The organism is Herbidospora solisilvae (genome assembly GCF_009901565.1).
GTDB classification, from domain to species: domain Bacteria; phylum Actinomycetota; class Actinomycetes; order Streptosporangiales; family Streptosporangiaceae; genus Herbidospora; species Herbidospora solisilvae.
This window is the reverse complement of record NZ_WXEW01000002.1, coordinates 508,499-620,104: the sequence shown is the minus strand read 5'-3', so window position 1 is coordinate 620,104 and position 111,606 is coordinate 508,499. Positions and strand designations below refer to the sequence as shown.

Here is a 111,606-nt window from a genome sequence, read left to right as displayed (position 1 = left end):
AGCAGCGCGGGGACCAGCTCGGGCGTCGCGGCGTAGCGCCAGGCGAGGACCCCGAACAGCAGCCCCGTGACCCCCTCGACGACGAAGGGCCGCCGCGGGACCGGCACGACGCCGACGGTGTGGCGTAACGCCGCCCGCGCCTCTTTGCGGGTGTCGTCGGGCTCGGGCGTGAACCCTCCGGCGAGCTCACGCGCGTAACGCCCGGCGACCACGCCGAGCAGCACGAGCAGCCCCCAAGACGACACGCGGCCGACCCTAACCCCTCATCGGCGTGCGCGGTCCCGAGGCGCGTTACGAGTGTGGAAACCCCTGCGTCTCACGACTGTGGAGAGCCCTTGCGGCGCCACCAGCTCTTCTTCTTCGGCGGCTCGGCCTCGAAGCGGGCCACCGTCACCCCCGGCACGTCGACGTCGAGGCTCCTGCGGGCGGCGGCGTCCTCGATGGCGGCCATGGCGTGCAGCATGGAGCCCTCGACCGCGAACGGCGCCGGGCCCGCGACGTCGATGACCACGGCCGCGGCCTGCTCGTGCACGGCCGCCTTGCAGACCTGCGACGCGGAGGCCTGGATGGGCCGCGCGTCGGCCCGCCACCGGGTGAGCGCCTCGACCCCGGTGAACGCGAGCACGGCCATCCGCCCGTCCTGCCCGACGAGCTTGGGCAGGGCCATCTCGCTCTCCTTCTCGCGCTTGAGCCCGTCTTCGCCGACCTCGGCCTCGGTGAGGAGCGCCACGACGGGCACGAGCAGCCGCGCGGGCCCCAGGGCGGTCAGCACGTCGGCGACCGTGGCGGCCCCAGTCTGGAAGCCGGCCAGCGTCGCGGCCAGCGCGGCGTCGGCGCGCCCGTCGTCGTCGGGCACCAGGGGCTGCGGAATCGAAGGCACGAAGGGCGAGGATACCCGCCGTGCCGTGGCGGCGCTCAGGCCGAGCGGGTGCGGAGCGCCGGGTGACCGCCCGCCGCTGTGGGCGGCGGGCGGTGCCGCTGTCGGCGGAGCCGTAACGGAGCCGTCGTGAAAACCGAGCCGTGACGGGGCCGTCGGGAAAGTGACGGCGCTCAGCCCAGGTCGGCGATGGCGATGACCGGGCCGCCGCCGCTGGGCCCTTGGTGGACGGCCGCGACGCTGACGAAGACCGCCGGGTCGCCCGTCACGCTGGCCGCGACGCCGCCGACCGTCGCCTTGATCTGGCGGTGCCAGTGGACGTCGCTGTCGTCGAGCATGATGTTGCGCCGCCCGCGCACGCTGCCCGTCGGGTCGGCCTCGCACTTCATGAACAGGTTGACCAGGCGGCCGCCCAGGTCGCTGGGGTGGGGGCGGTCGGGCAGGTCGATGCCGGCGTCGCGGATGGCCGCCCAGATGCCGTCGGTGTCGAGGGCGTCCTTCATGACCGAGTGGCCGGCGCGGTAGCGGCCGCCGATGCCGCGGACGTTGCCGACGACCACGATCTGGGCCACGTCGAGTTCGACGCCGCTGGAACACGACGCGACCGACGAGTACAGCGACAGGTCGCGGTGGATCTGGTCGGCGGTGGGCATCTCGATCTCGCCCAGGGCCACGGCGATGCCGAGGGCGGTCGTGGAGTTGGAGATGTCCATCGACGGGCCGGTGTCCTCGGTGATCACGTCGTGGCCGCGGGACTTGGCGTCGTTGATGGTCGACAGGGTGAGCAGCGGGGTCTTGGTCTGCACGTAGTGGACATCGCGCGGGTCGTCGATGCCGGCGATCTTCATCGCCTCGCGGACGCCGGCCGCGACCTTCTCGACCATGGCCGGGCGACCGATGTCCTCGGGGAGGATGACCTCGCTCATCGCGATGCCCACGCTCAGCCTCGGCTCGTCGCTCTGTGGCGCGGACGCCGGGTCGACCGTGGCGAAGATGGTCGCGTGCGGCGACAGGACGCCGTCGGTGCCGCCCGACCAGACCAGCGGCACGCTCTCGGGGGACGGGTGGCCCTTGCTCGCCAGGACCTCGCGGAAGGCGCGGTCGGCCAGGATGCGGGTGTAGTCGTTGACGCCGCCGTTGCCCTCGGTCTTGCCGATGACGGCCAGCACGCGGGCGGCCTCGATCACGCCGTCGTCGATCAGCTTGGCGAGCCCGGACGCGTCGGTCACGCTCTCGATGGCGACCTTGCGTACCTCGATGGGGTCCGGCATCTAACTCTCCCGGTTAACCGTTGTACCGATATTTCCTGAAATGGCGGCGGCAATGTTGTCCAGTGACGTGATCACTGCCTTGGCGCCGCCCTCCTCGACGAAACGCAGCGCGGCCTCGACCTTCGGGCCCATGCTGCCGCTGGCGAAATGTCCTTCGGCCTGGAGTACCCGCATCTCCTTCGGCGTCACGCTCCCGATGGGGCGGGCCTCGGGGGTGCCGTATCCGGCGATGGCGTGGGGGACGTCGGTCGCGATGACCAGGATGTCCGCCCCGACCGCCTGGGCCAGGGCGCAGGCCGCGTGGTCCTTGTCGATCACGGCCTCCACGCCGTGGAGCCGGCCGTCGGCGTCGCGCACGACCGGCACTCCCCCGCCGCCCGCCGCCACGACCGTGTAACCGGCCTCCATCAGCGCCACGGCCGGGGCCGCGTCCAGGATCTGCACCGGGCGCGGCGAGGCGACCACCCGGCGCCAGCCGCGCTCGAACTCCCGCCACGTCTGGCCGAGCGCCTGGAAGCGCCGGGCCTCCACGACCGAGAAGTACTGGCCGATCGGCTTGACGGGGTCGTGGAAGGCCGGGTCGCCGGGGTCGACGAGGGTGCGGGTGACCACGGTCGCCGCCGGGATCGGGTCGAGGGCGTTCATGATCAGGGCGCCGAGGGTGCCCTGGGTCTGGGCGCCGCACCAGTCGAGCGGCACCGGGGGGACCACATGGGCGGTGAGCTGGTTCTTCAGCAGGATGTTGCCCACCTGCGGGCCGTTGCCGTGGGTGATCGCCACCCGGTGGCCGTGGCCGATCAGGTCGGCGACGTGGGTCATGGCGCGCTCGATCGCGCGCTTCTGGTCGGCCGGGGCGGCGGAGCCGTCCGGCGCGGTCATCGCGTTGCCGCCGAGGGCGATCAGGACACGCTCACCCGTCACACGGCGAAACTATCCGCCGCCCATCTCCCCGGCATTGGCGACTCTCGCCGTCGAAGGTCATGACCCTGGGCAAGATTCACCAAGTGCGCCGTCCGCACGGCCCGCCCTCGGTGGCGAGCACCTCGCCGTTCTTCAGGTCGAGCTCGACCGTCGCCAGGGTGATGTGGTCGTCGTCGTGGCCGGGCTCGGTGTGGTGGCAGACGCCGCCGGCATGCCGGGCCATCACCTTTCGGACCGTCGCCGCGTCGGGCCTGGCGGTGTGCCGCCGCAGGCCGCGCCGCAACTGGTCGCGCCGGATGAGGGTGCCGGGGTGCAGGCGCGGATAGGGGTCGCTGGGCACCACGCGCGGGTCGAGGAAGTGGTTGGTGTGGACGAGCATGCCGTCGTCCTCCGGAACGCTCCACCCGGGTCCGCCCGGGTGAAGTTCGCAGGTCACCGCCGCGTTTCCGCCGGGGCCGTGGGAGACCAGGTTCAGCGACGAGGACGCCGTGACCGGGGCCGTGGTGAGGGTGTAGGCGGCCGAGGTCACCGAGTCGCACTCGTCGAGGACCCGGCGGGCGGCCACGTGCACCGGCAGGCCGATCCCGTCGGCGCCGTCGTCGTCGTGGTGGAGGCGGGTGAAGAGCAGGCCCAGGCCGCTGCTGTTGACGCCGATCTTGCCGACGACGCCGTATTCGGTGAGGGTCGTGGTGACGCGTCCGTCGGGGAACGGGATGGTCCAGACGAGCCAGCCGGCCGCCATCTGGCGCATCCAGTCCCACGTCTGCACCGCCACGGGCGGGGCGTCCTCGTCGTCGCCGAGCAGGACGACCGCGGAGCACTCGCTCTCCCGCGCGCCGCCCAGGTAGGACAGGATCTCGGTCCGGGCGTTGATCGCGGCGAGGTCGGTCACGGGCAGACGGGCGCCTTCCGCCATTCCGGTGATCTCCTCGGCGAGGTCGGGCGCCCACGCCTCGATCGCCTTCATGCCGAGCTTGCCGAGCTCGGTCAGGTCGGGCTGCCGCCCCCCTGCCTTGCGCCGGAAGACCTCGGTGTAGGTGGCGACGGTGCGGGCGATGTCGGCGCTGTGCGCCTGCCCGAATTCATGGCCGCGGTCGAAGGGATCACTGACGGTAGAGGTATAGGCGCGGGTCACACTATTGAGCATCTCATTTGTGGATCGTTCCAACTGGCTCTGAAATGTGATCCTCATCACCTGTTAACAGCCGATCATGCTCCGTTACGGCTCCGCCCTCCCCGCCCCGACCGCCGCCGGACCGGCGGCCGGCGGCCCGGCGCTCACCGGCCGCTCAGCCCAGCCGCCGCGACGTCAGCCGGTCGACCGCCTCGTCGATGACCTCGTCACGCTTGCAGAACGCGAACCTGACGTAGTGGCGCCCGGTCTCGGCGTGGTCGTAGAAGACCTGCGTCGGGATCGCCACCACCCCGGCCAGCTCGGGCAGCCGGCGGGTCAGCTCCAGCCCGTCGGTCAGCCCCAGCGGCCGGATGTCGGTCTGCACGAAATAGGTTCCGGCCGTTTTCAGCACCTCGAACCCGGCCCCGGCCAGCCCCGCCGACAGGCGGTCGCGCTTGGCCTGGAGGGTGTCGCGCAGACGGGCCACCCAGCCGAGCTCGTGGCGCAGCGCGTGGGCGACGGCGAGCTGCCAGGGCACGGCCGAAGTGAAGGTCAGGAACTGCTTCACCGCCGTCACCGCCGTGACCAGCTCGGGCGTCGAGCAGATCCACCCGGTCTTCCAGCCGGTCACCGAGAACGACTTCCCGGCGCTGGAGATCCGGACCGTGCGCTCGCGCATGCCGGGGAGGGTGGCCAGCGAGACGTGCGGGACGCCGTCGAAGGTCAGGTGTTCGTAGACCTCGTCGGTGATGGCGATCAGGTCGTGGTCGCGGCAGAACGCGGCGATGGTCTCCAGCTCGGCGGGCGTGAAGACGGTGCCGGTCGGGTTGTGGGGCGAGTTGACGATGATCGCCCGGGTCTTCGGCGTGGCCCGCAGGTCGGCCGGGTCGAAGGTGAAGCGGCCGTCGACCGGCCGCAGCGGCACCGCCCGGCGGGTGCCCCCGGCCAGCGCGATCGCGGCCGGGTAGGAGTCGTAGTAGGGCTCGAAGACGATCACCTCGTCGCCGGGCTCGACCAGGGCCAGCACCGCCGCCGCGATGGCCTCGGTCGCCCCGACGGTGACCAGGATCTCGGTGTCGGGGTCGTAGGAGAGGCCCTGGGTCTCCTTGGCGTGCTCGGAGACCGCCTGGCGCAGCTCGGGCACGCCGATGCCGGGGGCGTACTGGTTGCGGCCGCTCAGGATGGCCTGGGTCGCCACGTCGAGCATCGCGGCGGGGCCGTCTTCGTCGGGGAACCCCTGGCCGAGGTTGATCGCGCCCGTTCTGACGGCCAACGCCGTCATCTCGGCGAAAATCGTCGGGCCGAATTCCCTCATACGTCCAACTAGCACCCGCACAATTTACTCTGTTCGCATGGCCAGGATCCGCGAGCTCGACTCTCTACGGGGGTTCGCGGTCTGCGGCATCATGCTCGTGAACACCTGGCAGCACGTCGACCCGCGTCCCGAAGAGGGCGCGGCGTTCATGGCCTTCGCCGAGGGCCGGTTCTACCCGATCTTCTCGTTCCTGTTCGGCGTCAGCTTCGCCCTGTTCCTGCGCTCCCACGACGACCGGCTGATCATGCTGCGGCGGCTGGCCGTGCTGGCCCTGTTCGGCGCGGGCCACTGGTGGCTGATGCCCGGCGAGGTGCTGCTCCCCTACGCCCTGCTCGGCGTGGGCGTGCTGCTGCCCGCCAGCTACCTGCCGAAGTGGCTCAACCCGATGCTCGGGGCCGCCGTGGTGGCCTGGGCGGTGGTGCAGGGCAGCCCGTGGATCCTCATCGGCGGCCTGTTCCTGCTGGGCCTGGCCTGCGTCGACCACGGCGGGCCGAAGCCGAGCCTGACGGTGTTCCTGATCAGCGTGGGCGCGGCGGTCGTGTTCTTCCCCGTCGGGGGTTTCCCCTCGGCGCTGGCCGGGGCGGCGGTCTACGCGTCGGGGTTCCTGCTGCTGAGCCCCCGGCTGTTCGAGCCGCTCGGGCGGATGGCGCTGACCAACTACGTCACCAGCTCCTTCGTGATCATCGCGGCCGGGGCGGAGTCGTTCTTCTCCGTGGTCGTGGTCACGGTGGTGACCCTGGTCGTCCAGGGGTGGTTCTCGGCGTGGTGGCTCTCGCGGTTCCGCTACGGGCCCCTGGAGTGGATCTGGCGGTGCCTCACCTGGATGAAGGCGGTCCCCAACGGGCAGACTGTTGCGGGTGACCGTAGTAGCGCTGGGGCAGATCCCGATCGACCACGAGCCGAAGAAGAACCTGGAGACCGTGCGTGAGGCGCTGGCCGCCGCGGAGGCCGACCTCGTCGTCTTCCCCGAAGCCACGCTGAGCCGGTTCGGCCGCCACATCGGCGAGGTCGCCGAACCCCTCGACGGGCCGTTCGTGACCGGTCTCCGCGAGGCCGCCCGCGACACCGGCACCGCCGTGATCGCCGGGGTCTGGGAGCCCGACGGCGACCGGGTCGCCAACACCGCGGTCGCCGTCGACGCCGACGGGGCGCTGAAGGCGGCGTACCGGAAGATCCACCTGTTCGACTCGTTCGGGTCGCGGGAGTCGGAGTTCGTCAGCCCCGGGCCCGAGCCGGTCGTGGCCGAGGTGGCCGGGCTGAGGGTGGGCCTGGCGACCTGCTACGACGTGCGGTTCCCCGAGTTGTTCCGGAAGCTGGTCGACCAGGGCGCCGACGTCTTCGCGGTGATCGCGGCCTGGGCCGCCGGGCCGCTGAAGGAGGACCACTGGACCACCATGGTCCGGGCCCGCGCGATCGAGAACACCACCTGGACCGTCGCCGTCGGCCAGCCGCCCCACGCCGACGGCTTCGGGATCGGGCACAGCATGCTCGTCGACCCGATGGGCGTGGTGACCAGGGCTCTCGGCCCCGCGCCCGGCGTGGGCTCCGGAGCGGTCGACCCGGCCCGGACCGAAGCGGTCAGGACGGCGCTGCCCGCCCTGCTGCATCGACGATTCACAATCGGGGACATTGGCGGGTGAATCCCTCCTAACGGGAGGTGAGGAAGTCAATCGCTCGTAAACTGTCCCCCATGAGTGAGCCAGGGCAGAGCACACGCATGCAGAAGGTGATCCCACCGCGCCTGCTCGTGCCATACCTGGCCGGACGGCGTACCGTCATCTCCGGGTACGTCTACCGGGTGCAGGACTGCGAGCGGCTGACCACCCCCCGGGCGATCGTCGACGCGCTCGACCTCTCCTTCGAGGGGTCGGAGCTGGTCCCGGGCGTACCGGAGCTCTACATCCTGCGCTGGCTGGCGCGGGAGATCGACACCTATGTCGTTCCCTACGGCCCCCACATGGGCGGCGACTGGAGCGATTCGCCCCCCTTCGCCGGAAACGGCTTCACCGCCTCGCGGGAGCACGTCGTGCCGCAGTTCCACACCATGCCCATGCCGATCCCGGCGGGCGCCGAGATCGTCCACCTCACCCGGCAGGGCGAGCGCCTGTTCGCGGCCTTCGACGGCCTCTCGTGGCGGCCGGCCGCATGAGCGGCGACGTCGAACCGGTCGGCCTCGGGTTCATGGCGACCTACCGGGGCCGCAACTACCCGGCCGCCATCGGCCCCGGCGGCGACGACGTCGTCCTGTTCAGCGAGACGGCCGAGCCCGGCTTCGAACGCGGCCGCGGCTACCACCGCCTGGCCGTGACGACCAAGGAGCTCGACCGCCTCGTGCTGCTGCGCACCGTCGGCGAGTTCGGCGGCGAGCCCTGCCTGGTCCTCGACGAGGACGACGGCGAGGAGGGCGGGCTGCACATCGCCTACACCGGCCACAGCGGCATGAAGGCCGAGGCCCTCGGCTACTGGCTGGTCGACCACGGCGCCTACGAGGTCGTGGTGCCCCGCGAGGAGGTGCACTCGATCAGGGTCGAGCGCATCTCCATCCCCCTCACCTCCGGCTAGACCGGGGGCGGGCCGAGGTCAGGTCGTTCCGACGGCTCGGTATCGGGCGATCCGCCGGTCCACCCGGTCGTGGGCCGGTTCGGCCAGGAGGGCGGCGATCTCCTCTTCCAGTGCTCGGGCGACCCTCTTCGTGAAGGCCGGTTGCTCGTAGACCGCGTCGGGGCACTCGGCGATGATGCGGTCGACGATGCCGTCCCGTTTCAGGTCGGCCGCCCTCACCCCCTGGGCCTGGGCGATCTCGGGGGCGAAGTCGACCGTGCGGTAGAGGATCGCCGAGGCGCCCTCGGGGGGCAGCGGCGAGAGCCAGGCGTGCTGGGCGGCGAGCACGCGGTCGGCCGGCAGGAGGGCCAGGGCCGCGCCGCCCGAGCCCTGGCCGAGCAGCAGGCAGACCGTCGGGGCGTCGAGCATGACCAGGTCGGCCAGCGAGCGGGCGATCTCCCCCGCCAGGCCGCCCTCCTCGGCCGCCTTCGACAACTCGGCACCCGCCGTGTCGATGACCGTCACTAGGGGCAGGCCGAGCTCCTCGGCGAGCTTCATCCCCCGGCGGGCCACCCGCAGCCCGGCCGGGCCGATCTTCAGGCCGGCCCGCGCGCCGCGCCGGTCCTGGCCGAGCACCACCGCGGGCGCCTCGCCGAAACGGGCCAGGGCCAGCAGGAGGCCGGGGTCGCTCTCGCCCGCGCCGGTGCCGTTCAGCGGGGTGACGTCGGCGGCGGCCAGTTTCAGCAGGGCCCGGACGCCGGGGCGGTCGTCGCGCCGGGAGCTGACGATGGCGTCCCAGGCCGGGACGTCGGTTCTGGGCGCGGGTTCGGCGGCCGGCGGCAGCGGCGGGAGGTCCTTCGAGGCGCACAACACGCTGAGCGCCCGGATCGCGATCTCGCGCGCCTGCGCCGCCGGGACCACCGCGTCGACCAGGCCGTGGGCGAACAGGTTCTCCGACTCCTGCACGCCCTTGGGGAAGCGGTAGCCGTACAGGGACTCGAAGACGCGCGGTCCGAGAAAGCCGATCATCGCGCCCGGTTCGGCGGCGGTGACGTGGCCCAGCGACCCCCATGACGCGAACACGCCCCCGGTGGTCGGGTGGCGCAGGTAGACGACGTAGGGGAGGCCGGCCTCCTTGTGCGCCGTCACCGCGGCGGTGATCTTGATCATCTGGACGAACGCCAGCGCGCCCTCCTGCATGCGGGTGCCCCCGCTGGCGGGCGCGGCCAGCAGCGGCAGCCGTTCGGCGGTGGCGCGCTCGACGGCGGCGACGAGGCGTTCGGCCGCCGCGACGCCGATCGAACCGGCGAGGAAGGAGAACTCCCCGGCGACCACGGCCACCCGGCGGCCGTCGAGCCGCCCCTCACCGGTGATCACCGACTCGTCGTAGCCCGACGCGGTCCGGGCGGCGGCCAGTTCGCCGGCGTAGTCGGAGCCGGGCGGGGCCGTCTGACGGGGCGACCGGTCCCAGGAGACCCACGAGCCGGGGTCGAGCACGATCCCGATCAGAGTGCGCGCGTCGGGTCTCTCGGGGTTCACCGCGCCTCTTTCCCCTTGAGCCAGTCGAGCACCGCCTCGTTGTCGGCGCCCAGCGCGGGCGGGGCGGTGTGCTCGCCGGGCGGGTGGTGGTCGAAGCGCAGGACCGGGCCGGGCAGCCCGATCGGGCCGAGGTCCGGGTGGTCGACCTCGACGAGCAGCCCTTGCGAGAGGGTCTGGTCCCAGGCGTAGACCTCGTCGATGGTGCGGATCGACCCGGCGGGCACCCCGGCGTCGGCGAGCCGGCCGAGCCAGTGGTCGCGGGTCTCGGTGGTCAGCGTCTTCTCCATCTCGGCGACGAGTTCGTCGCGGTGGGCGAAGCGGTCGCGGTTGGTGGCGTATTCGGGCCGGTCGGGGTCGACGCCGAGCAGCGCGGCCACCTTCCGCCACTGGCCCTCGTTGCCGGCCGCGATCTGGATCATGCCGTCGGAGCAGCGGAAGGCCCCGAAGGGCGCGATCGAGGAGTGGTGGTTGCCGTTGGCCTTGGGGACCTGGCCCGCGACCGTCCACTGGGTGCCGTGGTAGGCGTGCACGCCGACGACCGAGGCCAGCAGCGAGGTCCGGACCACCCCGCCCCTGCCGGTGCGCTCGCGCTCGTAGAGGGCGGCGGCGACGCCGTAGGCGCCGTGGATGCCGGCCAGCAGGTCGGCGATCGACGGCCCGGCGCGGTGGGGCTGACCGGGCGGCCCGGTGATCGACATCAGCCCCGCCTCGCCCTGGGCGATCTGGTCGTAGCCGGGACGGCCGCCCTCGGGCCCGTCGTGCCCGAACCCGGTGATCGACAACACCACCATGCGCGGGTTGAGCTCGGCGATCATGTCGGTGGAGAAGCCGAGCCGGGCGAGCACCCCGGTGCGGAAGTTCTCGATCAGGACGTCGGCCTGCCGGATCAGCCGGGTCAGCACGTCCTTGTCGCCGGGGTCCTTGAGGTCGAGCGTGATCGACCGCTTGTTGCGGTTGGCCGACAGGAAGTAGGTCGACACGTCGCCGACGAAGGGCGGCCCCCAGCCGCGCGACTCGTCCCCGCCCTGCGGATGCTCGACCTTGATCACGTCAGCGCCGAGGTCACCGAGCATCTGGGCCGCGTGGGGCCCGGCCAGCGCCCGGGACAGGTCGAGCACCACGACACCGGTGAGGGGTCCCTGCACGATCGTCCTCCGATTCCGATGGGAGCCCGCAGGCTACCCGTACCAACGGGGGCTGGCACGATCGGGGCATGCCGACCATCGCCGACCTGGCCGCCCGGATCGCCCTTCTGGAGCCGTCGTGCGGCCCGTCCCGGCTGGTGGCCGTCGACGGCCCGGGAGGCTCCGGCAAGACGACCTTCGCCGGCCTGCTCTCCGGGGCGCTGAACGGCGCACCCGTGGTGCACAGCGACGACTTCCCCATCCCCTGGGACCAGGGCCCCGAATCCTGGTTTTCGCATCTCACCCGCGACGTGCTCAAACCACTGCAAAACGGCTCCAAGGCCTCTTTCCGCCGGTACGACTGGCGTCGCGGCGTCTATGCCGAACGGGTCGAGGTGCCGGCGGCGGCAGTGGTGATCGTCGAGGGGGTGAGCGTGGGGCGTGCCTCCTGTCCGGCGGCCATCCGGGTGTGGGTGGAGGTGCCCTCTGATCTCCGGCGGGCGCGGGTGCTGGCCCGCGACGGCGCGGAGCACACCGCCGACTGGGTGACGTGGACCGCCGCCGAGGACGCCTGGTTCGCCCGGAACCCGGTCGTGCCGGACGCCCGGGTCGACGGCGTCACGTTCGAGGTCGTCTGGGCTTAGGTTGACGGTCATGGACCAGGAAGCCCGCGCCTCCGACCAGGACCGGGAATCGACCGTCGCCCGCCTCAAGACGGCGTACGCCGACGGCCGCCTCGCCCCCGGCGAGATGGAGCAGCGCGTCGAACGCGCCCTGACCGCCGTCTCCCACGGCGACCTGGCCGCGCTCACCGCCGACCTGCCCGAACGTCCGGGCGAGGTGGTGACGATCCGCACGCGGTCGGGCCGCGTCGTCCGCAAGGGCGCCTGGCGGGTCCCCCGCACGCTGCGCGTCGAGGCCGAATACGCCCACCCCCACTTCGACCTGTCCGAGGCGGTGATCGAACACGACCGGATCGACGTGGAGCTCGACCTCGCCTACGGCAGCGCCACGATCGTCCTGCCGCCCGGCGCGACCGCCGACGCCGACGGCGTCCAGACCGACTGGGGCGGCGTGTTCTCCAAGGTCCCGGGCGCGCCCGTGCCCGGCCGCCCGCACCTCCGGGTGACGGGCCGCCTGGGCTACGGACGACTGCGCATCCGCTACCCGGCCACCGGCCGCTTCCGCTGGCTGAAACGCTGAGCCCCTACGGCCGGACGTCGACCTCCGCGTGCGGCAGGCCGCCCGACAACTTCGGGAAGCCCGGCCCCCGGTCGAAGAACGCCTCCCTCGGCGCCCGCAGCTGCGCCCGCAGCGCCTCGGTGGCCGCCTCGTCGACCGTCAGGCCGTCGGAGAACACCACGCCGTAGTCCTCCCGGGCGGCGTCGAGGGACACCTTCCCGTCCCGCACGTCGTCGGCGACCCGGGACGGTTCGCGGTCGAAGGGGGAGCCCCACCCGCCGCCGCCCGTCGTGCGGACGCGCACGATCTCGCCCTCCCGCACCGGGAAGTCGTCGACCAGCCCGTCCATCTCGACGCCGTTGACCGTCACCACGAACGGCCGCCCGGCCCGGCCGCCGTTGACGCCCCAGCAGCTCAGGATCGAGCGGTCGGCGATGCTCATGAACGACGCGTCGCGCAGCAGCCGGATGTGCTTGTCGTAGCCGAGGCCGCCCCGGTAGCGGCCGGGGCCGCCGCTGTCGACGGCCAGGCCCAGGCGTTCGACCCGCAGCGGCCAGCGGGCCTCGGCGAACTCCACGGGGATGTTGCGGGAGTCGGGGACCACGTGGATGGTGTCCTCGCCGTCGGCGTACCAGCGGCCGCCGGAGCCGCCGCCGAGGACCTCGCGCATCAGGTAGTCGTCGCCGTTGGCGTCGAGGCCGTAGACGCCGGTGTAGCGGATGGTCTCCTGGTCGGCGGGCATCCGGCCGCCGGTGGCCTTGGCCAGCACCCCGGCCAGCACGCCCAGCAACCGCAGGATCACGAAGGTGCGGGCGTTGGTGGGCGCGGGGAAGATCGGCGTGAGCAGGGTGCCCTTCTCCGGGAAGACCATCTTGATCAGCGGGACGACGCCCTCGTTGACGTCGAGCTCGGCCATGCGCTCCGGGGTGTCGGCCAGGTTGCGCAGGATCGGGGCCAGCCACTTCTTCAGGAACACCCCGTCGGCGTAGTCGCCGGCGTGGTTGATGGGGCCCTTGGCCTGCGGTGACGTGCCGGTGAAGTCGATCACCAGCGGTTCGGGGGCGCTGTGGTCGACGGTCAGGGTGATGCGCTGGGCGTGCAGGCGGGGCTCGTCGACGCCGTCGTGCTCGGCGTAGTCCTCCCAGACGTGCACGCCCTCGGGGATCTTCGCCAGCAGTTCGCGGCGGAAGGTCTCGGTCGTCTTGGCCAGGATCGCGTCGAAGCACGTCTCGACGGCCGCGCGGCCGTAGCGGTCGAACAGCTCGCCCAGCCGCCGGGCGCCCATCAGGCAGGCCGAGCACTCCGCGTCGAGGTCGCCGGCCAGGGAGTCGGGCATGCGGGAGTTGCGCGTCATGATCCGCAGCGCGGCGTCGTTGGGCACGCCCCGGTCCCAGAGCCTGATCGGGGGCACCATCAGGCCCTCCTCGAACACGCTGCGGGCCCCGGAGGGCATCGAGCCGGGGCAGGCGCCGCCGATGTCGTCGTGGTGGCCGAAGGCCTGCACGAACGCCACCACCTGGCCCTCATGGAAGACCGGCACGGTCACGCACAGGTCGGGCAGGTGGCCGATGCCGCCCTCGGACAGGTAGACGTCGTTGTGGAAGAAGACGTCGCCGGGGTTCATCGTCTCGATCGGGAAGTCGCGCACGATCGGCTGCACGAGCGCGCTGTAGGAGCGCCCGGTCAGCTTGCGCAGCCGGACGTCGTGGATGCCGGCCCGGAAGTCGTGCGCGTCGCGGATCATGGGCGAGCGGGCGGTCCGGGCGATGGCGGTCTCCACCTCCATCTCGACCGACGCCAGCGTCCCCTCGACGATCTCGATCAGGATCGGGTCAGCCAAGCTCACGGCGCACCTCCAGGTTGCCGTAGTCGTCCATGGTCGCGGTGAAGCCGGGGTGCACCGGGAGCGTGGAGCCGTACTCCTCGATGACCGCCGGGCCGTGCACCACGGCCCCGGCGCCGAGGTCGCGGCGGCGGTAGATCACCGTCCGGGCCCAGCCGTCGAAGTGGACGTCGCGGGTGCAGATCGGGGTGGGCTCCTCGAACTGCTCGGGGCGGCGGGCCAGCGCCGGGCGGGTGATCGGGCCGATCCCGCTCACGCGGAGGTTGACCCATTCGACGGCGTGGCGGGGGTCGTCGCGGTAGCCGTACCCGTAGAGCCTCTGGTGCGCCTCGTGGAAGCGGGCCTCGACGTCGCCGTCGGCGGGCACCCGCACCTCGTAGGCCTGGCCGTAGTAGCGCAGGTCGGCGGTGCGGACGTACACGTGGTCGGTGAAGCCCTCGCGGGTCAGCGCCTCGGCGGCCTGGGCCTCCAAATCGCGGAAGACCGCCTCGATCTCGTCCGGGTCGGGGTCGGTCGTCACGTGGGTGCGGACGTAGTCGTTCTTCACGTCCACCGTCAGCAGGCCGAAGGCCGACACGTTGCCCGGGTCGGGCGGCACGATCGCGCTCTTCAGGCCCAGCACGTCGAGCAGCCGGCAGACCAGCAGCGGGCCGGATCCGCCGAAGGCGACCATGGGGAAGTCGCGCACGTCCAGGCCGCGCTTCACGGTGATCTGGCGGATCGCGTTCGACTGGTTGAAGGCGCTGATCTCCAGGATGCCGGTCGCGCAGCGCTCGGGGGTGAGGCCGAGCTTGGCGGCCAAGCCCTCGATCCCGGCCCGCGCCGCCGCCGCGTCGAGCGGGATCTCGCCGCCGAGCAGGTGGGGCGGGACCCGGCCCAGGAAGACGTGGGCGTCGGTGACGGTGACCTCGGTGCCGCCCCTGCCGTAGCAGATCGGGCCGGGGTCGGCCCCCGCCGAGCGGGGGCCGACCTTCAACGTCCCCTCGGGCGAGATCCACGCCACCGAACCGCCGCCCGCCCCGACGGTGACGATGTCGATCATGGGGATCTTGCAGGGGTAACGCCCGATGGAGCCCTCCGTGGTCTGGGAGGGCTCCCCGTCGACGATGACGGCGACGTCGGTGCTGGTGCCGCCGCCGTCCAGGGTGATCACGCTGGGCCGGCCCGCCGTGCCGGCGATCAGGGCCGCGCCGAGCGCGCCCGCCGCCGGCCCGGACAGGACGGTGGTGATGGGCTGGTTGACGACCTCGGCCGCCGACAGCACCCCGCCGTTGCTCTTCATCACCGAGAAGCCCCGGCCGAGCCGCTCGGACAGGTTGCCGATGTACGTCCGCATGATCGGCTTCACGGCGGCGTCGACCAGCGTGGTGACCGAGCGCTCGTACTCGCGGTACTCCCGCAGCACGTCGCTCGACACCGAGACCACGGCCTCGGGGTGCTCGCGGGCCAGCACGTCGCGCATGAGGCGTTCGTGCGCGGGGTTGGCGTAAGCGTGCAGGAAGCACACCCCGATCGCGGTGACGCCCTGGTCGCGGAACCAGCGGGCCACGGCCGTCGCGTCGTCCTCGGAGAAGGGCCGGACCTCGGCGCCGGTGTGGTCGAGGCGGCCCGGCACGGTCTTCACCCGGTGCACCGGCACGATCCGGGGTGGTTTCACCCAGAAGTAGGAGTTGCCGTAGCCGTCCGGGACGCTCTGGCGGGCGATCTCCAGGATGAACTCGAAGCCCTCGGTGGTGATGAAGCCAAGATGGTCCGACCGGTCGGGACGGTCTTCCAGGAGCTGGTTGGTGGCCACCGTGGTGCCGTGGACCAGCGCCGAGACGCTCGCCAGGTCGACCCCGCCGCCGTGGAGCTCCAGGACCTTGGCGACGCCGGCGAGGAACCCGTCGGCCGGGTTCGACGGCGTCGACGGGGTCTTGGTCGTCACGATCTGCCCGGTGCGCTCGTCGACGAGCACCACGTCGGTGAACGTGCCACCCGTGTCGACACCGATTCGGACGCTGTACATGCCCCGTTTCTACCGACCTGCCCGACGTGGGGAATCAGCGGGTTGTGCCGAAGAATCCCAAAATACTCGTCACAGCCTGCCCGGCGAGGTGGTGAACCGCCGCCCGCCCGGGTCCGTGGGGCCCCAGGTCAGCGGCCATGAGGCCGACGGGGCCGGCGTTCCGGCACGGGCTCTCCAGGGAAGACGTTCACATGGGTGTTCACGTCGTTGGATTATTTTCGGTTCTCCGAAATCCAGGTTCCGGCTCAGCTCGAAGACCTGAGCCGGACTCGGATACGGTCGGGGCGCAATCGGTGTTTCGGCTCAGATGAGGCAGTAGCCGTCGGCGCACGCGTCGCCCTGCGGCACCGAGAGCGGCTCGCGCTCCTCGACCTCCCGCAGCGCCCCGACCAGCAGGTCGACGGGCTGCGCGCCGGAGACGGCGTACTTGTCCTCGAACAGGAACAGCGGCACGCCGCCGATGCCGAGCTCACGGGCCCGGTCGATCTCGGCCCGGACCTCCGGGGCGCCCTCGCCGGTGTCGTCCACCCCCACCTCGGCGGCGAGCTTGGCCAGCACGGCCGCGTCGCCGACGTCGAGGCCGTCGGTGAAGTGCGCCCGGAACAGGCGGTCGGCCATCTCGGGGGCCCTGCCGTCGCGCTGGGCGAGCCAGATCAGCCGGTGGGCCTCCAGCGTGTTGGCGCCGATGGCCTTGTCGTACTTGAGGTCGAGACCGTCCTCGGCGGCCACGCCGACCACCCGGTCGATCATCTGGAGGGCCTGGCGCCCGAACCTGCCCTCCAGCCACGTCGTGAGCGGGGTGCCGTCGCTGACGGACTCCGGAGAGAGCTGGAACGGCCGGTAGGCGACCTGAACGGGCTTGCCGTAGGCGCGGACGGCCGCGCGGAACCGCGTGTGCCCGATGTAGCACCAGGGGCAGACGACGTCGGAAAAGATCTCAACCTTCACACCGGCTTGCAACCCGGAGGGGCCACAACCGAATTCCCGTCACCGGGCCAGATCGTGGAGCCGTTCGGTCAGTTGGTCGTCGTGGCCGTCGATGAGCGCCGACACCGCCCGCCACCAGGCGAACCACTCGGCGCTGCGCCACATCCAGTCGAGCCGCTCCACGGCCGCCACGACGTCGCCGACGGTCTGCCAGGCGGGGCCGGTCTCCTCGGTGGTGGCGCCGTGGCGGAGAGTCCACTCGCGCAGCACGTGGCCGGTCTTCGGGTCGATCTCCCGGCCGTACGGGCTGGGCTCCTCCCCCGGTAGCGGGTGCGGCCCCAGGCCGGCCGCGACGCCCCACGACCACTGGGCCTCGGCCGGGCGGGCGTAGCGGAGGGAGTTGAAGTCGAGGTTGGTGCCGAGTTCGTCGTCGAGCCGCCGGACCACGACGGCGTCGAGCCGCCCGCCCGCGTCGAACGAGACGACCAGCCTGGCCCCGGCCTTGGCGCCGGGCGGCACCGGGACCCGGTCTTCGGCCTGCCAGGAGTTGAGGTCGGCGGTGCCGACGGGCGTGCCCCACAGGGTGTCGGCGACGTCGTCGGAGACCCACGCGGCCAGCGTCTCGAGAACGGTCAGGTCACCCCACGGCTCGATCGGCTGCGCCTTGACCAGCGCCTCTTCTGGCGCGGGCAGTTTTCCGTCGCGGCTGACGGTCCACCAACCGCCGCCGAGCTCATCGGTCCCGACGAGGAGCGCGGCGACGGCCGCCAGTTCGGCTGAACGCCGAGTCAGTGGGGCGAGACGGACCAGGTCCGCCACGCGGCGGGTGCGTTCACGGCCGAGCACGGCCTGCGCCTCCCTCAGGAGGGTGGCCGCCGTTGGGCGGTCCTCCCCCAGCAGGTCGGTGGTCAGCCGTCGTGCCTCTGCCCGAGCGTCCTCCGCGTGCGACTCCCGCATGCGGACAAGTTACGCCGAAAGATCGCCCGATCGCTACCGTTTCCCGGCACGACCGAGAAGCCAGCCGATGACGGCGCTTCCCAGGGCGATCCCGGCGCCCATCCCGAAAGCCGCCAGAACGGGCCACGCGCGCGGCCCGCGGTCACGCCCGCCGCCGGTCACCGGGGTCTCGGCACGGGTGAAGACGGCCGCCTCCCCCACCGGCTGCCCCTCGACGGCGACCGGCGCACCGGGGAAGATCGCGGGCACCGCGAGGATGTCCTTCTCGACGGCGGTGAAGAACTCCCCCGCCATCTTCTTGGCGACGGAGGTGAGCATCCGCTGCCCGACCCCGCCGACCATGCCGCCCACGACGGCGTCGGCGTCGTAGTCGATCCGGGTGCCGCCGTCCTCCTCGGTGAGCCGCACCCGCACGGTCGCGTCGACCGTGCCGGGCGCCCCCTGCCCCCGCGCCTTCAGCACGAAGGCCTCCGGCTCCTCGGGATCGGTGAGCGCGACCTGCCCCTGGTAGATCCCCTTGATGGACGCCACCCCCGCCGAGACGGTCATGGTGTAGACGTCGCTGCCGACCGCCTCCAGGCGCTGGCAGCCGGGGATCGTGCGCACCAGCACGGCGGGATCCTGCAGAGCGTCCCAGACCTTCGACCGTTCCGCCCCGATCAGGGCACTGCCGACGACCTTCACGGCCACCTCCCTCGGTTGCCGAGCACACTAGAGAATCCAGGCGACCGGCGAGTACGGCAACATCTGCCGCCGGGGAGCCCGCACACCCTGCAGATGTTCACCAACCCCCACAGGTCGACGATCACCAGCGTAGACCCGCCCCCACCGGACACGTCCCCGAGCACGCCGACGAACCCGGCCCCGCACCAGGCGCGCATGTGAGCCATGCGCCGCCGACGCACAGCACCCACTTCGCCCCACCGCTTCGCCCGGCCACTCGCCTCCGTTGTGGTGCCCCATCGTGGTGCCCGCTGCACTGCGACCGTGGTGTCCCATGCCCGTCGCCGCTCGCGGCTAGGATGGCGGGTCATGCGCCGGGGCTTCGCGATCATCCTGTCGGCCCTCGTGCTGAGCGCCTGTTCGGCGCCCGTGGCGGGTCCTCCCCCGGAGGCGGCTCCCTCGCAGTCGGCTCCCTCGCGGCCGGCCGCCCCGCCGCTGGAAGCGGCCGCGTCGCCGTCCCCGTCGCCCACGCCCAGCGGGTTGCCGCGCCCCGGTGAGGTACGCCGGATGAAGCAGGACGGGTTCCCCGTCATCAGCAGCGTCCCGACCGAGCGCAAAGTCGTCTTCCTCACCATCGACGACGGGTGGGAGCAGGATCCGGGGTTCGCCCGGATCATCAGGGAGCGCGGGATCCCGATCACCGTCTTCCCGACCCGGGACGCCGTCGAGGCCAAGGGGGGCCAGGAGGCCGGGGAGGGCTGGACGTACGTCGGGGCGGGCGGCTGGCCCTACTTCAAGGACCTGGGCGTGCCGATCGAGAACCACACCCTCACCCACCCCGACCTGCGCACCCTCGGCCTGGAGGCGCAGAAGGCGGAAATCTGCGGCGCGGCGAAGGTCATCGGCAGGCACATCGGCCGGGCGCCGGAACTGTTCCGGCCGCCGTTCGGCTCGTGGAACAGCACCACCCTGACCGCCGCCGAGAAGTGCGGCATGCGGGCGATGGTCCTGTGGACGGCCTCGGTCCAGACGAACGCGCGGATCGCGTACCAGGCCACCGACAAACAGCTCCATCCGGGCGACATCCTGCTCCTGCACTTCCGGCCGCCCCTGGCGAAGGACTTCGCCCGGCTGGTCCGGAAGGTGGAAAGGCGCGGCTTCTCGTTCGGCGACCTGGGCGCCTACCTGGACCAGCTCCTCCCCACCACGTCATGACTAGGCGCCTGCTTCGAGGCGGTCGGTCCGGGCGGCGCGGCTGTCGGCGGTGTTCGATGACGGCGCCGGTCGGGCCCCACTAGTCCAGGTCCGCGGAGGTCGGGAGGCGCGGGCGCGGTCCGGCTCGCCGGTCCGGACCGCGAGTTCGGTGCGGTAGGCCGGCGTCTCCGTGAGGTCGGCCGCCGGTCCGGTGTCCTGGTCTCGCGCCGGCGCGGCGTCGAGGATGCGGGCCGCCGAGTCGCCCATGACCGCCGCCGCCGCGATGCCTGGGACATCTCATCCGCGCGGTGTACCCCCCAATCAGCCTCCCGGCGGACGCCCCCGCGGACCCGGGTGCGGGACATTCGGTGGCATAGGAAATCCCGTGCGGACAGGGCGCTCGTCCCTGTCGGCCGGGACACCCGGGGCGACATCGTGGATATCGCAACGGGGGTTGTGCGCACCGGGATCCGGGGGTTGGGAGAGCTCCGGATCCCGGTCATGCCACGCATGTGACGAAGATCGCAGCAGACACCGGAGACTTTGCTCTACAAGCCGTAGTACTACTTGAGGTAGCACTACGCCCCGTAGAGCATCCGGAGGGGGACCGACCATGGACGCTTTGGACCTGGCACGGTGGCAGTTCGGGGTGACCACCGTCTACCACTTTCTTTTCGTACCGCTGACCATCGGGCTGGGCGTGTTCGTCGCCGGCCTGCAGACCGCCTGGTACCGCACGGGCAAAGAGCACTACCTGACGCTGACGAAGTTCTTCGGCAAGCTGTTCCTGATCAACTTCGCGATGGGTGTGGTCACCGGCATCGTGCAGGAGTTCCAGTTCGGCATGAACTGGAGCGAGTACTCCATCTTCGTCGGCGACGTCTTCGGAGCGCCGCTGGCCATGGAGGCGCTGCTGGCGTTCTTCCTGGAGTCGACGTTCCTGGGACTGTGGATCTTCGGTTGGGACAAGCTGCCCAAGAAGCTCCACCTGGCCACCATCTGGGCGGCCGTCATCGGTTCGAACCTGTCGGCCTACTTCATCCTGGCCGCGAACGCGTGGATGAAGCACCCGGTCGGCTACGAGGTGGTCGACGGCAAGGCCCGGATGACCGACCTGTGGGCGGTGCTGACCAACTCGACCGCGCTCGCGCAGGTCCCCCACGTGGTGGCCGGGTCGTTCGTGGTGGCGGGCGGGTTCGTGCTCGCGGTGGCCGGATACCGGATCCTGCGGGACCGCAACGCCACGGGACTGATCCCCCGCCGGAAGGACTTCGGCGACGTCACCACGCCGATGCGCCGCGAGGTGGACATGTGGCGGGCGGCGCTGCGCGGCGCGCTGGTGATGACGGCCGTCGCGGGGGCGATCGTCGCGCTGACCGGGGACATGTCGGGACAACTGCTGCACACGCAGCAGCCGATGAAACTGGCCGCCGCCGAAGGGCTGCGGCAGGACACCGCCGGGGCGCCGTTCTCGCCGGTGCCGGGCATCGAGGTCCCCAACATGCTGAGCCTGCTGGCCGCGCATGATCCCAACGCCACCATCCAGGGCATCGACGACATCCAGCAGCGCCTGGTGGCCCAGTTCGGCCCCGGCGACTACGTGCCGAACCTGCCGATCGTCTACCTGTCCTTCCGGGTGATGATCGTGTTCGGCATGGCCACGGTCGGGCTGGCCTTCCTGGGGCTGTTCCTGACCCGGGGCCGGGGGCGGCGGGCCCGGCCCGTGCCGACCTGGTTCGCGCGGCTGTGCGTGCTGGCGCTGCCGCTGCCGATCGCCGCGATCATCTCCGGGTGGCTGCTGAGCGAGATCGGCCGCCAGCCCTGGACCGTCCAGGGTGAGCTGCTCACCGCGGCGAGCGTGTCGCCCGGGGTGAGCCTGACCGAGGTCGCGATCTCGCTGGGCCTGTTCACCCTCGTGTACGGCGTCCTCGCGGTCGCCGAGGCGGTGCTGCTGATCCGGCACGTCAAGGCGGGCCCCGACGAGCCGATGCCGGCCGTCGTGACCGACGACACCGAACGCCGCGTCCCGACCCTGATGTACTGAGGTGCCCTGACATGACCACGTTCTGGTTCATCGTGATCGCCTTTCTCTGGACCGGCTACTTCGTCCTGGAGGGCTTCGACTTCGGGGTCGGCGCGCTGATGCCGGTCCTGGCCCGCGGCGAGGCCGAGCGCCGCCAGGTGCTGCGCACCATCGGCCCGGTCTGGGACGGCAACGAGGTGTGGCTGATCACCGCGATCGGCGCCATGTTCGCCGCCTTCCCCGCCTGGTATGCCGGGTTCCTCAGCCAGTTCTACCTGGCGGCCGTCATGGTCGTCCTGGGGCTGATCGTGCGCGGCGTCGGGCTCGAATGGCGCGGCAAGGTGCGCGCCAAGGAGACCCCGCTGGTCGACGCCGCGATCGTCACCGGCAGCGTGCTGCCCGCCTTCCTGTGGGGGGCGATCTTCGGCAACGTGCTGTTCGGCTCGGCGTTCGCCACCGTCATGGGCGGGCTGCTGTCGCTCGGACTCGCGCTGGTGCACGGCGCCGTGTTCGTCGCGTTGAAGACCAGGGGCCCGGTCCGGGCCCGCGCCCGGGAGACCGCCTGGGTCGCGGGCGTGGTGCTCGTGCCGGTGGTCGCCTTCGCCCTGTGGCGCTTGGACGCCTGGCCGGCGTACGCCGCGATGGCGGCGTACGCGGCCGGGGTGGCGCTCGTCTGGGCCGGGCGGGAGGGCCTGGCGTTCGCGTGCACGGCGGTCACGATCGCCCTGACCACCGCCGCGACGTTCCTCACGCTGCACCCCGAGCCCCTGCCGGGTCTCACGGTCGAGTCGGCCGCCTCGGCCCCCTACACCCTCACGGTCCTGACGTGGATCGGCCTCATCGCGCTCCCGGGGGTCATCGCCTACCAGGCGTGGACCTACTGGGTGTTCCGCAGGAGGCTGACCGCGCCGGAGGTCCTGCTGGAGTCGCGCAGCGCGTAGAGGTCGGACGGGGAGATCGGCATCCGGTCGATGACGATCTTCTCGGCGTCCTCCACCGCGCCGGCGATGACGGCGGAGACCGGGATGACCCCGGCCTCGCCGGCCCCCTTGATGCCCAGGGGGTTGAGCGGGGACGGGGTCTCCAGATGGTCGGTCTCGATGCGGGGGATCTCGGTGACGTAGGGCATCAGGAAGTCCATGAAAGAGGCGTTGAGGAGCTGGCCGTACTCGTCGTAGGCCATCTTCTCGTAGAGCGCCCCGCCGACGCCCTGGGCGACGCCGCCGTGGATCTGCCCCTCGACCAGCATCGGGTTGATCATCTTGCCGCAGTCGTGGACGACGGCGTACCGGAGGATCCTGATCTCGGCCGTGTCGGGGTCGGTCTCGACGATGGCGGCGTGCATGCCCGACGCGAACGTCGAGCGCACCGGCGAGTAGTAGTCCTTGCCCTCCAGGCCCGGCTCCTGGCCCTCGGCGACCGGGGGCCGGTCCATGCTGCCGCTGGTGGCGAACTGGGTGGCGCGCTTGGCCTCCTCGTCGAAGGCGTACCGCAGCGGGTTGGAGAGCACCGCGACGGTGGCGAGCGGGATCGAGGCGCTCGGCGCGCCCACGACGTGCACCATGCCGTCGGTGATCTCCAGGTCGGCCGGGTCGGCCTCCAGCGCGTCGGCGGCGATCCGCAGCGCCTTCTCCTTGACCTTCCGGCACGCCAGGGCGATGGCGTTGCCGCTCATCACGGCGGCCCGCGAGGCGAACGTGCCGACGGCGTAGCCGAACCGCCGGGTGTCCCCCGTGACCACCGACACCTTCTCGATCGGCACGCCGAGCTCGGTCGCGGCGATCTGTGCGAACACCGTCTCGTGCCCCTGCCCCTGTGAGGTGAGGCCGGTGGAGACGTGCACCCGCCCGTCGGAGGTCACCTGGACGTGGCCGCCCTCGTAGGGGCCGACGCCGGTGCCCTCGACGTAACAGCCGACCCCGATGCCGATCCGCCTGCCCTCGGCGGCGGCCTCGGCCTGCATCGCGGGGAAGTCGTCCCAGCCGATCAGGTCCTTCAGCTTCCGCAGCGACGCGGGATAGTCGCCGCTGTCGTAGATCAGCGGGCGGCCGTCCTGGAAGATCATCTGCTGGTCGTAGGGGAACTCGTCGGGCTGGATGAAGTTCGCCGCCCGCACGTCGGTGCGGTCCTTGCCGAGGTACTGGGCGATCTTGTCCATCGTGCGCTCCATGCAGAACACGCCCTGCGGACGCCCGGCCCCCCGGTAGGGGGTGACCTGCACGGTGTTGGTGTAGACGGAGAAGAACTCGACCCGGTAGGAGCCGATCTTGTACGGCCCCAGCAGCTGCGTCGAGGTGATGATCGGCACGATGATGCCGTAGGGCGTGTACGCGCCGTGGTCGTGCAGGATCTCGACGTCGAGCCCGAGCACGCGCCCCTCGTCGTCGAACCCGACCTTCACGTGCTGCACCTGCGCGCGCTCGTGCGCCGAGGAGACGAAGTGCTCCCGCCGGTCCTCGGTCCACTTGACCTCGCGGTTCAGCAGCCGGGCCGCCCACGGCACGAGGATCTCCTCCGGCCACGGGTGCACGATCTTCACGCCGAACCCGCCGCCGACGTCGGGCGCGATCACCTCGACCTTCGGCAGCGGCAGCCCGAGCTTGGCCGCGATGGCCATCCGCACGCTCGTGGACGTCTGGGTGGAGCTGTAGACCCGCAGCGAACGGTCGTCGGCGTCCCAGCGGGCGTACACCCCCTTGCCCTCCATCGGCATGCACGCCGACCGCTCGATGTCGAGCCGGAACTCCAGCGTGTGGGGCGCGGCGGCGATGACGTCACGGGCGGCGCGGCCGTCGCGGTGGGCGACCTCCTGCACCATGTGCGCGCCGACGTTGCCCGGCACGTCGTCGTGGACCAGGTTGGGCCCCTCGACGGCGTTCTCCAGCCCGACGACGGGCTTGAGGAACTCGTAGGAGACGTGGATCCGCTCGCAGACGTCCTCGGCGATGTACCGATCGGCCGCGACGACCATGACGATCGGCTCGCCGACGTGCCGCACGACGTCCTTGGCCAGGCAGTAGGCGGTGCGCCCGTGGGTCAGCGCCGGATGGGGGATCAGCAGCGGCAGCGGCTCCCGCACCCCTTCGGGCAGGTCCTCCCACGTGTAGATCGCGACCAGGCCCTCGACGTCGACCGCGTCGTCGACGTCGATGCCGGTGATGCGGGCGTGCGCGTGCGGCGACCGCACGAACGCCACGGCCAGCGCGTCCGCGCCCAGGTCGTCGAGGTAGCGGCCGTTCCCGGCGACCAGCCGGGCGTCCTCCCTGCGGCGGACCGGCTCGCCGAACAGTCGGGTGGTCACGGGCCCTCCTCGGCCATCAGCTCGGCGGCGCGGTGCACCGACTTCACGATGTTCTGGTAACCGGTGCACCGGCACAGGTTCCCCGCCACCGCCTCGACCACCTCGTCGTCGGCCGGCGCGGGGTTCTCCCGCAGGAACGCGGTCACCGTCGTCAGGAACCCGGGCGTGCAGAACCCGCACTGGAGCCCGTGGCACTCGGCGAAGGCCCGCTGCACCGGCGACAGCCGATCGCCGTCGGCCAGCCCCTCGACCGTGGTGACCTCGTGCCCGGCGACCGACACCGCGAAGGTCAGGCAGGCCCGCACCGGCCGCCCGTCGAGCAGCACGGTGCAGGCCCCGCACACCCCGTGCTCACACCCGACGTGGGTGCCGGTCAGCCCGATGTCGTGCCGGAGGAAGTCGCTGAGCAGCCGCCGCGCGGGCACCCGCGCGTGCCGCGGCACCCCGTTGACGACCAGCGTGACGTCATGCATCGGCGGCCTCCTTCAGCGCGCGCTCGGCCAGCACCCCGGTCAGGTGCCGCCGGTAGTCGGCGGTGGCGTGGATGTCGGCCTCCGGTTCGATCCGTTCTTGTACGAGTCGCGCCGCCCGCGCCCAGTCACCCTGCGCCTCGGTGACGTCCACGACCACGGGCACCGCCCCGACGCTCAGGCAGGCGACCCGGGCGTGATCGGGCCCGACCAGCGCGGCGACCCCCGCCATGGCGTAGTCGCCGTGCCGCCGCGCCACCTCGACGATCGCCGTCCCCCCTGCGGTGGACGGGAAGAAGGCCGACACCGCCAGTTCCCCGGTACGCAGCGACGACTCCATCGGCCCGGTGAAGAACTCCGCGGCCGGGATGTCACGTTCCCCCTCGGGCCCGCGCGCCCGGACCGACCCGCCGAGCAGCGCCAGCACGGCCGGCATCTCGGCGGCGGGGTCGGCGTGCACGATGCTGCCCACCGTGGTCCCCCGGTTGCGGACCGCCGGATGGGCAACCAGCCGCAGCGCCCGGCGCACCAGCGGCTGCGCCGCGAAGGCGGTCTCACTGGCCTCGACCTCGGCGTGCCGCGCCAGCGCGCCCACCCGCACTCCCCCGGCCTCGGCGGTGATCTCCCCGAGCCCGGCCACGTGGTTGATGTCGACGAGCTGCCCGGGCGCGGCCAGCCGCATGTTCATGAGCGGGATGAGGCTCTGGCCGCCGGCCAGCACCTTCCCGTCGGCTCCCGCCGCGGCGAGCGCCTCGACGGCCTCAGCCACCGTGGCGGGAGCGTGGTAGACGAACGAAGGAGGCTTCACTTAAACCGTTCTACTCCTGGAAAGGGCTCGGAGCAGGTGGTACCCGCCCAGTACGACCACGGTGCCCAGGGCGATGCCGCCGAGGTCGAAGCCCTCGACGATCTGCATGTTGACCGGGCCGATGGCCAGGATGATGCCCGCGCCGATCGGGACCATGTTGACCGGATCGGCGAAGTCGACCCGGTTCTCGATCCAGATCTTGGCGCCGAGGAGGCCGATCATGCCGTAAAGGATCACGGTCACGCCACCGAGCACGCCACCCGGGATGGCATAGACGAGCGCGCCGAACTTGGGCACCAGGCCCAGGAGGATCGCGATGACGGCGGCGATGTAGTAGGCCAGCGTGGAGTAGACGCGCGTGGCGGCCATGACGCCGATGTTCTCGGCGTAGGTGGTGGTGGGCGAGCCGCCGACAGCCGAGGTGACCACGGTGGCGACGCCGTCGCCGATGATGGCCTTGCCCATGACCGGGTCGACGTCGGTGCCGGTCATCTCGCCGACGGCCTTGACGTGACCGATGTTCTCGGCGATGAGAGCGATGACCGCCGGGAGCACCACGATGATGGCCGAGAGCTTGAAGTCGGGGGCGTGGAAGTTCGGCAGGCCGAACCAGGCGGCCTGTTCCACGCCGCCGAAGTTGACCCGGAAGTGGGAGGTGACCTGCCCGGCGCCGTCGGGGGCGGTGATCTGGCCGAAGACCAGGTCGGCCAGCCACGAGAGGACGAAGCCGGCGACGAGGCCGATGAGGATGCCCAGCCGGCCGATGAAGCCGCGGAACAGGGCGATGGTCACGAAGGTGACGAGCATCGTGATGAGGGCGATCCACTGGTCCTGCGGCCAGTAGATGTCGGCGACGACGTAGGCGAGGCCGAAGCCGATGAGCATGACCACCGCGCCGGTCACGACCGGCGGGAAGACGCGGTTGATGATCCCGATGCCGAGGAAGTGGATGACCACGCCGCACAGCGCGAGCACGACGCCCGCCACCAGGATGGCGCCCGTGATCGTGGCCGGGCCGCCGCCGTCGGCGGCGATGGCCGCGGCGCCGCCGACGAACGACGCCGACGTGCCGAGGTAGCTGGGGATCTTCCCGTTCACGATGAGCAGGAAGATGATCGTCGCGACGCCGCTCATCATCACCGCGACGTTGGGGTCGAGCCCCATCACCACGGGGAAGACGAACGTGGCGCCGAACATCGCGATGACGTGCTGGGCGCCGAACCCGATCATGCGCGGCCACGACAACCGCTCGTCGGGTTTGACCACCTCGCCCGGTGCGAGCGTGCCCTTTTCTCCGTGTACCTTCCACCCGAAAGCCATGTGAGCCCCTTCGCAATGGGCCGACACCTGGTGGCCACCCCGCAGGCTTCCCAGCGCGGCAAATCGTTCATCAGCCCTTCTACCAGGGCTGTTGCGGGCACATTAGGCCTGTGATCTCTCTAGCACACGGGCAGCATGTGCCAAACAACCGGCCTCAGATGCCGCGCATGTTGAGGACATGGAGCGCCAGCGTGAGGTTGAGGCGCAGGTGGGCGTCCTCGGTGAAGTTGCCCAGCAGGCGTTCGAGCTTTCCCAATAGACGGGCGCTAGATACCCCGCATGTTGAGCACGTGAAGAGCGAGGGTCAGGTTGAGGCGCAGGTGGGCGTCCTCGGTGAAGTTGCCCAGCAGGCGTTCGAGCTTGCCGATGCGGTAGCGCAGGGTGTTGTAGTGGAAGTGCAGGCGGCGGGCGGTCTCGGCCACGTTGAGGTTGGTCTCCAGCAGCACGTGGAGGGTGCGCCGCAGGTCGGCGTTCTCGGCGTCGTCGTCGCCGGCCAGCGCGCCGAGGGTCTCGCGGACGAAGGCGTGCAGTTCGGCGGTGTCGTTGACGAGGGACAGCAGGCGGTAGACGCCGAGCTGGTCGAAGTGGGCGACCGCGCCGTTGCCGTGCAGCTGGCGGCCCACCCGGGCGGCCTTGAGGGCCTGGGCGTAGGCGTCGGCGAGCCCTTCGGCGCCGGAGGCGATGCGGCTCATGCCGGTGGAGAAGGTGCACTCGGCGAAGGCCGACTGCGCGGCGGCGGCGAGCCGGGCGGTGTCGGCCCCGGCGCCGACGATGACGACGACCTCGTGGGAGAACCCGGCGACCGCGCCGCGGGGGTCGTGGCGGCGGACGGCGGCCTGCCAGACGGCCAGCAGCCGGTCCTGGGCGGTGCGCTCGTCGCTCTCGGGGTCGAGTTCGGCGACCATGACGCTGACGGGGCGTTCCAGGTCCCAGCCGAAGGCCTTGGCGCGTTCGGCGATGCGCCCGCCGCCCCGGCCGGTGAGCACGTCGCGCAGGAAGTCGGCGCGGTACTTGCTCTCGACCGCGTTGACGGCCTCCTGCTTGGTGATGACGAGGGCGGCGACGGTGGCGGCCCGCTCCAGGATGCGGATGTCGCTCTCGCGCAGCGTCCCGGCCTGGCTGAAGGCGACGATCCGGCCGTGGTGGTGGCCCCCGGCGACGATCGGCACGACGGCGTAGTGACCGTCGGCGCGCACCATCGGCTCGGGCTGGTCGCGGCCCGGCCCGCTGATCATGTACGCGTCTCGCAGCATCGCCACCTGCTCCGCGCCTCCGGCGGCGGCCAGGGTGGCGCCCGAGACGTCCATGGCGGCGACCGCGACCTCCAGCAGCCCGGCGACCTCGGCGGTCACCTCGCGCATGCCGCCGCCCGCGAGCACGATCTGGACGAGCCCCCGGTGGGCGTCCTCGGCGCGGGCGAGGATGGCGGCCTGCCGGTTGAGGATGTCGGTCAGCACCTGGTTGAGGATGTCGTCGAACCCAACGTCGTTCGGCAGGATGATGAGCGGGAAGCCCAGCCGATCGGCCTGCTCGATCATCTCGGCGGGCAGTTCGTCGAGGTATCGGCCCAGCTTGATGGCGAGGGCCGACAACCCGCGTTCGTCAAGATCCGCCACAAGGCGGCCCAGCGACTGGGGAGTGTTCCTGAGCGGGTAACCGGTCGTGAGCAGCAGCTCGTTGGGTTTCACCCACGCCAGGATGTCGGGCACCTCCATGACGTTGAGGCGCTGGACGATGCGGTCGAGCCCGGATTTGCCGGCGATGAGCCGCGCCCCGGCGAGGGTCGAGACTCCCAGGACCTCGCCGACGGCCACCCCGTGGATGATCGTTCCGGTGCTGGCGAGCCGCATGGCGGGTGCAGCGGGATCCGTCGTCATGGTGCGCTCCGGGGGGATTTGAACGTTCTCCGCAAATTGTGCCTGACCGGGCGACTGTCAGGAAGAGCCAAGCATTTGGCCGACTGTTGGCAGATTTCCCCGTACGGACCCCGGGGGTCCCGTTCTAGCGTCCCTTCTAATGGGGGTTCGGATGAGGGAGGACTCGTGGCTGTAGGTACACGCCCTCGAAGCCGCCGCCCGGTGCAGACGGCGCAGCCCGAGGTCACGTACCTGTCCGGGGCCGCCGCCACCAGTCTCCGGCCGCTTCTGGAGGCCCCGCGCCGCCCCGCCCGGGTGCTGGCCGCCTTCCCGCTGGCGGTCTACCTGGAGGTGCGGACCGAGACCGAGCCGCGGGTGCTCGCGCTCGTCACGGGCGAGGCCACCCGCCTGCCCAACGCCGTTGTGCTGACCGGCCCGCTCGACGGCTTCTCGCCTGGTGACGACGCCTGGGTCGGCGACGGCGTCGTCGAGGCCGGAGGCCGGGCCGTCCGGGTCCGCCGCTGGTGGGACCCCGCTCCGCCGCTGGGTGCCGTCTCCGGTACGGCCCTCGCCACCGCCCTCCCCGTCCTCCACGACATCTGCGTCTCCTCCCCGAGGCAGCCCGGCCTGGAGAGCGGCGGCGCGTCCGCGCTGCTGTCGGCCGGTTGCCACCGGGGCTCGCTCGTCGACGCGATCACCGCGGCCGAGCAGCTCATGGGCCTGGGACCGGGCCTCACCCCCAGCGGCGACGACATGCTGGCCGGGCTCCTGGTCACCCTGCGCTCCGTCGGCACGGCGGCCGGGGTCGGCCGGGCCGTGTGGCTGGCCGACTGGCTCGCCGCCGCGGTGACCTTCGACGCCCGCACCCGGACCACACCGATCTCCGCGACGCTGCTGCACTGCGCGGCGCGCGGCGAGGCGGGCCTGGAGACCCTCGCGGTGCTGCGCGGCCTCACCGGCCGCCAGCCGCTGGAACCGGCGGCGCACCGCCTGCTCCGCCTGGGTCACACCTCGGGCGCCGACCTGGCGTGGGGCATCAGGACGGGAGTGTCGGCCGTCCTCGGACTTGGTGAGAGGGACGCTGAGTGAACCTGGTGGAGATCCGTCCCGGGATCTATCACGACTCGGTCAGCCTGATGAGGGTCAGCCAGGCGCTGACCGGCCGCCCGGGTGTCGAGCTGGCGATCGTGGCGATGGCGACGGCCCTGAACGTCGAACTCGCCGTGGACGCGGGCTTCGACGTCCCGGCCGCGACCTCCGGCGACCTGCTGGTGGCGATCCGGGCGGCGACGGACGCCGACCTCCACGACGCCGCGGCCGACCTGGAGAGACAGTTGTCGGCCCGGACCGAGACGCGCAGCCGGGAGGAGGCCCTCCCCCGCACGATCCGCGCCGCGACGCGCCTGGCCGACCCGTCGGCGGTGGTGCTGGTCAGCGTGCCGGGCGAGCACGCCTTCACCGAGGCGATGGAGGCGGTCGACGGCGGCCACTCCGTGATGATCTTCAGCGACAACGTGCCGGTGGCGCGGGAGGTGGCCCTGAAGGACCTCGCCCGTGAGCGGGGCGTCCTGGTCATGGGCCCCGACTGCGGCACCGCGATCGTCGGCGGCGCCGGCCTGGGCTTCGCCAACGTGGTGCGCCCCGGGAAGGTCGGCGTGGTCGCCGCCTCCGGGACGGGCGCGCAGCAGCTCACCGCCCTGCTCGACCTGGCCGGGGTGGGCGTCAGCCACGTGCTCGGCGTCGGCGGGCGCGACCTGGGCGCCGAGGTCGGCGGCCGGTCCACGCTTCAGGCCCTGGACGCCCTGAACGCCGACCCGGCGACCGAGCTGATCGTCGTCGTCTCCAAGCCCCCGGACCCCGACGTGGCGGCCCGCCTGGGCGAGGCGATCGCCCGGAGCCCGAAGCCCGTGATCACGGCCCTCCTCGGCGAGGGCCAGGCCGACCTGACGACCGCCGCCGAGTCGGTCCTGCGGGCCGTCGGGGCGGAGGTCCCCGTCTGGCCGAGCTGGCCCGGGAACACCGAGCCCGGCGGCGGCCCGCTGCGCGGCCTCTACTCGGGCGGCACCCTCTGCACCGAGGCCCGCCTGATCGCCGGCACCGGCGAGTTCACCGACTTCGGCGACGACGAGTACACGGTGGGCCGCGCCCACCCCATGATCGACCCTGCCCTGCGCCTGGAGGCCCTCGACGCGGTCACCGAGGGCGTCGCCCTCCTCGACGTCGTGCTCGGCCACGGCTCCGACCCCGACCCCGCCGGTTCGTTGTCCGCGGCCATCGCCGCCGCCAAGTCGCGCGGCGTGGCCGTGGTGGTCGCGCTGGTCGGCACGGAGGGCGATCCCCAGAACCTCCAGGCCCAGGCCGCCCGGTTGTTCGAGTCGGGCGCGGAGGTCTACACCTCGAACGCCCAGGCCGCACGCAAAGCCGCGACCCTGGCCGGCGCGAGGCCCACGGAACCCGGCCCCGGCGGCGGAGCCGAGACGTCCGGAGAGGCGTCAGCCTCTCCGGACGGGTGGGTGGGTCGTCCTCTGGCCATGCTCTCGGCGGAGCCCTCCGTCATCTCGGTGGGCGCGTCCATCCTGGCCGAGGCCCTCGACCAGCAGGCCGTCGCGCACACACCCGTCGACTGGCGACCTCCGGTGACAGGGGTGGCCGCCGATCTGGCGGCCGTCATGGCCGATCCCCGTCGCAAGCCCGCCAACGAGAAGGCCGTCGCCCGGCTGCTGGGCGCGCGGCCGCATCTCGTCGGGGTGAAGCGGGCCGGAGACGTACTGGACCTCCCGAAGGGCACCTTCTTCCACGCCGGGCCGCCCATCGAGTGGGAACGGGCCTCGGGGCCCATGCGGGGCGCGCTCATCGGCGGGATGTTGTTCGAGGGGCTCGCGGCCGACGCCGAGGAGGCCGAGCGCAAGCTCGCGAGCGGCGAGGTCAAGCTGGACTCCTGTCACCACCACCGGACCGTCGGGCCCATGGCGGGCGTCGTGTCCCCGTCCATGTGGATGCTGGAGGTGCACGACGCCGAGAACGGCGGCACCGCCTTCTGCTCGCTCAACGAGGGCCTGGGCAAGGTGCTCCGCTACGGCGCCTACGGGCCCGAGGTGATCGAGCGGCTGCGCTGGATGGGCGACGTGCTCGGCCCGGCGCTGGCCGAGGTCATGAAGGTCGTCGGGCCGCTCGACCTGCGCAACCTGGTCGCGCAGGCCCTCCAGATGGGCGACGAGCTGCACAACCGCAACCGCGCCGCGACCTCCCTCATGGTCAGGGAGCTCGCCCCGGCCATCGTGGACGCCGTCCCGAACCAGGCGGCGGAGGTCCTCCGGTTCGTCAACGGCAACGACCACTTCTTCCTCAACGCCGGCATGGCGGCCGCCAAGGTCTCGGCCGACGCGGCGCGGAACGTCGAGGGCTCCTCGATGGTCGTCGCGATGGCCCGCAACGGCACCGACTTCGGCATCCAGGTCTCCGGCCTGGGCGACCGCTGGTTCACCGGCCCGGCGGGCGTGCCCGACGGCCTCTATCTGGGCGCCTACAGCCCCGCCGACGCCAACCCCGACATCGGCGACTCGACCATCACCGAGACGGTCGGCCTGGGCGGCTTCTCCATGGCCGCCGCGCCGGCCATCGTCCGGTTCGTGGGCGGCGACGTCGCGGACGCGGTGGCCGCCACCACGGCCATGTACGAGATCACGCTCGCCGAGCACCCCGTTTACCAGATCCCGGGTCTCGGGTTCCGCGGCACGCCCGCCGGAATCGATGTCACACTGGTCACCCGGACCTCGGTGCTGCCGGTAGTCAATACGGGTATCGCCGGGCGCGTGGCCGGAACGGGGCAGGTGGGAGCGGGTCTGGTGAGTCCTCCGATGGAGGCTTTCACCGCCGCGCTGGCCGCTTTGGCCCAGGTTTAATTCCCTTTGACCCTGGTTTGACCCTAATATCGGTGGCCAACCTCAGAAAATCGCGCGGGTATCTCGCGCGGCCCGGACGAGGAGAATTGGGGACCCCGCCTATGACGACCGATCGCCTGCTCGGTATGGTCCCCGATGGTCAGGGCGGGACCCCCGAGGGGCAGGGCAGGCTCGTCGGCCGCCGCTACCGGCTGCTGTCGCCGGTCGGCCGGGGCGGCATGGGAATGGTGTGGCACGCGCACGACGTGCTGCTCGACCGCGACGTCGCGGTCAAGGAGCTGATCCTCCCCTACGGCCTCGACCAGCAGGGCCGTCAGACCGCCCACACCCGCATGCTGCGCGAGGCCCGTTCGGCCGCGCGGCTGAGCCACCCGGGCATCGTGACCGTCCACGACGTCGTCGAGGAGGACGGCCGCCCGTGGATCGTGATGGAGCTGGTCCGGGCCTGGTCGCTGGAGCAGGCGGTGCGCCAGAGCGGGCCGCTGCCGGTCGTCCAGGCCGCCGAGATCGGGATAAGGGTGCTCGACGCGCTGCGCCACGCGCACGCCGCCGGCATCCTCCACCGCGACGTGAAGCCGGGCAACGTGCTGCTGACGGCCGACCGCGTGGTGCTCACCGACTTCGGCATCGCCGCCATCGAGGGCGACGTCTCGATCACCCACCCGGGCCTGCTGATGGGCTCCCCGGCCTACATCCCGCCGGAGCGGCTCCAGGGCCGCCCGATCACGTTCGCGGCCGACCTGTGGTCGTTCGGCGCCACCCTCTACGCGGCCGTGGAGGGCCGGCCTCCCTACGAGGGGCCCGACGCGGTCGCCGTGCTGGGCGCGGTGCTGACCCAGGAGCCCAACCGGCCCGGCCGCGCGGGCGCGCTGATGCCCGTCATCGAGGGGCTGCTGCGCAAGAACCCGGCCGACCGGCTGCCCGCGGCGCAGGTGTCCGACATGCTGGAACACGTGCTGCGCCAGCACGGCCTCGGCGTGCGCCCGACCGCCCCGCCGCAGACCCCGGCCCAGACGGCGCCCCACAACCAGGCGCCCTCGCCGGCGCCGACCCCCGCCGACCAGACCCCGGTCCAGATGCTGCCGCCGCTCGACCCGCCCGCAGGGCCGATGCCCTCGCGCATCATCGAGACCCCGTCGGGCCCGGTCCGGGTGCCCTACGACCCCAACCACCCGTCGGGCGGCTACAGCATGGGCGCCCCCAAGCCCGACCCGCTGAGCAGCCCCACCGGCGACATCACCTCGACCGGCGGCGTGTCGTTCTTCGCGCCGATCACGCCGTCGAAGCCCGGCGGCCCGAGCCGTCCGGTCCCCGCGCCGGGGCAGACCTCGGGCGGCTGGCCGGCGCCCGAGCAGAAGGACCTGCCCGAGTTCGGCGACCTGGGCAGGGAGCCGCGCGCCGGGAGGCCCGCCGACACACCGGCCGTCGAGCGCAAGCCCGCCGGGCCGCGCGCCTCGCGCCGCCGCAAGGACCCCGACGACGACCGGGGCGGGCGCAGCAGCCTGCTCGCCGTGGTCGCGGCCATCGCCGTGATCGCCGTCGTGGTGCTGGTGCTGTTGATCATGGTACCGGGTGACAACCCCCCCGCCGACCCGCAGAACCAGCCGGTGGCGACCGGCCCGACGGCCGACGCGGGCGTGCCCGCCGTACCCGCCTCGCCCGAGGGCGAGCTGCCCGAGGGCTTCCGCAACCACACCGTCGGCAACATCACCGTCGCGGTCCCCGACACCTGGAAGGTCACCGCCCAGGACGGCGCGGTCGTGCTGACCGGCCCGAAGGACAGCGGCCAGAGCGGCCTGATCGAGGAGATCCCCGCCGGCGGCCTCGACGCGCTGAAGGCGACCGAGGCCAAGGCCTCGTTCGAGGAGTACACCCAGCTCGCGCTGGCCCAGGTCGACTACCGCTGGCCGGCCGCCGAGTGGGAGTACACCCACCGCGACGCCGCGAACGTGACCGTCCACACGGCGGTCCGCTACGTCACGGTCGACGGCCGCTCCTACGCGATCACCTTCACGGCGCCCGACTACGACTGGACCGAGAGCGCCGCCAACGTCCGCGCGACCTTGTGGAACTCCTTCAGCCCGGCATAAATCCGCTTCAACCGCTGTCATGAGCCATGCCAGACTTCGCTCATGACAGCGATCCCCCTCGCATCCCATCAGAAGGTGCAACGCCGGACACTCGGTGTCCTGTCCGCCGTCCAGATCGTCTCGGGTGTGGGGATCGCGGTCGGCTCCGCGCTGAGCTCCCTGATGGTGTACGAACTCTCCGGCTCCGAGGCGATCAGCGGCCTGGCCGGCACGGCCACCGTCACGGGCGCGGCCCTGATGGCGCTCCCCGCCGCCAGGGCCGCCGACGGCGGCGGCCGCAGGGCGGGCCTGACGCTCGCCCACGGCGTCGCCTTCCTCGGCTGCGTGGCCGCCGCCGCCTCGATCCAGCTCGGGTCGTGGCCGCTGCTGCTGCTCGCGCTCGTCATGGTCGGCACCGGCAGCGCCGGCAACCTCTCCGCCCGGTACGCCGCCACCGACCTCGCCCCGCCCGGCCGGACCGCCCGCCACCTGTCACTCGTCGTCTGGGCGGCCACGATCGGCAGCGTCGCGGGCCCCAACCTGGCCCATCCCGCCGACGCGCTCGGCGTCGACCTGGGCCTCGCGCCCGCCGCCGGGCCGTTCGCGCTGTCGGCCGTCGCGTTCGCGCTCTCCCTGCTCATCGTCAACGGCGGCCTGCGCCCCGACCCCCTGCTGCTCGCCCGGCAGGGCCGTGAGGTGGCGGCGGCCCGGAGGCGGCAGCCGCTGCGGGAGGCCGTCGCGACGGTGAAGGCCACCCCGGCGGCCCGGACCGGGCTGCTCACGATCGCGGCCGGGCACACCGCGATGGTGTCGGTGATGTCGATGACACCCGTCCACCTCGACCACGGGCACGCCGGCATCGCGGTCATCGGGATGGTGCTGAGCCTGCACATCGCCGGGATGTTCATGTTCTCCCCGCTGGTCGGCTGGGCGGCCGACCGCCTCGGCCGGGCCGTCGTCGCCACGGCCGGCATGGGCGTGCTGGTCGCCGCCGGTCTGCTGGCCGCGTTCGGCGGTCACGACGTGCCGGTGATCACGGCGGGCCTGGTCCTGCTGGGCCTGGGCTGGTCGTGCTCGCTCGTGGCGGGGTCGGCGATGCTGACCGAGGCGGTCGACCTGGAGCGGCGGCCCGCCGTCCAGGGCCTGTCGGACCTCACGATGAACGTCTGCGGCGCGGTCGGCGCCCTGCTGGCCGGCGCGATCGTCGGCACGCTCTCCTACCCGGTCCTCGGCCTGATCACCGCGGCCCTGAGCGGGCTCACCGGGGTGGTCATCCGGCGCCGGTCTCACTTGGCGTCGGCGTAGCAGGTCACCGGTATCGCCTCCATGGGGAACCTGACCGGGGTCGCGCCGAACAGCAGGCGGGTGGCCTCCTCCGCGCTCGCCGCGACCGCGGCGGCCACCTCTCCGGCCTGGTCTTCCGGGCAGTGGATCATGACCTCGTCGTGCTGGAAGAACACCAGCCTCGCGGGTTCCCTGAGACGGCCGCGCAGCACGGCCATCAGGGTGAGCGCCCATTCGGCGGCGGTGGCCTGGACGACGAAGTTGCGGGTGAACCGCCCCCGGTCGCGGGCCGCCCTGCCCCCGTCGGGCCCGGAGACGACGGCCCGCCAGCGGTCGGACGGCGGCGGGCTGGTGCGGCCCAGCCACGAGCGCACCACCCGCCCCTCCTCCCCCGCGCGGGCGGCGTCTTCGACGAACGCGTAGGCCTGGGGGAAGCGGTTGCGCATCACGGCCAGCAGTTTGGGGGCGTCGCCGCTGGTGCCGCCGTACATGGCCGACAGCATGGCGATCTTGGCGGCGTCGCGCTGGCCGCCGAACGCCTGGGCCAGCGCGGCGTAGAGGTCGATCTCCCCGGCGGCGCGGGCCAGCCCCCGGTCCCCGGCCATCGCGGCCAGCACCCGCGGCTCGAGCTGGGCGGCGTCGGCGACGACGAGCGTCCACCCCTCGTCGGCCACCACCGCCTTCCGCATCACCTTCGGGATCTGCAGCGCCCCGCCCCCGCTGGTCGCCCACCGGCCGCTGACGACGCCGCCCACGACGTATTCGGCCCGGAAGCGGTCGTCGCGCACCCACTGGTCGGCCCACACCCAGCCGTGGAAGCTGAACAGCCGGGCCAGTTCCTTGTACGCCAGCAACGGCGCCACCCCCGGATGGTCGACCTCCTTCAGCACGTGGGAACGGGTCGACGGCACCGGCACCCCGGCCGCCTTGAACGCCTTGACGATCTGCTGCGGCGAGTCGGGGTTGAGCGGCCTGCCGAACGCCGCCGACACCTGGTCGGCCAGCGCCTGCAGCTTGGCGGGCCGCATGCCGTGGGCGGGGCGGGGCCCGAGCAGGTCGGTCAGCAGCGCCTGGTGCACCGACTCGCGCCACGGCATGCCGTCGTGGCCCATCTCGGCCGCGATCAGCCCGCCGGCCGACTCGGCCGCGACCAGCAGCCGGAACCGGCCCGGCTCGGGCAGCGCCGCGATCCGGGCGGCCTGCGCGGCGGCCACCTCCTCGACGAGGGCGGCCCCCGGCTCGGCCGGCGCGGGCTCGGGGTCGAACAACGACCCCTGGGCGGCCTCGGAGGTCTCGTGGCGGTCGTCGGGCACCGGCAGGCCGTGGAGGCGGGCGTGAGCCGCCTCGGCCGACCGCGGCTCGCCGTAGCGGCCCTCGGCGGCCAGCAGCAGGTTCTCGGTCAGCGCGACGTCGTGGCAGCGCGCCACCCGCACGCCCCGGGCCAGCAACCCGGGGTAGATCCGCCGTGTGTCGGCCCACACCCAGCGGGGCGCCGCACGCGCCTCGGCCTGGCCCACCGCCGCGGCGAGGTCGGCCACCGGGCCGCCGGGCCGCAGCTCACCGCTGCCGTCCTTCGCCCCGGAAACCGCAACCTGCACGGTTCCAGCCTGCCAGGCCGCACCGACAGTTCCGTCGTGGCGCCGGAGGGCGGGCGGGAGCCGTACAGAAAACCGGCATGAGCGGGACCTCGGCGGCCGTGCGGACCCGCGCCGTCACCACGCTCAGGCCAGCGGGATGACCACCTCGTCCTCGACCGGCGGTTCGAGCTCCTGGGCCAGGCACCCGGTCGCGGCGAAGCAGCGGATGCGCAGTTCGCCCGAGGAGACCGAGACGTGCAGGAAGCTCTTGAAGAACGGCGGGGTGTCCCAGTCGGTCAGCTCGGAGATCCAGCGGTGGAAGAAGCGGCCCACCGGCAGGTGGAACGGCATCGGCCAGCCGCCGAGGAAGCGGGCCGCCCACTTCATCCGGGCGGTGATCCGCACGGGCGGGGTGTCGCGGACCGGCTCGTTGCCGATCCGCCGCGACATCAGCGCCACGGCCTGCTCCGGCGTCAGGTAGAGCCACTTCATCCGCAGCTTGCGCGAGTAGAGCAGGCTGTAGAACGAGAGCGAGTCGCCGCGCAGCGGGTAGCAGCGGAAGTCGTCCTCGTGGACCTTGTCGACGCGCGGGATGGTGTGGGTGGCGTGCATGAACGCGCCGCCGCCGCCCGACACGAGGTACTGGATCACCCGCCCGTCGACGTTGACCGGGAAACGCTGGTAGTTGTGCACGTCGCCGCCGATCGCCGCGACGTAGTTGCAGGCGGGGTCGCGCACGATCTCGTCGACCGTGCCGCCGCCCTCGATCGGGCAGGGTTTGTAGTCGTTGCGCACGTAGATCGGCTTGCCGGTGATGAGCACCTTGGGCCGGGTGTCGGCCGTCGAGACGTGGCGCAGCCACTCGCCCTGCTCGCGGTCGAGCGAGCCGGTGATGCCGGTGTCGATGCCGACCACGACGAGTTCGCCCAGGTCGAGCACCCAGTAGGGGGCCGGCTGCCGGGCCTGCTGCGCCGGTCGGCCGCGCAGCTTCCAGGCCTCGGCGAGCGCGGTCTCGTCGATCGCCTCGGGTTTCTTCCAGAGCAGGCCGCGCAGCCCGGCCGGGGAGAGCCGGAAGCCCTCCTTCTCGACCTTGAGCGGCTTGGCGCCGCAGAACACCCGCATGAAGCCGCCGAGGCCGTCGTACCAGTCGTGGTTGCCGGGGATGGCGTAGATGGGGGCGTCGTAGTCCTTGAACGGGCGGAAGAACTTGTCGCAGTAGTCGCTCGCGGCGCCCGTGGGGTAGATCACGTCGCTGGCGATGATCGCGAAGTCGGTCTTCCCGCCCACTTTCAGCAGGCCGGGGATCACGGCGTACTGGGAGGCGTCGCCCTCGCCGGTGTCGCCAATGACGAGGAACGAGTACTCGGGGCCGGTCGGGCGGGTCATCCGGAAGTCGGGGTCTGCGCCGTTCTCCCGCATGGAGGCCACCCAGCGGCGGCGGACCTCCGCGGACGGGTCGCCGAACAACCCGGCGAGGATCTCGTTGCGCGACCGCCACAGGGTCTTCGGATGTAACCACGTGAAGGTGGTCTTGTTGGGGCGCAGCGCCTGGAAGGTCCCGATCTCCTGGCAGTGCCACCCGGCGCCGTGTTCGGAGACCCGGGAGGAGACCAGCTTCCCGCGCGCGGCCGCAGCCTCGACGCCGATGTCCGCCATACGGTCAATCTTGCTCGGTTTCAGGGGACGAGGACACCGGGGTTGAGAATCCCCATCGGATCGAGACTTTTCTTGATCGCCCGCATGACGCCGACGCCCACGGGACCGATCTCGGCGGCGTAGGCGGCGCGGTGGTCGCGGCCGACGCCGTGGTGGTGCGAGATGGTGCCCCCGGCCAGCCCGATCGCCTCGCTGGCCTTGGCCTTGGCGGCCTCCCAGCGGGCCAGCGGGTCGTCTCCGGCGGCGGTGACGACGGTGAAGTAGAGCGACGCGCCGGTCTCGTAGAGGTGGGAGACGTGGCACATCACGATCACCCGGCCGAGCGCGGCCTCCAGGGCGAGCCTGACGGCCTCGTAGAGCCGGGGCAGGCCCGACCAGTGGGCGGCGGTCTCCAGGGTCTCCACGGTCGCCCCGGCGGCGATGAGCGCGTCGCGCAGGTAGGGGCCGCCGAACCGGCCCTCGGCCCAGCGTTCGGCGGGCTCCGGCCCCAGGTGGCCGGCGTCGGCGAACGTCGGCGGCTCGCCCCCTTCCCAGCCGACGACCATCAGGCAGCCCGAACCCCCGCCGATCATGGTCTCGGTCTCGTCGGACAGGCGGAGCACCGCCGGGAGCCGGCGCTCCTGGGCCAGCACGCGCATCGCGTCGCGGCCCGCCGCGAACGACGGGAACCGCCAGGCGTCCCAGTTCCGCCGCGCGGGCAGCCGGCGCACCCGCAGCCGCATCGAGGTGATCACCCCGAACGCGCCCTCGGAGCCCAGGACGACGTGCCGCAGGTCGGGCCCGGCGGCCGAGCGTGGCGCCCGGCCGAGCTCCCAGTCGCCCACCGGCGTGGCCACGGTCAGCCCCTCGACCATGTCGTCGAACCGCCCGTAACCGGCCGAGGCCTGCCCCGACGAGCGGGCGGCGGCGAACCCGCCGAGGGTGGCGTACTCCCACGACTGCGGGAAGTGCCCCAGGGTCAGCCCGCGCGCGTTGAGCAGTTCCTCGGCCTGCGGCCCGCGCAGCCCCGGCTGGAGCTCGGCCAGCATCGACTCCTCGTCGACCGACACCAGCCGGTCGAGCCGCCGCACGTCGAGCGCGACCACTCCGGCGAAGCCCTCGCGGAGCGGGGTGACGCCGCCGACGACGGACGTCCCGCCGCCGAACGGCACCACCGCGACCCTCTCGGCGGAGCAGACCCGCAGCACCTCGGAGACCTCGTGGTGGGAGCCCGGCAACACGACGGCGTCCGGGGCGTCGGAACCGTCCCCCATCCGCATCCTCAGCAGGTCGGGCGTGGATTTGCCCCTCGTGTGGCGAATGCGGGCATCGGCATCGGTACGCACGCTCTCCGCGCCTACGATGGACCGCAGCGAGGCAAGCACGAAGGGTGACAGATCGGCTTCGGGGAGCCGGACGTCGCCGAACCCCGCCGGTTCACCGGTGGGCGGCGTGACGCCCAGTGCCTCCGCGAGCAGCTCCAGCACGTCAGGAGCGAGCCCGGTCGCCCTGCCGGGGTCACCCCAGCCCGACCAGAGCATGGGCTGCACGGGGGTACGCGGAGTCTCCACAGGATGCCGGCCTCTCGATAGGTTACCCAAGGGTAATGCCCGTCCCGATCAAGGAACCGCATGGAGTCTTCCCTCAACGCGGCCCGCCGCGCCCGCGATCTCCACGACGCCCGCGACGAGGTCGCCGACCTCCTCGTCGTGGGCCTGGGCGCCACCGGAGCGGGCGTGGCGCTCGACGCCGCCGCCCGCGGGTTGTCGGTGGTCGCGATCGACGCCCACGACCTGGCCTTCGGGACCTCTCGCTGGAGTTCCAAGCTCATCCACGGGGGGCTGCGCTACCTCGCGTCCGGCCAGATCGGGCTGGCCAGGGAGAGCGCCGCCGAACGCCACGTGCTGATCCGGCACACCGCGCCCCACCTGGTCAAGGCGCAGCCCTACCTGCTGCCGCTGACCCCGGCCGTGCCGGCGGCGACGGCCCGCAAGCTGATGACCGGCTACCGGCTCGGCGACGTGCTGCGGGCCGCGGCGGGCACGCCGCGGAAGCTGATCCCGGGCCCGGCGCGGCTGGGCGCGGCCGAGGCGCTCGACCTGGTCCCGGCGCTGGCCGCCGACGGGCTGCGGGGCGCGCTGCGGTCCTACGACGGCCGGGTGGTCGACGACGCGCGCCTCGTGGTCGCGCTGGCCCGAACGGCCGCCGGGCACGGCGCGCGGGTGCTGACCCGCTGCCGGGCCCTCGGCCTGGCCGGCGACGGCGCCGAGGTGCGCGACGAGCTGTCGGGTGACACGTTCACGATCAGGGCCGAAGCGGTCGTGAACGCCACGGGGGTGTGGGCGGGCGGGCTCGCCCCCGAGATCACGCTGCGGCCCTCGCGCGGCACCCACCTGGTGCTCCGGGAGGGGGTGCTGGGGCCGCTGCGGGCGGGGCTGCACGTGCCGATGCCGGGTGAGTCGAGCCGGTTCCTGCTGGTGCTGCCGCAGAGCGACGGCCACGTCCTGGTGGGGCTGACCGACGAGCCGGTCGAGGGGCCGGTGCCGGACGTGCCCGACGTGCCGGAGGGTGACGTGGAGTTCCTGCTGGCCACCCTCAACGGCGTGCTGGGCGTGCCGGTCACCCGTGACCAGGTCGCCGGCTCCTACGCCGGGCTGCGCCCGCTCCTCGACACCGGAACCGGCCGCACCGCCGACCTGTCGCGCCGCCACGCGGTGCTGAAGGGGAAGGACGGCGTCGTGACCGTCGTCGGCGGCAAGCTCACCACCTACCGCCGCATGGCCGAGGACGCGGTCGACGCCGCCTGCCCGCGGGCCCGGCGGAGCACGACCGCGCGGCTGCCGCTGGTCGGCGCCACGACGCGCGGGGTCAGGGCGCCGTGGCGGCTGATCGAGCGCTACGGCTCGGAGGCCGAGGACATCGCCGCCCTCATCGCCTCGAACCGGGCGCTCGGCGCGAAGGTGCTCCCGGGCGAGCCGACCACCTGGGCCGAGCTGGTCTGGGCGGTCCGCCACGAGGGCGCGCTCGACGAGGACGACCTGCTCGACCGCCGTACCAGGATCGGGCTGGTGCCGGAAGACCGCGAGGCGGCGCTCACGGTCGCGAGGCACGTTCTGTCACTTCAGCCCTGAGCGTTTGACACCATCGTCTAAGGTTAGGATTACCTAACCGAAGCTGATCACAAGGACGGATCGGGCACATGAGCAAGGGTTGCGACCACGCCGCGGGCCTGCACACCGGCGACGCGCCGGTGCTCGCCAGCGCCACGGTCGGCGCCCGCCGCTGGCTGCTCATCGAGCACAACGGCCCATGGGCCGCGTACCTGCCCGAATGCCGCCTGCCCGAGAGCGTGCTGGCCCTCATCGATCGCGCCACCGCCCTCGGCATCCGTTCGCAGCTGATCCGCCGTCCCGACCGCGAGACCACTCCGGGGCCGCGTGCGCTGCACGTTTTCGTCGGATCGTCCACCGGGAACGACCCCTGGCTGGCAGAGGCCTGGCTCGACCACCCTGACGATCTTGACCTGGGCGCACTTGTGGACGGAGCGCTTCCGGAGTCCTGCATACTTGTCAGTGAGCCGGTATTTCTGGTCTGCACGCACGCCAAGCGCAACGCGTGCTGCGCCCGCTTTGGTCTCCCGATCGCGAGATCACTATCCCGGAACCACCCCGGGAATGTGTGGGAAACCACACATGTCGGCGGCGATCGATACGCCGCCAACCTCGTGTGCTTGCCACACGGGCTTTACTACGGCAGCATGTCTGAGGCTGCCGCGATCGCGGCGGCACACGCCTACCGTGACGGCAAGATCGTTCTTGACCGTTTCCGGGGGCGCGCGGGTCTCCCTGAGCCATCGCAAGCCGCCGAGCATTTTGTCCGGTCACACACGGGCGAGCTCTCGGTCGGCGGAGTGGCCGTGGAATCCTCCCGGTCGGAAGGTGACTCCACCGTGTGCGTTGTGCAAACCAACGCGCGTGGTGGAACGTCCCGTTTTCGGGTAGTGGTCGAGCCTTCGGTGTTCGCGGCACCGTGCGGTCTCGCCTGCGCCGAAGAGATCACGACCTACAGGTTGGCCGAGCTCAAGCAGCTCACCCCGGCTTTGACCTGAGGCTTCGCAAGAAGCCGGGAACACCACGGACGCTCCTCGCGTTGCAAAAGAGGACACCATAAGCGTCCAATGCGGCACAAACACTGAAATACCTCTTCTCACCAAAGGTGGTTTCTCATGTCTCAGGTACGTCGGCAGCTCGCCCGCCCCCGCCCCAGTTGGGGTTGGCAGGATGATGCCGCGTGCCGGGGAGAGGACCTTGTGCTGTTCTTCGGCCCTGACGGGGAGCGCCAGCCTGAGCGCGACATCCGCGAGCGGAAGGCGAAGGCGATCTGCGCCGGTTGCCCGGTCCGCGCGGAGTGTCTTGACTACGCGCTTTCCCGCCCTGAGAAGTACGGCACCTGGGGTGGCCTGAACGAGGACGAGCGCGCCTCCGAGCGTCGCCGTCGGATGCGGCGCGCCGCGAGCGCCGGCATCAGCGCCGTCGCCTAGCACCACCCTCCCCGGCGAAGCGAGACACGGACGGCCCCAAGCCGTCCGCGGCTCGTGCGGTGAACCTGCCTTAGGCATTCGCCAGATCTCCCTAGTTGTGACCCGCTGGGATGTTCCGCACACCGATGCGGCGGCGGAACACCCAGTAGGTCCACGACTGGTACACCAGCATCAGCGGCAGGAACACGACCGCGGCCCACGTCATGATCTGCACGATCTTCGAGGTGGACGCGGCGTTTTCTATGTTCAGACCGTTCTCCGAACCGGCCGTCGACGGCAGCGCCTCGGGATGGAGCGCCGCGAACAGGCCGATCACGGCCGACCCGAGGAACGCCCAGCCCTCCCGGCCGAAGAAGTCGGCCACCATCCCCGCGCCGGCGATCGACCCTTCCGCCGCCTCTGCCCAGGTCAGGAAGGCGACGACCAGAACCGCCGCGACCACCCCCCTTTTCTCCGCCGCGCCCTTCGCCTTCCGGCGGATCCTCCCCCGCGTTTTCAGCGCCGGGAATACCACGCCGTGCGTGACGAAAAGGGCCGGCGTCGTCAATCCGCCGAGTAGGGCGAACGGGTTCAGCGGATCCCAGAACGTGCCGGCGAATTCGCGATTCTCATCCAGGGCGATTCCGCGCACGATGGTGCCGAACACCACGCCCCACAGAAAAGCGGGCACCAGCGAACCCCAGAAAAGGCAGCGGTCCCCGTTGCGCCACCACCGCCTGCCGTGGCGTTTGCCCCGGTATGCGAAGGCCACTCCGCGCACGACCAGCGCCGGCCGGATCGGCAGCAGCGGGAGGGTCCGGACCCGAGCCGTCTCCAGGAGGGCGACCGGGAAGTGGGAGAGGGTGGTGACGGCGAACTGCCACCGAGCCGGGTCCACGACGTCCACCCCGTCACCTTAAGTGACCATTGATCACACGGAGCGGAGGCACGCCCGGGTTTCGTCGTCGGTGAGCTGCTCGAACCGTTCGTACCAGCCTCCGACGGAACCGAACGCCTCGGGCGCCATGACCACGACGACTTCGTCGGCCTCGCTTTCGAGCGATCTGACCGCTGCGGCGGCGCCGACCGGCACGGCCAGGGTGAGGCGGCGCGGGCGCTTCGCCCGCACCGCCCGCAGGGCCGCGCGGGCCGTGCCGCCGGTGGCCAGGCCGTCGTCGACCACGATCACGTCGCGGCCGCGCAGGTCGGGGGGTGGACGGCCCTCACGGTAGACGCCGACCCGGCGGGCCAGCTCGGCGCGTTCGGCCGCCACGACGTCGGCCAGGTCGTGCTCGTCGTAGCCGGTCCGGCGCAACATCGTGTGGTCGAAGACCGGTTCGCCGCCCTCGGCGATGGCGCCCAGGCCCAGCTCGGGCTGGAGGGGGTGGCCGAGTTTGCGGGTCACCAGGACGTCGAGCGGCACGCCGAGCGCCTGGGCGACCACGGCGCCGACGGCCACCCCGCCGCGCGGCAGGGCGAGCACGATGTCGGCGGGCGTGCCCGCCAGCGCCTCCGCGAGGAGCGCGCCGGCGGTCGCCCGGTCCGGAAAGCTGTGCACCTTTCCGGTCCTACCCACCCGGTCAGGGACGGTTACGGCCCCTCATGCCCTTGTGGATGATTTTCCACTTCCGGGTCTCCTCGGCCTGGAGCCGGGCGTCGCTGCGCCGCGCCATCCAGGCCGCCTCCCGCTGGAGCTTGCGCCAGCTCTCCAGCCGCCGTTCGGGCAGTTCGCCGCTCTCCAGCGCCGCCAGCACCGCGCAGCCCGGCTCCGACTCGTGGGAGCAGTCGCCGAAACGGCACTGTTCGGCCAGGTCCTCGATCTCGGAGAAGACCCGGTCGACGCCGTCGGACATGTCGTACAGGCCGACCCGCCGGATGCCCGGGGTGTCGATGACGATGCCGCCGCCCGGCAGCGGGATCAGCTCCCGGTGGACGGTGGTGTGCCGGCCCCGGCCGTCGCCGGCCCGGACCTGCTGGGTCTCCATGACCTCGCCGCCCGCCAGAGCGTTGACGAGGCTCGACTTGCCCGCGCCGGAGGCGCCCAGGATCACGGCGGTCCGGGAACCCATCAGGTAGGAGCGGACGACGTCCACCCCGTCGCCGGTGAACGACGAGACGGCGTGCACGTCGACGCCCGGCGCGGCGGCCCTGACGTCGTTCAGGAGGTCGTCGAGGCCCTGCTCGAAGAGGTCGGCCTTGGTGACGACGACGACGGGCGTGCCGCCGCTCTCCCAGGCCAGCGCCGTCAGCCGCTCGATGCGGCCGAGGTCGGCGAAGTCGGTTGCGTGCATGGCCGGTTCGGCCACGAACACGATGTCGACGTTGGCGGCCAGCACCTGGCCCTGCCCGTCGCCCGACAGGCCCCCGCGCGAGTCGCGGGACACCCCGCCCCGGACGAACGCGGTCGCCCTGGGCAGCACCTCGTCGAGCTCGTACCGGCCCTCGGCGAGCAGCCGCAGCGCCACCCAGTCGCCCACGCACGGGAGCCTGGTCGGGTCGGCGGCGGACTCACGGCGCACCCGGGCGCCGTAGTGGGCCTGGATCTGGCCCTGTTCGGTGATGACCTCGGCGGCCCCGCGGTGCACGCGGGAGACCCGGCCCGGGATGGTGTCCGCGGGAAGCGGGCGCGTGTCGTCCCAGCCGAGGAGAGAAAGATCGAAAACCAGCGGGTTGAAGAACACTGGGGTGGAACCCTTCAGGATGAAACAGGCCCCGCGTCGGTCAGCGGGCGGCCCGGAGGTGGATGGACGGCAGGCTCAGGAGAAAGACCCGCATGTGTCGCCACCTCCCTGAAGGAAAAGGACCGGCTCGTTCCGGCCACGCAGAACCATAGGACAGCCGCGAAGGACCCCGCAACGCATTTACGTCGCCCGCCCCGCCCCCGACTTGCGCGTCCCCTGCCCGCCCGCGCCACGCCGCGCGCCACGCCTCGACCTGCCCGCCCCCTGCCCGCCGCAGCCTTGTGGCCGCCTTCTCCCCGTCCGCTCTTCCGCCTTCACCGCTCCAACGCCCCCGCTTCCGTTCCGTGCCGCCCAAAGCTCGCGCCCTTGCCCGCCCCCGCCACGCCTCGACCTGCCCGCCCCCTGCCCGCCGCAGCCCTGTGGCCGCCCTTCTCCCCATCCGCTCTTCCGCCTTCACCGCTCCAACGCCCCCGCTTCCGTTCCGTGCCGCCCCGAAGCTCGCGCCACTGCCTCGCCCCGGATGCGGGGCCGACATGCGAAAGCCCCGGTCCCACATCTGAGTGGGCCGGGGCTTTCGTTTCGGTGGGACTAGCTCAGGCCGGGGGCCGGGAAGTGGGTGGTCAGTTCGCGGACCTCGGCGTGGACGCGCACGATCGTGTGCTTGGCCTCGTCTTCGCCCTTGGCCAGGGCGCTGACGACCTGGTCGATCCAGGCGCCGATCTGGCGCATCTCGGCGACGCCCATGCCCCGGCTGGTGACGCCGGCGGTGCCGATGCGGATGCCCGACGGGTCGAACGGCTTGCGGGTGTCGAACGGCACGGAGTTGTAGTTGGTCTCCAGGCCGGCCTTGTCGAGCGCCTGGGCGGCCGGCTTGCCGCCGACGCCCTTGGGCGTGAGGTCCATCAGGATCAGGTGGTTGTCGGTGCCGCCCGAGACGAGGTCGAAGCCCCGGCCGAGCAGTTCCTCGGCGAGGGCCCGGCTGTTGACGACGACCTGGCGCGCGTAGTCCTTGAAGTCGTCGGTCGCGGCCTCGCGCAGCGCCACGGCGATGGCGGCGGTGGTGTGGTTGTGGGGGCCGCCCTGCAGACCCGGGAAGACGGCCTTGTTGAGCGCGGTGGCGTGCTCGTCGGAGGTCGCCATGAGCATCGCGCCGCGCGGGCCGCGCAGGGTCTTGTGGGTGGTGGTGGAGATCACGTCGGCGTGGCCGACCGGCGAGGGGTGGGCGCCGCCGGCGACCAGGCCCGCGATGTGGGCGATGTCGGCGGCCAGGACCGCGCCGACCTCCTTGGCGATCTCGGCGAAGGCCGGGAAGTCGATCGTGCGGGGGATGGCGGTGCCGCCGCAGAAGATCAGCTTGGGGCGTTCCTTGAGGGCGATCTCACGGACCTCGTCCATGTCGACCATGCCGGTGTCGCGGCGCACGCCGTAGCGGACCGGGTTGAACCACTTGCCGGTCGCGCTGACCGACCAGCCGTGGGTGAGGTGGCCGCCGAACGGCAGGCCCATGCCCATGACGGTGTCGCCGGGCTGCACGAACGCCAGGTAGACCGCCAGGTTGGCGGGCGAGCCCGAGTAGGGCTGGACGTTGGCGTGGTTGACGCCGAACAGCGACTTGGCCCGCTCGATCGCCAGGGTCTCGATCTGGTCGATGACCTGCTGGCCCTCGTAGTAGCGCTTGCCGGGGTAGCCCTCGGAGTACTTGTTGGTGAGGACGGTGCCGGTGGCCTGGAGGACCGCCTTGGAGACGTAGTTCTCCGAGGCGATGAGCTTGATGGTGTCGGTCTGGCGGCGTTCTTCGGCCGTGATCAGTTCGGCGATCTCTGGGTCGACGGCGTTGAGCGTTTTCTCAGACATTGAGCGCCTTCCTCGGAACTCGACGACTGCGTCGACCCAGGCGCACGGCCGACGCGGTTTCCGCTCCCCGGTGGTGACCCACCTCATAGCGCCAGTAGCGAGAACCCCACCTTATCGGCTGTCAGTGCTGCCGGGTGTTACCCGCCAGCGGCCACAGGCGGTCGACTTCGGCGTTGAGGGTGGCCCCGATGAGCACCGCGAGGGCGGTGATGTAGAGCCAGAGCAGCACCGCGATCGGCGCGGCCAGCGAGCCGTAGATCGACAGCGGGTCGAACCAGGCGGCCAGCACCTCGCGCAGCACGGCCGCGCAGATGATCCAGATCACCAGGGCCAGCAGCGCGCCGGGCACCTCGCGCCACCATCTCGTCCGCATCGGCACGCTCACGTGGTAGAGCAGCGTGAGCATGAGCACCGAGCCGGCCACCACGACGGGCCAGTAGAAGATCGAGATGAGCGGTTCGTAGTCGGGCAGGGCGGTGGCCAGCAGGGTCGGTCCGACCACCAGGATCGGCATGACGACCAGGCCGATCAGCAGGGCCGCGAGGTAGAGGCCGAAGCTGAAGATCCGGGTGCGGATGATGCCGCGGGTCTCGCCCATGCCGTAGGCGATCGAGATCAGGTCGACGTACACGAACAGGGCCCGGGACCCCGACCACAACGAGAGCAGGAAGCCGACCGAGATCAGCGAGACCTCGCCGCCGTTGAAGACGTTGTCGATCAGCGGCTCGACCACACGCTGGACGGCGTCGGGGGTGAACAGCAGGTCGGCGTGCTCGATCACCGAGGCCTTGATCTCGGTGATGGTCGACGGGCCCAGCAGGCTGGAGAGGTGACCGAGGACACCCAGGAGCCCGAGCACGAACGGCGGCAGCGACAGCAGGGCGAAGAACGCCGCCTCCCCGGCAAGACCGGTGACCCGGTAGTTGACCCCGGCCATCGTCGTGGCCTTGACCAGCGCCCAGAAGCCGCTGCCGGCCAGTCGCTCCATCCCCACGCGGGCGCGCGCCATGCCGGCGCGGGAGTGATGCCCGAACCAGTGTCGGCGGGACCGGCGCCGGGGCGCGTTCGCTGAGGTCATCGGCGTTAACATTACGTGTCTCGCGAAGGGGTCCACACTGTGGACGCAAACTTGGACATCAAGTACCCGCAAGGTATTGTTACGGACATGCCAGTGGACCCGATGCTCGTCGTGCGCCGTCACGTCGACCTTCAGCGCGTCCGCAGCGCCATCTGTATCGACGCCCGTTGATCGCCGCCCCTTCTTTCTGTTAAGGGCGCGTGACAGGCGTCTTTTTTCATGCCCCCGCACTCAGCGCCGAGGCGGGAGGGGAAGCCTGGAAGCGCGCGACCACCACTGGAAAGGTCCCGCATGAGCACCCCGGCCCGCCCGGCGAACCGCCACCACAAGCGCCCTCGCGGCGAAGGTCAGTGGGCTCTCGGCTATCGCGAGCCCCTGAACAAGAACGAGGAGAACAAGAAGAACGACGACGGGCTCAACGTCCGTCAGCGGATCATCGACATCTACTCCAAGCGCGGCTTCGACTCGATCGACCCCGCCGACCTGCGCGGACGTATGCGCTGGTACGGCCTCTACACGCAGCGCAAGCCCGGGATCGACGGCGGCAAGACCGCGATCCTGGAGCCCGAGGAGCTCGACGACCGCTACTTCATGCTCCGCATCCGCATCGACGGCGGCCAGCTCGACCTGGAGCAGCTCCGGGTGATCGCGGGCATCTCCAACGACTTCGGCCGGGGCACCGCCGACATCACCGACCGGCAGAACGTGCAGCTCCACTGGGTCGAGATCGAGTCGGTCCCGGAGATCTGGGAGCGTCTTGAGGCGGTCGGCCTGTCCACGACCGAGGCCTGCGGCGACACCCCGCGCGTGATCCTGGGCTGCCCCCTGGCGGGCGTCGACGCCGACGAGGTCATCGACGGCCGTGAGCAGATCCGCGAGGTGTACGACCGGTTCATCGGCGACAAGGCGTTCTCGAACCTGCCCCGCAAGTTCAAGTCGGCCATCAGCGGCTGCGCCGCCCACTGCACCGTCCACGAGATCAACGACGTGGCGTTCGTGGGCGTGGTCAACGAGGCCGGCGAGGCCGGGTTCGACGTCTGGGTGGGCGGCGGCCTGTCGACCAACCCGATGATCGGCAAGCGGCTCGGCGCGTTCGTCCGGCCCGACCAGGTGGGCGACGTCTACGGCGGCGTCATCGGCATCTTCCGCGACTACGGCTACCGGCGGCTGCGCCACCGGGCCCGCATCAAGTTCCTGGTGAACGACTGGGGCGCGGAGAAGTTCCGGCAGGTCCTCCAGGACGAATACCTGGGCTACGCGCTGCCCGACGGCCCCGCCCCCGCGCTGGCCGACGGCACCCGCCGCGACCATGTGGGCGTGCGCCGCCAGCGCGACGGGAAGTTCTACGTCGGCTTCGCGCCGAAGGTCGGGCGGGTCGACGGCGACACCCTCGCCAGGATCGCCGACCTGGCCGAGGCCCACGGGTCGAACCGGGTCGCGATGACGGTCGAGCAGAAGATGGTCATCCTCGACGTGCCGGAGGACCGGGTCGAGTCGCTGGTCGACGGGCTCGACGCGATCGGCCTGAAGGTGCGCCCCTCGACGTTCCGGCGGCAGACGATGGCCTGCACCGGCATCGAGTACTGCAAGCTCGCGATCGTCGAGACCAAGGCGACCGCGACGACGCTGATCCACGAGCTGGAGAACCGCCTCCCCGATTTCGAGCACCCCCTCACGATCAACGTGAACGGCTGCCCGAACTCGTGCGCCCGCATCCAGGTGGCCGACATCGGCCTCAAGGGCCAGCTCGTCGTCAACGAGAAGGGCGAGCAGGTCGAGGGCTTCCAGATCCACCTGGGCGGCTCCCTGGGCGCGACTCCGGGCTTCGGCCGCAAGGTCCGCGGCCTGAAGACCACCGCCGAAGACCTGCCCGACTACGTCGAGCGCGTCGCCTCCAACTACGCCAAGCAGCGCAGCGACGACGAGTCCTTCGCCGCCTGGGTGCAACGAGCCGACGAGGCGGACCTGAAGTGATGAGTGAACGGGCTGCTCCGTACTACTGCCCGTACTGCGGTGAAGAAGATCTTGAGCCGTACGTCTCCGAAGAGGAGCCGTACGGATGGTACTGCCGGAGCTGCGCCCGGGCCTTCCGGGTGAAGTTCCTGGGGATAGGCGTTCGATCGTGACCCCCCGTGAGGAGAGCGTGATGACCCTGGTGGACATCGAGGTTGAGCTAGAGCGCCGGCGCGGCGTGCTCGACCTCCAGAGCATCGTCGAGTCGGCGGCCGAGTTCCTTGAGGACGCCCCCGCCCGAGAGATCATCCGCTGGGCGGCGGCGACCTTCGGCGACCGAATGTGTCTCACCTCCTCGATGTCCGACGCGCTGCTGATCGACCTGGTGAGCCGGGTCAAGCCGGGCGTCGACGTGCTGTTCATCGACACCGGCTACCACTTCGCCGAGACGATCGGCACCCGCGACGCGGTCGAGGCCGTCTACGACGTCAACCTGATCAACATCACCCCGTCGCGGACCGTCGCCGAGCAGGACCGCGACCTCGGTCCGCGCCTGCACGGCCGCAACCCCGACCTGTGCTGCTTCCTGCGCAAGGTCGAGCCGCTGAACCGGGCGCTGGAGCCCTACCTGGCGTGGATCTCCGGCATCCGCCGCGACGAGTCGCCGACCCGGACCGGCACGAAGGTCGTCGAGTGGGACGCCAAGCGCCAGATGGTCAAGGTCAACCCGATCGCGCGGTGGACCCAGGAGGACGTCGACAACTACATCGCCGACAACGGCGTGCTGATCAACCCGCTCCACTACGACAACTACCCCTCGATCGGCTGCGCCCCCTGCACCCGCAGGGTCGCCGACGGCGAAGACGCGCGGTCGGGCCGCTGGGCCGGACTGGGCAAGATCGAGTGCGGTATCCACCTTTGACGTCTCTGGTGGCCGTGGCGCACGGGTCCCGCGACCCGCGCGCCGCCGCCGTGGCCGAGGCCCTGCTCCATCGGGTACGCCTGGCGCGTCCCGGCCTGGACGTCCGGGTCAGCTATCTCGACCACGTGAGACCCGCGCTGACCGAGGCCCTGGCCCCGCTCGCCGAGGCGGTCGTGGTGCCGCTGCTGCTGACGGCGGCCTACCACAGCAAGGTCGACATCCCGGGCGCGCTGGCCGGGATCGGCGCCCGGGTCGAGGTCAGCCCCACGCTGGGCCCCGACCCGCTGCTGACGGCCGCCCTGGAACGCCGCCTGGCCGAGGCCGGGACCGCCGTCGGCGACCCGGGCACGGCCGTGGTGCTGGTCTCGGCCGGGTCGAGCGACCCGACCGCCAACACGACGGTCCGCAGGATCGCCCGCGACTGGGCGCGTGCCCGGCCGTGGTGGGCGGTCACGACGGCGTTCGCCAGCGCCTCGCGCCCCCGTCCGGCGGAGGCGGTGGCGATGCTCCGCGCGGCCGGGGCGCCCCGGGTGGTGGTCGCGCCCTACCTGCTGGCGCCCGGCTTCTTCGCCGACAAGGTGGCCCGCGAGGCCCTGGCGGCCGGCGCCGACCTGGTGGCCGACAGCCTCGGACCGGCGCCGGAGCTGGTCCGGATCGTGCTCGACCGCTACGACGCGGCCGCGGCGGCGGCCGGGCGGCTGGAGTGCCTGCGCGCCTGACTCAGTCGATGTCGCAGCGGACCGGCTGGAGCGTCTCGCGGCCCGAACCCGCCCGGTCGACCACGAGAGGCTGCGCGCAGGTCGTGGGCGGGACGAACAGGCCGGGGTAGCGGTAGACGTGGATCGTGGCGAACATCTTCTCGTCACGGGCCTGCTCGGCGCGGTCCTCGATCTCGGCGGCGGTGAGCGTGCCGGGGTCCTCGGTGTAGGGGAAGACGCGGGTCTGCACCCTGACCATGCCCTCGTTCCAGGCCGGCCGGTCGGGGTCGGCGTGGTCGTCCCAGCGCAACTCGGTGATCGGTCCGCAGGGCGCCTGGGTGACCAGTTCGCCGCCGACCCACAACCCGGCGTAGGCCTGGGTGCCGGTGCAGTGGACGAAGATCTCCACGGGCCCCTCACCCGCCGGGTAGAACACGTCCTCCAGCTGGCCGGGCGACTGCGCCGAGTCCTCGTCCATCAGGTAGACGACCTGCGCGGTCGGGGTGGGCGCAGCCGGCTGGGCCAGGGTGTGGTCGGTCGCGGGGAGCGCGCCCGAAAGCACGACGAACCCTCCCGCCGCGACGGCGGTCGCCAGCGCCGCCGCGCCCAGCGCGGTCCGGCGCCGCCGGATGCGCCCGGCTCGCCGGTCGATCTCCGTCAGGGAGATTCTGTGTACGGGCGCCTCGCGGGTGTCGTCCTCGAAGAGCTCACGGATCATCGCCTGCTCCAGTCCATGGCGGGGTCGACGCGCAGTTTCGCCAGGGCGCGACTTGCCTGGCTCCGGACGGTGACCTCCGAGCAGCCGAGGATCGCGGCGATCCCGGCGTCGGACAGGTCCTCGAAGTAGCGCAGCACCAGCACCGCCCGCATCTTCGGCGGCAGCGTGGCCAGCGCGGCCCGCAGCACGTCGCGGTCGTCGAGGGTCTCCTCGATGCCGGGGTCGGTCAGGTCGGGCAGCTCACCCGTGGCCACCTCGCGCCGCCACATGCGGCGCCACCAGGAGTTGTGGGTGTTGACGAGGATGCGGTAGACGTACGCGTCGGGGTTGTCGCCGACCCGTCGCCAGGCGAGCCAGGCCTTGGCCAGGGCGGTCTGCGTCAGGTCCTCGGCCGTGGCCCAGTCGCGGCACAGCAGGTAGGCCATGCGCAGCAACCGGGCCGACCGCTGCTCGACGTACCGCTCGAAGTCGGCCCGGTCGCGCATGTCGGGGTCCTCACCGTCGGAGAAATCATGTCACCGACGATGACGCGACGGCAGCGCCGATCCGTTGCACCGGATCTCAGCGGTCTCTGTGCTTCCAGGCCCTCTTGGACTCGTGGACGGCCTCGCGGATCGACTCGTTGACCATCCGGTTGGTCTCCCGGATCGAGTCGTTGACCGCCTGGTTGACGGCCCGGTGCACGGAGCCGTGGCCGAGGCCGCGGCGGTGGAGCCACCACTCGGTCCAGGCCAGGGCGTTGCGCCGGATGGGCGCGGCGTGGGAGTCGCCGAGGATCTTGATGTCGCCCATGACGACGTAGCCGCGCACGCGGACGATCGGGGCGTGCTGGCCGACCGGCGCCTCGACCACCTTGACCTTCTTGTCGCCCATGATCGTCACACCGCTGAGCTGCACGTCGACGCCGTCGGGGACGATGATCTTGATGTCGCCCATCACGCAGGTCGCCACGATGTCGATCTCGTTGGAGCGCACCTCGGCCTCGCGCAGGTCGATGGTCACGTCGCCCATGACGGCCACCGCGCCGATCTCGTTGTCGACGCGCCACTTGCCCTTGCGCTTGGTGTCGCCCATCACGGCGACGAACCACTGCCGGGCCTTGCCCGGCGGCTTGGCGGGGGCGTAGGAGGGGGCGGCGGCGCCGCCGGGGAGGTCGGCCGTCAGCTGGGCCAGCTCGCCCTGCGTCTGGGCCAGGTAGGCGGCCTCGGTGCGGTCGGTCAGTTCGGCGAGCGTCAGCCGGCCTTCGGTGGAGGCGACCCGCAGGCGCTCGACGACGGCCTCGCGCTCGCTGTCGGACGCGCGCATGCCGGCTGGTTCGGTCATGGCTAAGAATCTAACGCTCCGGGAGCTCCCGCTCGATCCTCCCTGGGGACGATTCCTACCTCACCCTGGCCCTCATCCTCCTGGCCACGAAGACCACCACGGCGACGGCGCAGACCACGATCACCCCGTTCGTGAACCAGCCGGAGTAGCGCTGGACGATCTCCCAGTTCTCCCCGAGGGCATAGCCCGCCAGCACGAATATGGAGTTCCAGATGAGGCTGCCCAGCGCGGTGAGCACGGTGAACGTGCCGATCGGCATGCGCTCGACCCCGGCCGGGATGGAGATGAGGCTGCGGAAGACCGGGACCATCCGGCCGAAGAAGACGGTCTTGCGCCCGTGGCGGGCGAACCAGGCCTCGGTCCTCTCGACGTCGTCGGCCGTGACGAACGGGACTCTGCCCAGCAGGGCGACGGTGCGGTTCCGGCCGAGGAGGGCGCCCAGGCCGTACAGGACCAGAGCCCCCGCCACCGATCCGGCCGTGGTCCAGGCGATGGCGGCGACCAGGCTCATGTTCCCCTGACTGGCGGTGAATCCGGCCAGCGGCAGGATGAGCTCGCTGGGGATCGGCGGCGCCAGGTTCTCGATCGCGGTGGCCAGGCCCGCGCCGGGCGCGCCCAGGGTCTCCATCAGACCGACGACCCAGCCGGCGATTCCGTCAAGTTTCTCCATGGCGATCACGCTAGGGAGATCCGTTCGCCCGATTGAGCCGGAAAGCCACCGTTTCGACCGGGGGACAGCCCCATCCCGCCAGCCCCCATTCTGGACATATCACCATAAAGTACCCTGGAGAGGTGACGATCAGTGAGCTGATGCTCGCCGTGGCGCACGACGACCTGGAGCGCGCCCGCGCGGCCCTGCGGCACGGGCCCGACCTGAACCGCGGCCGGGGCACCCTGCCGCTCTACCGCGCGGCCCAGAAGGGCAACGCCGCCATGGTGACGCTGCTGCTCGAACACGGCGCCGACCCGAACCAGGCCTCCCACGGCGAGGAGGAGGGCCTGCCCCTGTGCGCCGCGGCCTGCTGGAACCACGAGGAGGCGCTCCGCGCCCTGCTGGAGGGCGGCGCCGACCCCGACCTGATCGAGTGCGACGAGTGGACCCCGCTGATGTGGGCCGCCACCCTCGGCCATCTGGAGACCGCCGACCTGCTGCTCGACTTCGGCGCCGACCCCGACCTGTGCTCCCCCCTGATCGCCGCCGCCCGGTTCGGGGCCTACGGAGTGGTCTGGAGCCTCCTGGAACACGGCGCCACCCCCCTGTACGAGGCCCTGGAGGTCGCCCGCACCCTCGCCGCCCGGGACCTGGCCGAACTGGCCGAGGGGTGCGACCCCCCGGCCGAGGTGTCACTCGCGGCCGACGGCACGACCGTGGTGTGCACGCCCTCCTCCGAGGGCCGGGAGGTCTCACAGCGCGGCCACGCCGCCATCGCGACCCTCCTGGAGGACGCCCTCGGCGAGCGCCCCCCGGTCGAGGAGCTGATGCGGCGCGCGGTGCCCTACCGCGACGTGGACGAGGACGGGGAGACCTGGTGGGCGGCCGTGCACGCCATCCAGCGCCGCGCCGACGACGAGACCTTCGCCTCGGCGGTCGCCCTGGTCGAACGGGACGACCCGATGGAGCGCGACTTCGGCGTGGACGTCCTGTCGCAGTTCGGCTTCACCGCCGGCGCCCGCCCCTACCTCGACCGGACCCTGCCCGTCCTGCGCGACCTGGCCGAACGGGAGGAGGACCCCCGGGTGATCGACTCGATCCTGCGTGCCCTCGGGCAGCAGGGCGACCCCCGGGCGCTGCCCGACGTGCTGGCCCTGATCGAGCGGCCGGGACGGGTGCACACGATGCGCGACCCGGTCGCGTTGTCGGCGGTGCTGCCCGGCGAGGACAAGGACGGCCTGGCCACGCTGATCACGCTGTCGCGCGACCCTTCGGCCGACGTGCGCGACTACGCGACGTTCGGCCTGGCGGCCCTCGACGCGGACAACGACGACCTCCGCGCGGCCCTGCTCGACCGGCTGACCGACCCCGACCTGGTCACGGCGGCCGAGGCGACCCGCGGGCTGGCGATCCGGGGAGACGACCGGGCGGTGCGGGGGGTGCACCGGGTGTTGTCGGAGAGCGCCGACCCCTACGCGCGCGACCTGGCGCTGCAGGCGGCGGGCACACTCGGCCTGGACCTGTAGCTCACGGCCCGGACAACACCGGGGCCGCCGCCCTCAGGTCGGCCGCCAGGGCCGGGTCGCCCTCGGCCTCCCATTCGTGGCCGGCTCCCCGGCCGCCGAGCACGAAGCAGTACTCGGCCGCGTCGGCGCGGATGGACAGGGCGACCTCCTGGCCCTCGTACCCGGCGGCGCGTTTCGTGGGGAGCAGGGGGATGTGCCAGTCCCCTCCCCCGTCGCCGGTCAGCGTCAGGCGGACGGACCGGTCGCCCGCGTCGAGACCGCTCAGCAGCGCCGTCATCGGCAGGAGCCGGGCGCACAGGTCGGCCATCGGGCGGAGTTCGGCCGCCGTCGGCCTCGGCAGGTTCAGGCCCTCGGACACGGCGGTGTCGTGGGTGTGGATCCAGGTCTCCAGCGCGCGGCCGAGGATCTGGTCGCCGACGGGCAGGCGGAGGCCGCCGGCGGTGATCACCCGGGCGGGGTCCGCGCCCGCCAGGGCATGGCAGAGGGCGTCGGCCTGGTCGCGCCACGACCGGCGGGTCTCCAGCAGGGAGCGGGAGCGTTCGTGGGCGTGCAGGGCGGCGGTCCGGGCCATGGCCTCGTCGTCGGTGATCGGGGGGCCGTGGACGGGGGCGCCGACGGCCGCCGCGACCAGGCCGTCCTTGGCCGTCAGATGGCCCAGCAACTCTTGGAGGTGCCAGCCTTCGACGATCTCCACGTCCCACGCGGTCGCCGAGGCGAAGACGGCGTCCATGGCGGCGACCCGGCCGGCGTAGGGACGGGCCCAGGAGACGCAGTCCGCGGCCGGACGGCGGCGGGCGGCGGCCGTGGCGAGCAGGCGGGCCCGGCCGCCCGGGGGCGGGGCGACGGGGGCCTCGTCGAGCAGGTCGAGGTAGAGGCGGTCGAGGCTCACGGCGCCTCCTCGTTCAGCGTCTCGGCCAGGCGGCGCAGGGCCAGCCTGATGCGGGACTTGGCGGTGCCCTCCGGTACGCCGATCTCCACCGCCACCTCGCGGTAGGTGCGGCCCCCGTAGTAGGCCAGCTCGATCACCTGGCGCAGCGACTCGGGCAATCCCACGACGGCCTCCCTGACCCGTTCGACCTCGTCGGCGGCGACGACGCCCTCTTCGAGGTCGTGGGGGCGTTCGAACAGGCGGGGCGCGAGCGCGCCGACGCGGCGGCGCTCCTCCGACCTGACGTGGTCGACCGAGCGGCGGTGGGCGACGGTCGCCAGGAAGGTGCGCAGGCTGCCCCGGGACGGGTCGAAGCCCAGCGGACGCTCCCAGAAGGTGGCGAAGACCTCCTGGGTGATGTCCTCGGCGGCGACCCGGTCCCGGGTCACCTTGAGCGCCAGACCGTAGAGGAGGGCGGAGAAGCGGTCGTACAGCTCCCCCAGCGCCGACTCGTCGCCGCTCACGACCCGGCGGTGGAACAGGTGGTCGTCCACGGCGGCTCCCCACTCGTCGACCCGAGCATCGCATTATTCGCCTGGGATGGTCAGATGGATGACATGAGCCATGAAGTGATGAACCAGGTGCCGCCGCTGTCCGGTCACGACGTGGCGGCCGACCCGGCGCTGGCGGCGGCGCTGGCCCGGGAGGGCGCCGACTGGGCCGAGGGCGAGTTGCGGCAGCTCGGCACGCTGGCGGGCACCGCGAAGGCGCAGGAGTGGGGGCGGCTGGCCAACGAGCACGAGCCGGTCCTGCGGACGCACGACCGCTACGGCCACCGGATCGACGAGGTCGAGTTCCACCCGGCGTGGCACGAGCTGATGACCGTCGCCGTGGAGCACGGCCTGCACGCCGCGCCCTGGACGCAGGCCCGGCCGGGCGCCCACGTCGCGCGGGCGGCCAAGTTCTACGTGTGGTCGCAGGTCGAGGCGGGGCACGGGTGCCCGATCTCGATGACATACGCCTCGGTGGCGGCGCTGCGGCACGCCCCGGCGCTCGCGGCCGAGTGGGAGCCGGCGCTCGCCTCCCGCACCTATGACCCCGGCCTGCGTCCCCTGGCCGACAAGCGCGGGGTGCTCGCCGGGATGGCCATGACCGAGAAGCAGGGCGGGAGCGACGTCCGGGCCAACGCGACGACCGCCGAGCCGCTCGGCGACGGGACCTATGCCCTGAACGGCCACAAGTGGTTCAACTCCGCGCCCATGTGCGACGTGTTCCTGGTGCTGGCCCAGGCGCCGGGCGGGCTCTCCTGCTTCCTGCTCCCCCGGGTGCTCCCCGACGGGACCCGCAACGCCGTCCGGCTCATGCGGCTGAAGGACAAGCTCGGCAACCGGTCGAACGCCTCGGCCGAGGTCGAGTACGAGAACGCGGTCGCCTGGCTGGTCGGCGAGGAGGGGCGCGGCGTCCGGACGATCATCGAGATGGTCAACATGACCCGGCTCGACTGCGTGATCGGGTCGGCGGCGGGCATGCGGCTGGGGCTGACCCAGGCCGTCCACCACACCCGGCACCGCAGGGCCTTCGGCAGAGCGCTCTTCGACCAGCCGCTCATGCGGAACGTGCTGGCCGACTTGGCCCTGGAGTCCGAGGCGGCGACGGTGCTGATGATGCGCCTCGCCGGGGCCACCGACCGGGCCGTCACCGGTCAGGCGCAGGAGGGGCTGTTCCGGCGGGTGGCGCTGGCGGCCGGGAAGTACTGGGTCTGCAAGCGCGCCGCCGGGCACGCCGCCGAGGCGCTCGAATGCCTGGGCGGCAACGGCTACGTCGAGGAGTCGGGCCTGCCGCGGCTGTTCCGCGAGTCGCCGCTGAACGGCATCTGGGAGGGCTCGGGCAACGTCGCCGCGCTCGACCTGATGCGGGCGCTCACCCGCGAACCCGAGGCGGCGGAGGCCTACTTCACCGAGGTCGAGCTCGCCACCGACCCGCGGATCTCCGAGTCGGTGAGCCGGGTGCGCAAGACGCTCGCCCACGCCACCGAGGCCGACGCGCGGCGGCTCGCCGAAGAGATGGCGCTGGTGCTGCAGGCCTCGCTGCTGATCAGGTTCGCCCCGGCGAGCGTGTCCGACGCGTTCTGCGCCTCCCGCCTCGGCGGCGGCTCGGGCCGCGCCTACGGCGCCCTGGGGCCGGGCCCGGACCTCGACGGCATCCTGGCCCGGATCTGAGTCACCGGACCGCTACCGGCCGGAAACACGGAGGAAACGGCCCGGCGCTCTCATGAAGGGGACTCACCGGAGGGTGAGGCGCACCTAGGGTTCCGCTCTTCGTGAGGCCTGGTCCGAGAGGTGCAGGCGGCCGAAAGGCCGTTCCACGGCGGGGGAAAAGCCCGGGAGACAGTCACAACGGCTGCCTCTCCACCTGAGGCTTTTCCCCGAAAAGGAGTGCCCGTGGGACACCTCCACAACAACTACGGCCCCGAGGCCCGGTCGGCCGTGGAGCGCGAGGCCGCGCTGCCCACGACCATGCACCAGCGCGAGATCGCACGCGGCCTGGAACTCGGGCTGCCGGGCGCCGACTCGATCGTCGACCGGACCATCCCCACCTTCTCCCGCGGCGAGCTGCCGCACTTCGCCGGGATCAACACCTTCCTCAAGGCCCCGTACGTCGAGGACGTGCGCACCTGCGGCGACTACGACGTGGCGGTGATCGGCGCGCCCTTCGACGGCGGCACCACCTACCGGTCGGGGACCCGGTTCGGCCCCCAGGGCATCCGCAAGATCAGCGCCCTCTACGGCCCCTACAGCTTCGAGCTGGGCGTCGACCTGCGCGAGTCGATCACCATCTGCGACCTGGGCGACATCTTCACCATCCCGGCCAACATCGAGAAGACCTTCGACCAGATCAGCAAGGGCGTCTCCCACGTCTACGCGTCGGGGGCGTTCCCGGTCGTGCTGGGCGGGGACCACTCGATCGGCTACCCGACCGTCCGGGCGGTGGCCGAGCACCACACGGGGAACGTCGGGATCATCCACTTCGACCGCCACGTCGACACCCAGGAGACCGACCTCGACGAGCGCATGCACACCACACCCTGGTTCCACGCCACCGATCTGCCGAACGTGCCGCCGAAGAACCTCGTCCAGATCGGGATCGGCGGCTGGCAGGCGCCGAGGCCGGGTGTGAAGGTCGGCCGCGAGCGCGGCACCACGATCATGACCGTCACCGACTGCGTGGAGATGGGCATCGAGGCGGCGGCCGAGCGGGCCCTGGAGGTGGCCTGGGACGGGGCCGAGGCCGTGTGGTTGTCGTTCGACGTCGACTGCCTGGACGCCGCGTTCGTGCCCGGCACCGGCTGGCCCGAGCCGGGCGGCTTCCTGCCGCGTGAGGTGCTGAAGTTCATCCAGCTCATCGCCGACGCCCGGCCGCTGGCCGGCATCGAGGTGGTCGAGTGCGCGCCGCCCTACGACAACGCCGAGATCACCTCCCTCATCGCCACCCGCGTGATCTGCGACACCCTCGGGTGCCTGGTCCGCGCGGGTCACCTCCCCAAGAAGAAGGGAGCGGCGTGATGTTCCGTCGCGTGCTCTTGGTCCTGTTGCTCTGTACGGCCTGCGCCGCCGCCCCGGCCGGAGGACCGGCCACCCCGGCGGCCGCGCCCATCACCCTCGGCTTCAGCGCCTGGCCCGGCTGGTTCCCCTGGCAGGTGGCCCAGGAGCAGGGCCTGTTCGAGAAGAACGGGGTGACGGTCGAGCTGAAGTACTTCGACAGCTACACCGACTCCCTGAACGCCCTGGCGACCGGGACGATCGACGCCAACAGCCAGACCCTCAACGACACGCTGGCCTCGGTGGCGGGCGGCGCGCAGCAGAGCATCGTCCTGGTCAACGACAACTCGACCGGCAACGACCAGATCATCGCCGCCCCCGGCATAAAGACCCTGGCCGACCTCAAGGGCAGGACGGTCGCCGCCGAGCAGGGCACGGTCGACCACTACCTGCTGCTGCTCGCCCTGGAGAAGGCCGGCCTGTCGGAGGCCGACGTGAAGTTCACCCCGATGCTCACCGACGCCGCCGCCGCGGCCTTCGTCGCGGGCCAGGTCGACGCGGTCGGCGCGTTCGCGCCCTTCACCTCGACGGCGCTGGAGCGCGAGGGCAGCACGGCCATCGCGACCTCGGCCGACTTCCCCGGCGCGATCCCCGACCACCTGGTGGTCACCCGCGACCTGCTGTCGCGCGACGAGAAGGCGGTCCAGGCCCTGGTGAACACGTGGTTCGACACGATCGAGTGGATCGGGGCCAACCGCGCGAAGGCCGTGGAGATCATGGCCAAGCGGGGCGGGGTGACGCCGGCGGAGTACGAGACGTACGACAAGGGCACCACGATCTTCACCCTTGACCAGAACCGGACCGCCTTCACCGGCGCGCTCGACCAGCAGGCCAAGCGCATCTCCGACTTCCTGGTCTCGACCGAACTCGTCGACGCGGCCCCGCCGCTCGAGGGCCTGTTCATATCCAAATTCGTGGAGGCCGTCCAGCCATGACCCTCGCCAACCGCCACCGCGTCCGCGTGACCTCGTCCGGGACGACCGCCCGCACCCGCGGTGAAGCCCCCGAGGCCGACCGGAACCACGGCACGACCACCCTCGCGGGCCGGGACCGCAGCCGGTTGACCACCCCGGCCGAGGCTCCGGCCGTCGTCCACGAGTTCGCCGACGCCCTGCCCGCAGGCCCGGTCGCCAACGCGGCCCGCCGGGTGGTCGTGGCCGTGACCGACGGGTCGTGGCAGGTCGAGCCGTCGGGCGGGGTGAACGATGGCTGACCCGACGACGGGACGGAGCGGCCGTGGGAGCGCACCCGCCGCCCAGCCGCCGTGGAGCACGAGGCGGCCCCTCTCGGCGGGAGGTCGGTCATGGTGAGCGTGGAGTCGCCTCCGGTCGAGCGGGCCGCCGCTCCCGCCCCCCGTGTGAAGCTGCTCAAGACCGAGGTCTCGCGCCGGACCGCCTGGATCCTGCGGGTCGCCTCGGTCGCGGTGCCGTTCGCGATCTGGTGGGCGGTCAGCGGCTCCGGGATCGTGCCCGACCGGTTCCTGCCCGCGCCGCCGCAGGTCTGGGCCGCGTTCACCGACATGGTCGCCAGCGGCGACCTGCAGAACGACCTCCTGGCCAGCCTCGGCCGGATCGGGGCCGGGTTCGGGCTGGCGATCCTGATCTCCGTCCCGCTGGGGTTCCTGATGGGCACGGTCGGCTGGGCGCAGCCGCTGTTCGAGCCGATCATCGGGATCCTGCGCTACCTGCCGGCCTCGGCGTTCATCCCGTTGCTGATCATCTGGCTGGGCATCGGGGAGACGTCCAAGATCGCGCTGCTGGTGCTGGGCGTGGTGTTCTTCAACACGCTCATGACCGCCGACGTCGTCCGGCAGGTCCCGCGGAGGCTGCTCGACGTCTCGGCCACGCTCGGCGCCGGGCGGGCGCGCGTCGCCGCGCGGGTGGTGTTTCCCCACTCGCTCCCCGGCATCCTGGACGCCCTCCGCGTCAACGCCGCCGTGGCCTACAACCTCGTCGTCGTGGCCGAGCTGATCGCGGCGACCTCCGGCCTGGGCTACCGGATCACCCGGGCCCAGCGGTTCCTCCAGACCGACAAGATCTTCGCCATCCTCATCGTCATCGGCCTCATCGGCCTGACCATCGACGTCACGCTCAGAGTCGTCCGGGCCCGGGTCGGCAGGTGGTCGGTGTGAGCCTGCGCTTCGAGGGCGTGTCCATGGCCTACACGCCCGGCACCCCCGTCCTGGAGGACATCGACCTGGAGATCCCGCCCGGCGAGTTCGTCACGATCGTCGGAGCCAGCGGCTCGGGCAAGTCGACCCTGTTGTCGCTGGTCGCGGGCCTGACCAGAGCCACGAAGGGCCGGATCGTCCTCGACGGCCGGACCGTCGAGGGGCCGGGCCCCGACCGGGGCATGGCCTTCCAGACGCCCAGCCTCTACCCGTGGCGCACGGTGGCGCGGAACGTCGCGTTCGCCCTGGAGACGCGGGGTTTCTCCCGCCAGGCCAGGCAGGAGCGCGTCGCCTGGCTGCTGGAGGAGGTCGGCCTCACCGAGCACGCCGCGAAACTGCCCGGCAGCCTGTCCGGCGGCCAGCAGCAGCGGGTCTCGATCGCGCGGGCGCTGGCCCGCTCCCCCAAGGTCCTGCTCCTCGACGAGCCGTTCGGGGCCCTGGACGTCCAGACGAAGGAGGACATGCAGCTGTTCATCCGCCAGGTCTGGCAGGATCTCGGCACCACGGTCGTCATGGTCACCCACGACGTCGAGGAGGCGGTGTTCCTGGGGCGGCGGGTGCTGGTGCTGGCCAGCGACCCCGGCCGGGTGGCCCGTGACCTGCGGGTCGAGCCGCTCGGCGACGGCCTGGAGGTGAAGCGCACCCCCGAGTTCCTGGCGGTCCGGGCGCAGGTCGAAGACCTGGTCCGGCGCGAACACCGTGCCCACCTGGCAGCCGCGCGCGCCTGAGGCGTTATGTTCGTCGGTGGCATCACCGTTATCGAAGGGATATCGCTATGGCGACCACTCGTACCGCGACGACCCAGTGGAAGGGCGCGCTCCTCGACGGCTCCGGCTCGGTGTCGCTGGACACGTCCGGCGTCGGCACGTTCGACGTCAGCTGGCCGTCGCGCGCCGAGGCGGCCAACGGTAAGACCAGCCCCGAAGAGCTCATCGCGGCCGCGCACTCCTCGTGCTTCTCGATGGCCCTCTCGCACGGCCTCGCCCAGGCGGGCACCCCGCCGCAGACGGTCGAGACCAAGGCCGACGTGACCTTCCAGCCCGGCCAGGGCATCACCGGCATCGTCCTGTCGGTCAAGGCCCAGGTCCCCGGCATCACCGCCGAGGAGTTCCAGGCCGCGGCCGAGAACGCCAAGGCCAACTGCCCGGTCAGCAAGGCCCTCACCGGCACCGAGATCACCCTGAACGCCGAGCTCCTCAGCTAGACCGTTCGAGAACGAAGGCCTCCCCCACCAGGCGGAGGCCTTTTTTCTTCCCGTTACGGCTCCGCCCACCCCGGCCCCGCCCGCCGTCTCCCCACCGCGCCGCACCCGGCGCCGCCCCCCGCTCCCACCGCGGACCGCGACGCCGGACTACTCAGGGCCAGAACCGGAACCGCAGGATCCGGCCTTCCCCCTCGTGCATCGCGAACTCCGGCCGGAGAGCCTCCCGCAGCGACCACCAGTCGACCCCGACGTTCCACTCGGCCCCGGCCCGGCCGAGATCGAACTCGTGGAAGAATTCGTCATCGACTTCCAGGGCGTAGGCCGCGACCCGATCTGCGGCGAAATGCACACGTCCGGTCCAGCTACGTCCTGAAGGGGCCCAGGATCCGCGGTCCAGTGTTCGTAACAGGCCGTCCGGATCTCTCGGCGATCTACCAGCGGCAGCTGGACGTCGACACTCTCATGCCGTCACCGTAACCTCGGGCCCAAGTCACACCCCGAGGTGCTGAGGCGTCACTGGATACCGGGCAGAACAGATCGTCAATTGCGAGGCTGCGCCGGCATCTGCAGCGGGACACCGAACCGGTTGAAGGCGTTCATCAGAGCCACCTGGACGACCAGCGCGCCGAGTTCCTCGTCGGTCATGAGGTCGCGGACGCCGGCCCAGACCTCGTCGCTGACGCCGTGCGGGGTCAGCGTCGTCGCGGCCTCGGTGTACTCGAGCGCCGCCCGCTCCGCCGGGGTGAACAGCGCCGATTCGCGCCACGCGGACAGCTGGATGATGCGGTTCAGCGATTCGCCCTGCTCCAGTGCCTCGTGGCTGTGCAGGTCGATGCAGTGCAGGCAGTGGTTGACCTGCGAGGTGCGCAGCTTGACCAGCTCGCGGATGGTCGGATCGAGGGGCGAGGTGAGAATGGCCTGGTCCGCGGCGTAGAGCGCCTTGGCGGCCTTGGGGGCGGCCGTCCGCAGGTCGAGGCGGGGCTTACCGGCGTGCACGTGGGTGGTCATGATTTCTCCTTCAGGCGTGGATATCGCGTTGTCGAGCCAGGCGGGCGCAGGCGGGGATCACGAGGAGTGCGCGGCTGAAAAGAACTGTGTCGCCCGCACGATGGTGAAAGGGGTGCCCGACTCGGCGACGAGCCTTTCCTGCGCGGCCTTGGCGTCCAGGTACCCCGGGTGCGAGAGCCGGTCTACACCGACGATCGACAACACCGCATGGTGTCGCGCCCCGGCTTCCCGCCCGGCGTCCAGCAGGGTGTGGGTCGAGGTGGGGAAGAAGTCGAGGATCGGCTCGGTTGCGAAGATCACTTTGTTGGTCACGTCGACGACCATGTCCGCGCCCTTCAGCGCGTCGGCGACGCCGCGGCCAGTGATCGTGTTCAGGCCGGTTCCCGGCGCGGCCGACACCACGTCGCGGCCGAGCCGCCGCAGCGACTCGACGACTTTCGACCCGATGAGTCCAGTTCCCCCGGCAACGACGATGCGCATGCCCCACCCCCCCCAATTCGGATAACTCTTGTCCGAGATTCTATTCGGACAAGAGTTATCCGAGTCAAGTAGGCTGGGCGAATGAAGATGTCAGGCGGGGTCGAGTGGGCCTTGCACTGCTGCGTCGCGCTCAGTGAGGCGGGCGCGCCGGTGACGGCGGCCAAGCTCGCCGAGCTGCACGACGTCTCGCAGAGCTATCTGGCCAAACAGCTGCAACTGTTGTCCCGCGCAGGCCTTGTGCGCTCGACGCTTGGCCAGTCCGGCGGCTATGTGCTGACTCGGGCCGCGAATGAGATCACGGTGCTGGACGTGGTCGAGGCGATCGACGGCGTCCAGCCGGCGTTCCGGTGTACGGAAGTGCGTCAGCGGGGCCCGATGGCCGTTCCGCCGGAGCGGTGTGACACTCCCTGCCCGATCGCCCGCGCGATGGATTCCGCCGACCGCGCCTGGCGGGAGTCGCTACGCGCAGTCACCATTGCCGACCTGATCGCCGACGTCAACCGTACGACGCCCCCTGAGATACTTGCGGGGGCCCGGGAGTGGCTGGGCGCCTGAGCGACGGCGACGAGCCTTCCACGGCCGTCGGTGATCAGCGCTGACAGCGGGCGGCCGTATCCGTCGCAGGCGAGATGGATCTTGGTGGTCAGTCCGCCACGGGATCGTCCCAGGGCGTGATCCGCCGGACCGGCACCCGGCCGGTGCCCTATCTTCGGGCTCCGCCCGCGTGGCTGGTGGGCCCGGACGATGGTGGAGTCGACCGCCACCAGCCAGCCGATGTCCCCGGCGGCCTCGACTCTGGCCTGGGCCGCCGCCGGCATCGCGGCGGAAGGTGGGGGCGGGGTTCTCCGCTTCCATCGTGGCCTTGTATCCGTCGGCGAAGTAACGCAGATAGAAGGGGCCGAGACCGTGGAAAGAAGCAGCAGGCCGTTTCGTCCGGGGATCAGCGGGGGCCGACGTCCTCACGCCACTGGATGTTCCAGACGCTGGGCTCGTGCGAAACCTCACCCTTGGCCGCGCTGATATCCGTCAGGCCGTAGAGATCGTCCCGGTCGCAGACGTCCGACAACCCGGCGATCAACTCCGCCATCGCCCCTCCTCTCGTCCACCCCGTAGACGAGATAGGAAGGGTCTCATCGGGCCAGGATGTCGTCGAGGTTGTAGGCCACCGGGACGTCGAGCTGCTCATAGGTGCACGACTCGGGGGTGCGGTCGGGCCGCCAGCGGCGGAACTGGGCGGTGTGCCGGAAGCGCACGCCCTCCATGTGGTCGTAGGCCACCTCGATCACCAGCTCGGGCCGCAGCGGGATGAACGACAGGTCCTTCTTCGCGTTCCACCGGGAGATCGCCCCGGGCAGCCGCTGCCCCTCGGGGCCGCCGCCGACCCCGGCCGAGGCCCACGACGCCCACTCGCCCCATGGATGGTCGGCGGGGTCGGTCACCCGGTAGGGCGCCAGTTCGGCCACCAGTTCCTCGCGCCGCTTCATCGGGAACGACGCCGACACCCCCACGTGGTGGAGCTTGCCGTCGTCGCCGTAGAGGCCCAGCAGGAGCGACCCCACGATCGGGCCCGACTTGTGCTCGCGGTAGCCGGCCACCACCACGTCGCAGGTGCGTTCGTGCTTGACCTTGAACATGACGCGTTTGTCCTGCTCATAGGGGAGCCCGCCGGGTTTGACGATGATGCCGTCGAGCCCGGCGCCCTCGAACATCTCGAACCATTCGAGCGCCTGCTCCTGGTTGGTCGTGATCGGCGTGAGCCGGATCGAGTCACCGGCCTTGGCGGTCGCTTCGACGAGCAGCCGCCGCCGCTCGGAGAACGGCCGGTCGATCAGGCTCTCGTCGCCCAGGGCCAGCAGGTCGAAGGCGATGAACGAGGCGGGCGTGGTCTCCGACAGCAGCTTGACCCGGGAGGCGGCGGGGTGGATGCGCTGCTGGAGCTGGTCGAAGTCGAGGGCGGGGCCGCGCATGACCACGATCTCGCCGTCGAGCACGCACCGCTCGGGCAGCTCGCGCCTGACCGCCTCGATGACCTCGGGGAAGTAGCGGGTGAACGGGCGCTCGTTGCGGCTGCCGAGGAACACCTTGTCGCCGTCGCGGAACACGATGCAGCGGAAGCCGTCCCATTTGGGCTCGTAGAACAGGGTGCCGTCCTGCTCCGGCATCTTCTTGACCGCCTTGGCCAGCATGGGCGAGACGGGCGGCCGGACGGGCAGGTCGAGCGCGGCGGGATCGGGCTCGGCCGCCTTGGCTTCTTTGGGCTCGCGCGTGGTCATCGAGCCTCCTCCTGGTGTGGGTCGCGGACATAGCGGCAGAACAGCGAGCCCTCCTCTTCCAGCACCCCGGCCAGCGTGAACCGGGTGTGGGAGGCGGTGCCGTTGAGCACGCGGGCGGCGTCGCCGCCGATCATCAGGGGGGAGACGGTCAGGCAGAGCTCGTCGACGAGGGAGGCCGCCGCGAGGTGGGCGTTGAGGCGCGGGCCGCCCTCGCAGAGGATGCGGCCGAGCCCCCGGGCGCGCAGCTGGGCGACCGCCTCGGCCAGGTCGACCCGCTGCTCCCCGGCCACGATCACGTCGGCGCGGCGGGCCGCCTCGGCCCTGCGGTCGGCGGGGGCCGACTCGGTGGTGATCACGATGGTGCGGGACTCGGGGGCGCACTCGGTGAACAGGGCGCCGCCGAGGTCGAGGTCGATCTTGCGGGTGATCACGGCCACGGGCGGGGCGGCCGATCGGCCCTCGCGCAGCGGACGCCACGTGTCGCGGGGCTTGGAGGGGCCGTAGCCCTCGATCCGGACGGTCGCGCCGCCCGCCACCACGACGTCGGCGAGCCCGCGCAGGACCATGAAGATCCGCCGGTCGCCCGGCGAGGACAACCCCTTGGACAGGCCCTTCAGCCAGGCCCCGCCGTCGGCGCTGGCCACCATGTTGAGGCGCAGCCACTCGGCCTGAGGATAGGCGTAGACCGACGGGAGGTCGGGGTCGTCGGCCGGCTCGGGATGTATCTGGCGCACGACCCCACCCTGTCACAGCGGTCCGACAAGTAAGCAGCGCATCCCGGGGAGTAACGGTTTGATGTCATGCGGTCGCCGATTGTCAGGTTCGGTGTTGGATCGAACCAGATGTGGTCGGAGGGGGTTTTCGTGCCGCTTGTCGTGTTGATCGTGTGGTTGATCGCCGCATCCGTCGGGGTCTATCTGCTCTACCTGTGGTTACGCGGCGGCGGGCTGCGCCAGCAGGCCACCAAGGTGACCCGCTTCCCCAAGGCGCTGATCTTCAGCCATCCGCTCCTGGCGGTGACCGGGCTGGGCTTGTGGGCCGCCTTCATGGTCACGGGCGCCGGCGCGTACGCCTGGGGGTCGTTCGGCGCGCTCTGCGTGGTGGCGTTCCTGGGGTTCGTGATGTTCACCCGCTGGCTCGGGGGCGGCCGGCACGCCCGCGGCGCCGAGACCCACTTCCCGGCCGTGGCGGTGGGGCTGCACGGCCTGGCGGGGGTCTGCACGTTCGTGCTGGCCCTGCTGACCGCGGCCGAGCTGACCCGCTAGCGGCGGACCGCCCGCAGCACCCGGAACGACCGCGCCGCGACCTCGATGTCGGCCCCCGTGTGCCGGACGTCGGCCGGGGGCTGCGCGGTGCCGCCCGAGGCCACGGCGGTGTCGAACAGGGACTTCCAGCTCACCGCGAAGTCGCGCCCCGGGAGGGTGAACGTCAGGCTCTCGTGGTGGGCGTTGATCAGCAGCAGGAACGAGTCGTCGGTGATGCGCTCGCCGCGCGGGCCGGGCTCGCTGATCGCGTCGCCGTTGACGAACACGGCCACGGCCTTGGAGTAGCCGGCGTGCCAGTCGGAGTCGTCCATCTCCTTGCCCGCCGGGGTGAGCCAGACGATGTCGCGGACCCCGTCGGACTGCTCCCGCCCCGAGAAGAAGCGGCGGCGCCGGAACACCGGGTGGTCGCGCCGGAAGGCGGCGATCTCCCGCACGAAGCCCAGCAGCTCCGACTCGGTCTCGGCCAGCGACCAGTCGATCCAGGAGACCTCGTTGTCCTGGCAGTAGGCGTTGTTGTTGCCGCCCTGGGTGCGGCCGAACTCGTCGCCGGCGGTCAGCATCGGCACGCCCTGCGACAGGAACAGGGTGGCCAGGAAGTTGCGGCGCTGGCGGTGGCGCAGCGCGGTGATGTCGGGGTCGTCGGTGGGCCCCTCGACCCCGCAGTTCCAGGAGCGGTTGTCGTCGGAGCCGTCGCGGTTGCCCTCGAGGTTGTCGTCGTTGTGCTTGCGGTCGTAGGAGACCAGGTCGGTGAGGGTGAAGCCGTCGTGGGCGGTCACGAAGTTGATGCTGGCGATGGGGCGGCGGCCGGAGGTGGCGTACAGGTCGGAGGAGCCGGTCAGCCGGGAGGCGAAGTCGGGCAGCGTGGCGGAGGAGCCGCGCCAGAAGTCGCGGACCGTGTCGCGGTACTTGCCGTTCCACTCGGTCCACAGGGGCGGGAAGTTGCCGACCTGGTAGCCGCCGGGGCCGACGTCCCACGGCTCGGCGATCAGCTTGACCTGGGAGATCACCGGGTCCTGCTGGATCAGGTCGAAGAAGGCCGAGAGCCGGTCGACGTCGTGGAGCTCGCGGGCCAGCGCGGCGGCCAGGTCGAAGCGGAAGCCGTCGACGTGCATCTCCAGCACCCAGTAGCGCAGCGAGTCCATGATCAGCTGGAGGGCGTGGGGGCTTCGGACGTTGAGCGAGTTGCCGCAGCCGGTGTAGTCGAGGTGGTAGCGGCGGTCGGCGTCCTGCAGCCGGTAGTAGGAGCTGTTGTCGATGCCGCGGAAGCCCAGCGTGGGGCCCATGTGGTCGCCCTCGGCGGTGTGGTTGTAGACCACGTCGAGGATCACCTCGATGCCCGCCTCGTGGAGCGACTTGACCATCGCCTTGAACTCCAGCACCTGCTCCCCGCGCTGCCCCGAGGAGGAGTAGGTGTTGTGGGGGGCCAGGTAGGCCATCGTGTTGTAGCCCCAGTAGTTGGTCAGCCCCCGGGCGACCAGGAAGTGTTCCGGCACGTACTGGTGGATGGGCAGCAGTTCGACCGCGGTGACCCCGATCGACTTCAGGTGGTCGACGACGGCCGGATGGGCCAGCCCCGCGTAGGTGCCCCGCTGGTCTTCGGGCACGTCGGGGTGGAGCCGGGTCAGCCCCTTCACGTGGGCCTCGTAGATGACCGTCTGGTGGTAGGGAATACGCGGCGGCCGGTCGTTGCCCCAGTCGAAGAAGGGCGACACGACGACGTTCTTCGGCATGTAGGGCGCCGAATCGCCGAGATTCAGCCGGCGGGGGTCGGCGAAGTCGTAGGAGAAAAGCGCCTCGTTCCATTTGACCTCGCCCTCGATCGCCTTGGCGTAGGGGTCGAGGAGGAGTTTGGCGGCGTTGCTCCGGTGGCCCTGGCGCGGGCTGTAGGGGCCGTGGACCCGGTAGCCGTAGCGCTGGCCTGGGGTGACTCCGGGCAGGTAGCCGTGCCAGACGAAGCCGTCCATCTCGGGGAGGTCGACACGGGACTCCTCGCCCGCGTCGTCGAAGAGGCACAGCTCGACCCGCTCGGCCACTTCGCTGAACACCGAGAAATTGGTGCCCACACCATCCCAGGTGGCGCCGAGCGGATAAGGCTCTCCTGGCCAGACGTCGCGCATGCAGGTCCCATTCTCGCTTCCCGGGATTTTCCCTACCCGTTCATCCGATTTAACACAGGTGGGAGCCCAGCCCAAAAGGAGCCGGGAAGGTCACAAGAGCGGATCATCGGTCGCGGTCCTTGGACGGCTGCACCCGTTTGGGCTCGCCCGGCATCTTCGGGTAGTTGGGCGGATAGGGCAGGTCGCCCCGGCCGTCCTTTTCGTAGAGCTCCAGGAGGCCCGTCAGGTCGCAGGCCACCTCGTCGATCGCCTCGTGGGGGTCGCCGATCTCGGCGAACCGCGCCGGCATGGTGCGGAGCGTGAAGTCGGCGGGGTCGCACGACTCCAGTTCCTCCCACGTCACCGGGGCCGAGACCTGCCCGTCGGGCCGGGCCCGCACCGAGTATGCCGCCACGACGGTCCGGTCGAGGGCGTTCTGGTTGAAGTCGATGAAGACGCGCTCGCCGCGCTCCTCCTTCCACCACGCGGTGGTGGCGAGGGCGGGGACGCGCTTCTCTACCTCGCGGGCGAACCCGATTCCGGCATATCTGACCTCGGTGAACGTCCAGCGCGGCTGGATTCGGACCGAGATGTGCACGCCCCGGTTGCCCGACGTCTTCGGGAAGCCGGTCAGCCCCAGGTCGGCCAGCACCTCGCGGGCCGTGAAGGCGACCTTCCTGGCCTCGTCGAAGCCGGTGCCGGGCTGCGGGTCGATGTCGATGCGCAGCTCGTCGGGGTGGTGGAGGTCGGGGACGCGGGCCGCCCACGGGTGGAAGTCGATCGTGCCCAAATTGGCGCACCAGGCGATGCCGGCCACCTCGGTCGGGCGGAACGCGTCGGCGGTGCGCCCGCTGGGAAAGTGGACCTCGGCGGTCTCCAGCCAGTCGGGGTGCTTGGGCATGCGCTTCTGGTAGATCGCATCGGTCTGCACCCCGTCGGGATGCCGCTTGATGTACGTCGGCCGGTCGCGGACCGCGCGCATGATGCCGTCGCCGACGCTCAGGTAGTACTCGACGAGGTCGCGCTTGGTGGCGCCGATGCCCGGGAAGTAGACCTTGTCGGGGTTGGTGACCTTGACGGTCCGTCCCCCGGCCTCGATTTCGATGAACGGCGAAGGCATGTTCGAACCCTACCCATCGGGAAGCTTCCACCTCTCCTGTGGGTTGGATCAGGTGGAATCCCGTCCAGAGAAGGCTGGTGGCTGATGAACAAGGTCATGAAGACGGACGCCGAGTGGCGCGCCCAGCTCAGCCCCGAGGAGTATCGGGTGCTGCGCCAGGCCGGCACCGAGCGGCCCTTCACCGGGGAGTACGTCGACACCAAGACCGAGGGCGTCTACTCCTGCCGCGCCTGCGGCGCGGAGTTGTTCACCTCGGACGCCAAGTTCGAGTCGCACTGCGGCTGGCCCTCGTTCTACGAGCCCAGCGCGGGCGACCACGTGACCCTGATCGAGGACCGCAGCCTCGGCATGGTGCGGGTCGAGGTGCGCTGCGCCTCCTGCGACTCCCACCTGGGCCACGTCTTCCACGGCGAGGGCTACCCGACGCCCACCGACGACCGCTACTGCATCAACTCCGTCGCGCTCACGCTCAGGACTTCGGCTTCGGATAAGTGACCCGGCAGTCGTCGTCCTTCGGGCCGAGCACGTTGGCCAGCACCGGGTTGCCGTTGCCCCCGGTGCGGGCCTGCACGAACACCACCCGCTTCTTGACGCCGAGCTCGGCCAGATAGCGCATCCCGCGCTCGCAGAGCCGCAGCGAGGCCGGGGAGTTGTCGGACGTCTCCGGTAAGTCGGTGTAGATGCGCAGGTAGCTGCCGGTGGTGCGGATGTCGGTGATGTGGCGGTGGGTCGCGTCGTCCCAGCGTTCGTCGAAGTAGGCCAGCGCCTCCTTGTCGGAGTACTTCGACTCCTTGCGCTTCGCCTTCTTCTCCGTTTTCTCCGCAGGCGGCGGGGCCTGCGCCGCCGGGGCGAGCGCCGCCGCCGTGGGCTCCTCGATCGAGGCGGTGCGTACGGGGGCCTGTTCCCCCCGCGCCGCCAGGAGCGGCACCACGACGGCCGTCACTCCGAGCCCCAGGCACGAGACGCCGACGACCACTTCGGCCGTGCGCGATCGCGACCTACGACGTTTCCCGGTGGATCGTGCCATTTTCATCATTTGCCCACGAGTATGCCAACAACTGCCTGGTTAAGGCAGGGCGTTGACCAGTTCGGTGACGGGTTTGCGCGATCCCGTGTAGAAGGGGATCTCCACCCGGGTGTGCTCACGGGCCTTCGCGCCCCGCAGGTGACGCATCAGGTCGACGATGCGGTGCAGCTCGTCGGCCTCGAAGGCGAGCATCCACTCGTAGTCGTTCAGCGCGAAGCAGGCGACCGTGTTGGCGCGCACGTCGGGGTAGTCGCGGGCCATCTGGCCGTGCTCGGCCAGCATCGCCCGGCGCTCGGAGTCCTCCAGCAGATACCACTCCAGCGACCGCACGAACGGGTAGACGCACACGAAGCCGCGCGGCTCCTCCTCGGCCAGGAAGGCCGGGATGTGGGACTTGTTGAACTCGGCCGGGCGGTGCAGCGCCATCGCCGACCAGACCGGCTCGCTGGCCCGCCCGAGGGCGGTGCGGCGGAACCGGGCGTAGACCTCCTGGAGGTCTTCGGGGGTCGGGGCGTGCCACCAGAACATGTAGTCGGCGTCGGCGCGGAACCCGGCCACGTCGTAGGCGCCGCGGGTCACCACGTCTTTCTGCCCGAGCTGGTCGAGCAGCTCGGCCACCTCTTCGGCCACGGCGTCGCGTTCGGCCGGGAGGCCCTCGCGCAGCCGGAAGACCGACCACATGGTGTAGCGGATCACATTGTTGAGGTCACGCGCCTTGAGCCGCGGGGTGCCGTCCGTCATGCCGCCATTCTGCCCGGGGATCCAGGTGGTCGAGAATCCGGGCGGCCGCCGCGCGGGCGGTCGCGGCCGTGGCGGGGATGCCGACGCCGTCGTAGGCCGCCCCGCAGACGGCCAGGCCGGGGACCGCGGCCACGGCCGCGCGGACGCGGGCGACCCGGTCGTTGTGGCCGACGTCGTACTGCGGCAGGGCGCCGCCCCAGCGGGTGACCCGGGTGTCGGCCGGGAGGCCGCGTACCCCCATGATCTCGGTCATCTCGTTCATGGCCAGGGCGACCAGCTCGGTGTCGTCGCGCTGGAGCAGGCGCTCCTCGCCCAGGCGGCCGAGCGAGCAGCGGGCGAAGACGTAGCCGTGACCGGCCAGGTGGGGCCACTTCACGCTGGAGAAGGTGACCGCCTTGACGGCGCGGCCCTCGACGGGCGGGGTCAGGTAGCCGCTGCCGCTCGGCAGCTGCGGGAAGGCCTCGATCGGGTAGGCGAGGGTGACGATCGCCATGCTGGCGTACTCGATGCGGGCCAGTTCGGCGGCGGCCTTGGGGACCTCGCGTTCGAGGAGCCGGGCGGCCGGGGTCGCCGGCACGGCCACCACGACCGCGTCGGCGTCGAGGGTGTGCTCGTCGCGGGTGGGGCCGGTGGTCAGGCGCCAGCCGGTGGGCGTACGGGCCAGCTCGCGCACCATCACCCCGGTGCGGACCTCGGCGCCGGACGCGGCGGCCAGCGCGGGCGGCAGGCTGCCCATCCCGTTCTTCAGCGACGTGAACACGTGACCGGCGTTCTTGGGCGCGGCCCCGGCGATCTCGCGCACGGCCCGCAGCAGCGACGACTCGGACCGGGCCGCCGCGGCCACCGCCGGCATGGTCGCCTCCAGCGAGAGCCGGTCGGCGAACCCGGCGTAGACGCCGCCGAGCAGCGGCTCGACCAGCCGGTCGACCACCTCGTCGCCCATCCGGGCCCGGACGTAGGAGCCGACCGACACGTCGGTCGTCACGAGGGTCGCGGGCAGCACCTGGTCGAGCGGCACCCGGGCCAGCCCGGCGGCCGACAACACGCCCGAGCGGGCCAGCGCCACCAGATCGGACGGCACCCCCATGACCTGGCCCTTCGGCATCGGCCGCAACTCGCCCCGGGACAGGACGGAGGCGCTGGTCGTGCCGGGGTCGACCAGGTCGCCGCCGAGCCCGGCCAGGCGGGCGAGCTCGACGCCCTCGGGACGGCGGGCCAGCAGCGCCTCGGCGCCCGCGTCGACCGGCACCCCGGCCACCTCGGTGGCGACCAGCTTGCCCCCGATGCGGCCCGCGCCGTCGAGCACGGTCACCCTGATCCGGTCGTTCCTCAGGTGCCATGCGGCGGCGAGCCCGGCGATGCCGCCGCCCACGACGACGACGTGAAAGCGCTCCATGACCATCACCCTAAGGCCGTGACTGAGTCGTGACGCGCCGCCCAAAACCGTTCACGCTCGGAGAACGTCAATGGGTCATGAACACTTTGCGCTCACGCGCGGTACTGCCGCTTGTGGTGGCGGCGTTCCTCCTGACGGCGTGTGCGGGCGGCGGCGTCGAGTCGACGAGCGCCCCCGCGGTGGGCGGCGCGGCCGACGCGCCCTCACTCAGCAGGGAGGCGGCCGCTCCCGCCGCCGAGCCCCAAGCCGAAGACGCGGCCGGCGAGGAGGCCAAGGCGGCCGACACCGCCTCCAACGTGACGGTCGCCCCCGTCGACCGGGCGATCATCTACAAGGCCGAGATGACGGTCCGGGCCAAGGACGTGGCCGCCGCCGCCGAATCGGCCAAGCGCATGGTCACCGAGGCCGGCGGCTACGTCGCGGAGGAGCGTTCCAACTCCTTCTCGTCCCGCCAGGAGTCGACGATCACGTTCAAGATCCCGCCGGGCCAGTACCCCGGGACGCTGAGCCGCCTGGGCAGGGAACTCGGCGAGACCGAGCAGCTGCACCAGGGCACCCAGGACGTCACCGGCGAGGTCGCCGACGTCGCGGCCCGGGTGAAGTCGGCCGAGGCCGCGGTGGCGCAGTTCCGCACGCTGCTCACCAAGGCCGAGAAGATCGGCGAGATCATGGACATCGAGCGGGAGATCCAGTCCCGCACCGCGGATCTCGAGGCCCTCCAGGCCCGGCAGAAGTCGCTGGCCGAGCAGACCGGCATGGCGACGGTGACGATCACCCTCGTCGGCCCGTCGGCGCCCCCGGTCAAGCCGGTGGTGGAGGAGACGGGCTTCCTGGCCGGTCTGAAGGCGGGTTGGACCGGCCTGAAGAACTTCGCGGAGGCCCTGTCGACGGTCGTGGGCGCGTTGCTGCCGTGGCTGGTCGTGCTGGCGGTGCTGGCCCTGCTCGCGCTGCCGTGGTGGCGGCGGATGCGGCGCCGCCAGCCGCTCCCGGCTCCCGTCCCGGCCGCGGAGGCGCGGGAAGAGGAGCTAGTCGAAAAGGAATGACCTCCAGTGCGGTGGTCCGGCGTCCCGGGACTCGTACCAGCCCTGCTGGTTGCGGATCCGGGCGTCGGACCACAGCAGCACCCAGGAGGCGTGGCCCGGCATCAGGTGCCGGTCGCTGGGGTTGTAGACGACGAACTCCCTGGTCCCGAACGCGTCGAAGAAGAACCTGGGGAGTTCGAAGGAGACGTCGTACGACTCCCCGTTCCGGGCGTAGTGATACTGCCGGACCCCCCGCACCCCCGGCCGGTAGTCGGGCCAGACGGCGGTGAGCGCGTCGGGGTAGCCGCCGTGGTCGGCGTGCCGCTTCTCCACGGCCGCGATCAGCTCGGCGGCGTCGGCGATCGCGGTGTCGCGGGCGTAGGCCGTCAGCGGGTGGTTGAGCACGGCCTGCCCGGCCAGCGCGACGAGCGGCAGCACCACGAAACAGACGGGCGAGGGCCGTCGCGCGAGCACCGTCACCCACAAGGCGAGCGCCGCCAGCCCCAGGAGCGGGCCCGACTCGGCCGCCGCGGCGGCCGAGACCGCCAGGGCGGTGACGGTCAGGGTGACGGTCTGGGCGATCTGCCAGAACCGGTTGCGCGGCCAGATCAGCAGCGGCGCCGAGGTGACCACGGTGAGCAGGCCCACCGCCCCGAAGATCTGCACCAGCGTCGAGAGGGGCAGCGCCAGGGGGTCGTAGCCGCCGGGCAGGAAGGGCGAGGCGATGAGCAGGAGCAGTAACGCCGAGAGCAAGACGACCCGCATGGCGTCAGCCTGTCAGCTCAGCGTCCTCGTCATGAAGACGCTCAGCGGGTCGGGCCGGTAGTCGGCGAACGGCTCACAGTAGGTGAAGCCGAACTTCTCGTACAGGGACCTCGCCGGGGCGAAGAACGCGGCCGAACCGGTCTCCAGGCTCAGCCGGGTGAAGCCCATGCGCGCCGCCTCGGTGATGAGGTGGCCGAGGAGCAGCGACGCGACCCCGCTGCGCTTGCGCGCCGCGGCGGTCCGCATCGACTTCACCTCGGCGTGGACGTCGTCGAGCGCCTTGATCGCGCCGCATCCGACGATCACGCCCTGGTCGCGGACCGACCAGAAGGTCACCTCGGGGCGGCGCAGGCCGTCGAGGTCGAGGGCGTGCTTGCTCTCGGGCGGGGTGGTCGCGCGCATCTCCCGGATGTGCTCCTCCAGGAAGGCCGCGATCTCCGGTCCCGAGAGGTCGTCGACCACGATCTCCATCAGCGGGCGCTGAACTCGTGGACGAAGTCGGTCAGCCGGGCCACCTGGTTGGGGTCGGTCGACGGGAGCACGCCGTGGCCGAGATTGAACACGTGGCCCTCGGCCACCCGCCCGGCCTCGATCACCGCGCGGGCCCGCTGCTCGACGACCTCCCACGGCGCCAGCAGGATCGCCGGGTCGAGGTTGCCCTGCAGCGCCTTGCCCGCGCCGACGCGGGTGGCCGCCTCGTCGAGCGGCACCCGCCAGTCGACCCCGACGACGTCGGCCCCGGCCTCGCCCATGACGGGCAGCAGCTCGCCGGTGCCGACCCCGAAGTGGATGCGCGGGACGCCGAGCTCTTCGATCCCGGCGAAGATCTTCGAGGTGTACGGCAGCACGAACTCCCGGTAGTCGCGCGGCGCGACCGCCCCGACCCACGAGTCGAACAGCTGCAGCGCCGAGGCGCCCGCGTCGGCCTGGACCTTCAGCCAGGCCAGCGTGATGGTCGTCAGCCGGTCCATGAGCGCGTGCCAGAGCGCGGGGGCGCCGTACATCATGGCCTTGGTGTAGTCGTGGTTCTTGGAGGGCCCGCCCTCGATCAGGTAGGACGCGAGGGTGAACGGCCCGCCGGCGAACCCGATCAGCGGGGTCGCGCCGAGCTCCCTGACCAGTTCGGTCACGGCCTCGGTGATGTAGGGGACGTCGTCGGGCGCGAGCGGGCGCAGCCGCCCGATCCCGGCCAGGTCGCGGATCGGGTCGGCGACGACCGGGCCCACGCCGGGCTTGATGTCGATGTCGATCCCGATGGCCTTGAGCGGCACCACGATGTCGCTGAAGAAGATGGCCGCGTCGACGCCGTAGCGGCGGACCGGCTGCATCGTGATCTCGACGACCAGGTCGGGGGTCGCGCACGCGGCCAGCATCTCGGTGCCCTCGCGGACCTTGCGGTATTCGGGCAGCGAACGCCCCGCCTGACGCATGAACCAGACGGGCGTGTGGGGCACGGGCCGGCGGCGGCAGGCCAGCAGGAAGGGCGACTCGGCCAGCTGGGGATTCACCCCACCAGAGTCCCACGCCCAGGCGCCGGTCCGTGCCAGGACCCCGGGTACAGGACCACCCAATGATCGGTATCGTTGGGCCCTCGCGACACCCCGGTCAAACGCCCCGCGAGCGCCGCTCTAGGCAAAGTGTTCGCCAAATGGTGCTCCGGCATCGATTCCAATACCACTTTCGAGACACGCCGAGCGCGATGCGGGGTTTTGTCGGCGCGACGTGCCACCGTCGGACGGACCGGTTCCGATGAAAGGGCGATGACTTCGATGTGGAGTTCCCCCGAACACCGCACTGAGCGCTGTGCCTCCTGCGACACCGAGCGAGAGTTCACGCAGCCGCCCTGCGAGGAGGGTCACGAGGTGTGCCCCGAGTGGTCGTGCGTGATCTGCGGGAGCGCCCTGTTCCTGTTCCTGGCGGCGGCTTGATCACCACCGATGATCGCGACGACCACCCCCCTGCTCCGTCTCGTCCCGCGACCCGCCTCCGCGCCCGTCATGTCGATCGGTGACCGCCCGGGGCCGCCGGAGGCGTTCGTCCGTGCCATGGCGACGCTGCGCCCGGCGACCGTGCGCCCCGAGATCGAGCTCGAAGACATCCCGGCGCCGCAGCGGCTGGCCCCCTATTCGGGCGCCGTGGGCGCGTCGGTCTACCGCGACGACGACGAACTGGCCGTGGGCCGGCTCATCGTCCTGTTCGACCCCGACGGCCAGCGCGGCTGGGAGGGCCCCTTCCGGCTGGTCGCCTACGTGCGCGCCGACATGGAGCCCGAGATCACCTCCGACCCCCTGCTCGGCCCGGTGGCGTGGAGCTGGCTCACCGACGCGCTGGAGACCCACGGCGCCGGGTTCGCCGCCGCGGGAGGTACGGTTACCAGAGCGGTGTCCGAGGGTTTCGGGAACAAGGACAACGATCCCGTCACGACCGAGCTGGAACTGCGCGCGTCATGGTCCCCTCTCGACGAGGATCTTTCCGCGCACGTCGCCGCCTGGTGCGACCTGATGTGCATCGCCGCCGGGATACCTCCCCTGCCGCCCGATGTCACGGCCCTGCGGCCGAGACGCACCGATGAAGAGACAGACCGGAAGACCAGTACGTGACCGATGAGACAACCGTTCAGCCTCTGCTGGAACCTCGCGAAGGGATCCCGCCCGTCATAGCGGAGGCCGCCGACCTCGCGGCGGCGGTGAACGCTTTCGCGGGCGGGACCGGCCCCGTGGCCGTCGACGCCGAGCGGGCCTCCGGCTACCGCTACAGCGGCCGGGCCTACCTCGTGCAACTCCGGCGGGCGGGCAGTGGGAGCGCGCTCATCGACCCGATCGCCTGCCCCGACCTCTCGCAGCTCGACGCCGCCCTGTCCGGCGCCGAGGTCGTGCTCCACGCCGCGACGCAGGACCTGCCGTGCCTGGCCGAGATCGGCTTCCGGCCGCGGCGCTTGTTCGACACCGAGCTGGCCGGCCGGCTGCTCGGCTACGAACGCGTCGGCCTCGGCACCATGGTCGAGGTCGTCCTGGGCTTCGGCCTGGTGAAGGGCCACTCGGCCGCCGACTGGTCGACCCGCCCCCTGCCCGAAGACTGGCTCCGCTACGCCGCCCTCGACGTCGAGGTCCTGATCGAGCTGCGCGACGCCCTCCACGCCGAGCTGATCGAGACGGGCAAACTCGACTGGGCGATGGAGGAGTTCGCGGCCATCCTGGCCGCCCCCACGGCTCCCCCGCGCACCGACCCGTGGCGCCGCACCAGCGGCATCCACCGGGTCCGCGCCCTGCGCGGCCTCGCGGTCGTCCGCGAGTTGTGGACCATCCGCGACGCCCTGGCCCGCGAGACCGACCTGGCCCCGGGCCGCGTCCTGCCCGACTCGGCGATCGTCCAGGCCGCCCTCGACCTGCCCCGAACAACCAAGGCGCTGACCGAGATCGCCCCCTTCACCGGCCGCAGCGCCCGCCGCCACCTGCGCGAATGGCTGGCCGCCATCACCCGCGGCCGCACCATGCCCGAGTCGGAGCTGCCCCAGCCCCTCGGCCCCGGCGACGGCCCTCCCCCGGCCAACCGCTGGGCCGACCGCGACCCCGCCGCCGCCAAACGCCTCGCCGCCGCCCGCGCGGTGGTCGCCGCCCTGGCCGACGAACACCGCATGCCGACCGAGAACCTCCTCCAGCCCGACGCGGTGCGGCGGCTGACCTGGGAACCCCCGGCCGATCTCGACGAAGAGGCGATCGCGGAACGGCTGCGGGCGCTGGGCGCCCGCGAGTGGCAGATCGGCCTGACGGCCCATCCGATGTCACGGGCGCTCCAGCGCCTGGAGATCAAGGGCGAGATCTGACCGGCGCGGCCGGGGACTCCTCGACGAGGGGGTGCTCCTGGCCCCACACCAGCATGGCGTGCAGGATGCCGCTGAGGCTCCGGCCCTGTTCGGTGAGCTCGTAGACCACCCGGGGCGGCACTTCGGCGTGCACCGTGCGGGTGAGGATCTGCTGGTTCTCCAGCATGCGGAGCCGTTCGGTGAGCGTCTTGGGGCTGGGGTCGCCCAAGGCCGAGCGCAGTTCGCCGAATCGTCGGGGGCCGCTCAGCAGTTCACGGATGACCAGGGTCGACCACTTGCCGTCGAGGACCCGGAGCGTGCGCTCGACACCGCACTCACTCGTGGGGGCCGCGGTCAGGCGGGCGATGTCGTCTGACCCATTAGTTCCCATTGGGAAACCATATTCCGTTCTAGGGACTGCTTCCCGGCGGAAACTAACGTGCCGGTCCATGAACACATCGATCGTGGTCGTCCACGGAGCGGCCGGCGTCCAGGGAGCCCCCGTCGTGCGGCGGCTGCTGGCCGCCGGCCACCGCGTCCGCGCGGCCGTACGCGACCTGTCCACGCCCGTGCCCGCGGGGGCCGAACCCGTCTACGCCGACCTGTCCGTACCCGAGTCCCTGACGCACGCCTACGCCGGGGCGGATGCGGTCATCGTGCAACTGCCGCTCGTCTTCGCCGCCGATGCGGCCGTGCCGCAGGCCGAGGCGGTGCTGGCTGCGCTCAAGGGCGGCGCGGTGCCCCGAGTGGTGTTCAACACCGGCGGCCCGACGCCCGGCGGGCCCGTCGGCGTGCCCTTCGTGGACGCCCGGGTGCTGCTGGCCGCCGAACTGCCGGGCGTGGTGGACGCCGCGACCGTCGTGGCGCCGGCGTTCACGTACATGGAGAATCTCGCGGCCCCCTGGTCGCTCCCCCGGGTGGGCGAGGGGGAGGCCGCCTACCCGCTGCCGGCCGGCCTCCCGGTTCCCTGGCTGGCGCTCGACGATCTCGCCGGCGTCGTCGCCGACCTCGTCACCGACCCCGCTCCGCCGCCGGCGCGGATCGTGGCCGGCCCTCAGGCCCTGACCGGTCACCAGGTCGCCGCGGAGCTGACCGCCGCGCTGGGCCGCGAGGTGCGGTGGCGGACGGTCGAGCCGGAGGAGTACGAACGGATGCTGGCCCCGTTCACCGGCGCCGCGATCGCCGCGGGCATCGCCGCCGCCTACGCCCCTCCCCCGCCCGGATCACCGCCGCCCGCGGCGCCGGACCCGGCCGTGATCACGACCGGGACGACGACACTCCGCGAATGGGCCACCGGGCGGAGCTGGCGTCCCTGACGACCTACGACCGCAACCACACCGCCGTGTCCTGCGGCAGGCCGCCCTCCAGCGGACCGCTCGCCAGGATGACCTCGCCCTCCAGCGGCAGGGTCCGCGCCGACAGGTTGACCACACAGGTGAAGCCGTCGCCGCGGGTGAAGGCGATCACGTCGTCGCCCCTGTCGAGCCAGGCGAAGCCGCCGCCGCGCGGACGGACCGCGATGGCGCGCTTGTAGAGGTTCAGCGTCGAGCCGGGGTCGGCCTGCTGGGCCTCGACGGTCAGCGGGGCCCAGTTCGCGGGCTGGGGCAGCCAGGTCGACTCCGCTTCGGTGAAGCCGTAGGGCTTGGACGTGCCGGACCACGGGATGGGCACGCGGCAGCCGTCGCGGCCCAGACGCGCGCCGGCCGTGCGGTGGAAGACCGGGTCGTCGCGGAAGGCGTCGGGGATGTCGATGACCTCGGGGAGGCCGAGTTCCTCGCCCTGGTAGACGTAGGCCGACCCGGGCAGCGCGAGCAGCAGCAGGGCGGCGGCGCGGGCGCGGCGGGTGCCGAGGGCGACGTCCACGTCGAGATCACGCGCGGCCAGCGGGCCGCCGCCGTAGCGGGTCACCGGTCGCACGACGTCGTGGTTGCTGATCACCCACGGCGCGACCACGTCGGACTCGGCGGCCAGGCCGATCGAGGTGGTGATGGTGTGCTTGAGGGCGGCGGCGTCCCAGGCGGTCTGGAACAGGAAGAAGTTGAAGGCCTGGGGCATGCCGCCGGGGCGGAAGTAGGGCTCCAGGTGGGTGATCTCGGTGCCCCAGAACTCGCCGACGGCCGTGCGCTCCCCCGGGAAGACGTCAGGTGAGTAGGAGTCGAGGATGGCCCGCCACGACGCGTAGTGGCCGATGAGCTCGGGGCGGTGGAACCACGGCGAGGGGCGGTCGGAGGGCGCCGGGTCGGGCACGTCCGGCAGGCCGGGGTCCTTGAACAGGCCGTGGGCCACGTCGACGCGCAGGCCGGCCACGCCCCGGTCGAGCCAGAAGCGGATGACCTTCTCGAACATCGCCGGGACGGCCGGGTTGCGCCAGTTCCAGTCGGGCTGGGAGGAGTCGAACAGGTGCAGGTACCACTGGCCGTCGGCGACCTGCGTCCAGGCCGGGCCGCCGAAGATCGACTGCCAGTTGTTGGGCTCGTCGCGGAACATGAACAGGTCGCGCTCGGGGCTGCCGGGACCGGCCTCCAGGGCCGCCTGGAACGCCGGGTGGGCCGACGAGCAGTGGTTGGGCACGATGTCGACGATCACCCGGATGCCGTGCCCGGCCGCCGCGGCGACGAAGGCGTCGAAGTCGGCGAGGGTGCCGAAGCGGGGGTCGACGTCGCAGTAGTCGGCCACGTCGTAGCCGCCGTCGGCCAGCGGCGAGGGGTAGAAGGGCGAGAACCAGACGGCCTCGACGCCCAGATCGGCCAGATAGGGCAGCCGGGCCAGCGCTCCGGCGAAGTCGCCGGTGCCGTCGCCGCTGCCGTCGGCGAAGCTGCGGGGGTAGACCTGGTAGACGACGGCGTCACGCCACCACTGACTCAACACACACTCCCTTTTTGCTGGTCGTTTGCCTAGTTAACCAGACCCCTTGCGCTTCGGGAGAGAGCCGACGTACCGTGCGGAAAGCGCTTTCCACCTAAGGAGGACCGTATGGCCGAGCTCGGCGTGGTGATGAACGGGGTCACCGGGCGGATGGGATACCGGCAGCACCTGGTGCGATCGGTCTTGGCGATCAACGCCGAGGGCGGGGTCGTGCTCGCCGACGGATCGAAGGTCAGGCTGCGGCCGGTCCTGGTCGGGCGGAGTGAGGCCAAGCTCAAGGAGCTGGCCGCCAGGCACGACGTCGCCGACTACACCACCGACCTCGACGCCGCACTGGCCGATCCCGCGAACACGATCTACTTCGACGCCCAGATCACCCGGGCCCGGGTCGAGGCGACGAAGAAGGCCATCGCGGCCGGCAAGCACGTCTACTGCGAGAAGCCGACCGCCGAGACCTCGGCCGAGGCGCTGGAACTGGCCGCCACGGCCGAGACCGCCGGGGTGAAGAACGGCGTCGTCCAGGACAAGCTGTTCCTGCCGGGCCTGCTGAAGCTGAAGCGGCTGATCGACGGCGGCTTCTTCGGGCGCGTCCTGTCGATCCGGGGCGAGTTCGGCTACTGGGTGTTCGAGGGCGACTGGCAGGCCGCGCAGCGCCCGTCGTGGAACTACCGCGCCGAGGACGGCGGCGGCATCGTGCTCGACATGTTCCCCCACTGGGCCTACGTGCTGGAGAACCTGTTCGGCTCGGTGACCTCTGTCTACGCCCACGTCACGACCCACATCCCCGAGCGGTGGGACGAGCGCGGGCAGGCCTACCCGGCCACCGCCGACGACGCCGCCTACGCGGTGTTCGAGCTCGACGGCGGCGCGGTCGCGCAGATCAACTCGTCGTGGGCGGTCCGGGTGAACCGCGACGAACTGGTCGAGTTCCAGGTCGACGGCACCCACGGCAGCGCGGTCGCCGGGCTGCGCAACTGCCGCGTCCAGCACCGCAGCGCCACGCCCAAGCCGGTCTGGAACCCCGACCTGCCCGCCACGGCCAGGTTCCGCGACGACTGGCAGGAGGTGCCCGACAACGCCGAGTTCGACAACGGCTTCAAGGTCCAGTGGGAGCAGTTCGTCCGCCACGTGGCCGACGACGCGCCGTTCCCCTACACGCTGCGCTCCGGGGCGCGCGGGGTGCTGCTGGCCGAGCTGGGCCTGAAGTCGGCGGCCGAGGGCCGCCGCATGGCGGTGACGTCGTGAAAAGCTTCAAGAGCCGGGTCGTGTACGCCGCCGCGCACGTCGTGGCCGATCCCCTCGCCGACAACACGCCGGGCCGCCCCGCCGTCGTCGACTGGGAGGCCACCCTCCGCTACCGGCGGCACCTGTGGTCCCACGGCTTCCGGGTCGCCGACGCGATGGACACCGCCCAGCGCAACGCCGGCCTCGACTGGGCGGCGACGAAGGAGCTGATCCGGCTCAGCGCGGCCGAGGCCCCCGATCTGGTGGCCTGCGGCGCCGGCACCGACCAGCTCACCGGCCCGGCCGACCTGAAAGACGTGCTCGACGCCTACCTGGAGCAGATCGCCACCGTCCAGGAGGCCGGGGCGGGCGTGATCATCATGGCGTCGCGGCAGCTTGCGGCGGCGGCCCGGCACCCGGAGGACTACCACGAGATCTACGGCCGCCTGCTGGCCGAGGTCGAGCGGCCGGCGATCCTGCACTGGCTCGGCGAGATGTTCGACCCCAACCTGGCGGGCTACTGGGGCTCCCGGGACGTCGAGAAGGCGACGGCCGAGTTCCTGACCCTGGTCGGGGAGAACGCCGCGAAGATCGAGGGCGTGAAGGTCTCGCTGCTCGACGAGGCCCACGAGGTGGCCCTGCGCGCGGCACTGCCGGAGGGGGTCCGCCTCTACACGGGCGACGACTTCAACTACCCGTCCCTGATCAAGTCGGGCTCCCACGCGCTGCTGGGCATCTTCGACGCCATCGCCCCCGTGGCCTCGAAGGCGCTGACCGCCCTGGACGCCGGCGACCTCGACGAGTACGACCGTGTCCTGGCCCCCACGGTCGACCTGTCGCGGAAGATCTTCGAGGCGCCCACCTTCCACTACAAGACGGGCATCGTCTTCCTGGCCTGGCTCAACGGCCACCAGGACGCCTTCGTCATGGTCAACGGCGCCCAGTCGGCCCGCTCGCTCCCCCACCTGCGCGAGGTGTACCGCCTGGCCGCCGTGGCCGGGCTGATCGCCGACCCCGACCTGGCCGCCGCCCGCATGCGCTCCCTGGAGGCGGTGTACGGCCGATGAGCCTGTCCCTCAACCAGTGGACGACCAGACGCTGGACCGTGCGGGAGGCCGTCGAGGGCTGCGCCCGGCACGGCCTCGAGGCCATCGGCCTGTGGCGGCAGAACGTCGCCGACCAGGGCCTGGCCGAGTCGGTCAAGCTGGTCCGCGACGCGGGCCTGCGGGTCTCCTCCCTGTGCCGGGGCGGTTTCCTGACCGGCGACGACGCCCTCGACGACAACCGCCGTGCCATCGATGAGGCGGCGGCCTTGAACGCGTCGTGCCTGGTCATGGTGGTCGGCGGCCTCCCGGGCGTGGTCCCCGGCGAACCCCTGGGCCGCCTCTCCCGCGACCTGCCCGCCGCGCGGGCGAGGGTCGCGGAGTCGCTGGGGGTGCTCGCCCCCTACGCGGCCGAGGCGGGGGTGCGCCTGGCGCTCGAACCCCTCCATCCGGTGTACTGCGCCGACCGGGCCGTGTTGTCGACCCTGAAGCAGGCCAACGACCTGGCCGAGCCCTACGAGAACGTGGGGGTGGTGGTCGACACCTTCCACGTGTGGTGGGACCCGGAGGTCTTCACCGAGATCGCCCGCGCCAAGATCTTCAGCTACCAGGTGTGCGACTTCCTGGTCCCGCTCCCCGCCGACGTGCTGCTGGGCCGGGGCATGATGGGCGACGGCGTGATCGACTTCGGGCCGCTGACCGAGGCGGTCCGCAAGGCCGGTTACGACGGCGACGTCGAGGTCGAGATCTTCAACGCCGAGGTCTGGGCACGGGACCCCGACGAGGTGGTGGCCGAGATGATCACCCGCTTCGAACGACTGATCGCACCCACTCCCGGGCCCCGGGGATGACCTCGCCGAGGGGCTCGACCTCGGGGTGCCAGGCCTTCTCCCACTCCAGGGAGAACCACCCGGGATAGCCCCGGAGCAGGTCGGCGAAGACGTCCAGCGGCACCTCCCCGAGCCCCATCGGCCGGGGCGTGGTGCCGGTGGCGTCTTTGACCTGGACGTAGGCGAGATGCGGCGCGAGCGCCTCCAACGTGGCGGCGGGGTCCTCGCCGTTCCGCCAGGGGTGGAGGACGTCCCAGATCGCCCCGGCGGCCTCGGGCCGCCCGAACCGGTCGAGCAGCGCTCCCACTGCGGCCCCGGTCGCCATGTGGTCGTGCGTCTCGACCAGCACGCGCGCCCGCGTCTCCCCCGCGACCGCCTCCAGTCGTCTGAGCGCGGCCTCGACGTCGTTCCCGCCGGGGAACACCCGGACGCCGAGCGCCCCGAACCGGTCGGCCAGGGCGAGTTGTCCTCTCAGCGCGGCGATCACCGGCTCGTCGGGACCGGTCTCGGCGATGCGGACGTATCCGCACAGCGAGACGACCTCCAGCCCGGCGTCACGCGGATCGACGTCCAGCGGCATGTCCTCATGAAGCCGCACCTCCAGGCCCCCGACCGCGTGCCGGACGGCCAGCTCGACGGCCTCGGCGAGGGACGCGCCCGGCAGACCGAGCGTGCTGAACGCGAATCTCATCGGGCCCGCACACTCTCCCTGATCACGACCTCGCCCTCGACGTGCACCACCGAGGGTTCCTCGCCGTCGCCCAGGGCCAGCTCCACCGCCCGCGCTCCCAGCTCGGCCAGCGGCAGCCGGACCGTGGTGAGGGCCGGGACGAGGTCGCGCAGGGTCGCGATGTCGTCGAAGCCCGCGAGCGAGACGTCGTCGGGCACCCGGACGCCGCGCTCGCGGAAGGCCGCCAGCGCCCCCACCGCCATGACGTCGTTGACCGCGAACACACACGTCACGCCGGGCCCGATCGAGCGGGCGGCGGCGTAACCGCCGTCGCGGTCGAACGGCCCGTGGACGATCTGCGGGGCCGGCCCGGGAAGCGCCCCCGCGAACCCCTCGCACCGGTCGACGGCCGTGATCAGCCCGGGCGGCCCGGCCAGGACGGCGAAGTCGCGGTGCCCCATGGCGGTAAGCGCCTCCGCCAGCGCGGCCGCCCCCGCGCGGTTGGCGACGGCGACGGTGTCGGTGCCGAGAAGATCCTGGCCGATGACCGCGACCCGCCCGCCGCCGTTCCGGTAACGGTCGAGCTCGGCCCGCAGCGCCGCGGCCGAGGGGTCGTCGGTCCGCGACCCGGCCAGGATCACCGCGCGGGCCCGCTGCGCCCCCAGGGAGGAGACGTAGGCGATCTCCTTTGCGGGGTCGCGGTGGGTGGTGCCGACCATGACGACCATCCCGTGGGCCTCGGCCGCCCGCACGGCGCCGTCGGCGATCGCGGCGAAGTAGGGGTCGACCAGGTCGTGGACGACCAGGCCGATCACGTTCCCGGCCCCCCGCGCGAGGGTCTGGGCGGCCACGTTGGTGCGGTAGCCGAGCTCGGCCGCGGCCTGTTCGACCTTGGCCCGGAGCCCCGCCCCGACCTGGCGGGCGCTGCCGTTCAGCACCCGTGAGGCGGTCGCGAGGGACACCCCGGCATGGCGTGCGACGTCTTCGAGCGTGACCACGACATCCTCCCGGAAAGCGATTTCCCAGTATGCCGCACATCCCGTTGGTTACTCACGAGTAGCATTAGGGTGTCAGCCCACGCAGATAGGGAGATACCGTGCCCGCGTCACGTGAAGTCGTCTTCGTCGACGGCGTTCGCACGCCGTTCGGCAAGTCGGGGCCCAAGGGCCTCTACGCCGAGACCAGGGCGGACGATCTGGTCGTCCGCGTCATCCGCGAGCTGCTGCGCCGCAACCCGTCGTTGCCGCCCGAGCGGGTCGACGAGGTCGCCGTCGCGGCCACCACCCAGATCGGCGACCAGGGCCTCACGATCGGGCGGTCGGCCGCGATCCTGGCGGGCCTGCCCAAGACCGTGCCCGGTTACGCCATCGACCGCATGTGCGCGGGCGCGATGACCGCCGTGACCACGGTGGCGGGCGGGATCTCCTTCGGCGCCTACGACGTCGCCATCGCCGGCGGGGTCGAGCACATGGGCCGCCACCCGATGGGCGAGGGGGTCGACCCCAACCCGCGTTTCCTGTCCGAGAAACTGGTCGACGGCTCCGCCCTGGTCATGGGCATGACGGCGGAGAACCTGCACGACCGCTACCCCGCGATCACCAAGGAGCGGGCCGACGCCTACGCCGTGCTCTCGCAGGAGCGCGCCGCCAAGGCCTACGCCGACGGGGTGATCCAGCCCGACCTGGTGCCGATGGCCACCCGCAAGGCCGCCGAGGGCTGGGGGCTGGCCACGGCAGACGAGGCCATGCGGCCCGGCACCTCCATGGAGGGGCTGCGCAACCTCAAGACGCCCTTCCGGCCGCACGGCAACGTGACGGCGGGCAACGCCTCCGGCATCAACGACGGCGCCACCGGCTGCATCGTCGCCGCCGAGGACGTCGCGGCCGAACTCGGGCTGACCGGGCGGATGCGGCTGGTCTCCTACGCCTTCGCGGGCGTCGATCCCGAGCTGATGGGCGTCGGGCCGATCCCCTCGACCGAGCGGGCGCTGCGGCTGGCGGGGCTGTCCATCGGCGACATCGGGCTGTTCGAGATCAACGAGGCGTTCGCCGTCCAGGTGCTGGCCTTCCTCGACCACTTCGGCATCGCCGACGACGACCCCCGGGTGAACCCCTACGGCGGCGCCATCGCCTACGGCCACCCGCTGGCCTCCAGCGGCGTGCGGCTGATGACGCAGCTGTCGCGCAGCATGGCCGAGCACCCCGAGGTCCGTTACGGCATCACCACCATGTGCGTCGGCCTCGGCATGGGCGGCACCGTCATCTGGGAGAACCTGGCATGAGCGAGCTGGTAACGCACGCCCTCGTCCGCGACGTCGAACTTCCCTACGGCGCGGGCACCATGGCGCTGATCACCCTGGACAACGGCGAAGACCACACCAAGCCGAACACCTTCGGCGAGGGCGGGCTCAACGAGCTGAAGAACGCCCTCGACGCGATCGAGAAGCGCACCGACCTGACGGCCGTCGGCGTCACCGGCAAGCCGTTCATCTTCGCGGTGGGGGCCGACCTCAAGGAGGCCGCCACCATCTCCAACCGGGAGCAGGCCCACCTCGTGGGTCAGCTCGGCCACGCCGTGTTCCGGCGGCTCGGGGAACTGGCCATCCCGTCGTTCGCGTTCGTGAACGGCGCCGCGATGGGCGGCGGCCTGGAGCTGGCGCTGCACTGCACGTACCGGACGATCTCCGCCGGCGTCCCGGCGGTCGCCTTCCCCGAGTGTTTCCTCGGGCTGGTGCCGGGCTGGGGCGGGACCTACCTGACGCCCCGGCTGATCGGGCCGGAGAAGGCGATCAAGCTGATCGTCGAGAACCCGCTGTCGCAGAACCGCATGGTCAAGGGGCCGGAGGCCTACGGGCTGGGGCTCGCCGACGCGCTGTTCGAGCCGGCCGACTTCCTGGAGGAGTCGCTGCGCTGGGCCGCCCGGGTGGTCAACGGCGACGTCGTGGTCGAGCGGCCGGGGCACGAGTCCGTCGACTGGGCGCCCGTCGTCGAGCAGGCCCGTCAGCTGGTCGACCTGAAGGTCCATGGCGCGGCGCCGGCTCCCTACCGGGCCCTGGAGCTCATCGAGAAGGCCCGCACGAGCGACCGCGACACCGGGTTCGCGGCCGAGGACGACGTGCTGGCCGATCTCATCATGAGCGACGAGCTGCGCGCCGGGCTCTACGCCTTCGACCTGACGCAGCGGCGGGCCAAGAAGCCGGCCGGGGTGCCCGAGGTGCCGGGCCGCGCCATCACCAAGATCGGCGTGGTCGGCGCGGGGCTGATGGCCTCGCAGTTCGCGCTGCTGTTCGCGCGGCGGCTGCAGGTGCCGGTCGTGCTGACCGACCTCGACCAGGAACGCGTCGACAAGGGCGTCGGCCACGTCCACCAGGAGATCGACACGCTCCTGGCCAAGGGCCGCGTCACCGCCGACCAGGCCACCCGGCTGAAGAAGCTGGTCACCGGTTCGCTGACCAAGGAGGCGTTCGCCGACGCCGACTTCGTCATCGAGGCGGTGTTCGAGGACCTGGCCGTCAAGCAGAAGGTGTTCGCCGAGGTCGAGGAGGTCGTCTCCGACACCTGCGTGCTGGCGACCAACACCTCTTCCCTGTCGGTCACCGAGATGGCCTCGCAGCTCCGGCACCCCGAGCGGCTCGTCGGCTTCCACTTCTTCAACCCGGTCGCGGTCATGCCGCTGCTGGAGATCGTGCGCGGCGACCGGACCGACGACGTGACCGTCGCGACCGCGTTCACCGCGGCCAAGCAGCTGCGCAAGTCGGCGGTGCTGGTCAAGGACGCGCCCGCGTTCGTGGTCAACCGGCTGCTCACCCGCTTCATGGGCGAGGTGCTGGCCTCGGTCGACTCCGGCACCTCCGCCGACGTCGCCGACCACGCGCTCGACGGGCTCGGCCTGCCGATGACGCCGTTCACACTGCTCAAGCTGGTCGGCCCGGCGGTCGCGCTGCACGTCGCCGAGACGATGAACACCGCCTACCCCGACCGGTTCCCGGTCTCGGCCGCGCTGGCCACGATGGTGTCCACCGGCGGCGACACGCTCCACCCCGGCCGGGGGTTCGTCTCGAACGAGCAGGAGGTGCGGGAGCGCGCGCTGCGCGGGCTGGCGGAGGAGATCCGCATCATGCTCGACGAGGGTGTGGTCTCCGCGCCGCAGGACATCGACCTGTGCCTGATCCTGGGCGCGGGCTGGCCGTTCCACCTGGGGGGCATCACGCCCTACCTCGACCGGACGGGCGTCTCCGAGGCGGTCAACGGAGCCCGGTTCCTCCCCTAGGCTCCCGTGATGTGCGGGAACTGATGCTCGGAATCGGCCTCGGCCTCGGCGCCGGGGTCGCTCCGGGCGCGCTGCTCGGCCTGGTCATCACCGCGAGCCTTCGCGGGGGTTTCCCGGCCGGGCTGCGCATGGCGTGCGTGCCGCTGCTGTCGGACCTGCCCGTCGTGGTGCTCTCGATCGTGCTCGCGGGCGCGCTCCCGTCCGGTCTGCTGCGGGGTCTGTCGATCGCCGGGGGCCTGTACGTCGTCTACCTCGGCGCCGAGGCCGTCATGGCGGCCCGTACGGCCGTCCTCCCGGCGCCCGGCGAACGGGTGCCCTCGCAGGTCGGCAAGGGCGTGCTGGTCAACCTGACGAACCCGCACCCGTGGTTGTTCTGGATCACCGTGGGCGGGCCGCTCGTCGTGGCCGCCTGGTCCGACGGGGTCGCGCAGGCGGCGGCCTTCATGGTCGGTTTCTACACGCTCCTCGTCGGCGCGAAGGTCGTCCTGGCCGGGCTCGTCGCGGCCGGGCGGCACCGGCTCGGCCCGCGCGCCTACCGCGCGACCCTGGCCGCGAGCGGGCTGCTGCTGGCCGGGGCCGGGCTGTGGCTGGTGGTCCAGGGCGTGACCGGGTAGCCGCCGGGCAGAGGACGACGATGTTCGATGCCGTGGACCAGCTCCTCGAATGGCTGACCGACCAGAGCCCGATCCTCGTCGCCACCGTCACCCTGCTGTACGTCGCCCTCGAAGGCATGCTGCTCATCGGCGTCATCGTGCCCGGCGACCTGTCGTTGATCATCGCGGGGACCACCGTCGACACCGTCGCCGAGGGCCCGCTGGTGGTCGCGGGCGGCCTGGGCGGGGTCGCGGTGAGCGCGTTCTCGGGCCACTGGATCGGCGGTCACTTCGGCCCGCGGGTGCGGACGAGCAGGCTGGGCCGGTGGGTCGGCGACGAGAAGTGGAAACAGGCCGGAGAGGTGCTGCACGGCAGCGGCTGGCTGATCGCGCTGACCTATTTCGTGCCGGGGCTGAACGCGCTGACCCCGGTCCTGGCCGGGATCCTGGACATGCCGCGCCGCCGGTTCGGCTTCTGGGCCCTGATCGGCGGCGCGATCTGGGTCGTCGGCTACGTCACCCTCGGCGCGCTCGCCGGTGAGGCGGCCCGCCACAACGAGGGGCTGATCATGCCGATCGCGGCCGGGGTCGCGGTGGTCGCGGCCACGATCGGCTTCGTCGTCAGACGGATCGTCGAAAGGCGTTAGAACTCGACGGCGGCGCGGCGGCGCAGCGTGTCGGCGAGCTCGCCCGCCAGGTCGATCGCGGTCAGCCCGGCGTCGGCCAGGATCTTCGGCCGCTTGGCGTGGTCGAGGAACTCCTGGGCCAGCCCGAAGTTGCGGACCGGCACGTCGATGTCGTGGTCGCGCAGCAGCCGCGACACGGCGTCGCCGACCGCGCCCACGCGGCCGTTGTCCTCGACCACCGCGACCAGCTTGTGGGCGGCGGCCAGCAGCGTCAGCGACTCGTCGAGCGGCTTGACCCAGCGCGGATCGACGACCGTGACGGAGATGCCCTGCGCGGCCAGCAGCCCGGCGGCGTCGAGGCTGACCTCGGCCATCGGGCCCACCGCGACGATGAGCACGTCGGGCTCGCCCTCGCCCTCGCGCAGCAGCTCCATCGAGCCGATCTCGCCGATCGCCTCGACCTCTTTGACCAGGGCCCCCTTGGGGAAACGCACCACGGTCGGGCCGTCGGTGACCCGCAGCGCCTCGCCGAGCAGCTCGCGCAGCCGGGTGGCGTCGCGCGGCACCGCGACCTGGAGACCGGGCACGACCTGGAGGATCGACAGGTCCCACATGCCGTTGTGGCTGGCGCCGTCGTCGCCGGTCACGCCGGCCCGGTCGAGCACCACGGTCACCGGGAGCCGGTGGAGGGCGACGTCCATGAGCAGCTGGTCGAAGGCGCGGTTGAGGAAGGTCGCGTAGACCGCGACGACCGGCTTCAGGCCGCCGACGCACAGGCCGGCCGCGCTGGTCAGCGCGTGTTGCTCGGCGATGCCGACGTCGAAGATGCGGTCGGGGTAGAGGGCGGCGAAGTCGGCCAGGCCGGTCGGGTGGAGCATCGCGGCGGTGATGGCGACCACGTCGGGACGCTCGGCGCCGACGCGCACCATCTCCTCGCTGAACACGTCGGTCCAGCCGAGCTGCTTGGGCCGCTCCTCACCGGTGACGATGTCGAAGGGCTGCGGCGCGTGGAAGCAGTCTTCGTCGTGGTTCTCGGCCGGCTCGTAGCCCTGGCCCTTCTTCGTCACGACGTGGACGATGACCGGGCCGCCGTAGGACTTGGCCTTGCGGAGCGCGGTCTCCATCGCGGGCTCGTCGTGGCCGTCGATCGGGCCGACGTATTTGATGCCGAGGTCTTCGAACATGACCTGCGGGGCCAGGACGTCTTTGAGGCCCTTCTTGATGCCGTGGAGGGTGTCGTAGAGGACCGGCACGTTGCCGAACTTGTCTTTGACGAACTCCAGCACCTGCTCGTAGCTCTGGGTGACGCGCAGCTTGGCCAGGTGGGTGGCCAGGCCGCCGATCGTCGGGGAGTAGGAGCGGCCGTTGTCGTTGACCACGATGACCAGCGGCAGGTCTTTGGTCAGCGCGATGTTGTTGAGCGCCTCCCAGGCCATGCCGCCGGTGAGCGCGCCGTCGCCGATGACCGCCACGACGTGGCGGTCGCTGCCGGACAGGCGGAAGCCCTTGGCGATGCCGTCGCCCCACGAGAGGGCGGTGGAGGCGTGGGAGTTCTCGACGATGTCGTGGGGCGACTCGGCCTGGCTCGGGTAGCCCGACAGGCCGCCCTCCTGGCGCAGGCCGTCGAACTGGTCGGCGCGGCCGGTCAGCATCTTGTGGACGTAGGACTGGTGGCCGGTGTCCCAGACGATGCGGTCGTGGGGGGAGTCGAAGACCCGGTGGATCGCGATGGTCAGCTCGACCACCCCAAGGTTCGGACCCAGGTGACCACCCGCCTTCGAGTTCGCGACGGAGCGGACCAGAAGGTCACGGATCTCCTCGGCGAGCCGGGGCAGCTCGCTCGCGTCGAGTGCTTTGAGGTCGGTCGGTCCGCTCAGGGACTCCAGAAGGCCCACTGCGATTCCTTTCCCGTTCGCCGTCGAACAGTAGGAGTGTAGTTCGACAATGCCCGGCTTCCGGCTCCGAGGCCTGGGGAATCCCTTTACGGGCGGTTGACTTGTCCCCTACTCTCCTGGATTCGTGCGAAAAATCATCCCCTTACTGGTGGCAGGTCTGGTGGCGCCCCTGCTGGCGCCCGGAACGGTCCACGCACGGCCTGTTCCGACCGGTCTGTCCGCTCTCACGAAGAACCCTATCTACACCTCCGGCAAGCTGCCGGTCCGGTCGTGTCCCGAATACTCCGTGACGATCGAGGACTTCCTGACCGCGCAGAACTACCTGCGTGAGGGCGCGGAGTGCCTCGACGCCACCTGGACGTCCTTCTTCAAGAAGGCGAAGCTCCCGTTCCGCAAGCCGGGCATGGAGTTCATCAGCAAGCCGACCAAGACCCGCGCGTGCGGGAACATGGACGGCTTCTGGGGCGGCGCCTACTGCCACGACACGCAGGGCCTGGTCGTCCTGGTCGACGGCTGGATGCTCGAGTACGAGGGCACGCCCTTCCTCTTCTATGTGCTGGCGCACGAGTACGGCCACCACGTCCAGCAGCGGGCGGGCATCATCAAGGCCCACTACAAGCTGATGCCGAAGAGCACCAAGGCGGCCTACAAGTGGCACGCCCGCCTGGAGCTGCAGGCCGACTGCCTCTCCGGGGCGTTCCTGCGCAGCATCTGGGCCTCCACGGGGCGCGACTCCCATGACTGGCAGCAGCTCCTGACCTACATCAAGGAGGACATGGGCGACCCGACCCACGGCGGCGGCAAGAGCCGGGCGGCGTGGACCGACCGCGGCTTCAAGGCGGGCTCGCCGAGTGTGTGCAACACCTACAAGGCTCCGGCCTCACAGGTGGCCTGACCTGCGGTGCGGCGGTCATCCACGGGGGGTGGCCGCCGTAAATATCCGTATTTACCCGACTTTACTCGCCAATAAGACCTGCAATATGGTCTTCCCCACCATGCGAATTCCCCTGATCGCACTGGCCTCCGGCGCTCTCTCCGTCCTCGTCGTGACGGGCTCCGCCGCCCAGGCCACCTTCTCTCCCCCGCCCCTCGCCGCCGCCCCGTCGGCCGCGGATCCGGCCGCGACCACACCGGCGCCGATGGCCGCGCCGGCCGCCGCGAAGCGCGTGTTCCCCACGGTGCTGACGAAGAACCGGCTCTACCGGTCGGGCGCCGTCGACTCGTTCACCTGCTCGCCGGGCGAACCACGCGCGGGCAGCGCCAACTCGCTCAAGGCCTACCTGCTCAAGGTCGCCCGCTGCGTCAACGGCATGTACGCCCGCCAGTTCAGGGCGGCCGGACTGGGCGCCTACCGGGTACCGAAGATCATCATCCGGGCCAGCGGCACCAAGACGCCGTGCGGCAAGCTCAGCAACACCTACACCGCCCACTACTGCCCGTCGTCGCAGACCATCTACCAGTTCCTCCCGAAGGCCACGATCCGCAACCCGTGGGGCCTGACGCTGGCCAAGACCATGGCCCACGAGATCGGCCACCACGCCCAGCAGCGCGCGGGGATCGTGCCGGCGTTCAACCGGCTCTACGCGCAGGCGCGCACCAAGACCGCCCGCAACTACCTGAGCCACCGGGTCGAGCAGCAGGCCGAGTGCATGGCCGGGGTGTTCCTCGGGTCGGTGCAGGAGAGCCTGCCGGTCGTCTTCGAGGAGTGGGACCAGGTCGTCGACTGGGCCGCCAAGCACGCCTCCGACACCGTCCACGGCAAGGGCCGCAACCAGGCCTTCTGGCTGGAGCGGGGCTACGACTCGCAGTCGTTCCTGTCGTGCAACACCTGGACCGCGCCCAACGCGCGGGTCGCCTAGTCCTCCCGTCACGAATCATCCGGTACGGAGAGCGAGACGCGGACGGCCGCAGGCCGGCCGCGTCTCGCGTTGTGAATCTGCCTCCACAACAGGGTTGCCTATCCTGGGGAGATGACCGCGATGGCGCCCTCCCGTACCGAACCGGACCTGTCCTTCCTGCTCGACCACACCAGCCACGTGCTGCGGACCCGGATGGCGGCGGCGCTGGCCGAGATCGGGCTGACCGCCCGCATGCACTGCGTGCTGGTGCACGCACTCGAAGAGGAGCGCACCCAGATCCAGCTCGCCGAGATCGGCGACATGGACAAGACCACGATGGTGGTCACCGTCGACGCCCTGGAGCAGGCGGGCCTGGCCGAGCGCCGGCCGTCGAGCACCGACCGCCGGGCCCGGATCATCGCGGTCACCGAGAAGGGCGCCGAGGTCGCGGCCCGAAGTCAGCGCATCGCCGACCGCGTCCACCGCGAGGCCCTCGACGCCCTCTCCGCCGAGGAGGGGAAGACCCTCGTCGGGCTGCTGACCCGGCTCACCGAAGGACATCTGGCCACCCCCGTCGAAGCGCCGCAGGGCGCCCGGCGGGCCCGGCAGCGCATCCGATAATCGTCTATAACAAAACTATCTGCTACGGTCGCTTCTGTTCCCCCCGAACAGGAGACGACCATGTCCCGTTGGCTCGCGTTGGCGGTCCTGTCGACCGCCATGCTGATGACCATCCTCGACGGCAGCATCGTGACCGTGGCGCTGCCCGCCATCCAGCACGACCTCGGCTTCACCTCGGCCGCCCTCAGCTGGACGGTCAACGCCTACCTGATCCCCTTCGGCGGCCTGCTGCTGCTGTCCGGACGGCTCGGCGACCTGATCGGCCGCAAACGCGTGTTCCTCGCCGGGAACGCCGTCTTCGTCGCGGCCTCGCTGCTGGCTGGGCTGGCCGGCACCCCGGAACTGCTGGTCGCCGCCCGGTTCCTGCAGGGCGTGGGCAGCGCGCTGGCCTCCTCGGTCGTGCTCGGCATCCTGGTGACGCTGTTCACCGAGCCTGCCGAGCGGGCGAGGGCGATCGGGGTGTTCAGCTTCACCGGCGCGGCCGGCGCCTCGATCGGCCAGGTGCTCGGCGGGGTGCTCACCGACGCCCTCGACTGGCACTGGATCTTCTTCATCAACGTGCCGATCGGGCTGGTCACGATCCTGCTCGCGGTCCGGGCGCTGCCCGCCGAGCGCGGCACGGGCCTGTCGGCCGGGGCCGACGTCGCCGGCGCGGCGCTGGTCACCGCAGGGCTGATGCTGGGCGTCTACACCGTGGTCGGGATCGAGCAGCACGGCGCCGGGCAGAGCCTCGCCTACGGCGGGTTGTCGGTCGTGCTGCTGGCCGGGTTCTTCGTGCGCCAGGCGACCGCGCGCACCCCGCTGATGCCGCTGCGGGTGTTCCGGTCGAGGAACGTGTCGGGCGCGAACGCGGTGCAGATCCTGGCGTTGTCGGCCATGTTCTCGTTCCAGATCCTGGTCGCCCTGTTCATGCAGCGGGTCCTCGGCTACGGCGCCCTGGCGACGGGCCTGGCCATGCTGCCCGCCGCCGCGGCCATCGGCGGCGTGTCGCTGTTCGTCTCGGCCCGGCTCAACGACCGCTACGGCGCGCGCACGGTGCTGCTCGCGGGTTTGGTGCTGCTGGTGGCCGCGATGGGCTGGCTGACCCGCGTGCCGGTGGACGCCGTCTACGTCACCGACCTGCTGCCGGTGATGCTGCTGATCGCCGGGGGCGGGCTGGTGCTGCCCGCCCTGACGAACCTCGGCATGTCGGACGCCCGCGACGACGACGCCGGGCTGGCCTCGGGCCTGTTCAACACCACCCAGCAGATCGGCATGGCGCTCGGCGTGGCGGTGCTGTCGACGCTGGCGGCGGGCCGCACCGAGAGCCTGCTGGGCGGGGGCTCGCCGACGGCGGTCGCGTTGACCGAGGGCTACCGGCTGGCGTTCACCGTGTCGGCGGGACTGCTCGCGGTCGCGTTCGCGGTGGCCCTGGCGGTGCTCCGTCCGGTCAGACGCTCATCCGCGCGAGCACCTCGAGCGGGTCGGCGAGTACCCTCGTGAAGGCCAGTTCGGCGGCCCCCACCAGCGTCGCGTCGTCGCCGAGCTCCGAGGTGCGCAGCCGCAGCGTCTCCCGCAGCGCGGGATGGGTCGCCAGGTTGAGGCGGCTGCGGACCTGCGCGGCCGAGCCGAGATAGATCTCGCGCAGGGTGCCGCCGAAGATGACGACCTCGGGGTTGAAGACGTTCACCAGGTTGGCGACGCCGATGCCGAGCCAGTCGCCCACCCGGTGGAGCGCGTCCTGAGCGATTATGTCGCCGCGGTCGGCCGCCTCGACGACCGCGTGGATGCCGTCGCGACCCCGGCCCGCCGCCAGGCGGTGGATGCCGGAGCTGCCGGCGTGTTCGAGCAGCGCCCGCTCCCCCACCTCGGCCTCCAGGCAGCCGTGGGAGCCGCAGCCGCAGGCCCGGCCGCCGGGGTTGACCACCATGTGGCCGACCTCGCCGCCGTAGCCGGCCGCGCCGCCGAGCAGCTGGCCGTTGACCACGATGCCGCCGCCGATGCCGACGTCGCCGTGCAGGTAGACGAGGTCGCGGCAGCCCGCCCCGGTGCCGCGGGTGTGCTCGGCGAGCGCGCCCAGGTTGGCGTCGTTGCCGACGGTCACCGGCAGGCCCATGGCCAGGCGCTTGGACAGCTCCTCGCCGAACGGGCCGTCCTCCATCTCCAGGTTGGGGCTGAAGCGGACCAGGCCGTCGCTCTTGCGGACCGCGCCGCAGAACGCCGCCGCCGCGCCGACGCAGACGGTGTCGGCCCTGGTCTTGCGGTGCATCTGGCGGGCGAACCCGGCCAGCGTGGCGACCGACTCGTTGAGGTCGAAGGCGCCACGCGGGCGCACCGCCCAGCGGCGGTCGAGGATGACCCCGCCCAGCCCGACGCGGGCGGCGACCAGCCGGTCGACGCCCACGTCGAAGGCGAGGACGTAGACCCGCGAGGACTCGGGCCGGACCACCAGTGAGGGGCGGCCGGCCCGGCCGGTCTCCTTCGGCAGTTCCTCGCGCACCAGACCGGCGGCGGTGAGGTCGGCCGTCAGCGCCATGATGGTGCTGCGGTTCAGCCCCATGCGGCTGGTCAGTTCGGCACGCGAGGTCGGGCCGCCGAGGTGGACGTGGCGCAGGAGGGTTCCGAGGTTGTGACGGCGGATCTCCTCCTGAGAGGGACCTGCGCGCAACATGCGTCCTGCCTCTGGTGCCGGGGGGTCGTCGTTCGCGCCCACCCTATCGGCGGCCGGATGCCGACGCCCGCTTACGGGAGAGGGCGTCCACACCCGCCGCGAGCAGCAGCACCGCGCCGGTGACCACGTACTTCACGCTGGAGCTGTAGCCCATCAGGCCCATGCCGTTGATGACGACCGCGACCACCGCGCCGCCGAGGATGGCGTCGAGGGCCCGGCCCTTGCCGCCGAACAACGACGTGCCGCCGATGACCGCCGCGCCGACGGCGAACAGCAGCACGTTGCTGCCGCCCGTGTTGGGGTCGACGGAGTTGGCCCGGGAGGCCGCGATGATGCCGCCGACGGAGGCCATGAAGGAACAGATGACGAACGCGGAGATCTTGATGCGGTCGACGTTGATACCGGCCCGGCGGGCCGCCTCGGCGTTGCCGCCGACGGCGTAGATGTGCCGGCCGAAACGGGTGCGGCGCAGCACGAACGTCCAGACCAGCAGCAGCACCAGGATGATCGGCACCACGACCGGCACGCCCGTCAGGGAGATGACGCCCGGGTTGCGGCTGCGCTCCAGGTTCAGCACGTACACCGCGAAACCCGACGCGACGGCGAGGGCGCCGACGCGGACGGCGATCAGCGACAGCGGGTCGGCGACCAGGCCCCGGGCCGACCTGCGGCGGTTGTTGACGAGCTGGAGACCGGCGTAGGCGACCACGCCGACGACCACGAGCGCCCAGCCGAGCCACGGGTACATGTTCTCGTTGGCGATGGCCAGGATGACCGAGTCGCGGATCGAGATGTTGGTGCCCTCGTCGAGCAGGATCAGCACGACGCCCTGGAAGGCCAGGAACGCCGCCAGCGTCACGACGAACGACGGGATGCCGAGCTTGGCCACCAGCCAGCCGATGATCAGACCGATCACGACGCCGACCACCATCGCGGCCAGCACGGCGGCGTACCAGGGCCAGCCCTCGTTGGTGAGGAGCACGCCGAGGAAGGCCGCGCAGACGCCCGAGGCGAAGCCCGCCGACAGGTCGATCTCGCCCAGCAGCAGGACGAAGACCAGGCCCATCGCGATGACGGTGACGCCCGCTCCCTGGGTGAACAGGTTGGCGAAGTTGACCGGCGACAGGAAGACCGGCGACAGGATCGCGAAGACCGTGCACAGCACGATGAGGCCGATGACCGCCGGGAGGGCGCCGAGTTCACCTCCGCGCACCCGCTCCACGTAGTCGCGGACCTGCTGGTTCAGCCCGGCGGATGGCGCGACGGCCTTCTCCTCCGGGGCGGTTGTGGTGGTCATGCGGTCGCTTCCTTGCCGTTCTGCAGGCCGAGCTCCCCGCTGCGCCCGGCCGTGATGAGCTCCACGATCTGGGAGTGGGTGACGTCGGAGGTCTTCACCTGGGCGGCCATGCGGCCGAGGTACAACGCGGCGATCCGGTCGGAGACCGCGAAGACGTCGTTCATGTTGTGGGAGATGAGCACGACCGCCAGGCCTTTGTCGGCCAGGCGGCGGACCAGCTCGAGGACCTGCGCGGTCTGCGCGACGCCCAGAGCGGCGGTCGGTTCGTCGAGGATGACGACCTTGCTGTTCCACAGGACGGCCTTGGCGATGGCGACGGTCTGCCGCTGTCCGCCCGACAGGCTGGAGACGTGCTGGCGGAGGGACTTGACCGTCCGGACCGAGAGGCCCACGAGGGTCTTGGCCGCCATCTCCTCCATCGTGTCCTCGTCGAGGACCAGGCCGCGCTTGCGCTCCCGGCCGAGGAACATGTTCTGGACGATGTCGAGGTTGTCGCAGAGCGCGAGGTCCTGGTAGACGATCTCGACGCCGAGCGCGGCCGCGTCGCGGGGACCGCTGACGTGGACCTGCCTGCCCTCGAAGTAGTACTCGCCCGAGTCGAACGGGTGGATGCCCCCGATGCACTTGACGAGGGTGGACTTACCGGCGCCGTTGTCGCCGACAAGGGCGGTCACCTCTCCGGGGTAAACGGAAAAGGCGACATCGTGGAGGACCTGCACGGGGCCGAAGCTCTTGTCGATTCCGCGCAGTTCCAGAACGGGTGCCGTGGACACGATGGGCTACTCCTGGTTCCAGAAAGGGGTACGGCCCACGCCCTGTGCCGGGGGGAGCGTGCGTGGACCGTACCCGCGGAGTGACTTAGCTGATGCCGGCCTCGGTGCACAGGGCGGCGAAGTCGCCCGTGCAGAGCTCTTCCTTCGTGACGTAGCCGTCGGCGACGACGTCCTTCACGTTGTCCTTGTAGATGGCGACCGGGGTCAGCAGGACGGCCGGCACGTCGGCGCCGGTCTCGCTGTCCTTGACGGTGCCGGTGGCGGCGGGCTTCTCACCCTTGGCCAGCGCGATGGCCAGCTGCGCGGTGGCGTCGGCCTCCTGCTTGACGGCCTTGTAGACGGTCATGCACTGGTCGCCGGCGAGGATGTTCTGCAGGCCCTGCGCGGTGGCGTCCTGGCCGGTGACCGGGACCTTGCCGTTGAGGTTGTTCTTCTTCAGCACCGCGATGGCGGCGTTGCCGAGGCCGTCGTTCGCGGCGAGCACGCCGGCGATCTTCGGCTCCTTGGTGAGCTGCTGCTCGAAGAGGGTGCCGGCCTGGGCGTTGTCCCAGTCGGGAACCGAGTCCTCCGGGCCCTTGACGTAGTCGCCCGAGTCGAACTTCGGCTTGAGGACGCTGTCGTAACCCTCCTTGAAGAGGGTGGCGTTGTTGTCGGTCGGCGAGCCGTTCAGGTAGGAGATGATCGGCTTCTCGGCCTTGGCGTCGTCGAGGCACTTCGACAGGCCCTCGCCCTGGAGCTTGCCCACGGCGGTGTTGTCGAAGGAGACGTAGTAGTCGGCGTTGCCGCCGAGGGTGAGGCGGTCGTAGTCGATGGTGGCGATGCCCTGGGCCTTCGCCTTGTCGAGGACGGCCTTGCCGGTGCCCGAGTCGAGGTTGACGATCGCGAGCACGGTCACGCCGCCAGTGATCATCTGGTCGGCGATGGTCTGGAACTGGGTCTTGTCACCCTGGGCGTTCTGGATGTCGTAGGCGACACCCGCGGCCTTGAACGCCTCTTCGAGGTACTTGCGGTCGGCGGTCTCCCACCGGGCGGAGGACTTGCTGTCGGGGAGGATGACGCCGATCTTGCCAGCGGGGGCGGCGGCGGACGTCGCGGGGGCGGCGCCGGTCGTCTCGGGAGCTGCGCCGGTGCCCTCGTCACCCCCGCCACACGCGGTGAGACCGAGGGAAAGGGCCGCGAAGGCGGCGCCGATGCTGAGGATCCCCTTGCGCATGATGCGTGGGTCCTTTCTGGCCGGGGGTCTATCGGGGGGTGTGACTCACCTAATGGGTGAATGTTGTTTGAGACAACGTAAGCCCAAGGGAACTTGGGGGAAAGACACGGGACGGTAACGTTTGTTGCCCGGGGTAACAATGGAGAAACGTACCCGCAAAGAAGCCGACCTCCCCACCAAGGCCGGGTAAAAACCGGAAAGCCACCCAGGTCACAGACCTGAGCGGCGTCCGGTGAGCCGGTCACGCCCGGCGCGTCAGCGCGTCCGGACCGCCGCCCGCAGCAGCATCACCCCGAAGACGACGGCGGCCGCCCGCCACGAGGGGGAACAGCGGCAGCAGCGTGTTCATGGTGCGAACCCGCGCGCCGGGGGCGGCCACCAGGCGATCGGCGCCGACCGCGAAGGCGACGCAGAGCCGCCAGTCGAGCAGAGCCGGCGCGCCGCCCGATACCAGCAGCGACCCGATCCACCCGGCCGCCAGGGACACCACCGAGGCGACCTCGCCCGTGCCGGTCAGGAGCCGGGGCCGGTCGAGAACGTCGCCCGCTCGCGCACCCCGAGTCGCAGGACGTGTCCGAGCAGGTCACGGCGCAGGCCCAGTACGAGCGTGTTGAGATGCCATGGCGACAGGAGGAGGCCGGCGAGGTCAAGGAGGATCAGGACGGTGACCAGTCCGGTCGGCCGACGGTGCCGAGATCACCCCCGGTGGTCTGGGCGAGTGCGGCGGCCGAACGGCTCACGTCGAGCGGCAGCACGACGCTCCAGGCCGGATCGGCCGTCATCGTCTCGGTCAGCAGCCAGTCGGCAGGGGTGCGCGGCATGATGAGATGTCCTCCGGTAAGCAGCGGGAGCCGGGGTGTTACGGTCTCCCCGGCTCACGCTGTCGTCACGTCACGTCACATGCAGACGACGAGGCTCACGGTGCTGGCGAGGCAGACGCCGCCAGCCCCTTACGCCCGGTTACCCAGCCGTCCGGAGCAGCCTCCTCGGACCGCCCGGTGTGGGAGTCATCAAAGAAGAGGCGATCGGAGTTTCACGCGCACCGCCCTGGGACCCTTTACCGGGGCTTCGGATGAACTGAACAAGACGGCACTCGGCGGCACATGGATGCCCCATTACGGTACGTGTCATTCCTCTTCTCCGGTGCCCAATGGGGTTCGCTCGGCCGAGTGTGTGCGGGAATCGCTTGTGCGTGCCGAGTTGTTTCGGTCGCAAGCTACCGCAGGTTACAGAGATCTGGTGCGACAGGCCGAAGCCGCAGGTAGAGTCATCGACTTCCGGCGAACGAGGTTGCGGAGAGTAACAACGGCCGGTGAAAAATCATGCGTTGTGATATGCACCGAAAGCCTAAAAACCGGCCTGCCAATTCGGCCGACACCGAAACAGGGCCGACCGCATCACTTCGACACGCCGTGGAGGAAGGACGCCAGGACACGATTTCGCTGTCCACCGAAATATGACGGCGGCACTCACCCCGGCGAATTCATTCAGGCGGATCCGGAGCGCTCGCCGTGGCAGTGGCCGGGCCGCAGATATGCAAATGTCGCGCACGTTTGTTGGAGGCGGCCGCGGTCGGCTCGGACGTCGAAGTCCGAGTGTTGGCCAGAGCTCCCCCGGCGTTGCGGCGCGAGGCGGGAGCGGATGGTCGGCGCCACGGGCGGCGGGGTGCGGGAGCGGCGAGTGGGGTCAGGGCGGGCGGAGCCGTAACGGAAAGAAGGCTTTGAACGGCGGAAGCCGCCCGGATTGAACCGGGCGGCTTCCTAGGTGAGACATGGGCCGCCCGGATTGAACCGGGCGGCTTCGCGAGTGAGAGGTGGGCCGCCCGGACACGGACCGGGCGGCTTCCTCGTTGGCCGCTACTTGGCCAGGAGGGAGCGGAGGACGTACTGCATGATGCCCCCGTGGCGGTAGTAGTCGGCCTCGCCGGGGGTGTCGATGCGGACGATCGCCTCGAACTGCTTGTCGCCCGCGCGGACGGTCACGGTCGCCGGGGTGTGGCCCTGGTTGAGTTCCTCGACGCCGGTGATCTCGAAGGTCTCCTCGCCCGTCAGGCCCAGGGACGTGGCGGTCTCGCCCTCGGGGAACTGGAGCGGGAGCACGCCCATGCCGATCAGGTTGGAGCGGTGGATGCGCTCGTAGGACTCGGCGATGACGGCGCGCACGCCCAGGAGCGCGGTGCCCTTGGCCGCCCAGTCGCGCGAGGAGCCCGAACCGTACTCCTTGCCCGCCAGGACGACGAGCGGGGTGCCCGCCGCCTGGTAGTTGACCGAGGCGTCGTAGATGAACGACTGCGGGCCGCCCTCCTGGGTGAAGTCGCGGGTGTAGCCGCCCTCGACGCCGTCGAGCAGGAGGTTCTTCAGCCGGATGTTGGCGAAGGTGCCGCGGATCATGACCTCGTGGTTGCCGCGGCGGGAGCCGTAGCTGTTGAAGTCCTTGACCTCGACGCCGTTCTCCTTGAGGTAGTCGGCCGCCGGGGTGCCCGGCTTGATCGAGCCCGCGGGCGAGATGTGGTCGGTGGTGACCGAGTCGCCGAGCACCGCCAGCACGCGGGCGCCGGTGATGTCGGTGACCGGCTCGGGCTTGGCGGGCATGCCCTCGAAGTAGGGGGCCTTGCGCACGTAGGTCGAGGCCGGGTCCCACTCGAAGGTGTCGCCGGTCGGGATCGGCAGCGACTGCCAGTGCTCGTCGCCCTTGAAGACGTCGGCGTAGTCGCGCAGGAACATGTCCTGGCCGATCGACTCGGCGACGACCCGCGAGACTTCTTCGGGCTCGGGCCAGATGTCCTTCAGGAAGACGGGCTGCCCGTCGGCGCCGGTGCCCAGCGGCTCGTTGTTGAGGTCGAGGTCCATGGTGCCCGCGAGCGCGTAGGCGACCACCAGCGGCGGCGAGGCCAGGTAGTTCATCTTCACGTCGGGGTTGATGCGGCCCTCGAAGTTGCGGTTGCCCGAGAGCACGGCGGTGACGGCGAGGTCGTTGGCCTGGATCGCGGCCGAGATCTCCTCGGGCAGCGGGCCCGAGTTGCCGATGCAGGTGGTGCAGCCGTAGCCGACCAGGTTGAAGCCGATCTTGTCGAGGTAGGGCTGGAGGCCCGACCGCTCGAAGTAGCCGGTGACGACCTGGGAGCCGGGGGCCAGCGAGGTCTTCACCCACGGCTTGCGGGTCAGCCCCTTCTCGACCGCGTTGCGGGCGAGCAGCGCCGCGCCGAGCATCACGTAGGGGTTGGAGGTGTTGGTGCACGAGGTGATCGCGGCGATGGTGACGACGCCGTGGTCGATCTCGAAGCTGGTGCCGTCGGCCAGGGTGACCGGCACCGCCTTGTGGGGGCGGGGCGCGCCGGCGCGGGCGTTGGAGGCGGGCGCGTCGGAGGCGGGGAACGACTCCTCGACGGCCTCGTCGACGCCGTCGCCGTCGAAGTCGGTGACGTAGTTGCGCACGTCGCGGCGCCAGATCTCCTTCGACTCGCTCAGCGAGATGCGGTCCTGCGGGCGCTTGGGCCCGGCGATCGACGGCACCACGGTGGACAGGTCGAGCTCGATGTACTCGGAGAACTCCGGCTCGGCGTGCGGGTCGAGCCAGAGGCCCTGCGCCTTGGCGTAGGCCTCGACGAGGGCGGTCTGCTCCTCGCTGCGGCCGGTCAGGGTCAGGTAGTTGATCGTCTCCTGGTCGATCGGGAAGATCGCGCAGGTGGAGCCGAACTCGGGGCTCATGTTGCCGATCGTGGCCCGGTTGGCCAGGGGCACCGAGGAGACGCCCTCGCCGTAGAACTCGACGAACTTGCCGACCACGCCGTGCTTGCGCAGCATCTCGGTGATGACGAGCACCAGGTCGGTGGCGGTCGCGCCGGCCGGGAGCTTGCCGGTGAGCTTGAAGCCGACCACCCGCGGGATGAGCATGGAGATCGGCTGGCCGAGCATCGCGGCCTCGGCCTCGATGCCGCCGACGCCCCAGCCGAGGACGCCGATGCCGTTCTCCATCGTGGTGTGGGAGTCGGTGCCGACGCAGGTGTCGGGGTAGGCCTTGCCGTCGCGGATCATGACCACGCGGGCGAGGTGCTCGATGTTGACCTGGTGGACGATGCCGGTGCCCGGGGGCACGACCTTGAACTCGTCGAAGGCGGTCTGGCCCCAGCGCAGGAACTGGTAGCGCTCGTGGTTGCGCTCGTACTCCTTCTCGACGTTGCGCTGGAAGGAGTCGGGGCCGCCGAAGAAGTCGACGATGACCGAGTGGTCGATGACCATCTCGGCCGGGGCGAGCGGGTTGATGCGGGCCGGGTCGCCGCCGAGGTCGCGCACGGCCTCGCGCATGGTGGCCAGGTCGACCACGCAGGGGACGCCGGTGAAGTCCTGCATGATGACGCGGGCCGGGGTGAACTGGATCTCCACGCTCGGCGCGGCCGACGGGTCCCACTGGCCGAGGGCGTTGATGTGGGCCTCGGTGATGTTCGCGCCGTCTTCGGTGCGCAGCAGGTTCTCCAGCAGGATCTTCAGGCTGTACGGGAGGCGCGCCGACCCTTCGACCCTGTCCAGCCGGTAGATCTCGTACGACGCGTCACCCACGCGCAGTGTGTCACGGGCGCCGAAGCTGTTCGCGGACACGAAGTCTCGCCTCCCCAAAGGTTCTCTGTTGACAACTCGCCCGGCCATCCTCCCGTACGCACGGGAGGGGTTGATCGGTCAGGCTCGCCTAACCTTGGGCGAATATCTCTTGATGTCAAGATATCGCATTCTCACGCGGGATCTCACATCGGCATGAGCCGCAGGAACAGCAGCGCGAACACGGCGACCGACAACGTCGGCGCGAGGATCTTGGTCTCGAACTTCCGCCCGGTCTTCAGCCCCCAGTCCCACGGCAGCAGCCACTTGTGCTTGAGCGGCCACAACACCGGACACCCCCGCTCGGTCAGGCAGTCGCCGAGGACGTGGACGAAGCAGCCGATGCCGATCGCGAACCCCAGCCAGGCGTAGGTCACCCCCAGCCCCCAGAACGCCGCGAAGATGCCCCCGGTCAGCACGATGTTGACCACCGCCGAAGCGATCTTGTTCCCCGGCACGCCGATGCCGACCGCGCGTAAGGCCAGCCCGATCGACAACACGACGAGGATGTCCTGTCCCACGGTGAACCGCTCGGCCAGCAGGTGGGCCCCCACCCCCATGAGGATCGCGAACAGCAGCGAGTGGGTCGCCTTGCGATGCCCCCCGCTGACGAAGTTCACGCCCTTGCTGAGCAGCCACGTGACCGGGCCGAACGTCTGCGCGATCGTGGCGCTGGGGTGATCGAGGTCGGGCAGCATGGCCGCCCCCGCGCAGATGATCGCCCCGGCGATCAGCTCGGCCGGCGACATCGCGGTGGCGAACGCCAGCGAGGGCTGGAAGTCGAACACCGAGGGAAGCGCGGACAACCCGGGCGCGATGCCCAGCCAGACGATCGCCCCGGTCAGCGCGTGGGAATGGCCCATCATGTCGAGATCACGACACGGCAGCGTACGGCAAAGGACCGACAAATTCAGTGCGGCTCGCAGGACCGCTTTGCCCCGTTCCAGGGGGAACCAGACACCTGAGACCGAGTGCGGCCGCCGGAGGGCGGACGGCCCCTCGGGGCCCGAGACGCCGACGCCCGAAGGTCGGCGGCACTTCGGCTTTTGAGATCGGGCGCGACCACCCGAGGGGACAGACCTCGGGCGCGCGAGACGCCGACATCCAGAAGTCAGCGGTACTTGGGCTTTTGAGATCGGGCACGACCACCCGAGGCGACAGGCCTCGGGCGCGCGAGACGCCGACATCCGAAAGTCAGCGGTGGCCCGGGCGGTGAATGTGCCCGATGCCCGGGGATCCGCCTCGACAAAACAAGACGGGATCGCTCCGCTCCAAGAGCACCCCCCAGCCCTCTCAGCGCGGAACAATCCCGTCTCTGCCCAATGTAACGGAGCGGTCTCAGCACCTGTTCCCTCAGATCCCATCTTTTTTCGTGACTTGAGTCACTTGCGGCTTTTGCTTGGCATCGACATGTTCTCGATATATCGTTGAGGCATCGCGTAACACTCTGGAGGATGACATGAGCAACGCACACGCCGCGGGTGGCCCCTGGGCCCACCCCCACGAGTTCCACCGGGAGATCCGCAACCTCAAGGCCGCGCTCAAGGAGAACCTGCGCGGCTTCGCCGCCACGTGGGAGACGCCCGGCGGTGGCCCCCACGACCACCGCCATCGAGGCCACCGAGGCCGGGGCGGTCCCTGGGGCGGCGGGCCGGGATTCGGTCCCGGCGGGCCCTTCGGGCCGGGCTTCCCGTTCGGGCCGCGCGGCTTCGGGCGGGGGCGCAAGGCCAAGCGCGGCGACGTGCGCGCCGCCATCCTGGCCCTGCTGTCGGAGGAGCCGCGCAACGGCTACCAGATCATCCAGGAGATCGCCGAGCGGTCGCAGGGCGGCTGGAAGCCCAGCCCCGGCGCGGTCTACCCGGCGCTCCAGCAGCTCACCGACGAAGGGCTGGTGCGCTCGGAGGAGGCCGACGGCCGCAAGACCTTCACGCTCACCGACGTCGGCCGCGCCTACGTCGCCGAGCACCAGGACGAGGTCCGCGCCCCGTGGGAGGAGATGACTCCCGACATCGGAGACAACGTCCACGAATTGTTTGATTTGTCACGCCAGGCCGCGTCCGCTTTGTTCCAGATCGCGCAGACTGGGAGTGAGAGCCAGGTGCGTCAGGCCAAGAAGATCCTGGCCG

Annotated in this window: 108 protein-coding genes, 1 pseudogene and 2 riboswitches (2 of these 111 only partly in view); of the genes and pseudogenes, 48 read left to right on the top strand and 61 right to left on the bottom strand. The window is 71.4% G+C overall.

The window, feature by feature from the left end; genetic code table 11:
- The 6 genes from GT755_RS41020 to GT755_RS08535 all read right to left on the bottom strand — a co-directional run.
- Positions 1 to 245: the beginning of a prepilin peptidase gene (locus GT755_RS41020; RefSeq protein WP_161479147.1), read on the bottom strand. Its footprint begins 415 nt before the window's first position; 245 of the gene's 660 nt are visible here — the first part of the coding sequence; it begins with the start codon at positions 243 to 245; its stop codon lies off the left edge, out of view.
- A 71-nt stretch (positions 246 to 316) separates the two neighbouring features.
- On the bottom strand, positions 317 to 880 hold the full coding sequence (locus GT755_RS08555; RefSeq protein WP_161479146.1) for an SseB family protein: 564 nt from the start codon (positions 878 to 880) through the stop codon (positions 317 to 319).
- A 170-nt stretch (positions 881 to 1,050) separates the two neighbouring features.
- On the bottom strand, positions 1,051 to 2,148 hold the full coding sequence (gene bar, locus GT755_RS08550; RefSeq protein ID WP_161479145.1) for a barbiturase: 1,098 nt from the start codon (positions 2,146 to 2,148) through the stop codon (positions 1,051 to 1,053).
- The gene (locus GT755_RS08545; RefSeq protein ID WP_285582826.1) at positions 2,149 to 3,069 is read right to left on the bottom strand and encodes a carbamate kinase; all 921 of its coding nucleotides are present in this window, start codon (positions 3,067 to 3,069) and stop codon (positions 2,149 to 2,151) included.
- 76 nt (positions 3,070 to 3,145) lie between these two features.
- Entirely contained in the window at positions 3,146 to 4,204 is a 1,059-nt protein-coding gene (locus tag GT755_RS08540; RefSeq protein ID WP_161479144.1) for a C45 family autoproteolytic acyltransferase/hydolase, read from the bottom strand.
- Between the two features lie 154 nt (positions 4,205 to 4,358).
- Positions 4,359 to 5,522: a pyridoxal phosphate-dependent aminotransferase gene (locus tag GT755_RS08535; protein WP_328794267.1), complete on the bottom strand. Its 1,164-nt coding sequence runs from the start codon at positions 5,520 to 5,522 to the stop codon at positions 4,359 to 4,361.
- Positions 5,523 to 5,535: 13 nt separating this feature from the next.
- Between GT755_RS08535 and GT755_RS08530 the strand changes: the two genes are divergently transcribed.
- From GT755_RS08530 to GT755_RS08515, 4 genes are read left to right on the top strand one after another with little or no spacing between them, the layout of a single operon-like run.
- Complete coding sequence (locus GT755_RS08530; protein WP_161479142.1) at positions 5,536 to 6,426, top strand: DUF418 domain-containing protein; 891 nt, start codon at positions 5,536 to 5,538, stop codon at positions 6,424 to 6,426.
- Positions 6,356 to 7,138, top strand: a complete 783-nt coding sequence (locus GT755_RS08525; RefSeq protein ID WP_161479141.1) for a carbon-nitrogen hydrolase family protein — start codon at positions 6,356 to 6,358, stop codon at positions 7,136 to 7,138. Before GT755_RS08530 ends, GT755_RS08525 begins: the two co-directional genes overlap by 71 nt.
- Before the next feature lie 50 nt (positions 7,139 to 7,188).
- Complete coding sequence (locus GT755_RS08520; protein WP_030454273.1) at positions 7,189 to 7,647, top strand: hypothetical protein; 459 nt, start codon at positions 7,189 to 7,191, stop codon at positions 7,645 to 7,647.
- Positions 7,644 to 8,060, top strand: coding sequence for a hypothetical protein (locus GT755_RS08515; protein WP_161479140.1), 417 nt, complete (start codon positions 7,644 to 7,646; stop codon positions 8,058 to 8,060). Before GT755_RS08520 ends, GT755_RS08515 begins: the two co-directional genes overlap by 4 nt.
- 18 nt (positions 8,061 to 8,078) lie before the next feature.
- On the opposite strand, the gene GT755_RS08510 is transcribed toward GT755_RS08515, so the two are convergent.
- Both GT755_RS08510 and GT755_RS08505 read right to left on the bottom strand, forming a co-directional pair.
- Complete coding sequence (locus GT755_RS08510; RefSeq protein WP_161479139.1) at positions 8,079 to 9,578, bottom strand: carboxyl transferase domain-containing protein; 1,500 nt, start codon at positions 9,576 to 9,578, stop codon at positions 8,079 to 8,081.
- On the bottom strand, positions 9,575 to 10,723 hold the full coding sequence (locus GT755_RS08505; protein ID WP_161479138.1) for a CaiB/BaiF CoA transferase family protein: 1,149 nt from the start codon (positions 10,721 to 10,723) through the stop codon (positions 9,575 to 9,577). Before GT755_RS08505 ends, GT755_RS08510 begins: the two co-directional genes overlap by 4 nt.
- Positions 10,724 to 10,791: 68 nt before the next feature.
- On the opposite strand from GT755_RS08505, the gene GT755_RS08500 reads away from it, so the two are divergent.
- Positions 10,792 to 11,346 (top strand): uridine kinase family protein, encoded by a 555-nt coding sequence (locus GT755_RS08500; protein WP_161479137.1) that lies wholly within the window; start codon positions 10,792 to 10,794, stop codon positions 11,344 to 11,346.
- Between the two features lie 10 nt (positions 11,347 to 11,356).
- Complete coding sequence (locus GT755_RS08495; RefSeq protein WP_161479136.1) at positions 11,357 to 11,905, top strand: DUF1707 SHOCT-like domain-containing protein; 549 nt, start codon at positions 11,357 to 11,359, stop codon at positions 11,903 to 11,905.
- Between the two features lie 4 nt (positions 11,906 to 11,909).
- Here the strand turns inward: GT755_RS08495 and GT755_RS08490 are convergent, their stop codons facing one another.
- The 5 genes from GT755_RS08490 to GT755_RS08470 form a co-directional block, all read right to left on the bottom strand.
- Positions 11,910 to 13,730, bottom strand: coding sequence for a hydantoinase B/oxoprolinase family protein (locus GT755_RS08490; RefSeq protein WP_161479135.1), 1,821 nt, complete (start codon positions 13,728 to 13,730; stop codon positions 11,910 to 11,912).
- Positions 13,717 to 15,735: a hydantoinase/oxoprolinase family protein gene (locus tag GT755_RS08485; RefSeq protein ID WP_161479134.1), complete on the bottom strand. Its 2,019-nt coding sequence runs from the start codon at positions 15,733 to 15,735 to the stop codon at positions 13,717 to 13,719. The genes GT755_RS08490 and GT755_RS08485 overlap by 14 nt, the downstream gene beginning before the upstream one ends.
- 303 nt (positions 15,736 to 16,038) lie before the next feature.
- Positions 16,039 to 16,683 carry a DsbA family oxidoreductase gene (locus GT755_RS08480; protein ID WP_161479133.1) on the bottom strand — a complete coding sequence of 215 codons (645 nt, stop codon included), beginning with the start codon at positions 16,681 to 16,683 and terminating at the stop codon, positions 16,039 to 16,041.
- 39 nt (positions 16,684 to 16,722) lie between these two features.
- Positions 16,723 to 17,619: a hypothetical protein gene (locus tag GT755_RS08475; protein ID WP_161479132.1), complete on the bottom strand. Its 897-nt coding sequence runs from the start codon at positions 17,617 to 17,619 to the stop codon at positions 16,723 to 16,725.
- 33 nt (positions 17,620 to 17,652) lie between these two features.
- On the bottom strand, positions 17,653 to 18,303 hold the full coding sequence (locus GT755_RS08470) for an SRPBCC family protein (RefSeq protein ID WP_161479131.1): 651 nt from the start codon (positions 18,301 to 18,303) through the stop codon (positions 17,653 to 17,655).
- A gap of 348 nt (positions 18,304 to 18,651) precedes the next feature.
- On the opposite strand from GT755_RS08470, the gene GT755_RS08465 reads away from it, so the two are divergent.
- Entirely contained in the window at positions 18,652 to 19,497 is an 846-nt protein-coding gene (locus GT755_RS08465) for a polysaccharide deacetylase family protein (protein WP_161479130.1), read from the top strand.
- Here the strand turns inward: GT755_RS08465 and GT755_RS08460 are convergent, their stop codons facing one another.
- Complete coding sequence (locus tag GT755_RS08460) at positions 19,498 to 19,743, bottom strand: hypothetical protein (RefSeq protein ID WP_161479129.1); 246 nt, start codon at positions 19,741 to 19,743, stop codon at positions 19,498 to 19,500.
- A gap of 346 nt (positions 19,744 to 20,089) precedes the next feature.
- Here GT755_RS08460 and GT755_RS08455 point away from each other — a divergent pair, with 346 nt between their 5' ends.
- The gene (locus tag GT755_RS08455) at positions 20,090 to 21,520 is read left to right on the top strand and encodes a cytochrome ubiquinol oxidase subunit I (RefSeq protein WP_161479128.1); all 1,431 of its coding nucleotides are present in this window, start codon (positions 20,090 to 20,092) and stop codon (positions 21,518 to 21,520) included.
- 11 nt (positions 21,521 to 21,531) lie between these two features.
- Complete coding sequence (gene cydB, locus GT755_RS08450) at positions 21,532 to 22,440, top strand: cytochrome d ubiquinol oxidase subunit II (RefSeq protein ID WP_161479127.1); 909 nt, start codon at positions 21,532 to 21,534, stop codon at positions 22,438 to 22,440.
- Here cydB and cutA read toward each other — a convergent pair.
- The 5 genes from cutA to GT755_RS08425 all read right to left on the bottom strand — a co-directional run bounded on the left by cutA (position 22,377) and on the right by GT755_RS08425 (position 29,275).
- On the bottom strand, positions 22,377 to 24,800 hold the full coding sequence (cutA, locus tag GT755_RS08445) for an aerobic carbon-monoxide dehydrogenase large subunit (RefSeq protein WP_161479126.1): 2,424 nt from the start codon (positions 24,798 to 24,800) through the stop codon (positions 22,377 to 22,379). The genes cydB and cutA overlap by 64 nt on opposite strands.
- Entirely contained in the window at positions 24,797 to 25,273 is a 477-nt protein-coding gene (locus GT755_RS08440) for a (2Fe-2S)-binding protein (protein WP_161479125.1), read from the bottom strand. Before GT755_RS08440 ends, cutA begins: the two co-directional genes overlap by 4 nt.
- The gene (locus tag GT755_RS41015) at positions 25,266 to 26,078 is read right to left on the bottom strand and encodes an FAD binding domain-containing protein (protein ID WP_161479124.1); all 813 of its coding nucleotides are present in this window, start codon (positions 26,076 to 26,078) and stop codon (positions 25,266 to 25,268) included. Before GT755_RS41015 ends, GT755_RS08440 begins: the two co-directional genes overlap by 8 nt.
- Positions 26,079 to 27,398, bottom strand: a complete 1,320-nt coding sequence (locus GT755_RS08430; protein ID WP_161479123.1) for a uracil-xanthine permease family protein — start codon at positions 27,396 to 27,398, stop codon at positions 26,079 to 26,081. It lies immediately after the preceding gene.
- Positions 27,399 to 27,664: 266 nt separating this feature from the next.
- Complete coding sequence (locus GT755_RS08425) at positions 27,665 to 29,275, bottom strand: PucR family transcriptional regulator (RefSeq protein WP_161479122.1); 1,611 nt, start codon at positions 29,273 to 29,275, stop codon at positions 27,665 to 27,667.
- Between the two features lie 165 nt (positions 29,276 to 29,440).
- On the opposite strand from GT755_RS08425, the gene GT755_RS08420 reads away from it, so the two are divergent.
- From GT755_RS08420 to GT755_RS08405, 4 genes are all read left to right on the top strand, one after another.
- Positions 29,441 to 30,343, top strand: a complete 903-nt coding sequence (locus tag GT755_RS08420) for a DUF2877 domain-containing protein (RefSeq protein WP_161479121.1) — start codon at positions 29,441 to 29,443, stop codon at positions 30,341 to 30,343.
- The gene (locus GT755_RS39305) at positions 30,340 to 33,156 is read left to right on the top strand and encodes a bifunctional FdrA/YlbE family protein (protein WP_328794247.1); all 2,817 of its coding nucleotides are present in this window, start codon (positions 30,340 to 30,342) and stop codon (positions 33,154 to 33,156) included. Before GT755_RS08420 ends, GT755_RS39305 begins: the two co-directional genes overlap by 4 nt.
- A 101-nt stretch (positions 33,157 to 33,257) precedes the next feature.
- Positions 33,258 to 35,246: a serine/threonine-protein kinase gene (locus GT755_RS38470; RefSeq protein ID WP_235966201.1), complete on the top strand. Its 1,989-nt coding sequence runs from the start codon at positions 33,258 to 33,260 to the stop codon at positions 35,244 to 35,246.
- 42 nt (positions 35,247 to 35,288) lie between these two features.
- Entirely contained in the window at positions 35,289 to 36,530 is a 1,242-nt protein-coding gene (locus GT755_RS08405) for an MFS transporter (RefSeq protein WP_161479120.1), read from the top strand.
- On the opposite strand, the gene GT755_RS08400 is transcribed toward GT755_RS08405, so the two are convergent.
- The 3 genes from GT755_RS08400 to GT755_RS08390 all read right to left on the bottom strand — a co-directional run bounded on the left by GT755_RS08400 (position 36,512) and on the right by GT755_RS08390 (position 41,262).
- Positions 36,512 to 38,107 (bottom strand): bifunctional 3'-5' exonuclease/DNA polymerase, encoded by a 1,596-nt coding sequence (locus GT755_RS08400; protein ID WP_161479119.1) that lies wholly within the window; start codon positions 38,105 to 38,107, stop codon positions 36,512 to 36,514. The genes GT755_RS08405 and GT755_RS08400 overlap by 19 nt on opposite strands.
- Before the next feature lie 123 nt (positions 38,108 to 38,230).
- Complete coding sequence (locus tag GT755_RS08395; RefSeq protein WP_161479118.1) at positions 38,231 to 39,742, bottom strand: metallophosphoesterase family protein; 1,512 nt, start codon at positions 39,740 to 39,742, stop codon at positions 38,231 to 38,233.
- A gap of 20 nt (positions 39,743 to 39,762) precedes the next feature.
- On the bottom strand, positions 39,763 to 41,262 hold the full coding sequence (locus GT755_RS08390; protein ID WP_161479356.1) for an FAD-binding oxidoreductase: 1,500 nt from the start codon (positions 41,260 to 41,262) through the stop codon (positions 39,763 to 39,765).
- 90 nt (positions 41,263 to 41,352) lie between these two features.
- On the opposite strand from GT755_RS08390, the gene GT755_RS08385 reads away from it, so the two are divergent.
- The 3 genes from GT755_RS08385 to GT755_RS08375 all read left to right on the top strand — a co-directional run bounded on the left by GT755_RS08385 (position 41,353) and on the right by GT755_RS08375 (position 44,261).
- Positions 41,353 to 42,852 carry a glycerol-3-phosphate dehydrogenase/oxidase gene (locus GT755_RS08385; RefSeq protein WP_161479117.1) on the top strand — a complete coding sequence of 500 codons (1,500 nt, stop codon included), beginning with the start codon at positions 41,353 to 41,355 and terminating at the stop codon, positions 42,850 to 42,852.
- A gap of 68 nt (positions 42,853 to 42,920) precedes the next feature.
- Complete coding sequence (locus GT755_RS08380; RefSeq protein ID WP_161479116.1) at positions 42,921 to 43,829, top strand: sucrase ferredoxin; 909 nt, start codon at positions 42,921 to 42,923, stop codon at positions 43,827 to 43,829.
- 117 nt (positions 43,830 to 43,946) lie between these two features.
- Positions 43,947 to 44,261 carry a WhiB family transcriptional regulator gene (locus GT755_RS08375; RefSeq protein ID WP_081898622.1) on the top strand — a complete coding sequence of 105 codons (315 nt, stop codon included), beginning with the start codon at positions 43,947 to 43,949 and terminating at the stop codon, positions 44,259 to 44,261.
- Positions 44,262 to 44,352: 91 nt separating this feature from the next.
- Here the strand turns inward: GT755_RS08375 and GT755_RS08370 are convergent, their stop codons facing one another.
- From GT755_RS08370 to GT755_RS08350, 5 genes are all read right to left on the bottom strand, one after another.
- Positions 44,353 to 45,147, bottom strand: coding sequence for a cytochrome d ubiquinol oxidase subunit II (locus GT755_RS08370; protein WP_161479115.1), 795 nt, complete (start codon positions 45,145 to 45,147; stop codon positions 44,353 to 44,355).
- Between the two features lie 24 nt (positions 45,148 to 45,171).
- The gene (locus GT755_RS08365; protein ID WP_161479114.1) at positions 45,172 to 45,798 is read right to left on the bottom strand and encodes a phosphoribosyltransferase; all 627 of its coding nucleotides are present in this window, start codon (positions 45,796 to 45,798) and stop codon (positions 45,172 to 45,174) included.
- A 22-nt stretch (positions 45,799 to 45,820) separates the two neighbouring features.
- On the bottom strand, positions 45,821 to 46,921 hold the full coding sequence (gene rsgA, locus GT755_RS08360) for a ribosome small subunit-dependent GTPase A (protein ID WP_328794246.1): 1,101 nt from the start codon (positions 46,919 to 46,921) through the stop codon (positions 45,821 to 45,823).
- 588 nt (positions 46,922 to 47,509) lie between these two features.
- Complete coding sequence (glyA, locus tag GT755_RS08355; RefSeq protein ID WP_161479113.1) at positions 47,510 to 48,775, bottom strand: serine hydroxymethyltransferase; 1,266 nt, start codon at positions 48,773 to 48,775, stop codon at positions 47,510 to 47,512.
- A gap of 27 nt (positions 48,776 to 48,802) precedes the next feature.
- A riboswitch (ZMP/ZTP riboswitch) is annotated at positions 48,803 to 48,884 on the bottom strand.
- A gap of 12 nt (positions 48,885 to 48,896) precedes the next feature.
- On the bottom strand, positions 48,897 to 49,853 hold the full coding sequence (locus GT755_RS08350; protein ID WP_161479112.1) for a YihY/virulence factor BrkB family protein: 957 nt from the start codon (positions 49,851 to 49,853) through the stop codon (positions 48,897 to 48,899).
- An 87-nt stretch (positions 49,854 to 49,940) separates the two neighbouring features.
- Here GT755_RS08350 and GT755_RS41535 point away from each other — a divergent pair, with 87 nt between their 5' ends.
- From GT755_RS41535 to GT755_RS08330, 5 genes are all read left to right on the top strand, one after another.
- Positions 49,941 to 50,024, top strand: coding sequence for a putative leader peptide (locus tag GT755_RS41535; RefSeq protein WP_353051387.1), 84 nt, complete (start codon positions 49,941 to 49,943; stop codon positions 50,022 to 50,024).
- Positions 50,025 to 50,144: 120 nt separating this feature from the next.
- Complete coding sequence (locus tag GT755_RS08345; RefSeq protein WP_161479111.1) at positions 50,145 to 51,827, top strand: nitrite/sulfite reductase; 1,683 nt, start codon at positions 50,145 to 50,147, stop codon at positions 51,825 to 51,827.
- The gene (locus GT755_RS39300; RefSeq protein ID WP_081898693.1) at positions 51,827 to 51,979 is read left to right on the top strand and encodes an Insertion element protein; all 153 of its coding nucleotides are present in this window, start codon (positions 51,827 to 51,829) and stop codon (positions 51,977 to 51,979) included. Before GT755_RS08345 ends, GT755_RS39300 begins: the two co-directional genes overlap by 1 nt.
- A 20-nt stretch (positions 51,980 to 51,999) precedes the next feature.
- On the top strand, positions 52,000 to 52,728 hold the full coding sequence (locus GT755_RS08335) for a phosphoadenylyl-sulfate reductase (protein WP_062429332.1): 729 nt from the start codon (positions 52,000 to 52,002) through the stop codon (positions 52,726 to 52,728).
- Positions 52,725 to 53,447: a sirohydrochlorin chelatase gene (locus GT755_RS08330; protein WP_202609762.1), complete on the top strand. Its 723-nt coding sequence runs from the start codon at positions 52,725 to 52,727 to the stop codon at positions 53,445 to 53,447. Before GT755_RS08335 ends, GT755_RS08330 begins: the two co-directional genes overlap by 4 nt.
- A 1-nt stretch (position 53,448) precedes the next feature.
- On the opposite strand, the gene GT755_RS08325 is transcribed toward GT755_RS08330, so the two are convergent.
- The 4 genes from GT755_RS08325 to GT755_RS08310 form a co-directional block, all read right to left on the bottom strand.
- Positions 53,449 to 54,144 carry a hypothetical protein gene (locus tag GT755_RS08325; protein WP_161479110.1) on the bottom strand — a complete coding sequence of 232 codons (696 nt, stop codon included), beginning with the start codon at positions 54,142 to 54,144 and terminating at the stop codon, positions 53,449 to 53,451.
- On the bottom strand, positions 54,141 to 54,629 hold the full coding sequence (locus tag GT755_RS08320; protein WP_161479109.1) for a SigE family RNA polymerase sigma factor: 489 nt from the start codon (positions 54,627 to 54,629) through the stop codon (positions 54,141 to 54,143). The genes GT755_RS08325 and GT755_RS08320 overlap by 4 nt, the downstream gene beginning before the upstream one ends.
- Positions 54,630 to 54,705: 76 nt before the next feature.
- On the bottom strand, positions 54,706 to 55,467 hold the full coding sequence (locus GT755_RS08315) for a DUF1707 SHOCT-like domain-containing protein (RefSeq protein ID WP_161479108.1): 762 nt from the start codon (positions 55,465 to 55,467) through the stop codon (positions 54,706 to 54,708).
- A gap of 55 nt (positions 55,468 to 55,522) precedes the next feature.
- A complete protein-coding gene (locus tag GT755_RS08310; RefSeq protein ID WP_161479107.1) occupies positions 55,523 to 56,137 on the bottom strand; it encodes a DedA family protein in 615 nt (204 codons plus the stop codon).
- Positions 56,138 to 56,259: 122 nt separating this feature from the next.
- On the opposite strand from GT755_RS08310, the gene GT755_RS08305 reads away from it, so the two are divergent.
- Positions 56,260 to 57,645 carry an ankyrin repeat domain-containing protein gene (locus tag GT755_RS08305; RefSeq protein ID WP_161479106.1) on the top strand — a complete coding sequence of 462 codons (1,386 nt, stop codon included), beginning with the start codon at positions 56,260 to 56,262 and terminating at the stop codon, positions 57,643 to 57,645.
- A gap of 1 nt (position 57,646) precedes the next feature.
- On the opposite strand, the gene GT755_RS08300 is transcribed toward GT755_RS08305, so the two are convergent.
- The gene (locus GT755_RS08300; RefSeq protein WP_161479105.1) at positions 57,647 to 58,534 is read right to left on the bottom strand and encodes a maleylpyruvate isomerase N-terminal domain-containing protein; all 888 of its coding nucleotides are present in this window, start codon (positions 58,532 to 58,534) and stop codon (positions 57,647 to 57,649) included.
- Complete coding sequence (locus GT755_RS08295) at positions 58,531 to 59,067, bottom strand: sigma-70 family RNA polymerase sigma factor (protein WP_161479104.1); 537 nt, start codon at positions 59,065 to 59,067, stop codon at positions 58,531 to 58,533. The genes GT755_RS08300 and GT755_RS08295 overlap by 4 nt, the downstream gene beginning before the upstream one ends.
- A 63-nt stretch (positions 59,068 to 59,130) precedes the next feature.
- Here GT755_RS08295 and GT755_RS08290 point away from each other — a divergent pair, with 63 nt between their 5' ends.
- The 7 genes from GT755_RS08290 (at position 59,131) to GT755_RS08260 (ending at position 65,486) form a co-directional block, all read left to right on the top strand.
- Positions 59,131 to 60,732 (top strand): isovaleryl-CoA dehydrogenase, encoded by a 1,602-nt coding sequence (locus GT755_RS08290; RefSeq protein ID WP_161479103.1) that lies wholly within the window; start codon positions 59,131 to 59,133, stop codon positions 60,730 to 60,732.
- Between the two features lie 73 nt (positions 60,733 to 60,805).
- A riboswitch (guanidine-I (ykkC/yxkD leader) is annotated at positions 60,806 to 60,902 on the top strand.
- Positions 60,903 to 60,954: 52 nt separating this feature from the next.
- Positions 60,955 to 62,076 carry an agmatinase family protein gene (locus GT755_RS08285; protein ID WP_051760438.1) on the top strand — a complete coding sequence of 374 codons (1,122 nt, stop codon included), beginning with the start codon at positions 60,955 to 60,957 and terminating at the stop codon, positions 62,074 to 62,076.
- A gap of 11 nt (positions 62,077 to 62,087) precedes the next feature.
- Positions 62,088 to 63,047: an ABC transporter substrate-binding protein gene (locus tag GT755_RS08280; RefSeq protein ID WP_202609761.1), complete on the top strand. Its 960-nt coding sequence runs from the start codon at positions 62,088 to 62,090 to the stop codon at positions 63,045 to 63,047.
- Complete coding sequence (locus GT755_RS08275) at positions 63,044 to 63,325, top strand: hypothetical protein (RefSeq protein WP_161479101.1); 282 nt, start codon at positions 63,044 to 63,046, stop codon at positions 63,323 to 63,325. The genes GT755_RS08280 and GT755_RS08275 overlap by 4 nt, the downstream gene beginning before the upstream one ends.
- 90 nt (positions 63,326 to 63,415) lie before the next feature.
- On the top strand, positions 63,416 to 64,243 hold the full coding sequence (locus GT755_RS08270) for an ABC transporter permease (protein ID WP_161479100.1): 828 nt from the start codon (positions 63,416 to 63,418) through the stop codon (positions 64,241 to 64,243).
- Positions 64,240 to 65,010, top strand: coding sequence for an ABC transporter ATP-binding protein (locus GT755_RS08265; protein WP_202609760.1), 771 nt, complete (start codon positions 64,240 to 64,242; stop codon positions 65,008 to 65,010). The genes GT755_RS08270 and GT755_RS08265 overlap by 4 nt, the downstream gene beginning before the upstream one ends.
- Positions 65,011 to 65,057: 47 nt before the next feature.
- Positions 65,058 to 65,486: an OsmC family protein gene (locus tag GT755_RS08260; RefSeq protein WP_030454323.1), complete on the top strand. Its 429-nt coding sequence runs from the start codon at positions 65,058 to 65,060 to the stop codon at positions 65,484 to 65,486.
- A gap of 151 nt (positions 65,487 to 65,637) precedes the next feature.
- On the opposite strand, the gene GT755_RS08255 is transcribed toward GT755_RS08260, so the two are convergent.
- From GT755_RS08255 to GT755_RS08245, 3 genes are all read right to left on the bottom strand, one after another.
- Positions 65,638 to 65,835: a hypothetical protein gene (locus tag GT755_RS08255; protein ID WP_161479099.1), complete on the bottom strand. Its 198-nt coding sequence runs from the start codon at positions 65,833 to 65,835 to the stop codon at positions 65,638 to 65,640.
- A gap of 191 nt (positions 65,836 to 66,026) precedes the next feature.
- Complete coding sequence (locus tag GT755_RS08250; RefSeq protein ID WP_161479098.1) at positions 66,027 to 66,494, bottom strand: carboxymuconolactone decarboxylase family protein; 468 nt, start codon at positions 66,492 to 66,494, stop codon at positions 66,027 to 66,029.
- 57 nt (positions 66,495 to 66,551) lie between these two features.
- Positions 66,552 to 66,974: an SDR family oxidoreductase gene (locus GT755_RS08245; RefSeq protein ID WP_161479097.1), complete on the bottom strand. Its 423-nt coding sequence runs from the start codon at positions 66,972 to 66,974 to the stop codon at positions 66,552 to 66,554.
- An 81-nt stretch (positions 66,975 to 67,055) separates the two neighbouring features.
- Between GT755_RS08245 and GT755_RS08240 the strand changes: the two genes are divergently transcribed.
- Positions 67,056 to 67,529: an RrF2 family transcriptional regulator gene (locus tag GT755_RS08240; RefSeq protein WP_161479096.1), complete on the top strand. Its 474-nt coding sequence runs from the start codon at positions 67,056 to 67,058 to the stop codon at positions 67,527 to 67,529.
- A gap of 23 nt (positions 67,530 to 67,552) precedes the next feature.
- Here the strand turns inward: GT755_RS08240 and GT755_RS39295 are convergent.
- The 4 genes and pseudogenes from GT755_RS39295 to GT755_RS08225 all read right to left on the bottom strand — a co-directional run.
- A pseudogene (locus tag GT755_RS39295) lies at positions 67,553 to 67,786 on the bottom strand (hypothetical protein); the annotation flags it as partial.
- A 128-nt stretch (positions 67,787 to 67,914) separates the two neighbouring features.
- A complete protein-coding gene (locus tag GT755_RS08235; protein WP_161479095.1) occupies positions 67,915 to 68,061 on the bottom strand; it encodes a hypothetical protein in 147 nt (48 codons plus the stop codon).
- A 43-nt stretch (positions 68,062 to 68,104) separates the two neighbouring features.
- Positions 68,105 to 69,247 (bottom strand): ATP-dependent DNA ligase, encoded by a 1,143-nt coding sequence (locus GT755_RS08230; RefSeq protein ID WP_161479094.1) that lies wholly within the window; start codon positions 69,245 to 69,247, stop codon positions 68,105 to 68,107.
- Positions 69,244 to 69,981, bottom strand: a complete 738-nt coding sequence (locus tag GT755_RS08225) for a pyrimidine reductase family protein (protein ID WP_285582949.1) — start codon at positions 69,979 to 69,981, stop codon at positions 69,244 to 69,246. Before GT755_RS08225 ends, GT755_RS08230 begins: the two co-directional genes overlap by 4 nt.
- Positions 69,982 to 70,110: 129 nt before the next feature.
- Between GT755_RS08225 and GT755_RS08220 the strand changes: the two genes are divergently transcribed.
- Positions 70,111 to 70,512 (top strand): hypothetical protein, encoded by a 402-nt coding sequence (locus GT755_RS08220; protein WP_161479093.1) that lies wholly within the window; start codon positions 70,111 to 70,113, stop codon positions 70,510 to 70,512.
- Here GT755_RS08220 and glgX read toward each other — a convergent pair.
- Both glgX and ligD read right to left on the bottom strand, forming a co-directional pair.
- Entirely contained in the window at positions 70,509 to 72,629 is a 2,121-nt protein-coding gene (glgX, locus tag GT755_RS08215) for a glycogen debranching protein GlgX (RefSeq protein WP_161479092.1), read from the bottom strand. The genes GT755_RS08220 and glgX overlap by 4 nt on opposite strands.
- Before the next feature lie 103 nt (positions 72,630 to 72,732).
- Complete coding sequence (gene ligD / locus GT755_RS08210; protein WP_161479091.1) at positions 72,733 to 73,728, bottom strand: non-homologous end-joining DNA ligase; 996 nt, start codon at positions 73,726 to 73,728, stop codon at positions 72,733 to 72,735.
- 84 nt (positions 73,729 to 73,812) lie between these two features.
- Here ligD and msrB point away from each other — a divergent pair, with 84 nt between their 5' ends.
- A complete protein-coding gene (msrB, locus tag GT755_RS08205) occupies positions 73,813 to 74,223 on the top strand; it encodes a peptide-methionine (R)-S-oxide reductase MsrB (RefSeq protein ID WP_030454330.1) in 411 nt (136 codons plus the stop codon).
- On the opposite strand, the gene GT755_RS08200 is transcribed toward msrB, so the two are convergent.
- From GT755_RS08200 to hemG, 3 genes are read right to left on the bottom strand one after another with little or no spacing between them, the layout of a single operon-like run.
- The gene (locus GT755_RS08200) at positions 74,198 to 74,755 is read right to left on the bottom strand and encodes a hypothetical protein (protein WP_161479090.1); all 558 of its coding nucleotides are present in this window, start codon (positions 74,753 to 74,755) and stop codon (positions 74,198 to 74,200) included. The two genes, msrB and GT755_RS08200, sit on opposite strands and share 26 nt — an antisense overlap.
- A gap of 39 nt (positions 74,756 to 74,794) precedes the next feature.
- Complete coding sequence (gene hemQ / locus GT755_RS08195) at positions 74,795 to 75,496, bottom strand: hydrogen peroxide-dependent heme synthase (protein WP_161479089.1); 702 nt, start codon at positions 75,494 to 75,496, stop codon at positions 74,795 to 74,797.
- Entirely contained in the window at positions 75,462 to 76,898 is a 1,437-nt protein-coding gene (hemG, locus tag GT755_RS08190) for a protoporphyrinogen oxidase (RefSeq protein ID WP_161479088.1), read from the bottom strand. The genes hemQ and hemG overlap by 35 nt, the downstream gene beginning before the upstream one ends.
- Before the next feature lie 71 nt (positions 76,899 to 76,969).
- On the opposite strand from hemG, the gene GT755_RS08185 reads away from it, so the two are divergent.
- Complete coding sequence (locus GT755_RS08185) at positions 76,970 to 77,935, top strand: DUF4349 domain-containing protein (RefSeq protein WP_161479087.1); 966 nt, start codon at positions 76,970 to 76,972, stop codon at positions 77,933 to 77,935.
- Here the strand turns inward: GT755_RS08185 and GT755_RS08180 are convergent.
- Genes GT755_RS08180 through hemE form a run of 3 tightly spaced genes read right to left on the bottom strand, consistent with a single transcriptional unit; the run spans position 77,918 to position 80,187 of the window.
- On the bottom strand, positions 77,918 to 78,679 hold the full coding sequence (locus tag GT755_RS08180; RefSeq protein ID WP_161479086.1) for a hypothetical protein: 762 nt from the start codon (positions 78,677 to 78,679) through the stop codon (positions 77,918 to 77,920). The two genes, GT755_RS08185 and GT755_RS08180, sit on opposite strands and share 18 nt — an antisense overlap.
- A gap of 12 nt (positions 78,680 to 78,691) precedes the next feature.
- On the bottom strand, positions 78,692 to 79,150 hold the full coding sequence (locus GT755_RS08175; protein ID WP_161479085.1) for a GNAT family N-acetyltransferase: 459 nt from the start codon (positions 79,148 to 79,150) through the stop codon (positions 78,692 to 78,694).
- The gene (gene hemE / locus GT755_RS08170; protein WP_161479084.1) at positions 79,150 to 80,187 is read right to left on the bottom strand and encodes a uroporphyrinogen decarboxylase; all 1,038 of its coding nucleotides are present in this window, start codon (positions 80,185 to 80,187) and stop codon (positions 79,150 to 79,152) included. Before hemE ends, GT755_RS08175 begins: the two co-directional genes overlap by 1 nt.
- Before the next feature lie 489 nt (positions 80,188 to 80,676).
- Here hemE and GT755_RS08165 point away from each other — a divergent pair, with 489 nt between their 5' ends.
- Both GT755_RS08165 and GT755_RS08160 read left to right on the top strand, forming a co-directional pair.
- Positions 80,677 to 81,279: a DUF3000 domain-containing protein gene (locus GT755_RS08165; protein ID WP_030454338.1), complete on the top strand. Its 603-nt coding sequence runs from the start codon at positions 80,677 to 80,679 to the stop codon at positions 81,277 to 81,279.
- Positions 81,276 to 82,502, top strand: a complete 1,227-nt coding sequence (locus GT755_RS08160) for an HRDC domain-containing protein (protein WP_161479083.1) — start codon at positions 81,276 to 81,278, stop codon at positions 82,500 to 82,502. The genes GT755_RS08165 and GT755_RS08160 overlap by 4 nt, the downstream gene beginning before the upstream one ends.
- On the opposite strand, the gene GT755_RS08155 is transcribed toward GT755_RS08160, so the two are convergent.
- Entirely contained in the window at positions 82,486 to 82,872 is a 387-nt protein-coding gene (locus GT755_RS08155) for a winged helix-turn-helix transcriptional regulator (RefSeq protein WP_161479082.1), read from the bottom strand. The two genes, GT755_RS08160 and GT755_RS08155, sit on opposite strands and share 17 nt — an antisense overlap.
- Before the next feature lie 58 nt (positions 82,873 to 82,930).
- Here GT755_RS08155 and GT755_RS08150 point away from each other — a divergent pair, with 58 nt between their 5' ends.
- The gene (locus tag GT755_RS08150) at positions 82,931 to 83,797 is read left to right on the top strand and encodes an NmrA family NAD(P)-binding protein (RefSeq protein WP_161479081.1); all 867 of its coding nucleotides are present in this window, start codon (positions 82,931 to 82,933) and stop codon (positions 83,795 to 83,797) included.
- Positions 83,798 to 83,801: 4 nt separating this feature from the next.
- On the opposite strand, the gene GT755_RS08145 is transcribed toward GT755_RS08150, so the two are convergent.
- Positions 83,802 to 85,349, bottom strand: a complete 1,548-nt coding sequence (locus tag GT755_RS08145) for an alpha-amylase family glycosyl hydrolase (protein ID WP_161479080.1) — start codon at positions 85,347 to 85,349, stop codon at positions 83,802 to 83,804.
- 105 nt (positions 85,350 to 85,454) lie between these two features.
- On the opposite strand from GT755_RS08145, the gene GT755_RS08140 reads away from it, so the two are divergent.
- From GT755_RS08140 to GT755_RS08130, 3 genes are read left to right on the top strand one after another with little or no spacing between them, the layout of a single operon-like run.
- Positions 85,455 to 86,591 carry a Gfo/Idh/MocA family protein gene (locus GT755_RS08140; protein ID WP_161479079.1) on the top strand — a complete coding sequence of 379 codons (1,137 nt, stop codon included), beginning with the start codon at positions 85,455 to 85,457 and terminating at the stop codon, positions 86,589 to 86,591.
- The gene (locus tag GT755_RS08135) at positions 86,588 to 87,637 is read left to right on the top strand and encodes a dihydrodipicolinate synthase family protein (RefSeq protein WP_161479078.1); all 1,050 of its coding nucleotides are present in this window, start codon (positions 86,588 to 86,590) and stop codon (positions 87,635 to 87,637) included. The genes GT755_RS08140 and GT755_RS08135 overlap by 4 nt, the downstream gene beginning before the upstream one ends.
- Positions 87,634 to 88,464 carry a sugar phosphate isomerase/epimerase family protein gene (locus tag GT755_RS08130; RefSeq protein ID WP_161479077.1) on the top strand — a complete coding sequence of 277 codons (831 nt, stop codon included), beginning with the start codon at positions 87,634 to 87,636 and terminating at the stop codon, positions 88,462 to 88,464. Before GT755_RS08135 ends, GT755_RS08130 begins: the two co-directional genes overlap by 4 nt.
- On the opposite strand, the gene GT755_RS08125 is transcribed toward GT755_RS08130, so the two are convergent.
- Both GT755_RS08125 and GT755_RS08120 read right to left on the bottom strand, forming a co-directional pair.
- Positions 88,415 to 89,134 (bottom strand): sugar phosphate isomerase/epimerase family protein, encoded by a 720-nt coding sequence (locus GT755_RS08125; RefSeq protein ID WP_161479076.1) that lies wholly within the window; start codon positions 89,132 to 89,134, stop codon positions 88,415 to 88,417. The genes GT755_RS08130 and GT755_RS08125 overlap by 50 nt on opposite strands.
- Complete coding sequence (locus tag GT755_RS08120; protein ID WP_161479075.1) at positions 89,131 to 90,111, bottom strand: LacI family DNA-binding transcriptional regulator; 981 nt, start codon at positions 90,109 to 90,111, stop codon at positions 89,131 to 89,133. The genes GT755_RS08125 and GT755_RS08120 overlap by 4 nt, the downstream gene beginning before the upstream one ends.
- A gap of 98 nt (positions 90,112 to 90,209) precedes the next feature.
- Here GT755_RS08120 and GT755_RS08115 point away from each other — a divergent pair, with 98 nt between their 5' ends.
- Genes GT755_RS08115 through GT755_RS08100 form a run of 4 tightly spaced genes read left to right on the top strand, consistent with a single transcriptional unit; the run spans position 90,210 to position 94,622 of the window.
- Positions 90,210 to 91,394: a thiolase family protein gene (locus GT755_RS08115; protein ID WP_161479074.1), complete on the top strand. Its 1,185-nt coding sequence runs from the start codon at positions 90,210 to 90,212 to the stop codon at positions 91,392 to 91,394.
- Positions 91,391 to 93,382 (top strand): 3-hydroxyacyl-CoA dehydrogenase NAD-binding domain-containing protein, encoded by a 1,992-nt coding sequence (locus GT755_RS08110; protein ID WP_161479073.1) that lies wholly within the window; start codon positions 91,391 to 91,393, stop codon positions 93,380 to 93,382. Before GT755_RS08115 ends, GT755_RS08110 begins: the two co-directional genes overlap by 4 nt.
- Positions 93,383 to 93,393: 11 nt before the next feature.
- Complete coding sequence (locus tag GT755_RS08105; protein WP_161479072.1) at positions 93,394 to 93,996, top strand: LysE family translocator; 603 nt, start codon at positions 93,394 to 93,396, stop codon at positions 93,994 to 93,996.
- Positions 93,997 to 94,016: 20 nt separating this feature from the next.
- The gene (locus GT755_RS08100) at positions 94,017 to 94,622 is read left to right on the top strand and encodes a DedA family protein (protein WP_161479071.1); all 606 of its coding nucleotides are present in this window, start codon (positions 94,017 to 94,019) and stop codon (positions 94,620 to 94,622) included.
- On the opposite strand, the gene dxs is transcribed toward GT755_RS08100, so the two are convergent.
- Positions 94,619 to 96,496 (bottom strand): 1-deoxy-D-xylulose-5-phosphate synthase, encoded by a 1,878-nt coding sequence (dxs, locus tag GT755_RS08095; protein WP_161479070.1) that lies wholly within the window; start codon positions 96,494 to 96,496, stop codon positions 94,619 to 94,621. The genes GT755_RS08100 and dxs overlap by 4 nt on opposite strands.
- A 124-nt stretch (positions 96,497 to 96,620) precedes the next feature.
- Here dxs and GT755_RS39290 point away from each other — a divergent pair, with 124 nt between their 5' ends.
- The 4 genes from GT755_RS39290 to GT755_RS08075 all read left to right on the top strand — a co-directional run bounded on the left by GT755_RS39290 (position 96,621) and on the right by GT755_RS08075 (position 100,437).
- Entirely contained in the window at positions 96,621 to 97,391 is a 771-nt protein-coding gene (locus tag GT755_RS39290; protein WP_161479069.1) for a neutral zinc metallopeptidase, read from the top strand.
- A gap of 100 nt (positions 97,392 to 97,491) precedes the next feature.
- Positions 97,492 to 98,355: a neutral zinc metallopeptidase gene (locus tag GT755_RS08085; RefSeq protein WP_161479068.1), complete on the top strand. Its 864-nt coding sequence runs from the start codon at positions 97,492 to 97,494 to the stop codon at positions 98,353 to 98,355.
- Positions 98,356 to 98,466: 111 nt separating this feature from the next.
- Positions 98,467 to 98,955, top strand: a complete 489-nt coding sequence (locus GT755_RS08080; protein ID WP_161479067.1) for a MarR family winged helix-turn-helix transcriptional regulator — start codon at positions 98,467 to 98,469, stop codon at positions 98,953 to 98,955.
- 60 nt (positions 98,956 to 99,015) lie between these two features.
- The gene (locus tag GT755_RS08075) at positions 99,016 to 100,437 is read left to right on the top strand and encodes an MFS transporter (protein ID WP_202609757.1); all 1,422 of its coding nucleotides are present in this window, start codon (positions 99,016 to 99,018) and stop codon (positions 100,435 to 100,437) included.
- On the opposite strand, the gene GT755_RS08070 is transcribed toward GT755_RS08075, so the two are convergent.
- The 8 genes from GT755_RS08070 to GT755_RS08035 form a co-directional block, all read right to left on the bottom strand.
- Positions 100,385 to 101,605, bottom strand: a complete 1,221-nt coding sequence (locus GT755_RS08070) for an ROK family transcriptional regulator (RefSeq protein WP_030454357.1) — start codon at positions 101,603 to 101,605, stop codon at positions 100,385 to 100,387. The genes GT755_RS08075 and GT755_RS08070 overlap by 53 nt on opposite strands.
- 43 nt (positions 101,606 to 101,648) lie before the next feature.
- A complete protein-coding gene (locus GT755_RS08065; protein WP_161479066.1) occupies positions 101,649 to 102,902 on the bottom strand; it encodes a sugar ABC transporter permease in 1,254 nt (417 codons plus the stop codon).
- Positions 102,899 to 103,675, bottom strand: coding sequence for an ATP-binding cassette domain-containing protein (locus GT755_RS08060; protein ID WP_062345540.1), 777 nt, complete (start codon positions 103,673 to 103,675; stop codon positions 102,899 to 102,901). Before GT755_RS08060 ends, GT755_RS08065 begins: the two co-directional genes overlap by 4 nt.
- 85 nt (positions 103,676 to 103,760) lie before the next feature.
- Positions 103,761 to 104,888: a sugar ABC transporter substrate-binding protein gene (locus tag GT755_RS08055; RefSeq protein ID WP_161479065.1), complete on the bottom strand. Its 1,128-nt coding sequence runs from the start codon at positions 104,886 to 104,888 to the stop codon at positions 103,761 to 103,763.
- 241 nt (positions 104,889 to 105,129) lie between these two features.
- A complete protein-coding gene (locus GT755_RS08050) occupies positions 105,130 to 105,378 on the bottom strand; it encodes a hypothetical protein (protein ID WP_161479064.1) in 249 nt (82 codons plus the stop codon).
- 166 nt (positions 105,379 to 105,544) lie between these two features.
- Positions 105,545 to 105,709: a hypothetical protein gene (locus GT755_RS08045; protein WP_161479063.1), complete on the bottom strand. Its 165-nt coding sequence runs from the start codon at positions 105,707 to 105,709 to the stop codon at positions 105,545 to 105,547.
- Between the two features lie 1,035 nt (positions 105,710 to 106,744).
- Entirely contained in the window at positions 106,745 to 109,531 is a 2,787-nt protein-coding gene (acnA, locus tag GT755_RS08040; protein WP_202609756.1) for an aconitate hydratase AcnA, read from the bottom strand.
- 95 nt (positions 109,532 to 109,626) lie between these two features.
- Positions 109,627 to 110,343, bottom strand: a complete 717-nt coding sequence (locus GT755_RS08035) for a metal-dependent hydrolase (RefSeq protein WP_235966199.1) — start codon at positions 110,341 to 110,343, stop codon at positions 109,627 to 109,629.
- Positions 110,344 to 110,939: 596 nt separating this feature from the next.
- Here GT755_RS08035 and GT755_RS08030 point away from each other — a divergent pair.
- Positions 110,940 to 111,606 carry the 5' portion of a PadR family transcriptional regulator gene (locus tag GT755_RS08030; protein WP_161479060.1) on the top strand. It continues 56 nt past the right edge of the window, so only the first 667 of its 723 coding nucleotides appear in the window; it begins with the start codon at positions 110,940 to 110,942; its stop codon lies beyond the right edge, outside the window.

What these genes read in the sequence shown, in the direction of transcription:
- GT755_RS08270 (WP_161479100.1), top strand. Translation starts at nt 63,416, where the DNA reads ATGGTGAGCGTGGAGTCGCCTCCGGTCGAGCGGGCCGCCGCTCCCGCC.
- GT755_RS08325 (WP_161479110.1), bottom strand. Translation starts at nt 54,144, where the DNA reads ATGATCCGTGAGCTCTTCGAGGACGACACCCGCGAGGCGCCCGTACAC.
- msrB (WP_030454330.1), top strand. Translation starts at nt 73,813, where the DNA reads ATGAACAAGGTCATGAAGACGGACGCCGAGTGGCGCGCCCAGCTCAGC.
- GT755_RS08150 (WP_161479081.1), top strand. Translation starts at nt 82,931, where the DNA reads ATGAACACATCGATCGTGGTCGTCCACGGAGCGGCCGGCGTCCAGGGA.
- cydB (WP_161479127.1), top strand. Translation starts at nt 21,532, where the DNA reads ATGACCACGTTCTGGTTCATCGTGATCGCCTTTCTCTGGACCGGCTAC.
- ligD (WP_161479091.1), bottom strand. Translation starts at nt 73,728, where the DNA reads ATGCCTTCGCCGTTCATCGAAATCGAGGCCGGGGGACGGACCGTCAAG.
- hemQ (WP_161479089.1), bottom strand. Translation starts at nt 75,496, where the DNA reads ATGACGGACGGCACCCCGCGGCTCAAGGCGCGTGACCTCAACAATGTG.
- GT755_RS08310 (WP_161479107.1), bottom strand. Translation starts at nt 56,137, where the DNA reads ATGGAGAAACTTGACGGAATCGCCGGCTGGGTCGTCGGTCTGATGGAG.
- GT755_RS08500 (WP_161479137.1), top strand. Translation starts at nt 10,792, where the DNA reads ATGCCGACCATCGCCGACCTGGCCGCCCGGATCGCCCTTCTGGAGCCG.
- GT755_RS08275 (WP_161479101.1), top strand. Translation starts at nt 63,044, where the DNA reads ATGACCCTCGCCAACCGCCACCGCGTCCGCGTGACCTCGTCCGGGACG.
- GT755_RS08385 (WP_161479117.1), top strand. Translation starts at nt 41,353, where the DNA reads ATGGAGTCTTCCCTCAACGCGGCCCGCCGCGCCCGCGATCTCCACGAC.
- GT755_RS08515 (WP_161479140.1), top strand. Translation starts at nt 7,644, where the DNA reads ATGAGCGGCGACGTCGAACCGGTCGGCCTCGGGTTCATGGCGACCTAC.
- glyA (WP_161479113.1), bottom strand. Translation starts at nt 48,775, where the DNA reads ATGTCTGAGAAAACGCTCAACGCCGTCGACCCAGAGATCGCCGAACTG.
- GT755_RS08055 (WP_161479065.1), bottom strand. Translation starts at nt 104,888, where the DNA reads ATGCGCAAGGGGATCCTCAGCATCGGCGCCGCCTTCGCGGCCCTTTCC.
- GT755_RS08080 (WP_161479067.1), top strand. Translation starts at nt 98,467, where the DNA reads ATGACCGCGATGGCGCCCTCCCGTACCGAACCGGACCTGTCCTTCCTG.
- GT755_RS08185 (WP_161479087.1), top strand. Translation starts at nt 76,970, where the DNA reads ATGAACACTTTGCGCTCACGCGCGGTACTGCCGCTTGTGGTGGCGGCG.
- GT755_RS08035 (WP_235966199.1), bottom strand. Translation starts at nt 110,343, where the DNA reads ATGGGCCATTCCCACGCGCTGACCGGGGCGATCGTCTGGCTGGGCATC.
- GT755_RS08200 (WP_161479090.1), bottom strand. Translation starts at nt 74,755, where the DNA reads ATGGCACGATCCACCGGGAAACGTCGTAGGTCGCGATCGCGCACGGCC.
- GT755_RS08155 (WP_161479082.1), bottom strand. Translation starts at nt 82,872, where the DNA reads ATGGGAACTAATGGGTCAGACGACATCGCCCGCCTGACCGCGGCCCCC.
- GT755_RS08345 (WP_161479111.1), top strand. Translation starts at nt 50,145, where the DNA reads ATGAGCACCCCGGCCCGCCCGGCGAACCGCCACCACAAGCGCCCTCGC.
- GT755_RS08250 (WP_161479098.1), bottom strand. Translation starts at nt 66,494, where the DNA reads ATGACCACCCACGTGCACGCCGGTAAGCCCCGCCTCGACCTGCGGACG.
- bar (WP_161479145.1), bottom strand. Translation starts at nt 2,148, where the DNA reads ATGCCGGACCCCATCGAGGTACGCAAGGTCGCCATCGAGAGCGTGACC.
- GT755_RS08315 (WP_161479108.1), bottom strand. Translation starts at nt 55,467, where the DNA reads ATGACCGAACCAGCCGGCATGCGCGCGTCCGACAGCGAGCGCGAGGCC.
- GT755_RS08130 (WP_161479077.1), top strand. Translation starts at nt 87,634, where the DNA reads ATGAGCCTGTCCCTCAACCAGTGGACGACCAGACGCTGGACCGTGCGG.
- GT755_RS08085 (WP_161479068.1), top strand. Translation starts at nt 97,492, where the DNA reads ATGCGAATTCCCCTGATCGCACTGGCCTCCGGCGCTCTCTCCGTCCTC.
- GT755_RS08180 (WP_161479086.1), bottom strand. Translation starts at nt 78,679, where the DNA reads ATGCGGGTCGTCTTGCTCTCGGCGTTACTGCTCCTGCTCATCGCCTCG.
- GT755_RS08235 (WP_161479095.1), bottom strand. Translation starts at nt 68,061, where the DNA reads ATGGCGGAGTTGATCGCCGGGTTGTCGGACGTCTGCGACCGGGACGAT.
- glgX (WP_161479092.1), bottom strand. Translation starts at nt 72,629, where the DNA reads ATGCGCGACGTCTGGCCAGGAGAGCCTTATCCGCTCGGCGCCACCTGG.
- GT755_RS08240 (WP_161479096.1), top strand. Translation starts at nt 67,056, where the DNA reads ATGAAGATGTCAGGCGGGGTCGAGTGGGCCTTGCACTGCTGCGTCGCG.
- GT755_RS08380 (WP_161479116.1), top strand. Translation starts at nt 42,921, where the DNA reads ATGAGCAAGGGTTGCGACCACGCCGCGGGCCTGCACACCGGCGACGCG.
- acnA (WP_202609756.1), bottom strand. Translation starts at nt 109,531, where the DNA reads ATGGCCGGGCGAGTTGTCAACAGAGAACCTTTGGGGAGGCGAGACTTC.
- GT755_RS08070 (WP_030454357.1), bottom strand. Translation starts at nt 101,605, where the DNA reads ATGTTGCGCGCAGGTCCCTCTCAGGAGGAGATCCGCCGTCACAACCTC.
- GT755_RS08230 (WP_161479094.1), bottom strand. Translation starts at nt 69,247, where the DNA reads ATGACCACGCGCGAGCCCAAAGAAGCCAAGGCGGCCGAGCCCGATCCC.
- GT755_RS08440 (WP_161479125.1), bottom strand. Translation starts at nt 25,273, where the DNA reads ATGCATGACGTCACGCTGGTCGTCAACGGGGTGCCGCGGCACGCGCGG.
- GT755_RS08125 (WP_161479076.1), bottom strand. Translation starts at nt 89,134, where the DNA reads ATGAGATTCGCGTTCAGCACGCTCGGTCTGCCGGGCGCGTCCCTCGCC.
- GT755_RS08260 (WP_030454323.1), top strand. Translation starts at nt 65,058, where the DNA reads ATGGCGACCACTCGTACCGCGACGACCCAGTGGAAGGGCGCGCTCCTC.
- GT755_RS08495 (WP_161479136.1), top strand. Translation starts at nt 11,357, where the DNA reads ATGGACCAGGAAGCCCGCGCCTCCGACCAGGACCGGGAATCGACCGTC.
- GT755_RS08075 (WP_202609757.1), top strand. Translation starts at nt 99,016, where the DNA reads ATGTCCCGTTGGCTCGCGTTGGCGGTCCTGTCGACCGCCATGCTGATG.
- GT755_RS08485 (WP_161479134.1), bottom strand. Translation starts at nt 15,735, where the DNA reads ATGTACAGCGTCCGAATCGGTGTCGACACGGGTGGCACGTTCACCGAC.
- GT755_RS08110 (WP_161479073.1), top strand. Translation starts at nt 91,391, where the DNA reads ATGAGCGAGCTGGTAACGCACGCCCTCGTCCGCGACGTCGAACTTCCC.
- GT755_RS08430 (WP_161479123.1), bottom strand. Translation starts at nt 27,398, where the DNA reads ATGGCTTTCGGGTGGAAGGTACACGGAGAAAAGGGCACGCTCGCACCG.
- GT755_RS08065 (WP_161479066.1), bottom strand. Translation starts at nt 102,902, where the DNA reads ATGACCACCACAACCGCCCCGGAGGAGAAGGCCGTCGCGCCATCCGCC.
- GT755_RS08320 (WP_161479109.1), bottom strand. Translation starts at nt 54,629, where the DNA reads ATGCGCGACCGGGCCGACTTCGAGCGGTACGTCGAGCAGCGGTCGGCC.
- GT755_RS08165 (WP_030454338.1), top strand. Translation starts at nt 80,677, where the DNA reads ATGTCGATCGGTGACCGCCCGGGGCCGCCGGAGGCGTTCGTCCGTGCC.
- GT755_RS08045 (WP_161479063.1), bottom strand. Translation starts at nt 105,709, where the DNA reads ATGCCGCGCACCCCTGCCGACTGGCTGCTGACCGAGACGATGACGGCC.
- GT755_RS08290 (WP_161479103.1), top strand. Translation starts at nt 59,131, where the DNA reads ATGAGCCATGAAGTGATGAACCAGGTGCCGCCGCTGTCCGGTCACGAC.
- GT755_RS08475 (WP_161479132.1), bottom strand. Translation starts at nt 17,619, where the DNA reads ATGCGGGAGTCGCACGCGGAGGACGCTCGGGCAGAGGCACGACGGCTG.
- GT755_RS08140 (WP_161479079.1), top strand. Translation starts at nt 85,455, where the DNA reads ATGGCCGAGCTCGGCGTGGTGATGAACGGGGTCACCGGGCGGATGGGA.
- GT755_RS08455 (WP_161479128.1), top strand. Translation starts at nt 20,090, where the DNA reads ATGGACGCTTTGGACCTGGCACGGTGGCAGTTCGGGGTGACCACCGTC.
- GT755_RS38470 (WP_235966201.1), top strand. Translation starts at nt 33,258, where the DNA reads ATGACGACCGATCGCCTGCTCGGTATGGTCCCCGATGGTCAGGGCGGG.
- GT755_RS08375 (WP_081898622.1), top strand. Translation starts at nt 43,947, where the DNA reads ATGTCTCAGGTACGTCGGCAGCTCGCCCGCCCCCGCCCCAGTTGGGGT.
- GT755_RS08520 (WP_030454273.1), top strand. Translation starts at nt 7,189, where the DNA reads ATGAGTGAGCCAGGGCAGAGCACACGCATGCAGAAGGTGATCCCACCG.
- GT755_RS08460 (WP_161479129.1), bottom strand. Translation starts at nt 19,743, where the DNA reads ATGGGCGACTCGGCGGCCCGCATCCTCGACGCCGCGCCGGCGCGAGAC.
- GT755_RS08530 (WP_161479142.1), top strand. Translation starts at nt 5,536, where the DNA reads ATGGCCAGGATCCGCGAGCTCGACTCTCTACGGGGGTTCGCGGTCTGC.
- GT755_RS08405 (WP_161479120.1), top strand. Translation starts at nt 35,289, where the DNA reads ATGACAGCGATCCCCCTCGCATCCCATCAGAAGGTGCAACGCCGGACA.
- GT755_RS08350 (WP_161479112.1), bottom strand. Translation starts at nt 49,853, where the DNA reads ATGACCTCAGCGAACGCGCCCCGGCGCCGGTCCCGCCGACACTGGTTC.
- hemG (WP_161479088.1), bottom strand. Translation starts at nt 76,898, where the DNA reads ATGGTCATGGAGCGCTTTCACGTCGTCGTCGTGGGCGGCGGCATCGCC.
- GT755_RS41535 (WP_353051387.1), top strand. Translation starts at nt 49,941, where the DNA reads ATGCCAGTGGACCCGATGCTCGTCGTGCGCCGTCACGTCGACCTTCAG.
- GT755_RS08100 (WP_161479071.1), top strand. Translation starts at nt 94,017, where the DNA reads ATGTTCGATGCCGTGGACCAGCTCCTCGAATGGCTGACCGACCAGAGC.
- GT755_RS08425 (WP_161479122.1), bottom strand. Translation starts at nt 29,275, where the DNA reads ATGACGACGGATCCCGCTGCACCCGCCATGCGGCTCGCCAGCACCGGA.
- GT755_RS08390 (WP_161479356.1), bottom strand. Translation starts at nt 41,262, where the DNA reads ATGCTCTGGTCGGGCTGGGGTGACCCCGGCAGGGCGACCGGGCTCGCT.
- GT755_RS08465 (WP_161479130.1), top strand. Translation starts at nt 18,652, where the DNA reads ATGCGCCGGGGCTTCGCGATCATCCTGTCGGCCCTCGTGCTGAGCGCC.
- GT755_RS08335 (WP_062429332.1), top strand. Translation starts at nt 52,000, where the DNA reads ATGACCCTGGTGGACATCGAGGTTGAGCTAGAGCGCCGGCGCGGCGTG.
- GT755_RS39300 (WP_081898693.1), top strand. Translation starts at nt 51,827, where the DNA reads ATGAGTGAACGGGCTGCTCCGTACTACTGCCCGTACTGCGGTGAAGAA.
- GT755_RS08245 (WP_161479097.1), bottom strand. Translation starts at nt 66,974, where the DNA reads ATGCGCATCGTCGTTGCCGGGGGAACTGGACTCATCGGGTCGAAAGTC.
- GT755_RS08395 (WP_161479118.1), bottom strand. Translation starts at nt 39,742, where the DNA reads ATGGCGGACATCGGCGTCGAGGCTGCGGCCGCGCGCGGGAAGCTGGTC.
- GT755_RS08175 (WP_161479085.1), bottom strand. Translation starts at nt 79,150, where the DNA reads ATGGAGATCGTGGTCGACGACCTCTCGGGACCGGAGATCGCGGCCTTC.